Annotated in this window: 106 protein-coding genes, 5 tRNA genes and 1 riboswitch; of the genes, 40 read left to right on the top strand and 71 right to left on the bottom strand. The window is 67.5% G+C overall.

Features of this window, described 5'->3' with window-relative positions; all coding sequences use genetic code 11:
* Positions 1-226: 226 nt before the first annotated feature.
* The 16 genes from H8R02_RS30950 to H8R02_RS27935 form a co-directional block, all read right to left on the bottom strand.
* Positions 227-517 (bottom strand): hypothetical protein, encoded by a 291-nt coding sequence (locus H8R02_RS30950; RefSeq protein WP_435531308.1) that lies wholly within the window; start codon positions 515-517, stop codon positions 227-229.
* Positions 477-1,412 (bottom strand): metallophosphoesterase family protein, encoded by a 936-nt coding sequence (locus H8R02_RS28005; RefSeq protein ID WP_187084987.1) that lies wholly within the window; start codon positions 1,410-1,412, stop codon positions 477-479. The genes H8R02_RS30950 and H8R02_RS28005 overlap by 41 nt, the downstream gene beginning before the upstream one ends.
* On the bottom strand, positions 1,409-2,206 hold the full coding sequence (locus tag H8R02_RS30895) for a DNA adenine methylase (protein WP_187084985.1): 798 nt from the start codon (positions 2,204-2,206) through the stop codon (positions 1,409-1,411). The genes H8R02_RS28005 and H8R02_RS30895 overlap by 4 nt, the downstream gene beginning before the upstream one ends.
* Positions 2,203-3,405, bottom strand: coding sequence for an aminotransferase-like domain-containing protein (locus H8R02_RS27995; RefSeq protein WP_187084983.1), 1,203 nt, complete (start codon positions 3,403-3,405; stop codon positions 2,203-2,205). The genes H8R02_RS30895 and H8R02_RS27995 overlap by 4 nt, the downstream gene beginning before the upstream one ends.
* A gap of 118 nt (positions 3,406-3,523) precedes the next feature.
* On the bottom strand, positions 3,524-4,138 hold the full coding sequence (nthB, locus tag H8R02_RS27990; protein ID WP_187084981.1) for a nitrile hydratase subunit beta: 615 nt from the start codon (positions 4,136-4,138) through the stop codon (positions 3,524-3,526).
* A 2-nt stretch (positions 4,139-4,140) separates the two neighbouring features.
* Entirely contained in the window at positions 4,141-4,713 is a 573-nt protein-coding gene (locus tag H8R02_RS27985) for a nitrile hydratase subunit alpha (RefSeq protein ID WP_187084979.1), read from the bottom strand.
* Positions 4,714-4,754: 41 nt separating this feature from the next.
* Complete coding sequence (locus H8R02_RS27980; protein WP_187084978.1) at positions 4,755-5,192, bottom strand: YciI family protein; 438 nt, start codon at positions 5,190-5,192, stop codon at positions 4,755-4,757.
* Between the two features lie 50 nt (positions 5,193-5,242).
* Complete coding sequence (locus H8R02_RS27975; RefSeq protein ID WP_187084976.1) at positions 5,243-5,776, bottom strand: hypothetical protein; 534 nt, start codon at positions 5,774-5,776, stop codon at positions 5,243-5,245.
* A 102-nt stretch (positions 5,777-5,878) separates the two neighbouring features.
* A complete protein-coding gene (locus H8R02_RS27970; RefSeq protein ID WP_187084974.1) occupies positions 5,879-6,340 on the bottom strand; it encodes a GNAT family N-acetyltransferase in 462 nt (153 codons plus the stop codon).
* A 79-nt stretch (positions 6,341-6,419) separates the two neighbouring features.
* Positions 6,420-7,946 carry a malonate--CoA ligase gene (locus H8R02_RS27965; RefSeq protein ID WP_187084972.1) on the bottom strand — a complete coding sequence of 509 codons (1,527 nt, stop codon included), beginning with the start codon at positions 7,944-7,946 and terminating at the stop codon, positions 6,420-6,422.
* A gap of 6 nt (positions 7,947-7,952) precedes the next feature.
* Complete coding sequence (locus H8R02_RS27960; protein WP_187084970.1) at positions 7,953-8,702, bottom strand: enoyl-CoA hydratase/isomerase family protein; 750 nt, start codon at positions 8,700-8,702, stop codon at positions 7,953-7,955.
* Positions 8,702-9,688 carry a Bug family tripartite tricarboxylate transporter substrate binding protein gene (locus H8R02_RS27955; protein ID WP_187084968.1) on the bottom strand — a complete coding sequence of 329 codons (987 nt, stop codon included), beginning with the start codon at positions 9,686-9,688 and terminating at the stop codon, positions 8,702-8,704. Before H8R02_RS27955 ends, H8R02_RS27960 begins: the two co-directional genes overlap by 1 nt.
* Positions 9,689-9,751: 63 nt before the next feature.
* Entirely contained in the window at positions 9,752-10,990 is a 1,239-nt protein-coding gene (locus H8R02_RS27950) for a type II toxin-antitoxin system HipA family toxin (RefSeq protein WP_187084966.1), read from the bottom strand.
* A complete protein-coding gene (locus H8R02_RS27945; RefSeq protein ID WP_187084964.1) occupies positions 10,980-11,315 on the bottom strand; it encodes a helix-turn-helix domain-containing protein in 336 nt (111 codons plus the stop codon). The genes H8R02_RS27950 and H8R02_RS27945 overlap by 11 nt, the downstream gene beginning before the upstream one ends.
* A 29-nt stretch (positions 11,316-11,344) precedes the next feature.
* On the bottom strand, positions 11,345-12,169 hold the full coding sequence (gene lgt / locus H8R02_RS27940; protein ID WP_187084962.1) for a prolipoprotein diacylglyceryl transferase: 825 nt from the start codon (positions 12,167-12,169) through the stop codon (positions 11,345-11,347).
* Between the two features lie 15 nt (positions 12,170-12,184).
* Positions 12,185-13,093, bottom strand: coding sequence for a LysR family transcriptional regulator (locus tag H8R02_RS27935; RefSeq protein WP_187084960.1), 909 nt, complete (start codon positions 13,091-13,093; stop codon positions 12,185-12,187).
* Between the two features lie 72 nt (positions 13,094-13,165).
* Between H8R02_RS27935 and ilvD the strand changes: the two genes are divergently transcribed.
* Both ilvD and H8R02_RS27925 read left to right on the top strand, forming a co-directional pair.
* On the top strand, positions 13,166-14,854 hold the full coding sequence (gene ilvD / locus H8R02_RS27930; RefSeq protein WP_187084958.1) for a dihydroxy-acid dehydratase: 1,689 nt from the start codon (positions 13,166-13,168) through the stop codon (positions 14,852-14,854).
* A gap of 56 nt (positions 14,855-14,910) precedes the next feature.
* Positions 14,911-15,918, top strand: coding sequence for an FAD-dependent oxidoreductase (locus tag H8R02_RS27925; protein WP_187084955.1), 1,008 nt, complete (start codon positions 14,911-14,913; stop codon positions 15,916-15,918).
* On the opposite strand, the gene H8R02_RS27920 is transcribed toward H8R02_RS27925, so the two are convergent.
* Together H8R02_RS27920 and H8R02_RS27915 are read right to left on the bottom strand one after the other, a co-directional pair.
* Positions 15,919-16,182 (bottom strand): hypothetical protein, encoded by a 264-nt coding sequence (locus H8R02_RS27920; RefSeq protein ID WP_187084953.1) that lies wholly within the window; start codon positions 16,180-16,182, stop codon positions 15,919-15,921.
* A gap of 64 nt (positions 16,183-16,246) precedes the next feature.
* Positions 16,247-16,489, bottom strand: a complete 243-nt coding sequence (locus H8R02_RS27915) for a TIGR04438 family Trp-rich protein (protein ID WP_187084951.1) — start codon at positions 16,487-16,489, stop codon at positions 16,247-16,249.
* Positions 16,490-16,572: 83 nt separating this feature from the next.
* Between H8R02_RS27915 and H8R02_RS27910 the strand changes: the two genes are divergently transcribed.
* On the top strand, positions 16,573-16,887 hold the full coding sequence (locus H8R02_RS27910; RefSeq protein WP_187084949.1) for a c-type cytochrome: 315 nt from the start codon (positions 16,573-16,575) through the stop codon (positions 16,885-16,887).
* A 46-nt stretch (positions 16,888-16,933) separates the two neighbouring features.
* Here the strand turns inward: H8R02_RS27910 and acs are convergent, their stop codons facing one another.
* Positions 16,934-18,922 carry an acetate--CoA ligase gene (gene acs, locus H8R02_RS27905; protein ID WP_187084947.1) on the bottom strand — a complete coding sequence of 663 codons (1,989 nt, stop codon included), beginning with the start codon at positions 18,920-18,922 and terminating at the stop codon, positions 16,934-16,936.
* A gap of 95 nt (positions 18,923-19,017) precedes the next feature.
* On the opposite strand from acs, the gene H8R02_RS27900 reads away from it, so the two are divergent.
* On the top strand, positions 19,018-19,629 hold the full coding sequence (locus tag H8R02_RS27900; protein WP_187084945.1) for a YqhA family protein: 612 nt from the start codon (positions 19,018-19,020) through the stop codon (positions 19,627-19,629).
* On the opposite strand, the gene H8R02_RS27895 is transcribed toward H8R02_RS27900, so the two are convergent.
* The 5 genes from H8R02_RS27895 to H8R02_RS27875 are packed head-to-tail and all read right to left on the bottom strand — an operon-like array spanning position 19,601 to position 25,801.
* Positions 19,601-20,566 (bottom strand): PdxA family dehydrogenase, encoded by a 966-nt coding sequence (locus tag H8R02_RS27895; protein ID WP_187084943.1) that lies wholly within the window; start codon positions 20,564-20,566, stop codon positions 19,601-19,603. The two genes, H8R02_RS27900 and H8R02_RS27895, sit on opposite strands and share 29 nt — an antisense overlap.
* Positions 20,563-21,957 (bottom strand): MmgE/PrpD family protein, encoded by a 1,395-nt coding sequence (locus H8R02_RS27890; RefSeq protein WP_187084941.1) that lies wholly within the window; start codon positions 21,955-21,957, stop codon positions 20,563-20,565. The genes H8R02_RS27895 and H8R02_RS27890 overlap by 4 nt, the downstream gene beginning before the upstream one ends.
* A gap of 28 nt (positions 21,958-21,985) precedes the next feature.
* Positions 21,986-23,050, bottom strand: a complete 1,065-nt coding sequence (locus H8R02_RS27885; RefSeq protein WP_187084939.1) for an ABC transporter ATP-binding protein — start codon at positions 23,048-23,050, stop codon at positions 21,986-21,988.
* Positions 23,023-24,744 (bottom strand): ABC transporter permease, encoded by a 1,722-nt coding sequence (locus tag H8R02_RS27880; RefSeq protein WP_187084937.1) that lies wholly within the window; start codon positions 24,742-24,744, stop codon positions 23,023-23,025. The genes H8R02_RS27885 and H8R02_RS27880 overlap by 28 nt, the downstream gene beginning before the upstream one ends.
* A gap of 10 nt (positions 24,745-24,754) precedes the next feature.
* Positions 24,755-25,801 (bottom strand): ABC transporter substrate-binding protein, encoded by a 1,047-nt coding sequence (locus tag H8R02_RS27875; protein ID WP_187084935.1) that lies wholly within the window; start codon positions 25,799-25,801, stop codon positions 24,755-24,757.
* Positions 25,802-25,804: 3 nt separating this feature from the next.
* Here H8R02_RS27875 and H8R02_RS27870 point away from each other — a divergent pair, with 3 nt between their 5' ends.
* Positions 25,805-27,799, top strand: a complete 1,995-nt coding sequence (locus tag H8R02_RS27870; protein ID WP_187084933.1) for a hypothetical protein — start codon at positions 25,805-25,807, stop codon at positions 27,797-27,799.
* 64 nt (positions 27,800-27,863) lie between these two features.
* The gene (locus H8R02_RS27865; protein ID WP_187084931.1) at positions 27,864-28,310 is read left to right on the top strand and encodes a hypothetical protein; all 447 of its coding nucleotides are present in this window, start codon (positions 27,864-27,866) and stop codon (positions 28,308-28,310) included.
* Here the strand turns inward: H8R02_RS27865 and fumC are convergent.
* Entirely contained in the window at positions 28,307-29,686 is a 1,380-nt protein-coding gene (gene fumC, locus H8R02_RS27860) for a class II fumarate hydratase (protein WP_187084929.1), read from the bottom strand. The genes H8R02_RS27865 and fumC overlap by 4 nt on opposite strands.
* 106 nt (positions 29,687-29,792) lie before the next feature.
* On the opposite strand from fumC, the gene H8R02_RS27855 reads away from it, so the two are divergent.
* The 5 genes from H8R02_RS27855 to murI all read left to right on the top strand — a co-directional run bounded on the left by H8R02_RS27855 (position 29,793) and on the right by murI (position 35,891).
* Positions 29,793-31,451, top strand: a complete 1,659-nt coding sequence (locus tag H8R02_RS27855; protein ID WP_187084927.1) for a hypothetical protein — start codon at positions 29,793-29,795, stop codon at positions 31,449-31,451.
* Between the two features lie 37 nt (positions 31,452-31,488).
* The gene (locus tag H8R02_RS27850; RefSeq protein WP_187084925.1) at positions 31,489-32,619 is read left to right on the top strand and encodes a low temperature requirement protein A; all 1,131 of its coding nucleotides are present in this window, start codon (positions 31,489-31,491) and stop codon (positions 32,617-32,619) included.
* A gap of 70 nt (positions 32,620-32,689) precedes the next feature.
* Positions 32,690-34,243 (top strand): fumarate hydratase, encoded by a 1,554-nt coding sequence (locus H8R02_RS27845; protein ID WP_187084923.1) that lies wholly within the window; start codon positions 32,690-32,692, stop codon positions 34,241-34,243.
* A gap of 57 nt (positions 34,244-34,300) precedes the next feature.
* The gene (locus H8R02_RS27840) at positions 34,301-35,104 is read left to right on the top strand and encodes a class I SAM-dependent methyltransferase (RefSeq protein ID WP_187084922.1); all 804 of its coding nucleotides are present in this window, start codon (positions 34,301-34,303) and stop codon (positions 35,102-35,104) included.
* Positions 35,105-35,111: 7 nt separating this feature from the next.
* Complete coding sequence (gene murI, locus H8R02_RS27835; RefSeq protein ID WP_187084920.1) at positions 35,112-35,891, top strand: glutamate racemase; 780 nt, start codon at positions 35,112-35,114, stop codon at positions 35,889-35,891.
* A 6-nt stretch (positions 35,892-35,897) separates the two neighbouring features.
* On the opposite strand, the gene H8R02_RS27830 is transcribed toward murI, so the two are convergent.
* Entirely contained in the window at positions 35,898-36,380 is a 483-nt protein-coding gene (locus H8R02_RS27830; protein WP_187084918.1) for a hypothetical protein, read from the bottom strand.
* Positions 36,364-37,167: a DUF6502 family protein gene (locus H8R02_RS27825; RefSeq protein ID WP_187084916.1), complete on the bottom strand. Its 804-nt coding sequence runs from the start codon at positions 37,165-37,167 to the stop codon at positions 36,364-36,366. Before H8R02_RS27825 ends, H8R02_RS27830 begins: the two co-directional genes overlap by 17 nt.
* Before the next feature lie 48 nt (positions 37,168-37,215).
* Here H8R02_RS27825 and H8R02_RS27820 point away from each other — a divergent pair, with 48 nt between their 5' ends.
* Complete coding sequence (locus tag H8R02_RS27820) at positions 37,216-39,243, top strand: beta-propeller domain-containing protein (protein WP_187084914.1); 2,028 nt, start codon at positions 37,216-37,218, stop codon at positions 39,241-39,243.
* 1 nt (position 39,244) lies between these two features.
* On the opposite strand, the gene H8R02_RS27815 is transcribed toward H8R02_RS27820, so the two are convergent.
* From H8R02_RS27815 to H8R02_RS27760, 12 genes are all read right to left on the bottom strand, one after another.
* Positions 39,245-40,540: an MFS transporter gene (locus tag H8R02_RS27815; protein WP_187084912.1), complete on the bottom strand. Its 1,296-nt coding sequence runs from the start codon at positions 40,538-40,540 to the stop codon at positions 39,245-39,247.
* A gap of 55 nt (positions 40,541-40,595) precedes the next feature.
* A complete protein-coding gene (locus tag H8R02_RS27810; RefSeq protein ID WP_187084910.1) occupies positions 40,596-41,222 on the bottom strand; it encodes a DUF6806 family protein in 627 nt (208 codons plus the stop codon).
* Between the two features lie 15 nt (positions 41,223-41,237).
* Positions 41,238-41,330, bottom strand: a tRNA-Leu gene (locus H8R02_RS27805).
* A gap of 59 nt (positions 41,331-41,389) precedes the next feature.
* Positions 41,390-41,463: transfer RNA gene (locus H8R02_RS27800), tRNA-Cys, on the bottom strand.
* 45 nt (positions 41,464-41,508) lie between these two features.
* Positions 41,509-41,584, bottom strand: a tRNA-Gly gene (locus H8R02_RS27795).
* 54 nt (positions 41,585-41,638) lie between these two features.
* Positions 41,639-44,068, bottom strand: coding sequence for an endopeptidase La (gene lon, locus H8R02_RS27790; RefSeq protein WP_187084908.1), 2,430 nt, complete (start codon positions 44,066-44,068; stop codon positions 41,639-41,641).
* Between the two features lie 85 nt (positions 44,069-44,153).
* Positions 44,154-45,419: an ATP-dependent Clp protease ATP-binding subunit ClpX gene (gene clpX / locus H8R02_RS27785; protein WP_187084906.1), complete on the bottom strand. Its 1,266-nt coding sequence runs from the start codon at positions 45,417-45,419 to the stop codon at positions 44,154-44,156.
* A gap of 55 nt (positions 45,420-45,474) precedes the next feature.
* Positions 45,475-46,083 (bottom strand): ATP-dependent Clp endopeptidase proteolytic subunit ClpP, encoded by a 609-nt coding sequence (gene clpP, locus H8R02_RS27780; protein WP_187084904.1) that lies wholly within the window; start codon positions 46,081-46,083, stop codon positions 45,475-45,477.
* Positions 46,084-46,161: 78 nt separating this feature from the next.
* Positions 46,162-47,475, bottom strand: coding sequence for a trigger factor (tig, locus tag H8R02_RS27775; protein WP_187084902.1), 1,314 nt, complete (start codon positions 47,473-47,475; stop codon positions 46,162-46,164).
* Positions 47,476-47,500: 25 nt separating this feature from the next.
* A tRNA-Leu gene (locus tag H8R02_RS27770) sits at positions 47,501-47,587 on the bottom strand.
* Between the two features lie 71 nt (positions 47,588-47,658).
* Complete coding sequence (locus H8R02_RS27765) at positions 47,659-50,835, bottom strand: efflux RND transporter permease subunit (protein ID WP_187084901.1); 3,177 nt, start codon at positions 50,833-50,835, stop codon at positions 47,659-47,661.
* A gap of 7 nt (positions 50,836-50,842) precedes the next feature.
* Positions 50,843-51,997 (bottom strand): efflux RND transporter periplasmic adaptor subunit, encoded by a 1,155-nt coding sequence (locus tag H8R02_RS27760; protein WP_435531307.1) that lies wholly within the window; start codon positions 51,995-51,997, stop codon positions 50,843-50,845.
* Between the two features lie 105 nt (positions 51,998-52,102).
* Between H8R02_RS27760 and H8R02_RS27755 the strand changes: the two genes are divergently transcribed.
* Positions 52,103-53,023, top strand: coding sequence for a phytoene/squalene synthase family protein (locus H8R02_RS27755; protein WP_187084897.1), 921 nt, complete (start codon positions 52,103-52,105; stop codon positions 53,021-53,023).
* On the top strand, positions 53,020-53,862 hold the full coding sequence (gene hpnD / locus H8R02_RS27750; protein ID WP_187084896.1) for a presqualene diphosphate synthase HpnD: 843 nt from the start codon (positions 53,020-53,022) through the stop codon (positions 53,860-53,862). Before H8R02_RS27755 ends, hpnD begins: the two co-directional genes overlap by 4 nt.
* On the opposite strand, the gene H8R02_RS27745 is transcribed toward hpnD, so the two are convergent.
* Positions 53,855-54,547: an HAD family hydrolase gene (locus tag H8R02_RS27745; protein WP_187084894.1), complete on the bottom strand. Its 693-nt coding sequence runs from the start codon at positions 54,545-54,547 to the stop codon at positions 53,855-53,857. The genes hpnD and H8R02_RS27745 overlap by 8 nt on opposite strands.
* 17 nt (positions 54,548-54,564) lie before the next feature.
* Between H8R02_RS27745 and hemH the strand changes: the two genes are divergently transcribed.
* Positions 54,565-55,548, top strand: coding sequence for a ferrochelatase (gene hemH, locus H8R02_RS27740; RefSeq protein ID WP_187084892.1), 984 nt, complete (start codon positions 54,565-54,567; stop codon positions 55,546-55,548).
* On the opposite strand, the gene H8R02_RS27735 is transcribed toward hemH, so the two are convergent.
* The 11 genes from H8R02_RS27735 to H8R02_RS27685 form a co-directional block, all read right to left on the bottom strand.
* On the bottom strand, positions 55,538-56,443 hold the full coding sequence (locus H8R02_RS27735; RefSeq protein WP_187084891.1) for an alpha/beta fold hydrolase: 906 nt from the start codon (positions 56,441-56,443) through the stop codon (positions 55,538-55,540). The genes hemH and H8R02_RS27735 overlap by 11 nt on opposite strands.
* Positions 56,444-56,469: 26 nt before the next feature.
* Positions 56,470-58,146: a carboxylesterase/lipase family protein gene (locus tag H8R02_RS27730; protein WP_187084992.1), complete on the bottom strand. Its 1,677-nt coding sequence runs from the start codon at positions 58,144-58,146 to the stop codon at positions 56,470-56,472.
* A gap of 67 nt (positions 58,147-58,213) precedes the next feature.
* Positions 58,214-59,272, bottom strand: a complete 1,059-nt coding sequence (locus tag H8R02_RS27725; protein WP_187084990.1) for a branched-chain amino acid ABC transporter permease — start codon at positions 59,270-59,272, stop codon at positions 58,214-58,216.
* Between the two features lie 68 nt (positions 59,273-59,340).
* Complete coding sequence (locus H8R02_RS27720) at positions 59,341-60,321, bottom strand: branched-chain amino acid ABC transporter permease (RefSeq protein WP_187084889.1); 981 nt, start codon at positions 60,319-60,321, stop codon at positions 59,341-59,343.
* Positions 60,318-61,043, bottom strand: a complete 726-nt coding sequence (locus H8R02_RS27715) for an ABC transporter ATP-binding protein (RefSeq protein ID WP_187084887.1) — start codon at positions 61,041-61,043, stop codon at positions 60,318-60,320. The genes H8R02_RS27720 and H8R02_RS27715 overlap by 4 nt, the downstream gene beginning before the upstream one ends.
* A complete protein-coding gene (locus tag H8R02_RS27710; protein ID WP_187084885.1) occupies positions 61,040-61,813 on the bottom strand; it encodes an ABC transporter ATP-binding protein in 774 nt (257 codons plus the stop codon). Before H8R02_RS27710 ends, H8R02_RS27715 begins: the two co-directional genes overlap by 4 nt.
* Positions 61,814-61,821: 8 nt before the next feature.
* Positions 61,822-63,027 carry a substrate-binding domain-containing protein gene (locus tag H8R02_RS27705; RefSeq protein WP_187084883.1) on the bottom strand — a complete coding sequence of 402 codons (1,206 nt, stop codon included), beginning with the start codon at positions 63,025-63,027 and terminating at the stop codon, positions 61,822-61,824.
* A gap of 138 nt (positions 63,028-63,165) precedes the next feature.
* The gene (locus tag H8R02_RS27700; RefSeq protein WP_187084881.1) at positions 63,166-64,641 is read right to left on the bottom strand and encodes a sigma-54 interaction domain-containing protein; all 1,476 of its coding nucleotides are present in this window, start codon (positions 64,639-64,641) and stop codon (positions 63,166-63,168) included.
* 13 nt (positions 64,642-64,654) lie between these two features.
* A complete protein-coding gene (locus tag H8R02_RS27695; protein ID WP_187084879.1) occupies positions 64,655-66,163 on the bottom strand; it encodes a tripartite tricarboxylate transporter permease in 1,509 nt (502 codons plus the stop codon).
* 3 nt (positions 66,164-66,166) lie between these two features.
* On the bottom strand, positions 66,167-66,682 hold the full coding sequence (locus tag H8R02_RS27690) for a tripartite tricarboxylate transporter TctB family protein (RefSeq protein WP_187084877.1): 516 nt from the start codon (positions 66,680-66,682) through the stop codon (positions 66,167-66,169).
* A 70-nt stretch (positions 66,683-66,752) separates the two neighbouring features.
* Positions 66,753-67,706: a Bug family tripartite tricarboxylate transporter substrate binding protein gene (locus H8R02_RS27685; protein ID WP_187084875.1), complete on the bottom strand. Its 954-nt coding sequence runs from the start codon at positions 67,704-67,706 to the stop codon at positions 66,753-66,755.
* Positions 67,707-67,813: 107 nt separating this feature from the next.
* Between H8R02_RS27685 and H8R02_RS27680 the strand changes: the two genes are divergently transcribed.
* Genes H8R02_RS27680 through H8R02_RS27670 form a run of 3 tightly spaced genes read left to right on the top strand, consistent with a single transcriptional unit; the run spans position 67,814 to position 70,310 of the window.
* Positions 67,814-68,497 (top strand): response regulator, encoded by a 684-nt coding sequence (locus H8R02_RS27680; protein ID WP_187084873.1) that lies wholly within the window; start codon positions 67,814-67,816, stop codon positions 68,495-68,497.
* An 11-nt stretch (positions 68,498-68,508) separates the two neighbouring features.
* Complete coding sequence (locus tag H8R02_RS27675) at positions 68,509-69,906, top strand: sensor histidine kinase (protein ID WP_187084871.1); 1,398 nt, start codon at positions 68,509-68,511, stop codon at positions 69,904-69,906.
* Positions 69,906-70,310, top strand: a complete 405-nt coding sequence (locus H8R02_RS27670) for an RNA-binding S4 domain-containing protein (RefSeq protein WP_187084869.1) — start codon at positions 69,906-69,908, stop codon at positions 70,308-70,310. The genes H8R02_RS27675 and H8R02_RS27670 overlap by 1 nt, the downstream gene beginning before the upstream one ends.
* On the opposite strand, the gene H8R02_RS27665 is transcribed toward H8R02_RS27670, so the two are convergent.
* From H8R02_RS27665 to H8R02_RS27655, 3 genes are read right to left on the bottom strand one after another with little or no spacing between them, the layout of a single operon-like run.
* Positions 70,307-72,904 (bottom strand): TRAP transporter permease, encoded by a 2,598-nt coding sequence (locus tag H8R02_RS27665; protein WP_187084867.1) that lies wholly within the window; start codon positions 72,902-72,904, stop codon positions 70,307-70,309. The two genes, H8R02_RS27670 and H8R02_RS27665, sit on opposite strands and share 4 nt — an antisense overlap.
* Positions 72,905-72,916: 12 nt before the next feature.
* On the bottom strand, positions 72,917-73,897 hold the full coding sequence (locus tag H8R02_RS27660; RefSeq protein WP_187084865.1) for a TAXI family TRAP transporter solute-binding subunit: 981 nt from the start codon (positions 73,895-73,897) through the stop codon (positions 72,917-72,919).
* Between the two features lie 20 nt (positions 73,898-73,917).
* Entirely contained in the window at positions 73,918-75,252 is a 1,335-nt protein-coding gene (locus tag H8R02_RS27655; protein ID WP_187084863.1) for an aspartate aminotransferase family protein, read from the bottom strand.
* Between the two features lie 45 nt (positions 75,253-75,297).
* Here H8R02_RS27655 and H8R02_RS27650 point away from each other — a divergent pair, with 45 nt between their 5' ends.
* Together H8R02_RS27650 and H8R02_RS27645 are read left to right on the top strand one after the other, a co-directional pair.
* Positions 75,298-76,248, top strand: coding sequence for a TAXI family TRAP transporter solute-binding subunit (locus tag H8R02_RS27650; protein ID WP_187084861.1), 951 nt, complete (start codon positions 75,298-75,300; stop codon positions 76,246-76,248).
* 76 nt (positions 76,249-76,324) lie between these two features.
* Positions 76,325-76,486 (top strand): hypothetical protein, encoded by a 162-nt coding sequence (locus H8R02_RS27645; protein WP_187084859.1) that lies wholly within the window; start codon positions 76,325-76,327, stop codon positions 76,484-76,486.
* 58 nt (positions 76,487-76,544) lie between these two features.
* Here H8R02_RS27645 and H8R02_RS27640 read toward each other — a convergent pair.
* From H8R02_RS27640 to tilS, 5 genes are all read right to left on the bottom strand, one after another.
* Positions 76,545-76,638: transfer RNA gene (locus H8R02_RS27640), tRNA-Ser, on the bottom strand.
* A 12-nt stretch (positions 76,639-76,650) separates the two neighbouring features.
* A complete protein-coding gene (locus H8R02_RS27635; RefSeq protein WP_187084857.1) occupies positions 76,651-77,913 on the bottom strand; it encodes an aspartate kinase in 1,263 nt (420 codons plus the stop codon).
* A gap of 103 nt (positions 77,914-78,016) precedes the next feature.
* A complete protein-coding gene (locus tag H8R02_RS27630; protein ID WP_187084855.1) occupies positions 78,017-78,583 on the bottom strand; it encodes a hypothetical protein in 567 nt (188 codons plus the stop codon).
* A gap of 83 nt (positions 78,584-78,666) precedes the next feature.
* Positions 78,667-79,650 (bottom strand): Bug family tripartite tricarboxylate transporter substrate binding protein, encoded by a 984-nt coding sequence (locus H8R02_RS27625; RefSeq protein WP_187084853.1) that lies wholly within the window; start codon positions 79,648-79,650, stop codon positions 78,667-78,669.
* Between the two features lie 15 nt (positions 79,651-79,665).
* On the bottom strand, positions 79,666-80,604 hold the full coding sequence (tilS, locus tag H8R02_RS27620) for a tRNA lysidine(34) synthetase TilS (protein WP_187084852.1): 939 nt from the start codon (positions 80,602-80,604) through the stop codon (positions 79,666-79,668).
* A 116-nt stretch (positions 80,605-80,720) separates the two neighbouring features.
* Here tilS and H8R02_RS27615 point away from each other — a divergent pair, with 116 nt between their 5' ends.
* Positions 80,721-81,401 carry an energy transducer TonB gene (locus H8R02_RS27615; protein ID WP_187084850.1) on the top strand — a complete coding sequence of 227 codons (681 nt, stop codon included), beginning with the start codon at positions 80,721-80,723 and terminating at the stop codon, positions 81,399-81,401.
* Here H8R02_RS27615 and H8R02_RS27610 read toward each other — a convergent pair whose 3' ends face one another.
* The 3 genes from H8R02_RS27610 to cysS are packed head-to-tail and all read right to left on the bottom strand — an operon-like array spanning position 81,402 to position 84,410.
* Positions 81,402-82,379, bottom strand: a complete 978-nt coding sequence (locus H8R02_RS27610; RefSeq protein ID WP_187084848.1) for an acetyl-CoA carboxylase carboxyltransferase subunit alpha — start codon at positions 82,377-82,379, stop codon at positions 81,402-81,404.
* Between the two features lie 19 nt (positions 82,380-82,398).
* Entirely contained in the window at positions 82,399-83,037 is a 639-nt protein-coding gene (locus H8R02_RS27605) for a DNA-3-methyladenine glycosylase family protein (protein WP_187084846.1), read from the bottom strand.
* Positions 83,034-84,410, bottom strand: coding sequence for a cysteine--tRNA ligase (gene cysS / locus H8R02_RS27600; RefSeq protein WP_187084844.1), 1,377 nt, complete (start codon positions 84,408-84,410; stop codon positions 83,034-83,036). The genes H8R02_RS27605 and cysS overlap by 4 nt, the downstream gene beginning before the upstream one ends.
* Before the next feature lie 156 nt (positions 84,411-84,566).
* Here cysS and H8R02_RS27595 point away from each other — a divergent pair, with 156 nt between their 5' ends.
* From H8R02_RS27595 to H8R02_RS27570, 6 genes are read left to right on the top strand one after another with little or no spacing between them, the layout of a single operon-like run.
* Positions 84,567-85,652 carry a nuclear transport factor 2 family protein gene (locus H8R02_RS27595; RefSeq protein WP_187084842.1) on the top strand — a complete coding sequence of 362 codons (1,086 nt, stop codon included), beginning with the start codon at positions 84,567-84,569 and terminating at the stop codon, positions 85,650-85,652.
* Between the two features lie 55 nt (positions 85,653-85,707).
* Complete coding sequence (locus tag H8R02_RS27590) at positions 85,708-86,937, top strand: L,D-transpeptidase family protein (protein WP_187084840.1); 1,230 nt, start codon at positions 85,708-85,710, stop codon at positions 86,935-86,937.
* Positions 86,934-87,602, top strand: coding sequence for a peptidylprolyl isomerase (locus tag H8R02_RS27585; RefSeq protein ID WP_187084838.1), 669 nt, complete (start codon positions 86,934-86,936; stop codon positions 87,600-87,602). The genes H8R02_RS27590 and H8R02_RS27585 overlap by 4 nt, the downstream gene beginning before the upstream one ends.
* Positions 87,603-87,616: 14 nt before the next feature.
* A complete protein-coding gene (locus H8R02_RS27580) occupies positions 87,617-88,126 on the top strand; it encodes a peptidylprolyl isomerase (protein ID WP_187084836.1) in 510 nt (169 codons plus the stop codon).
* Position 88,127: 1 nt separating this feature from the next.
* Positions 88,128-88,883: a UDP-2,3-diacylglucosamine diphosphatase gene (locus tag H8R02_RS27575; protein ID WP_187084834.1), complete on the top strand. Its 756-nt coding sequence runs from the start codon at positions 88,128-88,130 to the stop codon at positions 88,881-88,883.
* On the top strand, positions 88,883-89,641 hold the full coding sequence (locus H8R02_RS27570) for a M90 family metallopeptidase (protein ID WP_187084832.1): 759 nt from the start codon (positions 88,883-88,885) through the stop codon (positions 89,639-89,641). The genes H8R02_RS27575 and H8R02_RS27570 overlap by 1 nt, the downstream gene beginning before the upstream one ends.
* A gap of 4 nt (positions 89,642-89,645) precedes the next feature.
* Here the strand turns inward: H8R02_RS27570 and H8R02_RS27565 are convergent, their stop codons facing one another.
* Positions 89,646-92,402, bottom strand: coding sequence for a DUF349 domain-containing protein (locus tag H8R02_RS27565; RefSeq protein ID WP_354004986.1), 2,757 nt, complete (start codon positions 92,400-92,402; stop codon positions 89,646-89,648).
* 828 nt (positions 92,403-93,230) lie between these two features.
* Between H8R02_RS27565 and H8R02_RS27560 the strand changes: the two genes are divergently transcribed.
* The 3 genes from H8R02_RS27560 (at position 93,231) to nrdR (ending at position 95,911) form a co-directional block, all read left to right on the top strand.
* Positions 93,231-94,049: a lytic transglycosylase domain-containing protein gene (locus H8R02_RS27560; protein WP_187084830.1), complete on the top strand. Its 819-nt coding sequence runs from the start codon at positions 93,231-93,233 to the stop codon at positions 94,047-94,049.
* A 3-nt stretch (positions 94,050-94,052) separates the two neighbouring features.
* Positions 94,053-94,168: riboswitch (ZMP/ZTP riboswitch) on the top strand.
* Positions 94,169-94,206: 38 nt separating this feature from the next.
* Positions 94,207-95,451: a serine hydroxymethyltransferase gene (gene glyA / locus H8R02_RS27555; protein WP_187084828.1), complete on the top strand. Its 1,245-nt coding sequence runs from the start codon at positions 94,207-94,209 to the stop codon at positions 95,449-95,451.
* A 10-nt stretch (positions 95,452-95,461) separates the two neighbouring features.
* A complete protein-coding gene (gene nrdR / locus H8R02_RS27550) occupies positions 95,462-95,911 on the top strand; it encodes a transcriptional regulator NrdR (RefSeq protein ID WP_187084826.1) in 450 nt (149 codons plus the stop codon).
* 2 nt (positions 95,912-95,913) lie between these two features.
* On the opposite strand, the gene H8R02_RS27545 is transcribed toward nrdR, so the two are convergent.
* From H8R02_RS27545 to H8R02_RS27510, 8 genes are all read right to left on the bottom strand, one after another.
* A complete protein-coding gene (locus H8R02_RS27545; RefSeq protein WP_187084824.1) occupies positions 95,914-96,420 on the bottom strand; it encodes a GspH/FimT family protein in 507 nt (168 codons plus the stop codon).
* A gap of 14 nt (positions 96,421-96,434) precedes the next feature.
* A complete protein-coding gene (locus H8R02_RS27540; RefSeq protein WP_187084823.1) occupies positions 96,435-96,995 on the bottom strand; it encodes a GspH/FimT family pseudopilin in 561 nt (186 codons plus the stop codon).
* An 86-nt stretch (positions 96,996-97,081) separates the two neighbouring features.
* A complete protein-coding gene (locus H8R02_RS27535; protein WP_187084821.1) occupies positions 97,082-97,648 on the bottom strand; it encodes a GspH/FimT family pseudopilin in 567 nt (188 codons plus the stop codon).
* Positions 97,648-101,124, bottom strand: coding sequence for a pilus assembly protein (locus H8R02_RS27530; protein ID WP_187084819.1), 3,477 nt, complete (start codon positions 101,122-101,124; stop codon positions 97,648-97,650). Before H8R02_RS27530 ends, H8R02_RS27535 begins: the two co-directional genes overlap by 1 nt.
* Before the next feature lie 27 nt (positions 101,125-101,151).
* Positions 101,152-101,721, bottom strand: a complete 570-nt coding sequence (locus tag H8R02_RS27525; protein WP_187084817.1) for a pilus assembly PilX family protein — start codon at positions 101,719-101,721, stop codon at positions 101,152-101,154.
* Positions 101,715-103,016: a PilW family protein gene (locus tag H8R02_RS27520; protein ID WP_187084815.1), complete on the bottom strand. Its 1,302-nt coding sequence runs from the start codon at positions 103,014-103,016 to the stop codon at positions 101,715-101,717. The genes H8R02_RS27525 and H8R02_RS27520 overlap by 7 nt, the downstream gene beginning before the upstream one ends.
* A complete protein-coding gene (pilV, locus tag H8R02_RS27515) occupies positions 103,013-103,552 on the bottom strand; it encodes a type IV pilus modification protein PilV (protein WP_255429606.1) in 540 nt (179 codons plus the stop codon). The genes H8R02_RS27520 and pilV overlap by 4 nt, the downstream gene beginning before the upstream one ends.
* A gap of 8 nt (positions 103,553-103,560) precedes the next feature.
* Positions 103,561-103,953 (bottom strand): type IV pilin protein, encoded by a 393-nt coding sequence (locus tag H8R02_RS27510; protein WP_187084811.1) that lies wholly within the window; start codon positions 103,951-103,953, stop codon positions 103,561-103,563.
* A 130-nt stretch (positions 103,954-104,083) separates the two neighbouring features.
* On the opposite strand from H8R02_RS27510, the gene ribD reads away from it, so the two are divergent.
* The 10 genes from ribD (at position 104,084) to tolA (ending at position 111,451) form a co-directional block, all read left to right on the top strand.
* Positions 104,084-105,202: a bifunctional diaminohydroxyphosphoribosylaminopyrimidine deaminase/5-amino-6-(5-phosphoribosylamino)uracil reductase RibD gene (gene ribD / locus H8R02_RS27505; protein ID WP_187084809.1), complete on the top strand. Its 1,119-nt coding sequence runs from the start codon at positions 104,084-104,086 to the stop codon at positions 105,200-105,202.
* Between the two features lie 19 nt (positions 105,203-105,221).
* Positions 105,222-105,854 (top strand): riboflavin synthase, encoded by a 633-nt coding sequence (locus H8R02_RS27500; RefSeq protein ID WP_187084808.1) that lies wholly within the window; start codon positions 105,222-105,224, stop codon positions 105,852-105,854.
* Complete coding sequence (gene ribBA, locus H8R02_RS27495; protein WP_187084806.1) at positions 105,851-106,966, top strand: bifunctional 3,4-dihydroxy-2-butanone-4-phosphate synthase/GTP cyclohydrolase II; 1,116 nt, start codon at positions 105,851-105,853, stop codon at positions 106,964-106,966. Before H8R02_RS27500 ends, ribBA begins: the two co-directional genes overlap by 4 nt.
* A gap of 3 nt (positions 106,967-106,969) precedes the next feature.
* Positions 106,970-107,434 carry a 6,7-dimethyl-8-ribityllumazine synthase gene (gene ribH / locus H8R02_RS27490; protein ID WP_187084804.1) on the top strand — a complete coding sequence of 155 codons (465 nt, stop codon included), beginning with the start codon at positions 106,970-106,972 and terminating at the stop codon, positions 107,432-107,434.
* A complete protein-coding gene (gene nusB, locus H8R02_RS27485; protein ID WP_187084802.1) occupies positions 107,431-107,907 on the top strand; it encodes a transcription antitermination factor NusB in 477 nt (158 codons plus the stop codon). The genes ribH and nusB overlap by 4 nt, the downstream gene beginning before the upstream one ends.
* Entirely contained in the window at positions 107,904-109,088 is a 1,185-nt protein-coding gene (locus H8R02_RS27480) for a pyridoxal phosphate-dependent aminotransferase (RefSeq protein ID WP_187084800.1), read from the top strand. Before nusB ends, H8R02_RS27480 begins: the two co-directional genes overlap by 4 nt.
* On the top strand, positions 109,085-109,483 hold the full coding sequence (gene ybgC / locus H8R02_RS27475; RefSeq protein WP_187084798.1) for a tol-pal system-associated acyl-CoA thioesterase: 399 nt from the start codon (positions 109,085-109,087) through the stop codon (positions 109,481-109,483). Before H8R02_RS27480 ends, ybgC begins: the two co-directional genes overlap by 4 nt.
* On the top strand, positions 109,480-110,172 hold the full coding sequence (gene tolQ / locus H8R02_RS27470; protein ID WP_187084796.1) for a protein TolQ: 693 nt from the start codon (positions 109,480-109,482) through the stop codon (positions 110,170-110,172). Before ybgC ends, tolQ begins: the two co-directional genes overlap by 4 nt.
* 1 nt (position 110,173) lies before the next feature.
* On the top strand, positions 110,174-110,599 hold the full coding sequence (locus H8R02_RS27465; protein ID WP_187084794.1) for a biopolymer transporter ExbD: 426 nt from the start codon (positions 110,174-110,176) through the stop codon (positions 110,597-110,599).
* A gap of 75 nt (positions 110,600-110,674) precedes the next feature.
* Positions 110,675-111,451, top strand: a complete 777-nt coding sequence (gene tolA, locus H8R02_RS27460; RefSeq protein ID WP_354004985.1) for a cell envelope integrity protein TolA — start codon at positions 110,675-110,677, stop codon at positions 111,449-111,451.
* The last annotated feature ends 352 nt before the right edge of the window (positions 111,452-111,803 follow it).

Here is a 111,803-nt window from a genome sequence, read left to right as displayed (position 1 = left end):
AAAGGGGCCGTGAGGCCCCTCAAATCGACAGGAAAACCGATGAAACCCGCTCGCGCGAACCTCAGATCCAGCCTCGCGAAACGCGTGCGTCGAAAATCGGCCGCTAAATCAGCGTAGCCCTAGAAACTTCGAATTTGGAACGAAGGATGTCGCTACCTGTTCTGGCCCAAGTTGACGAGCGTTAAAGCTAGAGAAGAAGCCGACGGGCGCTGCAACTTGCATGAGTTCACTTTCCGATCTGCAACGGCCTGCCGGCCCGTGACCAAAGCACTTCGTACCCGCGGACCTTGAGCTCTCTTTCCAGCGCATTCCAGTCGTCTGGCATAAGAAATTCAACTGACTCGTTCTGCGCCCTCACATCGTTCCAAGAAGCAAAGCCCGCTCCGGCTATTTGGGCGACTTCATCGGCAAGAGCTGCTATTTGCCCCTTGAAGCCAAAGCCGCATTGAGTAGGCAAGCCGTTGCCGCTCCCTGCTTCAGTCCAGCCGTCTGTCTCGTTCCACGACCAACTCTGCACTGTTCCTGTAATTGAACCAAGGTTCGGAGAAGCCGAGGGATACAAGCGGACAACATGGAATTGGTTCTCGATTCCGCTTAATCGCGCTCCGAGACTGCCAGCACCGAGCACAAAAGGAGTCGCAGACGATTGAGGCACCATGAATTAGCCGTGGCACATGCCGGTGCCCATGAATGACAAGCCAAGACTTTCCAGTCGCGCGGATAAGTGCGTCAAAGAGGACTTGTCCGTTCTTTGCAAACTCGGAATCCGCTTTGCGCCCCCAGCCAGTTAGCGGGAGAGGGTGGTGATGGCAAAGAAGCACGTGCGCCGGAGCGGCCGCATAGCTGGCAAGCTCTGCCTCAACTTCTTCGATAGTCCGGTAACTAACGCGACCGTGATCAATCTCCTCCTGCAATCCGCCGTGAAATGCACTGGTGTTGAGAGTCACTACCACGACACCGTTCTCCAAGACCACGATCGCGTAGTTCCGAGCCCAGAACTTATTCGACATGATCTCGTCCGCGAACGGAAAGGGAGGCTGCAAGGCTAGCAGCGCGCCCTTAGGGTCTGGATCATCAGCAACACCCAAAAAACGTGAGTCGAGATCGTGGTTCCCACAGGTCGGAATAATCATCGACGCACTGAGAGCGGCTTTCAGGTTCTGAAGCTTGGCCCAGGCTTGGGTCAAGCCGCCCGCGTCTGCCTTGTTACAGATGTCCCCCGCACATAGCAGAACGTCAACTGGACCAACCAATGATGCTGAGCCAATCAGGTCCACAAGCGGGTTTGTCTGATTTAGCGCAGTTGGAGATAAATCCAACACAGAATCAGATCCTCCCTTCGCGTTGCTAAACGCGTGGAGGTCGCTGACGACGCCCAGAGTGACAAGTGGCCTTGAGAAGTCGATAGTCACGAATAACTCGTCACAATCAATTCGCGTTCTGACTCACGGAATATAGAATGTCCGGCGACACTTCTTCGAGCGGACGCATGGTGAATGTGCCAGTCCGCCAAATGGTGGACTAGGTCCCTGTCGTATTTGTAGGAGAGCATTACAAAGCACCCTTTCGATCTCAGTTTTCGCGCAACCTCTAGCAAGCGGACCATACATTCATCTGTAAACCTGGCGCCATATCCGAACTCTCCACGATAGCGGCCTTTTGGTTTATACGGAGGATCGAGATAGACCCAGTCACCGCTCTTGCTGGTCTTGACCGTCGTCTCAAAGTCCGAGCAAACGAGATCTGTGGCACGTAACCGATGATGCGCGAGCTCGAGTTGAGCCCTCGTGGGCAAAGCATAGATACGATTTCCCATTGGCACGTTGAAGTGACCAGACCGATTCGTTCTATAGACTCCATTGAAGCAAGACTTCATCAGGAAGATCAACCTCGCTGCTCGCTGAGGGCGGTCCAGATGCCCCGGCGCTATGGATCGAAGAACGTCATATGCGGCGCGGTCATGCGGGATTGAGTCAAGCGCATCTGCAACGGCATGCGGATTTTCTTGGATTGCTCTGTAGACGTCGATCACCTCCGGGTTGACATCGCCCAAAACGGCTCGACTCGGCTGCACTGCAAAGTAAAGCGCAGCGGAACCCACAAACGGTTCAACGTAACGGTTAAAGCGTTGCGGTGCGAAGCGCAAGAGGGAGGGCAGAAGCCTCGCCTTACTCCCCGACCATCTCAGAATGCTGTGGTCTTTCAAGATGCAATGCCTCTCGCCAGTCGTCGCACCCCCTCGTCGATGAGCTCAATGCCGGCCGTCGCAAAACTTAGCCTCAACGTACTGAGATCCGGCTCCTTCGCAAAAAACGGCGCCCCCGGCACAAACGCCACCCCCTTCTCAATCGCCCGCTTCGCCAGCTCCCCCGCATCCTTCACCTTCCCCCCCGCCCCGGTCAGCCGTGCCCAGAAGAACAACCCCCCCTTCGGCTGCGTGAACTCGATCGCATCCCCCAGCTCGCGCTTGAGCGCCTCACCCATCGCCTGCGCCCTTTCCCCATAGGCCTGACGCACCTTCGCCAGCGTCGCCGGCATCCTTCCACTCTTCAAATACTGCGCCGCCGTCGCCTGCGCAAACGTGCTCGTATGCGCATCCGAAAACTGCTTGCACATCGTCGCCTTCGCCAGCAGTTCCGGCTGCCCGATGATCCAGCCCACGCGCAGCCCCGGGCTCAGCACCTTCGACATCGAGCCGCAATGCGCGATCCACTCGCGGCTGCCGGGCACCTCGCTGCTCAGGGCCAGGATGGAAGGCGGCGGCGCCTCGCCGAAATAGAGGTCACCGTACGGGTCGTCCTCCACCACCAGCGTCTGGTACTTCGCGGCCAACTCCAGCACCTTGATGCGGCGCTCGCGGCTGAGCGTGGCGCCGCTCGGGTTGCCGAAGGTGGGGATCAGGTACACCAGCTTGGGCTTGTGCTGCTTGATCAACTCCTCCAGCTTGTCGGTCTGCACGCCGTTGGCGTCGATGGGCGCGCTCACCAGGTCGGCGCCATACAGGCGGAAGCACTGGATGGTGGCCAGGAAGGTCGGGCCCTCCACGATCACCTTGTCGCCGGGGCTGATCATCGTCTTGCCCAGCAGGTCCAGCGCCTGCTGGCTGCCGGTGGTGACGATCAGGCCGGTGGGGTCGATGTCCTTCACGCCTTTGCTTTGCATGAAGTGGGCTAGCTGGGTGCGCAGGGGTTCGTAGCCTTCGGTGGCGCCGTACTGGAGGGCGCCGCCGGGTTCTTCGGTGAGGGCTCTTTGCGAGGCTTCCCGCAGGCCCTCGACGTCGAACATGGCGCTGTCGGGGAAGCCGCCGGCGAAGCTGATGATGCCGGGCTTGCCAAGGAGCTTGAAGAGCTCGCGGATGGCGGAGGTTTCTACGTTGTTCAGTCTGTCTGCAAATTGGAGGGGCATGTCTTGTGATCTCCGGACGGGCGGGATTGGGGTCAGAGCCCGATTTCGTGGGCATATTGTGGCGCGCCGGGGAGACCTCGGACGAAATCGGGATCTGACCCCAATGCCGCGTGGCCGTTCACGCAGGGGAGAGGTAGCTCTCGAAAACGCCGACATGCACGCTGGCCTTGTCGGCGGCGCCGGGCCAGAGGTCCTGGGTGTCGAAGCGCACGTCGTACGTGGGCTCGTCACGGGCTTCTACGCCGTGGGCATGGGCATCGGGGAAGGGGTATGGGGGCGAGACGCCGACCACCACGCCGGTTTTGCCGCGGATGTAGCCGGGCATGCGAACGTGGCCGGGCACATGGTCCGTGCGCACACGGACCTTGTCGCCCGGTTTGAAGGCCTGCGGCTTCGAGGGGTTGGTGCGGCCGGCCGCCTTCGGGCCCGCGAGCGGGAAGGCACCGCCCGCACGCGCCTCCAGCTGCGCCTGCGTGGTGATGCCCTTCTCCACCAGGATCGTGGCCAGGCTGGTGATCGTCCGCTCGTAGTAGCTCGCGGTCAAATAGTGCCGCGGGTCCATGCGCTCGATGCCGTAGCGGTACTCGTCCATGTTGAACAAGCCGCTCCGCACCGCGAAGCTGTAGAGCGAATTCGCCCGCACTTCCCACGCCGCATGGAAGCCCTGCGCGTCGAGCGTGTAGCGCACCCTGCCGAAGCCCTGGCGCCCGCCGAGATCGTGTACGCCGTCCATGCCTACAGCCTGCTCACGCCGATCAGCGAGTCACGCGTGACTGCTTCGACCAATTGCTCTTCGCTCCAGCCCGTCGTGTGCGCGGGGCGTTGCGGCAGCACCATGTAGCGCGTGTCGGCGGTGGTGTCCCACACGCGCAGCTCGATGGATTCGGGCAGGTCCAGGCCCATCTCGCGCAGCACGGTGCGCGCCTCGCGCACGATGCGGCTGCGGTATTCCAGGTCCTTGTACCAGTCCGGCGGGATGCCGATGAGCGACATGGCCGTGCAGCTGCACAGGGTGCAGCAGATCACGTTGTGCACGGTGTCGGTGTTCTCCAGCACGACTAGGTGGCGGTGGTGCTTGGGCATGCCGATGCCCAGCTCGCGGATGGCGGCGATGCCGTTGTCCATCAGGCGTGCCTTGAAGGCCGGGTCCGTCCACGCCTTGGCCACGACGCGGGCGCCGTTGCGCGGCACCCATTCCTCGGTGGCGAGGTGGTCCAGGGCGGGCAGGCCCGTTGCGGTGTCGAGGCCGTGGTCGTGCAGCACCGATTCGACGGCGCGCACGCGTGCTTCCATGTTGGCTGTGTCCATGGCGGGCAGTATTGCGCGCTGCACGGCACGCGTCAAAGGGGCTACTCCTTGGGCTTCTGCAGCCTGGGGTGTATCTCGTTGACCTGCATGAGCGCAGCCGAACCGTAGTACTTGTGCAGCTCGGGCACCATCTCGCCCTTCATCACCACGGGGTCGGTAGCCACGAGCGCCCTTGCCTCCTCGATGTCCTTCACGGCAAAGATGTACAGGCCGCGCCAGCCGTCCACGCCGTCGAAGGGGCCCGCGAGCGCGAGCTTGCCCTCCGCGGCGAGGCGGGCCATGTTGGAGAAGTGGCCCTTGAACATCTCGTCGCGCTCGGGGCCGGCGGGGATGCGGTTGGGGCCGGTCTTGAGCACGACGAGGACGTACTGGCGCATGCCGCGTTCGTCGGCGCCGAGTTTTTGTGCGAGGGCGGGGTCGTATTGGGCGAAGGCGGATGCGCACGCCAGCAAAGCGGCGGCGAAAAGGGCGAGTCTCATGGCGTTCCTCCTGCGGGCAGTCTAAGCCCCACAGGAGGAAAGTGCCACGCTTAGCGGTTCGGCTTGTCGCGCGTCTCGATGCGGTTGGCCGCCATCGCGCGTTCGCGCTCCTGCTCGCGCGCATCGCCGGTCATGCCGGTCATCGTCACCTGCCGGTCGGCCACGATGTCGCGGATGCTGCGGTGGCCCTCGCCCGTGCGGTCGGCCATGTGGCTGTCCACGCCGCCCATCTCGCGCATCAGCGCGTTGCAACGCTGCGCGTCCAGGACCTCGAAGGTGTCCACCACCAGCACGTAGCTGCCACGCTCGACGTGCTGCGCGTACGTATCGACGTGCCCCGAGGGGTTGTCCACGCCGAGCACGCTGGCGAAGAAGGCGCCGAAGTTGCGCAGCGTGTTGCGGCCCACGGCCACTTCGCGCTCCATGCCTTCCCAGTTCACGTGGCCGGCATCGCCCGTGCCGTCGCCGTGCGCGTCACGGTGTTCGAGGTGCATGTCGCGGCGCGGAAAGCCGCTTTGCTCCAGCCGGTCCATCGCGGCCTGGGCGCTGGCGCGCTCGTTGAATGCGGAGATGACGGTATGCATGAGGCTGCTCCTTTGTGCGGATTGCTCTTGCATCCGGTTTACGCCCACGGCCGGGCTGCAGGTGTCGTCGCGGGCTGCGCAGCCCGGTAGGCACGGGCCTACCTAGAGCTGCTTGAGGTAGACGATGGCGCCGCTGCGCACGGCCACCTTGTCGTAGAGGCTGCGCGCGACGGTGTTCTCTTCGCGCGTGTGCCAGTACAGGCGCGCCGCGCCGGCCTTGCGCGCGCGGTCCGACACGGCGTCGATCAACGCGCCGCCCACCCCGCGGCCACGCGCTTCCTTCGCGGTGAACAGGTCCTGCAGGTAGCACGCCGGCGCGACCGCCAACGTGCTGCGGTGGAACAGGTAGTGCGTGATGCCGAGCAGGCCGCCTTCTCCTGCTTCCGCAACGAGGCAGTGCACCGGCTCGTACGCGTCGAAGAAGCGGTCCCACGTGGAGTGGGTCACTTCTTCCGGCAACGCCGTCGGGCCTTCGCGGCCGTAGAACGCGTTGTAGCCGTCCCAGAGGGGACGCCAGGCGGCGTAATCTTCCTTGCGGACGGGGCGGATGGTGAAGTGGGACATATCAAGTACTCGGCTGTTGCTGCCACTGAGAAACTTGAAGCTTTGTCGCCCAGCCACTTAGAAGATCCGGTTTTTGTCGTTAGCGGGCTAAGAACTCACCCTTGTACTGCTCCCGCAGCAAATTCTTCTGCACCTTGCCCATCTGGTTGCGCGGCAGCTGGTCCACCACGTAGCACTTCTTCGGGATCTTGAAGTTGGCCAGCTGCTGCTTGAGCGTGCCCACGATCTTGTCGCCCTCGATCTGCGCGCCCGGCTTGGGGATGACCACCGCGACGCCCACTTCGCCGAAGTCCGGGTGCGGCACGCCGACAACCGCGCTCTCGGCCACGCCGGGCATCTCGTTGATGTAGCCCTCGATCTCCGCCGGGTACACGTTGTAGCCGCCGCTGATGATCAGGTCCTTGCTGCGGCCCACGATGGTGACGTAGCCACTGGTGTCGATCTTGCCCACGTCGCCGGTCTTGAACCAGCCGTCGGCGGTGAATTCCTCCTTCGTCTTCTCCGGCATGCGCCAATAGCCCTTGAAGACGTTCGGGCCCTTCACCTCGATGCCGCCGATCTCGCCGGTGGGCACTTCGTTGCCCTGCTCGTCGCGCACGCGCAGGCCGACGCCGGGCAGCGGGAAGCCGACGGTGCCGCCACGGCGCTCGCCGCCGCGGTACGGGTTGGAGGTGAGCATGGCGGTCTCGCTCATGCCATAGCGCTCCAGGATCGTGTGGCCGGTGCGCTCGCGCCACTCGTTGAAGGTTTCGATGAGCAGCGGTGCCGAGCCGGAGATGAACAATCGCATGTTCTTCACCGCGTCCTGGTCCAGCGAGGGCTCGGCGAGCATGCGCACATAGAGCGTGGGCACGCCCATGAACACGGTGGCGCGCGGCATGTTCTCGATCACCGTCTTCGGGTCGAACTTCGCCAGCCAGATCATCTTGCTGCCGTTGAGCAGCGCGCCGTGGCTCGCCACGAAGAGGCCGTGCACGTGGAAGATGGGCAGCGCGTGGATCAGCACGTCGCCCGGCTGCCAGCCCCAGTAGTCCTTCAGCACCTGCGCGTTCGACAGCAGGTTGCCGTGCGTGAGCATCGCGCCCTTGCTGCGGCCCGTGGTGCCGCTCGTGTACAGGATGGCCGCGAGGTCGTCCTCGCTGCGCTGCACGGGCACGTGCTGGTCGCTGCAATGCGCCGCGCGCTCCAGCAGCGAGCCGGCGCGGTCGTCGCCGAGCGTGAAGACGTTCTTCGTGCCGGAAGAAAAAGCGATCTTGCTCACCCAGCCGAAATTCTTCGGCGTGCACACCACGACGGCCGGCTCCGCGTTGCCCACGAAGTACTCGATCTCCGCCTTCTGGTACGCCGTGTTCAGCGGCAGGAAGACGTGGCCCGCGCGCAGCGTGGCCAGGTACAGCATCAGCGCCTCGACGCTTTTCTCCACCTGCACCGCCACGCGTGACGCGGGCGGCAGGTCCAGGCCCGCAAGCAAGTTGGCGAGCATCGCCGTGCCGCGCTCCAGGTCGCGCCACGTGTAGTGCAGGCCCGTGTCCGTCTCGATGGCCACGCTGTCCAGGTCCGTGGGGAAGGCGGCGCGCAGTGCGGCAAACAAATTCTGGTTGCTCATGTCCGTCTAGAAAACCGGTTTTCTTTTCTCGATGAAGGCCGCGATGCCCTCGCGGTGCTCCGCGCCCGGGGCGTAATCGTACGCGTAGGGCACGGCCTTGCCCGATTGCAGGGCGCGCAGCGTGCGCTTGTTCAGCCGCGCGGCTTGCGGGGCCAGCTCCGAGATGCGTTGCGCCGTGCGCAGCGCTTCATCGGCCACCTTCGCGTCGGGCAGCACGCGGTTGAGGAAGCGGCGCGCTTTCATCTCGTTTGCGTCCAGCACGGCGGCTTCCAGCAGCATCTCGCGCGCGGTCTGTTCGCCGGCCGCTCTGGCCACCACCTGGGCCTCGCGCGGCGCCATCGGGAACCCCAGCTTCGCGATGGGCGCGCCGAACTTTGCCGACTCGCCCGCGATGCGGATGTCGCAGCAGCTCGCGATCTCCATGCCCGCGCCCATGCACGCGCCTTCGATCTGCGCCACCACCGGGATGTCGCAATACAGCACGGCACGCAGCCCGCCCCACACGTCCTGCTCATGGAAGTCGTGCAGCGTGCGCGCGTCGAAGCGGAACTCCGGGTACTCGGCGATGTCGCCCCCCGCGCAGAAGGCACCGCCCTCGCCGCGCACGACGATGCAGCGGCAGGCGTCCTCGCGCTGCAGCCGATCGAACCCCGCGGCCAGCTGCCGCCACATCGCGCGCGACATGGCACCCAGCTTGCCGGGGTTGCTGATCGTGACGAAGGCGATGCTGCCTTGCTGCTCGAAGACGATCGGCATCAGTCCAGCGTGGCGCCCGAAGCCTTCACCACTTGCGCCCAGCGCTTGATCTCGCCGTTCACGAACGCGGCGAACTGCGGCTGCGTGAGGTTGGGGAACTCCGCGCCGTTCTGCGCCCAGATGGCCTTGAGCTCGTCGCTCTGGACGGCCTTGCGCACCTCGTCGACGATGCGCGCCTGGATGTCGGCCGGCGTGCCCTTGGGCGCCCACAGGCCGTACCACGTGGTCACCGTGTAGTCCGGCAGGCCCACTTCGGCGGCGGACGGCACATCGGGCAGCGCCGGGTTTCGCGTCTTGCCGGCCACCATCAGCGCCTTGATGCGGCCGCCCTTCACGTGGGCGGCCGACGAGCCAAGGCCGTCGAACATCATGTCCACGCTGCCGGTGATCAGGTCCTGCAGCGCGGGGCCCGCGCCGCGGTAAGGGATGTGCGTGATGAAGGTCTTCGTCTGCTGCTTGAACAGCTCGCCCGCGAGGTGGTGCGAGGTGCCGCTGCCCGCGCTGCCGTAGTTGTAGCGGCCCGGGTTCTTGCGCATCAGCTCGAGGAAGCTCTTGAAGTCCGGCGACTCGATGCGCTTGGGGTTCACCACCACCACCTGCGGCACGCGCGCCACCAGCGTCAGCGGGATGAGGTCCTTCTCGATGTCGTAGTCGAGGCGCTTGTACATCGACGGCGCAATGGTGTGGTGCACAGCGCCCATGAAGATGTTGTAGCCATCCGGGTGCTGCTTGGCCGCCACGCTGGCACCCAGCGTGCCGCCCGCGCCGCCCTTGTTGTCGATGACGAGCTGCTTGCCGGTGTTCTTGGCGAACTGCGCGGCCAGCGGCCGCGCGAACGCGTCGGTGCCGCCGCCCGCCGGGAAGGGCACGATCATCATCACCGGCTTGGTGGGCCACGCGGAAGCCTGGGCGTTGGCCCACATCGGCAACGGCGCGAGGGCCGCAGCCCCCAGTTGCAAGGCCCGGCGGCGGTCGATGTTGTTCATGTCTTGTCTCCTTGGTAATGCGAGCACGTATTGTTGCCTACCTCGCCGGTGTGCGTCGAAGGTTTACGTCGGCACTTCCGTTGGCAGTTCCTGGAAGCAAGGCGACCAGAACCGCACCTGCTCATCATCGAGCCCTTGCGCGCCGAACGACTCGCGCCAACCTTCGCGCACGCGTGCCTGCACCTCGTCGAGGATCTCGGTGGCTTCACGCACGCTCAGCCCGAAAGATGTGCAATCGCTCAGCACGTTGCCCCGCGACGCGACGAACCCCTCCTCGCCAACGCCCAGTGCCTGGTGCCTGCGCTGTGTCGCGTGCACACGGGGGACCAGGTCATACGCGGGGGACAATACGTACATGCCCGGCGTGTCCGCGGCAACGAAGCCGTGGTTGCGTTCATGGTCGTCCGTGTTGCTGGTGCAGCAGTTGAATGCCATGCGCCGGAACAGCTCCTCACGGTCCGCCCGGGGCTGCTCGCTGAACTTCGACAGTGCTCTCGCGAGCCGCGGGTAGCTTCCAGAGAACGCGTACTTCTGGACGTCCGGCTCCGCGAAAAAGACGGATTGGGCGCTCATGAAGGCGTCGCGCCGCCAACCGGATGGCACCTGCGCACGATCGAAGCGCTCGACCAGCAGCACGTCGCCCTCGTGCACCTGGGCATTGGCAGCGCGGATGCCGCAACGCGCCGCGAGCTGGAGCATCGCGCACTCGACCCTTGCAATGGGCAAGCCGCGGTCTTCGCGCGCGGGGAACTTCGCAATCCACTGCTTGCCTTTGTGCACGAGCGTGAGTTTCGGTCGCGCGCCACCCAGTGCGGTATTGGGCCGCACGATGTTCTGCATTGCCGGTTCGACTGGCCTGCCCTCTTCCATGCCGGCAAACACGCCGCGTGCCGCATTCACGATTTCGAGACCCGGCAACCAGGGCTGCGCGGGCGCAGTGTCTTTCGATGCGGAGAAGCCGAGACAACCGATGTGGTCACCGTTGGCTTTCAGGAGATACCCAGTCAAATCGGACTGCGCACCGTGCAACCGGTCGATGACGAAGCGGCCCCAGTCGTCGGGCATCGCGTCGCGGATGGGGCCGAAGAACCCCTGCAGGGCCGTCGTCTCGTACGTGATCTTCGGCTTCAGGAGCAACTGGATCGGGTCCAACGGCTGCGCGTCGGGGTTCGCCACGTAGGAACGGCCATAGACGAAGCGGCCCACATGCACGCCTTTGGCAGCGGTGTGTTCGAAGCGGCCTGCGAGGGTCGGCGTGGTATCGCCGGGAAGCCAGCACCACACCCAGACTTCAGAAGTCATCGTCGAGGCCCTTTCTCACGCGGACGCGACGCTCGCGCGGGTCGAACTCGAGGGCAGCACCCTCGCGGTCAACGGCGGAGTCGGCTACAACATCCAATTCACGATCGAGGCCGAGAACCCAAAGCGCCCGCACGAACGAGCCGATCGACGTGTCTGCACTGCCTCTCTCGATGGCCTCGATGGACGATCGCGAGAGGCCCGTGCGCTCAGCGAGGTCGACCTGCCGAAGGTTGCGCCGCTGCCGTGCTTCCTTGATGCGCGCGCCGAGGCCGGCAATGCGAGCTGCGACCTCGGGGGGGACAGGACGGGCGGGCGACCTTGGCATAAACGGCATTATCGCCGTTTATGCTTGTTCTATGAAGCACGAACGGGGCGCCGGATCGGCTCCCGCGTCGCCATCCAAGCCCAAAGCACCGCCCCGCCGATGATCATCGGCACGCACAGCCACTGCCCCATGCTCATGCCGAAGGCGAGCAGGCCCAGGTGCGCATCGGGCTCGCGGAAGTACTCGCCGATGAAGCGCACCACGCCGTAGCCCAGGACGAACAGCGCGGCGACTTCACCGGGCTTGCGCTCCCGGCGCCCATAGAACCAGAGCACCGCGAACAGCACGAAGCCTTCGAGCAGCACCGCATACAACTGCGATGGATGGCGCGGGATGGTCAAGCCGCTTTGCGGGAAGATCATCGCCCACGGCAGCGACGGGTCCGCGGCGCGGCCCCACAGCTCACCATTGATGAAGTTGCCGACGCGCCCCGACGCCAGGCCGAGCGGCACGCAGGGCGCGACGAAGTCCATCAGAGTCCAGAACGGCTTGCCGTGCATGCGGCTGTAGAGCAGCTGCGACGCTATCACGCCCAGCATGCCGCCGTGGAAGCTCATGCCGCCTTGCCACACGTAGAGGATCTGCAGCGGGTTGGCCAGGTAGTACCCGGGCTTGTAGAACAGGCAGTAGCCGAGCCGCCCGCCCACCACGACGCCCAGCACGCCGTAGAACAGCATGTCCTCGATGTCCTTGCGCGTCCACCCGAGCCGCGCGAAAGGCTGCTGGTGCAGGCGGATCGACGCGAGCAGGAAGAACAGGCCGAACGCCACGAGGTACGTCACGCCGTACCAGTGGATCGCGACGGGGCCGACCTTGACGGCGATGGGATCGAACTGCGGGTAATTCAGGACCATGCAGGTATTTTGACTTCACCGCAGCCGCGCTTGGGCGAACTCCACGAATCTCTGCAGTGCGGGTGATTCGCGGGACCAAGCCAAGGTGGTTTCGCACTGCGGCACGTCCGCCGCGCGCTTGCCGCCGAGCTGGCGGTACACCACGCCGCTGCGCTGGAACTGCCGCACGCTGTCCGGCACCCACGCGAGGCCGAGCCCGGCCGATACGAGATTCACGATCGTCTGCATCTGGATCGCCTCCTGCTCGATGCGCGGCGCACGATTGGCGGCGTGGTACATGCCGAAGACCGCGTCGTGCAGCGACGGCAGGATGCGGCGCGGGAACATGACGAGCGGCTCGTCGAGCAGCCCCGGCCACGGCAGGCGAGTCGAATGCGCGAGCGGGTGCTGCTGCGGCACGGCGAGCACGAGCGACTCGCTCGCGATGCGCACGTGCTGCAACCCCGCAGGCGCGAAGCCGGGCGAATGCAGCATGAAGCCGGCGTCGATGTCGCCGCGCTCCAGCGCGTCGAGTTGCACGTCGCCAGTGGCCTCGACCAGTTCCAGCTGCATCTGCGGGTACTGCGCGCGGAACGCCCTCACCCATTGCGGCAGCAACGTGAAGCCGACCGTGGACACGAATGCCAGGCGCAACCGGCCCAGCTCGCCACCGGCCGCGGCACGTGCATGCGCCGGCAGCGACTGCGCGCGCGCCAGCAGTTCGCGCGCCTGCGGCGCCAGCGCCTCCCCGGCCGCGGTGAGCTTGACGCTGCGTTTCGTGCGCTCGAACAGCTGCACGCCGAGCAAGCGCTCCAGCTGCGCGATGGCCTGCGTCAGCGGCGGCTGCGTCATGTGCAGCCGCTGGGCCGCGCGGCCGAAGTGCAGCTCCTCGGCCACGGCGAGGAACTGCCGCCACAGCCGCAATTCGACGATCGGCTCACTCATACGCCCGACATATTAATGCGGGCCGCAAATCGGATTGGCAGGAATCAGCCGCCGGGCGCAGAATCCGGCCCCATGGACAAGAAAGTCATCCCCCTTCGCAGCGACAACATCACGCAGGGCAAGGCCCGCGCCCCCAACCGCTCCATGTACTACGGCATGGGCTACAAGGAGACCGACTTCGGCAAGCCGATGGTGGGCGTGGCCAACGGCCACAGCACCATCACGCCCTGCAACAGCGGCCTGCAGAAGCTGGCCGACGCGGCGGTGAAGGGCATCGAGGAGGCCGGCGGCAACCCGCAGATTTTCGGCACGCCGACCATCAGCGACGGCATGGCCATGGGCACCGAGGGCATGAAGTACTCGCTGGTGTCGCGCGAGGTCATTGCCGACTGCATCGAGACCTGCGTGCAGGGCCAGTGGATGGACGGCGTGGTCGTCATCGGCGGCTGCGACAAGAACATGCCCGGCGGCCTGATGGGCATGCTGCGCGCCAACGTGCCGGCCATCTACGTCTACGGCGGCACCATCCTGCCGGGCAAGTGGAAGGGCGAGGACCTCAACATCGTCAGCGTGTTCGAGGCCGTGGGCCAGAACGCCGCGGGCAAGATCAGCGACCAGGAACTCAAGGACATCGAGCAGCACGCCATCCCCGGCACCGGCTCGTGCGGCGGCATGTACACCGCCAACACGATGTCGTCGGCCTTCGAGGCGCTGGGCATTTCGCTGCCCTACTCGTCCACCATGGCGAACCCGCACGACGAGAAGATGAACTCGGCCAAGGAGTCGGCCAAGGTGCTGATCGAGGCCATCAAGAAGGACATCAAGCCGCGCGACATCGTCACCAAGAAGGCGATCGAGAACGCGGTGGCCGTGATCATGGCCACGGGCGGTTCGACGAACGCAGTGCTGCACTTCCTGGCCATCGCGCACGCGGCCGGCGTGGAATGGACCATCGACGACTTCGAGCGCATCCGCAAGAAGACGCCCGTGATCTGCGACCTCAAGCCGAGCGGCAAGTACCTCGCCGTCGACCTGCACCGGGCCGGCGGCATCCCGCAGGTGATGAAGCTGCTGCTCAACGCCGGCCTGCTGCACGGCGACTGCGTCACCATCACGGGGCAGACGATTGCCGAAGTGCTGAAGGACATCCCCGACGCACCGCCCGCGGGCCAGGACGTCATCCGCTCCATCAAGGACCCGATGTACGAGCAGGGTCACCTCGCCATCCTCAAGGGCAACCTCTCGCCCGAGGGCGCCGTCGCCAAGATCACCGGCCTGAAGAATCCCGTGATCACCGGCCCGGCGCGCGTGTTCGACGACGAGCAGTCGGCGCTGCAGGCCATCCTCGACGGCAAGATCAAGGCCGGCGACGTGATGGTGCTGCGCTACCTCGGCCCGAAGGGCGGGCCCGGCATGCCGGAGATGCTCGCGCCCACAGGTGCGCTCATCGGTGCGGGGCTCGGCGAAAGCGTGGGCCTGATCACCGACGGCCGCTTCTCGGGCGGCACGTGGGGCATGGTGGTGGGGCACGTCGCGCCGGAAGCGGCCGCGGGCGGCAACATCGCGCTCGTGCACGAAGGCGACTCGATCACGATCGATGCGCACCAGCTCAAGCTCGAGCTGAACGTTGCGGATGCCGAGCTCGCCAAGCGCCGCGCCGCGTGGAAGGCGCCCGCACCTCGCTACACGCGGGGCGTGCAGGCCAAGTTCGCGTTCAACGCAGCCAGCGCCAGCAAGGGCGCGGTGCTGGACAACTTCTAGCGCGACACAAGGCCCGTCCTACCATGCGGAGCGTCCAGCGCTCCTAGCATGGGGACATGGACACCACCTCCGTCTGGCGCGGCACCGCGCCCTCGCCCGGCTTTGCGATGCTGCAGGGCGACACCACCACGGACGTGCTCGTCGTCGGTGGCGGCATCACCGGCCTGACCTGCGCGCTTCTCCTGCAGCAGCAGGGCCGGCAGGTGACGCTGCTCGAAGCGCACGAGGTCGGCAGCGGCAGCACGGGCAACTCCACCGGCAACCTGTACCAGACGCTCGCGCTCGGCCTGCGTGAAGTGCTCAAGCGCTGGGGCCCTGATGTCGCACGGCTCGTGACGAGCGAACGGCGCGAAGCCATCGGCTTCATCGAGATGCATGCGGGGCATGGCGACTTCGGGTTCCGCCGGTGCCCGCTCGTGCTCTACGCGCAGGAGGCCGACTACCAGAAGCAGGTGGACACGGAATACGAGGCGATGATCAAGGCAGGCCTCTCGCCCGAGCGGCACACGCAAGTGCCGCCCGGCCTGCCCTCGGCTGTCGGTGACGTGGTGGTGCTGCCCGACCAGGCGCAGATGCAGCCGCAGGCCTACGCGGTGCACCTCGCGAAGGAAGCGGCACGCTTGTGGGGCACGGTCGCCGGCCGCATCCTGGCCGAGGAGCTGCTCGGCCGCGTGCGGGAGGAAGAGCACAAGCTGTACAAGCCGACGCGCCTGTCGCTGGTCAAGGGCGTAAAAGGCCTCGCCGAGGAAACGTCGACGACCGTCAGGTCGCTCGTCAATGACTACCTCACGCACCCGCAGAACGAGAAGCTCGCGAGCCTGGAGGCCGGCGACAGCGCGATCGTGGAGGTGGATGGTGAAACGGTGGCCGCATGGCGCTCACCGGATGGCGAGCTGATGGCGGTATCGCCCGTCTGCACGCACCTGGGCTGCAAGGTGCACTGGAACAGCGTGGAAACGAGCTGGGACTGCCCCTGCCACGGCAGCCGGTTCCGCCCGGACGGCACGGTGATCGAAGGCCCCGCGCTCGCGCCGCTGCAGCGCAAGCACGCGCCGATCGGCTGATCAGGCCGTTTCGGCTGCCTTGGCGGGCACGCGGTTGGCTATCGCCATCTGTGCGACCTCTTCAGCGGCGGCGAGCGCTTCGTCCGCCGTGGCAGACCACGCCGGCGCGCTGAGCTTGCGAACGACCTGCGTCGCTTCCCAGTAGCTCAGCGGTTGCGCGCCGCAGACCTTGGCAAAGCCGTGGAACTGGCCGGCCTCGCCCACGGGGCAGGCATAGGCCGCGATGTAGAGGCCGCGGTACGGGCCGGTGATGCGTTCGAGCATGGTTCAAGCCCTCCCTCGGGCTGAGCCATATTGACGGCCGGCGCGCGCACCGGTTTGTAGGACGCTACCGCTTCTTCTTCGGCGCCATCCCGATGTTTTCGCGGTTCTTGTCGATGCGCGCCTGCTTGCGCTCTTCCTCGCGCTGCATGGCCTTTCGCTTGGTGAAGCCGGACGCGTCGGCCCACGCCCACCAGGCGACGGCGAGCCCGAAGGGGGACAGCACGACCCACCAGGGCCACGTGGCGATCTGCCCGATTTCCATGGTCTTGGCGATGAGCAGGCCGATACCGATCAGCAGGAAAAGCATTCTTTTGTCCTCCAGGGGGCGGTCAACGCGCCTCCGTACAATCCCGTTGAAGCACTGTAACGCAACCCAAGAGGACTCCAAGCATGAAAAAAGCGCTCCTCGCGCTCGCCGCCGTGGCTGCCCTGGCCGCTGTCTCCAGCCCGGCCATGGCCGACCAGGCCCTCGCCACCTCCAAGAACTGCATGGCCTGCCATGCCGTGGACAAAAAGCTCGTCGGCCCCGCCTACAAGGAAGTCGCGGCCAAGTACGCCGGCCAGAAGGACGCCGTGGACAAGCTGGCCGTCAAGATCATCAAGGGCGGCTCCGGCGTGTGGGGCCCCGTGCCGATGCCGGCCAACGCGCAGGTGAACGAGGCCGAAGCCAAGAAGCTGGCGGCTTGGGTGCTGACCCTGAAGTAACCCGCCCCGCCTCAGGAAAAAAGCCCGCTTCCGCGGGCTTTTTCATTCAGCTCTTCTGGGCGAGCTGCTCCAGAATCGCCGGGTTCTCCAGCGTGCTCGTGTCCTGCGTGATCGCATCACCCTTGGCGATGCTGCGCAGCAGGCGCCGCATGATCTTGCCGCTGCGCGTCTTGGGCAGGTTGTCGCCGAAGCGGATGTCCTTGGGCTTGGCGATCGGGCCGATCTCCTTGCCCACCCACGCGCGCAGCTCGTCGGCGATCTTCTTGGCCTCGTCACCCGTGGGGCGCGGGCGCTTGAGCACGACGAACGCGCACACGGCCTCGCCGGTCAGGTCGTCGGGACGGCCCACCACGGCGGCTTCGGCCACGAGGTCGGTCTTGGAGACCAGCGCGGACTCGATCTCCATGGTGCCCAGGCGGTGGCCCGACACGTTGAGCACGTCGTCGATGCGGCCCGTGATGCGGAAGTAGCCGCGCTGCGCGTCGCGCACGGCGCCGTCGCCGGCGAGGTACAGCTTGCCGCCCATCTCCTCCGGGAAATAGCTCTTCTTGAAGCGCTCCGGGTCGCCCCAGATCGTGCGGATCATCGAGGGCCACGGCCGCTTGACGACCAGCATGCCGCCCGAGCCGTTGGGCATGTCGTGGCCCTGCTCGTCCACGATGGCCGCCATGATGCCCGGCAGCGGCAGCGTGCACGAGCCCGGCACCGTGGGCGTGGCGCCCGGCAGCGGCGTGATCATGTGGCCGCCGGTCTCGGTCTGCCAGAACGTGTCGACGATGGGGCACTTCTCGCCGCCCACATTGCGGTGGTACCACATCCACGCCTCGGGGTTGATCGGCTCGCCCACCGTGCCCAGGATGCGCAGCGACGTGAGGTTCCAGTTCTTCGGGTGGACCTTCTCGTCGGTCTCGGCCGCTTTGATCAGCGAGCGGATGGCCGTCGGTGCCGTGTAGAACACCGTGACCTTGTGCTTCTCGATCATCTGCCAGAAGCGGCCCGCGTGCGGGTACGTCGGCACGCCTTCGAAGATGACTTCCGTGGCACCGGCGGCGAGCGGGCCGTAGGCCACGTAGGTGTGGCCGGTGATCCAGCCGATGTCGGCCGTGCACCAGAACACGTCCTGCGGCTTGATGTCGAAGGTCCACTGCATCGTGAGGTTGGCCCACAGCAGGTAACCGCCGGTGGAGTGCTGCACGCCCTTGGGCTTGCCGGTGGAGCCCGAGGTGTAAAGGATGAAGAGCGGGTGCTCGGCGTTCACCGGCTCGGGCTTGCACTCGGTGCTCTGCCCCTGCAGCACCTCGGTGAAGGTCTTGTCGCGGCCGGCCACCATGTTGCAGGTGGTAGGCGTGCGCATGTACACCAGCACGTTCTTGATGGTGTCGCAGCCGCCCATCGCCAGCGCCTCGTCGACGATCGACTTCAGGCCCAGCTCCTTGCCGCCGCGCATCTGGAAGTTGGCGGTGATCACGGCCACGGCGCCCGCGTCGATGATGCGCTCCTGCAGGCTCTTCGCGGAGAAGCCGCCGAACACCACGCTGTGGGTCGCGCCGATGCGCGCGCACGCCTGCATGGCCACGACGCCCTCGATGGTCATCGGCATGTAGACGATGACGCGGTCGCCCTTCTTGATGCCCTGCGCCTTGAGCGCGTTGGCAAACTGGCTCACGCGCGCGAGCAGTTCCTTGTAGGTGACCTGCGTGACGGCGCCGTCATCGGCTTCGAACACGATCGCCGTCTTGTTCTCCACCGGCGTGCCGATGTGCTTGTCCAGGCAGTTGGCCGACGCGTTGAGCTCGCCGTCCTCGAACCACTTGTAGAAGGGCGCGTTGCTCTCGTTCAGCGTCTTCGTGAAGGGCTTGGTCCACACGACGTTGTCGCGGGCCAGGCGCGCCCAGAAGCCTTCGAAGTCCTTCTCGGCCTCGTTGCACATGGCCTGGTAGGCGGCCATGCCGGAGATGCGCGCGGACTTGACGGCCGCTTCGGGCGGGGGGAAGACGCGGTTTTCGACGAGGACGGATTCGATGGCGTTGCTCATGGCACTTGTCTCCGGCAAGATGGGTTCGGCCGTAATGTCAGGGTTGGCACTTACAACGTACTGACGCGAATCTACGCGAATCTACAATCGCCGCCATGCAAGAACAACCCGGTCTGCCCCCGAAGAACTCGCCGCTTCGCCCCCTGCCCAACCTGATCTTCGCCAGCCGCTGGCTCCAGCTGCCGCTCTACCTGGGCCTCATCGCCGCCCAGGCCGTGTACGTGGTGCACTTCCTGCTGGAGCTGTGGCACCTCATCGAGGCCGCGGCGGGCAGCCAGGCGGCGCTGACCCAGCTCATCTCCAGCATCGGCTACAAGCCCACGGGCGAGATCAAGGCGCTGAACGAGACCATCATCATGCTGGTGGTGCTGGCGCTGATCGACGTGGTGATGATCTCCAACCTGCTCATCATGGTGATCGTGGGCGGCTTCGAGACCTTCGTGAGCCGCATGAACCTCGAAGGCCACCCCGACCAGCCCGAGTGGCTGAGCCACGTGAATGCGTCGGTGCTGAAGGTCAAGCTCGCAACGGCGATCATCGGCATCTCGTCGATCCACCTGCTCAAGACCTTCATCAACGCGGACAACTACTCGGACCGCGTGCTGGTCGCCCAGACGGCGATCCACATCACCTTCCTGCTGTCGGCGATGGCAATTGCGTATACCGACAGGCTGATGTCTACGCCGGGCGGGAACGGGAAGCACTGAGCCGCGCCGCAATCCGCACCGCCTGCTCCAGCGCGCCGGTGTCGGCCCTGCCCTGCCCCACGATGTCGAACGCCGTGCCGTGGGCTGGCGTGGTGTAGACGGTGCGCAGGCCGGCTGTCACGGTGACGCCCTTGTTGAAGCCGAGCAGCTTGGTCGCGATCTGGCCTTGGTCGTGGTACATCATCACCACGCCGTCGAACTCGCCCTTGAGCGCCTTGAGGAAGATGACGTCCGACGAAACGGGGCCCGTGCACGCGATGCCCTGCGCCTTCATCTTCTCCACCATCGGCCGGATGATGGTGATCTCCTCGTCGCCGAACAAGCCGTTCTCGCCGGAATGAGGGTTGAGCGCCGCCACGCCGATGCGCGGGCTGTCCTTGCCGTTGGCGCGCAGCGTCGTGTCGGCCAGCCTTATCGCCGACTCGATGCGCTCGGGGGTGACCATCTCCACCGCCTTGCGCAAGGCGACGTGCGACGTCACGCGGAACGTGGAGAACTGCTCGATCACGTTCATCTCGCCGAAGAAGCCCTCGTGCTGGTTGAACGCGGCGAACATCTGGTGCTCGTCGGGATACTTCCAGCCGCCGCGGTGCAGCGCCGCCTTGTTGAGAGGCGCGAAGCAGATGCCGTCCAGCTCGCCGCGGTGGGCCATCTCCGTCATGTGTTTCAGGGTTTCGCCGGTGAGGCGGCCCGAGGTTTCCGAGACTTCTCCCCGCGTGATGGTGGACGGGTCCACGTTGCCGAGGTCGATGAGCTCCACGTCCGGGTGATCGACTCCCGCGTCGCGGCAGCCGAGGTCGAGCACGCGCGAGTCGCCGACAACGACGATCCGCGCCACGTCCTTCAGCCGCCCGCTGGCGAGCAGCTTCGCGCTGATCTCCGGCCCGATGCCGGTCATGTCGCCCAGCATCAGGCCGATGCGCGGCAGCGTGCTCATGCGGCGAGCAGCGCCATCAGCGTCGCAATGCGCGGCAGCGTCTCGATCTCGCGCACCATTGCCACCACCTGCTCCGCCTGCTTCGAGGGAAACTTCGCGAACTCGGCGTTCTCGCGGAACTTGTTGGCGACGTCGTCGTAGGACATCGGCATCGCGGGGCTGCCCTTGCCGAAGTCCGCGCGGCCCGACACCGTCTTGCCGTTGGCGAGCTCGATGTCGATGATCGTCGTCATCAGGTGGTAGCCCGCGGCCTCCGCTTCCGGATGCACGCCGAACTCCACCTTGCGCAGCATCTCCTGCACGTCGGGGCGCATCACCACCTCGTCGGTGAACTCGTTGAGCCCCGCCCGGCCCTGCAGCAGCAGGATGGCCATGCAGAACTCCATCGAGAACTTGGCCTGCAGCTCGTTGGTGGGGCGGTGGTGGATAAGCGCATTGGGCATGTTCTGGTTGGTGCCCACGCGCACGCGCACCACGTCCTTCGCCTTGATGTCGTTCTCGCGGATCAGGCGCAGCATCTCCGTCATGCCCGGGTGCGTGAGCGAGCCGCTCGGGTGCGGCTTGATCGAGATGCCGGGCTCCATGAAGGTCCACGGCTTGCCCAGCCTGCCGTCGATGGCATTGCGGTCGTAGCCGCCGCCGGCTGCGCTGAAGAAGCCGCGCGGCGCCTCGAGGATCTTGTCGGTGGCGGTCCAGCCGATCTGCGCGAACTGCGCGGCGGCGACGCCGCTCTCCGAGGAGCGGCCCGCGTGGAAGGGCTTGGTCATCGTGCCGAAGTTCTCGCGCAGGCCGGCGGACTGGCTGCCGGCGATGGACAACGCGCGCAGCGTGGCGTCACGGTCCAGGCCCATGAGTTTCGCGCTTGCGGCAGCGGCGGCGAACGTGCCGCACGTCGCGGTGGAGTGGAAGCCTGTCTGGTAATGGCGCGGGTTGATCGCCTCCGAGATCTTGCACTCCACTTCCACGCCGATGTGGTACGCGAGCATGGCGTCGGCGCCACTCGCGTCGCGCGCTTCGCCCATCGCGAGCGCGGCAGGCAGCGCGGGCGCGGTGGGGTGTGTGAGCAGGCCGTACACGCGGTCCTTCGCGACGGCGAGCTGCGTGTCGTCGTAATCGTCCGCGTGAATGCCGACGCCGTTGGCAAACGCCGCGAATCGGGGTGCGACCTTCAGCTTCGTGCCGATCACCGTGGCGGGCCCGGTGCCGAGGTTCAGGCTGTCCAGGTGCTTGCGCACGAGGCCGCCGCAGTGGCTGGCCCCGCCGGACAGCGCGAGGCCGAGGCCGTCGAGGATGTGCTTGCGCCCGAGCGTGACCACGTCTTCGGGCAGGTCGGCCAGCGTCGTGCCGAGGATGAAATCGGCCACATAGCCGGTCAGGTGCTCCGTACTCATTGCTTTCGGTACTCCATGTTGTCGAAACTCACGAGGCCAGCGCGCGGCAGCGCTCCGGCGGGAATTGCAGCCACACCGCCTCGCCGGGCGGGATGGCGACTTCGGCAGGGCTCACCGCGTGCACGTGCGTGCCGTCGCGAAGGTCCACCTGGTAGTCGCGGTGCGAGCCGAGATAGGTCTGCCGCGCGACGGTGCCGCGCGCCCAGTTGGGCTCGTCGCTCGCGGGCCCGACGGTGGTGATGCGGATGTCGTGGTGGCGCACGGACACGGCGGTTTCGCCCTGCGCCGCGAAGTCGCCCGTGCCGCATCGCAGCGCAAGCCCGCCGGCGCAGCGCACCACTTCGCCTTCGCGCGCCCCCTTGAAGATGTTGGTGCCACCGATGAAGCGCGCGACGAACTCGGTGCGCGGGCGCTGGTAGATGTCCTCGGGCGTGCCGGCCTGCTCGATCACGCCCTGGTTCATCACGACGATGAGGTCCGCGGTCGTCATCGCTTCGGCCTGGTCGTGCGTGACGTACACGGTGGTGTAGCGGTACTTGTCGTGCAGGCGGCGGATCTCGAAGCGCATCTCCTCGCGCAGGTTGGCGTCGAGGTTGGACAGCGGCTCGTCGAGCAGCAGCGTCTCGGGCTCGACCACCAGCGCGCGGGCGAGCGACACGCGCTGCTGCTGGCCGCCCGACAGCTCGCCCGGGTAGCGCTGCGCGAGTTCGGCGAGCTTGGTCACAGCAAGGATGGTGTCCGCGCGTTCCTGCTGCTGCGCCTTCGTCAGGCCGCGCAGCTTGAGGCCGTAGGTGACGTTCTCCATCACCGTCATGTGCGGCCACAGCGCGTAGCTCTGGAAGATCATCGACATGTTGCGCCGCTCCGGCGCGAGGCTGTCGCCGGGCGCGGAGATGCGCCGGCCGCCGACGCGGATCTCGCCGCCGTCGGGCTCCAGGAAGCCGGCGATCAGGCGCAGTGTGGTCGTCTTGCCGCAACCGGACGGCCCGAGCAGGCAGACGAGCTGCCCCTTCTCCACCGACAGCGACACGTTGTCGACGACCGCGTTGGCGCGAAATTTCTTGGTCAGGCCGTCGAGTTCGAGGAAGCCCATAGTTTGTTGGCGATGTAGACCACGGTGAAGGAGACGACCAGCAGCAGGATGCCCAGCACGGAGATCGCGCCGAGGTCGCCGCTTTCGTTGAGGTCGTAGATGATCACGCTCACCAGCTTGGTGTTGGCGGTGGTGAGCAGGATGGTGGCGGAGAGCTCGCGGATGGTGCCGATGAACACGAAGCACCACGTGGCGATCACGCTCGTGCGCAGCAGGGGCGCGGTGATCAGCCACAGTGTCTTCAGGCGCGATGCGCCGAGCACGCGGCTGGCCTCCTCCAGCTCCGGGTGGATGCCGTGGAAGGCGGCGTTCATCTGCTGGTAGCCCGCGGGCATCTCGATGGTGAGGAAGCCGATCAGCAATATCCACAGCGTGCCGTACAGCATCAGCGACGGGTGCGAGTACGTGAGGAACAGCCCTACGCCCAGCACGATGCCAGGGATAGCGACCGGGGCAGTCGCGAGCGCGCCCAGCACGCGCGCGCCGCGCACCGGGTTGCGCGACACCATGTACGCGCACATGAGCGCGACGACGGTGCCGATGGTCGCGGTGGCGATGCCCAGCACGAACGTGTTGTACATCGCCAGCTTCGTCGCCGAGAACTCGAAGAAGACGAAGTTGTAGTGGTGCAGCGTGAGCGTGCTCCACGTCAGCGGCTCGGCCACGTTCTTCGTGAGGGACGTCTTCACCAGCGCCGCGTACGGCAGCAGCACCGTGAGCGTGACCACGCCAAAAGCGAAGGCGATGCCCAGCGGCTTCCACTTGCCCATGTGCGTCATGCGCGGCACGCCGCTCTTGCCGCCCAGCACCGTGTAGCCCTTGCGCCCCAGGATCCAGCTCTTGCCCTGCAGCAACGCGATCGTGATGAGCAGCAGCGGCAACGAAGCGGCGGCGGCGAGCCCTGGCTTGGGCGGGAACTGGAACAGGCTCCAGATCTTGGTGGTGATGACGTGGAAGCCCGCCGGCAATGCCAGGATCGCCGGCGAGCCGAACATCGTGAGCGCCTGCAGGATCGCGATGAGCGAGCCGGCGAGCATCGCGGGCAGCACCAGCGGCAGCGTCACGCGGCGAAGCGTGGTCCATGCGCGCGCGCCGAGGATCGACGATGCGTCCTCCAGGTCCGAAGGCACCTTGTCCAGCCCGTTGGCCACGAGCGTGAACACGTACGGAAATGTGTAGCACGCGATCGCGAACACCAGCCCCGTGAACGTGTAGATGTTGACCAGCGACTCGTACTGCTGCGCGCCCGTCGTGTAGCGCCACACGACGTTGATCAGCCCGCTGTTCGGCGCCGCGAGGATTTCCCACGCGATCGCGCCGAGGAACGGCGGCGTGACGAACGAGGCGGTGACGAGCGCGCGCACGACGCGCCGCCCCGGCAGGTCGGTGCGCGCGACCAGCCACGCGAGCGGCGTCGCGATCACGCACGACAGCACGCCCACCGACAGCGCCATGCCGAGGGCCAGCAGGAAGGGTTTGCGCAGCGTGGCGTCCGTGACCAGCGCGGTGAAGTTGGCCAGCGTCGGGCTGCCGGCCTTGTCGACGGCGGCGTAGTACGCCAGCCAGCCGAGCGGCAGCACGACCAGCACCAGCAGCAGCGCGGCCAGTGCGTAGAACACGGGCCGCAGCAGGTCGAAGCGCAGCGCGAAGCGCGGGGCGTGTGCCGCGCTTTCGGCTGTGGTGACGGCGCTCAAGGCTTTGGCTTCAGGTCCCGAAGTACTCTTCGTACTTCTTCTTGATGGTCTCGACCTGCGTTTCCAGCGCGGCCGGGTCGGAGTACAGCAGCTTGATCTGCGCGAGCGGCGTGCGGCCCGCCTTCTCCTTCACCTCGGGGTGGAAGGAGCGCAGCCCGCCCACGTCGCTGTTGTTCTGCTGGGCCTCGCGGCTGAACATGTAGTGGTAGAACAGTTTCGCGGCGTTGGGGTGCGGCGCGTTCTTCAGCACCGCGGCGTTGCCCACCACCAGCGGCGTGCCCTCGGTGGCATAGACCGGTTCGATCGGCACACCGGACTCCTTGAGCAGGAACACGTTGTATTCGTTGCCATCGGCCATCACCGGGCGCTCGCCGGCGGCCAGCTTCTTCGGCGGCTCGGTGGACGACTGCACCTGCATCACCTTCTGCTTGCCCAGCTTCTCGAAGTACGGCCAGCCGATCGCCTGCGAAAGCGCCTGCGTGCCGGTCATGATGGTGCCGCTGTAGCCGGGGTGCGCCTTGACCATCTTGCCGGCCCACTTGGGGTCCAGCAGGTCGGCGTGGCTCCTGGGCGCCTGTTCCTTCGGCACGAGCTTGGAGTTGTAGGCGATGACGGAGAGGTGGGCGCGGTACACCGCGTAGGTACCGTCCGGATCCTTCGCTTCCTTGGGCCACAGCTTGGCGACTTCGGCGGGCACGGCCTTCTCCAGCCAGCCCTGCTTCTTGAAGTGGACGAAGTGCACCGCGTCGGACGTCTCGATCACGTCCACGTTGTGGATCTTGCTGCCGTACTCCTGGTTGATGCGCTGGAACAGGCGCTCGGCGCCGGAGCGCTCCACCTGCACCTTCACGCCGGGGTACTTGGCTTCGAAGCCCTTGGCCAGCTTCTCGGCGACGGACACGTCTGTCGCGGAGTACCACACGACCTTGCCCTCCTTCTGCGCGGCCGCGACGAGCTGCGGCGTGGCGTCATAAGGCGCGGGTGCTTGTGACAGCGTGGGGGTGGACAGGAAGGCGCCGGCGGCAGCCAGCGCCGCCAGAGCGGGCCTGAGGTACATCTTTTGTCTCCTGCGATCTGGAAGCGCCGTCTCGGCGGACGGCTGCGGACCATTATTCGGGGGTCTCGGAGGGTGTCAACGGGGGCATTCCGCCGTAGACGAAAGCGTCACATCGGGGTGGTGGGTGAACTGGCACAAGCCGCCCGCGACGAAGTGGCATCCGACCAAGCCCGATCCATGAAGCCACAACCCGCCGCCGTCGCCACGCCCCTGTACGCCCCGAAGAAGCCTGAAGCGCAAGCCGCAGCGCCGGGCGGGCGGCCGCCGGCACTGCAAGGCGCAAGATGCGACGCGCCCGGGGAGCGGCGCTCGTCCATGGACGAGTTCATGCGCTGCGAAGACACCGCCTCGAGTTTCGCGGAGCGTGTCGCACGCAGGATCGAAACCGCGGACAAGGCGGAGCTTGGGCGGCTGCAAGGCGACCTGCAGCGGTGGGCGTCCGACGCGGCGCTCTCGCTGTCCAACGGCGCAACGCAGGCCGACGACGCTGCCTTCCTGCGCTGGTCGAAGCTCGATCACGAGCTGTCGAACGCGATCAACGCTCCTTCCAGCGGGGTCGACGCCGGGCTCGACTTCGCGAGGATCGCGACGGGCCATGCCCATGCGGCAACGGTGGAAGCGGCCGTCGCAGGGCTGCCGAAGGCAGAGGCAGACAACATCCGCGCTCGTGCGGCGGAGGCGCGCAAGCAAGCTCTCGTGCAGCAGCGTGCGGCAAAGGACAACGCCGTGATCGTGCCGCTGCTGGAGCGGGCCGCGGTGACGCGCGTGGCCAAGCCGCCCGACGGCAATTGCCTGTACCACTCCTTTCTTCACGGCTTGCCTGCGACCCCCGCGCGCACACCCGCCGCCCTCCGCCGAGAGCTGCGCGACAAGCTCGGGAGCTTGCCCGCCGATGTCGGTGAGCGCATCTTCGGCAGTGACAAGGCGCAAGCGGAGGCCGACCGCACCCGCGTGTACGCACGCGTCGTGTCCGGGTTGGCAGCCGGGCCCGTACCCTCTTACGCCTGGGGAGAGGACCAGGAGATCGCCTTGCTGGCCTTCGTGCACCAGAAGGACGTGGTCTGCTTTTCGGCGCAGGGTGCGACCGTCTTCAAAGCGGACGGTACCCGTTGCCAGTACGCGCCAGCGGATGTTCCGCCCGGTATCGTCGATGGATGCATCGCGATCGTGCACCAAGGCAGTCACTTCGACGCAGTCGACACGACGGGACTGCGCCTGCGCAAGCTGGCATCGTCGATGCCGGTCGTGCCGTTCGCCCTGGCCGTCAATGCAGCCGACCCGGAGGACTTCGACGCCCGGGCACTGAAGCTGCCCGAGTCGCTGCGCGTCCTGGCCGGCAGCCTCAACTACCTGCAGCGCAACGCCGAACGCTTCGGCCCTCTGTCGGAGCACCGCCTCGTGGCCGGCAGCCCGACCGCGCTGCGGCAGAACGAGCGTTGGCAGGCCGAACTGCTCGCGCGGCTCGAACGCGAACCCGACCCCGCAGCCCGCGCCGGAATCTCGCAGGAAATCGAAGAGCTGCATGCCCGTCACGATGGGCTCCTCGTCGACAAGCAGATGATGCTGGCCGCCGTCGCGTTGCCGGCACAGTTCGTGGCCCGCTTCAAGGAGGTTTTCGCCGCGTTGGAAAAGGCCTCGAGCTTGCCACCGGGTCCCAGGCGCGACTTGCAGATCAAGCGCGTCCTCGACGAGATGCGAGCGGAAATCGACAGCACGGAGAAGCGCCTCACGAAGGCGGTTGCGGAGCTGGACAGGATCATCGGGAGCGACGTCCACAGCCGCAAACAGCTCAAGCAGGACAAGAAGGAAGACAACTCCATTCATGACCCGCAGATGCACCGCCTCGCGCAGGGCCTGCGCACGCACTTGCGCAGCGTGCAAGGGAGCTTGCCTGCGGTGTGGAAGCCGCTGAACGAGTTCCTCGACGGTGCCTCCGCGGACCTCCCCGCAGCCGCGCTCGCCATGGCAAAACACCCCGGCGCCGAGACGACCGTCTAGTACAACTCACGAAAGGGGAGGAGAAGAATCCATCGCACCCGTTGTCCGTTGTCAGGAGCCCGCGATGTCTTCTCACTTGCTCCCCGCCCTTCTCGAGGCCCACGGCGCCCAGGTCGCCGATGAAGCGTGGCCCGCCTTCCATGCCTACTTCCATGCCCGCCTGCGCCTGCGCGAGAACCCCGAGCAGGCGGTGCGCGCGCAGATGGCAATCTATGGCGAGGCCTGCCGCGACGCCGACCGCGCCCTGCGGATCGCTCGCCGCACCCGCGGCGATGCAGCCGCGGCGGCAGCCGCGCGAGCGGCAGCCGAAGAGGCCTGCGCCGCGCGCGATGCGCAGAAGGCCATGCTCGTCGCGGCGATGCACGAAGCGCACCCTGCCGCCCGGCTGAAACTCATGGACCACGTGAAGGCTGCCTTCACGCTGCTGCCGCTGCAGACGCGCGAGTCGCTCGTGCGCCTGGCCGAGCTGCTGCTGGAGCGTTACGAGGCCGAGGCGGCCATCGCGGCCTAGACCATCCGGTCCGCCCGCACCCACTCGTCGAACTGCTCCCCGGTCACGTACCCCAGCGCGAGCGCCGCCTCGCGCAGGCTCGTGCCCTCCTTGTGCGCCTTCTTGGCGATCTGCGCGGCCTTGTCGTAGCCGATGTGCGGGTTCAGCGCGGTCACCAGCATCAGCGAGCGCTGCACCAGCTCCGCGATGCGCTCGCGATTGGGCTCGATGCCCACCACGCAGTGGTCGTTGAAGCTGCGCATGCCGTCGGCCAGCAGGCGCACGCTCTGCATGAAGTTGTGCGCGATCATCGGGCGGAACACGTTCAGCTCGAAGTTGCCCGACGCACCGCCGAAGTTGATGGCGACGTCGTTGCCGAACACCTGGCAGCACAGCATCGTCACCGCCTCGCTCTGGGTCGGGTTCACCTTGCCCGGCATGATCGATGAGCCCGGCTCGTTCTCCGGGATGCTGATCTCGCCGAGCCCGCTGCGTGGCCCGCTCGCGAGCCACCGGATGTCGTTGGCGATCTTCATCAGGCTGGCCGCCAGCGTCTTGAGCGTGCCGTGCGCATGCACGAGCGCATCGGCGGCCGCCATCACCTCGAACTTGTTCGCGGCGGTCACGAACGGCAGGCCGGTCAGGCGCGCCAGTTCCGCGGCTACCTGCTCGGCGAAGCCCTTGGGCGCGTTCAGGCCCGTACCCACGGCCGTGCCGCCCAGAGCCAGCTCGCACAGGTGCGGCAGGGTGCCGTGCAGGTGGCGGTCCGCCTGCTCCAGCTGCGCCACGTAGCCGGAGAACTCCTGCCCCAGCGTGAGCGGCGTCGCGTCCTGCAGGTGCGTGCGGCCGATCTTCACGATGTCCTTGAAGGCGTCGGACTTCGCGGCCAGCGTCTCGCGCAGGCGTGCGAGCGAAGGCATCAGCCGGTTGCGGATGCCCTCCACGGCGGCGATGTGCATCGCGGCGGGGAAGACGTCGTTGGACGACTGGCTCTTGTTCACGTCGTCGTTGGGGTGCACCAGCCGGCCCTCGCCGCGCCGGCCACCGAGCAGCTCGCTGGCGCGGTTGGCCAGCACCTCGTTGACGTTCATGTTGGTCTGCGTGCCGCTGCCGGTCTGCCAGACCACGAGCGGGAATTCGTCGTCGTGCTTGCCATCGAGCACCTCGTCGGCCGCGGCGATGATGGCGGCCGCCTTTTTCTGGTCCAGCAGCCCGAGCAGGTGGTTGACCACGGCGCAGGCGCGCTTGACCTGCACGAGGGCGCGAACGATTTCACGGGGCTGTCGCTCGCCCGAGATGTTGAAGTTGATTAATGACCGCTGCGTCTGCGCGCCCCACAGGCGGCCGGCCGGCACCTCGATGGGGCCGAAAGTGTCGTGTTCGATGCGGGTGTCCATGGCCCACCCTATCAGTTTTACGGAGGCGGTGGGCCAACCCCACTTCCCAACCGCGCGGAATTCGCGGATAGTGGGCCGCGCAGGAGTACCCCGGAGGAGCTTCCAGATGTTCGACCAGAATACCCGCGCGGAGCCGAAGCACCGCTACCAGGCCAGCTGGATGACGGAGCCGGCGGCGCAGTTCGAGCCGCTCGTCACGCGCTGGCTGCACGACCTGGACCGCTCCCAGATCATGGGCGGCCCCACCACGTCGACGCGCAAGGCGCTGACGCAGGAGTTCCTCGCGGGGATGTACGTCTACGACCTCATCCTCAAGCAGTACCGCACCGAGCTGCGCGAGCTCGGCATCGGCGGCGGCAACCTCTCGATGATGGAGCTGAACTTCGCCATCGCCGAGATCGACGCGCGCATCAACAAGTACCAGCAGCTGTACCGGGCCAAGTGGAACAAGGCCTGCGAGCTGGGCACGGAGTACGCCAACCTGCAGAACTTCACGCAGGAGGTGATGCGGGCGCTCAAGCCCGCGGCCCTCAAGCGCGCCCTCATCCGCCGCAAGCGCCGCCTCGTCGAGTACTGGATCCACGGGGCCTACAACTTCGACCAGGAGATCAACCCCAACATCGACCTGCAGCTGCAGTTCCTCGCGAACTCCATCCCCGAGCAGGTGCAGCTCATCCTGGAGGTGATGACCAAGGATGCGGCCAAGCTGATGAACCTGCCGGATCCGACGAAGAAGTTCAACGTCGAGACCGGTTCGGGCTTCGAGACTTCGTCGAGCGTCGAGTGGACCAACGAGGATTTCCAGAGGACCGTCAAGTGCGAAGCCAGCGCGAGCTACGGCGTGCGCGCCTCGGCCAAGGGCGAATGGGAGTTCACCGGGCTGAAGGCGCAGCTGGAGGCGTCGGCCTTCGCCGGCGCCAATGTCGAGGCGGAGCTCGAGGCAAGCATCGGCCGCGAAGGCGTTTCCGTGCAGGCCAAGGTGCTGGCGGAAATCGGCGTCAAGCTGAAGTTCGACGCCTCGATGGAAGTGCTGGGCGTGTTCACCGCCTCGCTGGGCGGCGAGGCGTTCGCCGGCGCGATGGCGCAGGCCGAGATCGAGATCACCGCCACGCGCACCGACGGCCTGAAGGTCAAGCTGGAGGCCGAGGCGTTCGCGGGCATCAAGTGCGAGGGCACGGCCAGCTTCGAGTTCAAGTTCCAGGGCCTGTCGATCCTCAAGGGCAGCGCCACCGGCAAGCTGGCGCTCGGCGCCGGCATCGCCGGCAAGCTGGAATTCGAATGCTCGCCGATGGGCGCCACCTCGTTCTCCATCGGCGGCGACGTCACGCTGGGCATCGGCGGCGGCTTCGAGCTGGAGTTCGAATACAACTCCGACAACTTCCGCATCGCCGCGGGCATCGCGTTCTACAAGGCCTACCTGTACCTGCTGAAGGACGAGCTGGAGAGCTACGCGTACAGCGAGTACTTCCAGGGTATGGAAGTCAACGTCGAGCGGCTGAAGAAGGCGCTGGAATACCTCAAGAAGTGCGAGTTGATCGCCGAAGAGGAATACAACGCCGCGGCCAACGCCAACGTGCGACTGATGGTCTTCAAGAACCTGGCCGACAGCCGCTGGCGCCGGCGCGACCTGCCGATGATCCGGCCGAAGGCGCTGAGCACGGAAACGGTGCAGACCGGCCTGTCGACGCCGACGCGCCGCCGCAGCAACGCCGTCACGTCGCGGCCGCCGTCGCTCACCCGCCAGACAGGCACGCGCGCGCTGTAAGCGCGCATGGCCGGGCTCGAGGGCCTACCATGGGCCCGTGAAGGATCTGAGATATTTCGATCCGAACCGCCGCGCGACCTGGCTGGAGCTTTTCTTCGACCTGATCTTCGTCGTCGCCCTGGGCGACGCCGGTGAGCTTCTGAGCGAAGCGCACGACGGCCACATCCCGCCGCAGCAGATCGTGGGTTTCGTGCTGGTGTTCCTGCCCCTGTGGTGGATCTGGGCGGGCCACACCATCTACGCCAATCGCTTCGACACGGACAGCCGCCAGCACCGCCTGTCGACGCTGGTGATCATGTTCCTGCTGATCGTGATCTCCGCGCAGGCCGCGTCCGGTGCGCAGGACCGTTACGCGCTGGCCGTGGCCTGCTACTGCGCGGCGCGGCTGATCATCGCCGGGATGTACTTCGTCTCGAAACGCAAGCACCACGACCGCGGCGGCCTGGCGACGACGGTGGGCACCGTGTTCACCGTCGGCGCCGCGATCAGCCTGTCGTCGGTGCTGCTGCCGCCGCCATGGAGCTACCTGGTCTTCTATGCCGGCATCCTGTTCGACATGGTTGCGCTCGTGCTGCTGAACCCGCGCCTGCATGTGGTGCCCGCGCACACGCCGCACCTGATCGAGCGCGTCGGCCTGCTGACGATCATCATGCTCGGCGAGTCCGTGATCAGCATCTCGGCGGCACTGGCGCACATCGCCTGGACCCCCGCCAAGATCGTTGCCGCCGTCAGCGGTTTCGTGCTGGTGTCGGCGATCTGGTGGATCTACTACGACAGCTTCCACCTGCTGGAGCGCCGCAAGCTGACGACCGGGCATTCGATCCTCTACTCGCACTTCTTCCTGTTCGTCGGGCTGGCGATCCTGGCGTCGCTGATCCGGCATGCGATCCTGGGCACCCTCGACCCGGGCGACTTCCGCCGGCTCGCCGCCGTCGGCACGGTGCTGTTTTTCCTGGGCAAGCAGTACGGCTATTACAGGGAGGTGCCGCAGCTGCGGCCTTACCTGCTGACCAACACCACGGCGGTGTTCCTCCTGACGGCACTCGTCCTGGCGTTGCCGCTCGGGCTCGAGGCCATGCTGGTGGGCCTCACGGCGACGATGATCTGCTATGTGCTGCTCAACCTGCGCTACCGTCACCTGGTGAGCCCCGCGCACGCGCCCGCCTGAGCCGCGTGCAAGAAGCTGCTCAGCAGCGTCTGGGATAATCCGCCAAAGCCCTCCTTAGCGTCCCACGCCCATGCCGACCTCGATCAAGTACGACGACCTCGTCGAATCCGTCGCTGCCGCGCTGCAGTACATCAGCTACTACCACACGCCCGACTTCATCGCGCACATGGCCAAGGCCTACGAGCGCGAGCAGAGCCCCGCGGCCAGGGACGCCATCGCGCAGATCCTCACCAACAGCAAGATGAGCGCGACGGGCCACCGCCCGCTTTGCCAGGACACCGGCATCGTCAACGTCTTTGCCAAGGTGGGCATGGACGTGCGCTTCGAAGGTTTCCCGGCCGGCTTCGAGGACGCCATCAACGACGGCGTGCGCCGCGGCTACAACCACCCGGACAACGTGCTGCGCGCGTCGATCGTCGCGGACCCGGAGTTCCAGCGCAAGAACACGCAGGACAACACGCCCGCCGTCATCCACACGCAGATCGTGCCGGGCAACACGCTGGACATCACCGTCGCGGCCAAGGGCGGCGGCAGCGAGAACAAGAGCAAGATGGTCATGCTCAACCCGAGCGACTCGGTGGTCGACTGGGTCTTGAAGACCGTGCCCACGATGGGCGCCGGCTGGTGCCCGCCCGGCATGCTGGGCATCGGCATCGGCGGCACGGCGGAGAAGGCCGTGCTGCTGGCGAAGGAGTCGCTGATGGGCGACCTCGACATGCACGAACTGCAGGCCAAGGCCGCGCGGGGCGAGAAGCTTTCCAAGGTCGAGGAGATGCGCCTGGAGATCTTCGAGAAGGTCAACGCGCTGGGTATCGGCGCGCAGGGGCTGGGCGGCCTGACGACCGTGCTGGACGTGAAGATCGCGCTGTACCCCACGCATGCGGCCGGCAAGCCGGTGGCGATGATCCCGAACTGCGCCGCCACGCGCCACGCGCACTTCACCATGACCGGCGAAGGCCCGGTCTACCTCGACCCGCCGAACCCCGACCTCTGGCCCAAGCTGGATTGGATGCCCGACGCGCAGAAGAGCCGCCGCGTCAACCTGGACACGCTGACCAAGGAAGAGATCGCCACGTGGAAGTCCGGCGAGACGCTGCTGCTGAACGGCAAGATGCTCACCGGCCGCGACGCCGCGCACAAGCGCATCCAGGACATGCTGGCCAAGGGCGAGAAGCTGCCGGTGGACTTCACCAACCGCGTCATCTACTACGTGGGCCCGGTCGACCCGGTGGGTGACGAGGTGGTCGGCCCCGCCGGCCCGACGACGTCCACCCGCATGGACAAGTTCACCGACATGATGCTCGCGCAGACCGGCCTGATCGGCATGATCGGCAAGAGCGAGCGCGGCCCGGAGGCAATCGAGGCGATCCGCAAGCACAAGGCGGTTTACCTGATGGCCGTGGGCGGCGCGGCGTACCTCGTGTCGAAGGCGATCAAGAAGTCGAAAGTGCTCGGTTTTGCGGACCTGGGCATGGAAGCCATCTACGAATTCGACGTGGTCGACATGCCTGTGACCGTGGCGGTGGACGCCACCGGCACCAGCGTGCACACCACTGGCCCCGCCGAGTGGGGCAAGCGCATCGCGTCGGGCGAGTTCAAGAAGATCCCTGTCGCCGTGGCGTAACGACAGCGGCCGGGTTCCCGCCTACACTGCAGGAAGCAGTTGTAGTGAGGTACCTGGATGTCGCTGTTGATGAACGCGCTGCGCTCCGTCGCCCGGCCCCGGCGTGACGAAGCGCCGCCGGTCCCCGCACCGGCGAGCGCCGAGGCGCCCGCGTGGCACACGCTCGGCACGCAGACGGGCATGCAGCACCAGCACTACGGGGACATCGAGCGCCCCTTCGTCGAGCAGATGTTCGACCACGTGCCCCGCCGCCTGCTGGACATCGGCTGCTCCAGCGGCGCAGTCGGCTCCGGCCTGAAGGGGTCCATCCCGGGCCTGTGGGTGTGGGGCTGCGAGATCAACCCCGACTCGGCACGCATGGCCGCTACGCGGCTGGACCACGTCACCGCGGCCCCGCGCGACCAGTGGGGCGAAGCCGACCTCGCGCTCGTGCGCACCGTGGACACGGTGCTGATGCTGGACGTGCTGGAGCACATGTACAACCCCTGGGCCGAGCTGCAGTTCCTCGCGGCCAACCTGCCCGACGATGCGCAGGTGATCGTCAGCATGCCCAACATCGGCCACTACTCGGTGCTGCAGGGGCTGGCCGAAGGCGCGTTCCCGTACGGGCCGATCGGCATCCTCGACGTGACGCACGTGCGCTTCTTCACCTTCACCGGCATGGTGGCGATGTTCGAGGAGACGGGCTTCGACGTCGACGAGAACTGGGTGACCAGCTACACCCGCAACATCGAGCTCACCAGCTTCCCGACGCCTGTGGCCATGGGCAAGCTGGTCTTCAACGTCGCCAGCGCCGAAGAGTGGGCGCGGCTCAACGCCATCCAGTACGGCTTCCGCCTGAGCTTGAAGCCACGGCGATAATCGTGCGATGGAGCGGCGCAAGCCCATCGGTGTGTTCGACAGCGGCGTCGGCGGCCTGAGCATCCTCAGGGCGCTGCGCGCCGAGCTGCCGCAGGAAGACTTCGTCTATTTCTCGGACGCGGCGCATGCGCCGTACGGCGAGCGGGGCGACGAGTACGTGGCCGAGCGCTCGCGCGCGATCGCGAAATTGCTGCTCGACGAGCACCGCATCAAGGCACTCGTGGTGGCGTGCAACACCGCCACCGCAGCGGCAGTCCACCTCATCCGTGCCGAGCACGACCGCATCCCCACCGTCGGCGTGGAGCCGGCTCTCAAGCCGGCTGCCGCCCTCACCCGCACCGGCCGCGTCGCCGTGTTCGCCACGCGCGGCACGCTCGCCAGCGCCAAGTTCCATGCGCTGCACGACTCGCTGCGTGGGCAGGCCGACTTCGTGCTCGTGCCATGCGACGGGCTCGCGCTGGCCATCGAAAGCTTCAACGAAGACGAGGTCGCCAACCTGTGCCGGCTGTACGTCGAAGGGGCCGGCGAATTCGGCCATCTGCCGGGGCAGATCGACACGCTGGTGCTCGGCTGCACGCACTACCCGTTTGCCGCGTCGCACTTCGAGGGCCTGCTCGGGCCGCACGTGCGGCTGGTGGAGACGGGCGAGCCCGTGGCGCGGCAGGCGCGCCACGTGCTGGAAGCGAAGTCGCTGCTCAACGAGCGCGGCAGCGCGCGCGTAGCGCTGTGCACGAGCGGGCCCATGGAGCCGCTGCGCGAAGCGGCGGCGCGCTGGCTGGGGATTTGACGCGCGCTAATTGCAGCCCGTCGCCGGCCGCGGCGCCAGCGTATCCGCGCGGTTCAGCGTCACCGGCCCGAGCAGCACGTTCCCCGACGCGTCGAGCAGCGTCACCGTCACCGCACGGCTGTCCGACAGCCCGTCGCTGAACTGCAGCCGCAGGCTCGCCACAGTGCTGCTGTTCGTGCGCTCGAAGCGGCCGGGCAGGACCACGGTGGAACCTGCATTGGCGGACCACTCACCGGTGAACACGAAGCGGCCGCAATCGGTCGTCAGCTCCACCGACGTGTTCTGCAACTGCAGGTCGACGCGCGCACTGGCGCCGACGGCCCCGCCCACGATGCCGCCCGCCGGGCCGGTGACCGTGGATGTGGCGCTGAAGAACTGCGTCGCGATCGGCCCGGTGCCGGTGCCGCCGCTGCCCGGCCCGCAGGCGGCCAGCACGAGGGACACGGCCAGCAGGCCGGCCCGGAGGAATCGCTCAAGAAGGTCGTTCATGGTCGTCGCAAGCGTAGAAGTACGCGCCGAAGCGCGCGCGGTGGATGCGTTCGGCAGGGCTCGCATTCTGCCGGTCGTGGTCGAACCGTGCCTGCGCCTCGCGCATCACGGTCTTGAAGGCCTGCCGCCACGCCTTGGCGGAGACGGTGTGGAGCTGCTTCACCGAGTCGGCACTGAGCTCGCCCGCGAAGATCGCCTGCTCGAGGTAATTGCCCTCGCCCTCGATGTTGGCCCCGGCCGCCGCGGCGTGGTCGTGGATGTTGTCGCCCAGCAGCGCGGCCATCTCCGGGAAGCCCTGGCGTGGCACGAAGCCGGGGGCGAGCAGCCGCACGCCGTCATCGCCCTCTTCCGCCATGGCCAGCCGCGTGAGTTCGTCGAGCACGGCTCGCGGACGCACGTCGCTGCTGATGGCGGTGACGAGCGCGTCGAAGCCCGCGCGGTCCAGCGCCAGCGGCTGGCCGTCGTCATCGAGGTACGTGGGGTCGGTGAGCCAGCGGCTCATGACCTGGCTGGCCATGTTCATCGGGGCTTCGACCGCGATGCGTTCGCTGTCGAGGCGGCCGAGGTTGCGCACGTCACGCCGGTGCACGCCGGACAGCAGGCTGATCGCGCTGTCGGTCTGCTTCTTGCCGGCGCGCTGCAGCTCCTCCACCGCCGCCTCGAGAAAGACCTGCTTCAGCGCGGCCGCGAACGCCGGGTACGCCACGCCATGGCGCAGCAGCAGCCGCGCGAGCGGCTTGAAAGCGCGCAGCACGGCGGCCAGGACGATCGCGGGGCGGGAGGGCATTTTGTGGGATTGTTGCACACTTCCTTTTTGTGGAATATTATCCCACGCATGAACACCACCTTACCCCGACTTCGCAGCCACATCGCCTCCCTGTCCTTCGCGGCTTTCCTCGCTTCGTGTGGCGGGGGCGGCGGCGGCACCGCCGTCGTCGACGCGCCGGCGGCACCCGGCAACCCGCAGACGCCCCAGACGCCGCTCGCGCAGGCGGCGCTGCAGACGGCGCAGGCCGGGGACCTGGTGACGTACTTCAGGAACCGGATCGCGCAGCGCGCCGCGCAGGGGCTTGCGGGTGTCGACGGACGCGACGCCGTCGCCGGCGGTATCGCGACCATCAGCGTGCCGACCACCGTACTCGCGACCACGGCAGGCTCGGTCATCGCGAACACCACCTTGCAGGAGCCGGGCGTCGATGAAGACGACCTGGTCAAGACCGACGGCAGCTACGTCTACGCCGTGCACGCGTCGTACCCCACCGGCACCACGACGACTTCGCCCGCCCGCTTCGCGGCATCGCGCATCCTGGCCGACGGCACGCTCGGCGACGCCCGCGCCGTGACATTGAGCCCGGCGTTCAACCCCACCGGCCTCTACCACTCGGCCGCGGCGAACCGCGTGACCGTAATCAGCCAGCGCGCCGGCTACGGCGACATCCAGCCGGCGACCGCCACGTCCCTGATCGCATTGCCGACGCAGGAGATCGCGCTCGACGTCTTCGACGTGGCGAGCGGCACGCCGCAGCAGCAGCACCGTGTCTCGATCGACGGCCGGCTCGTGGCCACGCGCATGATCGGCAACGTGCTGTACGTCGCCAGCACGTGGCGGCCGGACCTCTCGCGCTACGACATCCCGCCGGGCACGCCGGTGATCCAGGTGGAGAGCCGGTTGTCCACGCTCACGGCGTCGCAGCTTCTGCCGAACATCCGCGTCGATGGCGCGGTCGCGCAGCCGCTGGTCACCGAAGGCGACTGCCTGCTGCAGGCCGGCAATGCATCCCTCGGCTTGCAGCTGACCACGATCACCGCCATCGACCTGTCCACCGGGAACCTCGAGCGCCGCAGCCGCTGCTACGTGGGCGATGCGGCGGGCCTCTACATGTCGCCCAACGCCGTCTACGTGCCCAGCTCGCGGCAGGTGTGGATCGCGACGCTCACCACGGCGGCAATCCTGCCGCAGCAGGTGACGACCGACATCCACAAGTTCTCGCTGAGTGGCCTCTCGATCGACTACCGCGGCACCGGCGAGGTGGCAGGCACGCCCGGCTGGGACCCGGAGAAGATCGCCTACCGCATGAGCGAACACAACGGCGACTTGCGTGTGCTGACGTTCACCGGCCAGTCGCGCACGTCGTCGCCGGCCACGCTGACGGTTCTGCGCGAGGACAGCGCGCAGCGCAAGCTCAACGTCGTGGGCACGCTGCCCAGCGCCGCGCGCCCTGCCCCCATCGGCCGCGCGGGCGAGCAGGTGTATGGCGTGCAGTTCGCGGGGGACCGCGCGTACGTCGTCACGTTCCGCGTCGTCGACCCGCTCTACGTGCTGGACCTCTCCAATCCCGCGGACCCGAAGCCGCTGGGCGAGCTCACCGTGCCCGGCTACACCGACTACCTGTTCCCGCTTGCGAACGGCAAGCTGCTGGGCGTGGGCAAGGACGCGACCGATGCGGGCCTGGTGCAAGGCGTGAAGGTCGCGCTGTTCGATGTCGCCAACCCCGCGTCTCCGCGCATGCTGGCCAGCCGCTCGCTCGGCGGCCGTGGCAGCGCAAGCGCGCTGGACTTCTCGCGGCACGGGATCAACCTGCTCACGCAGGGTTCGACGGTCCGCGTCGCGCTGCCGGTGCGCGTGGGGACGTCGACCGGGACCGTGCCGCGTGCAACGTACGACCAGGGCCTCGCGCGGTTCGTCGTCGATACGAATGCGGGCACGTTGACCGACCGCACGATGGTGCCCGCGATGACGTTCGACAACAGCAACTGGACGCTCTTCGCGCAGTACGACCTGGCGCGAGATCGCGCGGTGCAGACGTCGAACGCGACGTACTACTTGACCGGTGGGCGCGTCATCGCGACCCGCGAGCAGTGAGTCATGCGAGCGCGGCTTCGCGGCCGCGCTCCACATCCACCTTCCCCAGCACGACAAGCCCCACGGCAAACAGCCCCGCCGTCGACATGATCGCCAGCCGCTGGTTGCCGCCCGTGGCCCACGTGATCGCACCGTAGGTCAGCGGCCCGATGATCGCCGCGAGCCGCGTCGCGAACGACCACAAGCCATAGAACTCCGCCAGCTGCTTCGGCGGCGCGAACACACCCGCGAGTGCGCGGCCAGCAGACTGCGACGAGCCCATGCAAAGCCCCGCGATCGTCGCGGCCACCCAGAACTGCCCCTTCGTCTGCGACATCGCCGCGATGACGCACGTGACGATCCACCCCACGAGCGTGACGCCCAGCGCCAGCTTGTGCCCGACGCGGTCCTGCACGTAGCCCCACGCGAACGCACCGCCCGCCGCCGCGAGGTTCAGCACGAAGATCAGCACCATGGTTTCCTGCGGCTTGAAGCCGATCACCGTCTCCGCGTAGATCGCCGCGAGCGTGATCGCCACCGCGATGCCGCCCTGGTAGAACACCGCGCTCGCCATCAGCCACATGAAATCCTTGTAGCGCCGCGCCTGCTGGAACGTGCCGTGCAACTGCTGCAGCGACGCCTTCAGGCCGCTTTCGCGCAAGGCATCCGGGTTGGGCTGCGCGCGCTCGCCCATCAGCGTGAAGGTGGCGATGGAACACAGCCCGTAGAGGACGGCCGTGATCAGCATCGTGACCGGCACGAAGTCGTGCGCGGGGATCTTCTGGCCCTGCGCCCAGATCACGTAGCCGAGGCACAGGCCGAGCGCCAGCATGCCGCCGAAATAACCGAAGCTCCAGCCCCAGCCGCTCACCTTGCCCAGCGCCTCCGTGCGCGCGAGCTCCGGCAGGAAGGCCGCGGTGAGCGACTCGCCGTACGAATAGAAGGTGTTGGACACGACGATCAGCAGCATCGCAAACGCCACGCTGCCCGGCCCCGCCAGGGCGAGCGCCGCCGTGGAGATCACGCAACCGATGGTGAACACGAGCAGCAGCCGCTTCTTGGCCGCCCGCAGGTCCGCGTAGGCGCCGATGCTGGGCATCGTGAACATCACGATCGCGTAGGAGATCGACAGCGCGACGGTCCACGCGAACGTTGCCCAGTCCGCCTTCTGGGCGATACCGCTCACGAAGTACGCCGCGAAGACGGCCGTGATGACGACGGTGGTGTAGCCGGAGTTGGCGAAGTCGTACATCGCCCAGCCGAACACCTCGCGCTTGCGCACGCCGGGGTTGAGCGCGTCCTGGGAAAAGAGAGCCATGGGGGCGTATTGCACGCGACCATGGATTGCGGGTCAAGCCCGCAATGACAGCGCGCTAGTGGAGGTGGCGAGGCCGGCGGCCGCCGTGCCCGCCACCGGACCCGCCGCTGCCGCGCGGCGGCCTGCCGATCTCCAGCGAGCTCACGAGCGCGTCGAAGCGCTGCGAAAACAGCTTGTCGATCTCGCCCACCACGCCCGAGAGCTCGGACGCATCGAAGTGCCGCTCCATCATGTGGATCACGTCCTCCACCAGCAGGTCACGCTGCACCTGCATGATGGCCGCGGGCGTGGGACCCACGAAGAGCATCACGAAGTCGTCGCGCGATTCTTCCTCGGGCGGCGCTTCCTCCTCGTCGAAATCGGCGTCGTAGAACGTGACCTCGATGGCCGCGCCCTGCTCCGCGAGCTCGTTGAGGCTCATGCACATCTCGTCGAGCGACTGGCGAAAGTCCATGTCGCCACCGACCGTCCAGCACATCTGGAGCATGTGCTCGTGCGCGTCGAACTTGATGCCGGGTTCTTCTTCGTACGCGCTCTCGGCGCCGTCGGCCAGCGACTTCGCGCCCGCGTATTTCCACAGGGGCTTGAGCGCCTCCTGCAGTTGCTCGTAGGTGACGTCGGCGCGCAGCGGCACGTCGCCGTGCACGTGGATCTCGAAAGGAGCGTTGTCGTAATTCGCCATGGCTTTCCCCGCCTCTGGTGCCTCGGCCCGGAATCGAACCGGGACGCCGCCTTTCAGCTGAGCGGCGGATTTTAAGTCCGCTGTGTCTACCGATTTCACCACCGAGGCCCAAGCCCCAATGTAAGGCATAAAAAACAAACAGCCCCACCGAGGGGGCTGCTGCGTTGTGGAGGCGCGTACCGGAGTCGAACCGATCTAAACGGATTTGCAATCCGCTGCATAACCGCTTTGCTAACGCGCCACGTTCCTAGCAAAAAGGGAAGCCGGAGCTTCCCTTTTGAGAATTTGGAGCGGGAGACGAGTCTCGAACTCGCGACCTCAACCTTGGCAAGGTTGCGCTCTACCAACTGAGCTACTCCCGCGTCGAAGCCGAAATTATAGCAAGAAAAAATCGACCTCTTCCGCACGCAGCGAATTTAGTGCGTCACTCCCGTTTGCGGCGGTTGCGCGGGTGCGGCGGCCGCTGCGGCGGCAGCCGCGGCGACCTCCTCGTCGGTCAGTGCAACGGGCTGGCGCTCGAGCGCGATTTCGAGGACCTTGTCGATCCACTTCACCGGCACGATCTCGAGGTTGCTCTTCACGTTGTCCGGGATCTCCTGCAGGTCCTTGGTGTTCTCCTCGGGGATCAGCACCGTCTTGATGCCGCCGCGCAAGGCAGCGAGCAGCTTTTCCTTCAGGCCGCCGATCGCGGTGACTTCACCACGCAGCGTGATCTCGCCGGTCATCGCGACGTCCGCACGCACCGGGATGCCCGTGAGCGCCGACACGAGGGCGGTGGTCATCGCGATGCCCGCGCTCGGGCCGTCCTTCGGCGTGGCGCCATCGGGCACGTGGATGTGCACGTCCTTCTTCTCGAAGGCGTCGTCCCGGATGCCCAGGCGCCGCGAGCGGCTGCGCACCACGGTGCGCGCGGCTTCCACCGACTCCTTCATGACGTCGCCGAGCGAGCCCGTGCGCATCACGTTGCCCTTGCCGGGCATCAGCGCCGCTTCGATCGTCAGCAGGTCGCCGCCGACTTCGGTCCACGCGAGGCCCACCACCTGGCCCACCTGGTTCTGCTGCTCCGCGCGGCCATAGGTGAACTTGCGCACGCCGAGGAAGTCGTTGAGGTTCTCCGGCGTGACGACGACCTGGGGCGTCATCTTCTTCAGCTGCAGGCCCTTGACGGTCTTGCGGCAGATCTTGCCCAGCTCGCGCTCGAGCGAACGCACGCCCGCTTCGCGCGTGTAGTAACGCACGATGTCGCGCACGGCCGGCTCGGTGACGTCGAGCTCGGACTCCTTCACGCCGTTGTTCTTCATCTGCTTGGGCAGCAGGTAGCGCATGGCGATGGCGGTCTTCTCGTCCTCGGTGTAGCCCGAGAGGCGGATGACCTCCATGCGATCCAGCAGCGCCGGCGGGATGTTCATCGAGTTGGACGTCGCCACGAACATCACGTCGCTCAGGTCGAAGTCGACCTCGACGTAGTGGTCGCTGAAGGTGTGGTTCTGCTCCGGGTCCAGCACCTCGAGGAGCGCCGACGCGGGGTCGCCGCGGAAGTCCTGCCCCAGCTTGTCGATCTCGTCCAGCAGGAACAGCGGGTTGCGCGTGCCGACCTTCGACAGCGACTGCAGCACCTTGCCCGGCAGCGCGCCGATGTAGGTGCGGCGGTGGCCGCGGATCTCCGCCTCGTCGCGCATGCCGCCCAGCGCCATGCGCACGTACTTGCGGCCCGTCGCGCGGGCAACGGACTGGCCGAGCGACGTCTTGCCGACGCCCGGGGGGCCGACGAGGCACAGGATGGGCGCCTTCACCTTGTCGACGCGCTGCTGCACCGCGAGGTATTCGAGGATCCGGTCCTTGACCTTCTCCAGGCCCCAGTGGTCCTCGTTGAGCACGTCCTCGGCGAACGCGAGGTCGTGCTTCACCTTGGTCTTCTTGCTCCACGGCAGGCCGGTGAGCACGTCGATGTAGTTGCGCACCACCGTCGCCTCGGCCGACATGGGCGACATCAGCTTGAGCTTCTTGAGCTCGTTGTCCGCCTTCTTCTTGGCCTCCTTGGGCATCTTGGCGGCCTTGATCTTCTTCTCGATCTCCTCGATGTCGGCGCCTTCCTCGCCTTCGCCGAGTTCCTTCTGGATCGCCTTGACCTGCTCGTTGAGGTAGAAGTCGCGCTGGTTCTTCTCCATCTGCCGCTTCACGCGGCCGCGGATGCGCTTGTCGACGTTGAGGATCTCCACCTCGCGCTCGATCTGCTCGAACAGGTTGTCCAGCCGCTCCTTGATGTCGGCGAGGTCGAGGACGACCTGCTTGTTATCGAGCTTGAGCGGCAGGTGCGCGGCGATGGTGTCGGCCAGGCGGCCCGGGTCGTCGATGCTCGCGATGGAGGTGAGGATCTCCGGCGGGATCTTCTTGTTCAGTTTGACGTACTGGTCGAACTGCTGCAGCACCGCGCGGCGCAGCGCCTCGATCTCGGCGGCCTTGCCTTCGGTGTCGCCCGCTTCGATGGGCACCACCGTGGCGACGAAATGGCCGCTCGGGCTGTCCGTGATGCGATTGACCTTGGCGCGCTGCTGGCCTTCGACCAGCACCTTCACCGTGCCATCGGGCAGCTTGAGCATCTGCAGGATGGTGGAGACGCAGCCGACCTCGAACATGTCGGTGACGGCGGGCTCGTCCTTCGCGGCGGCCTTCTGGGCCACGAGCATGATGCGCCGCTCGGCCTCCATCGCCGCCTCCAGCGCCTTGATGCTCTTGGGCCGGCCGACGAACAGCGGGATGACCATGTGCGGGAACACGACGACGTCGCGCAGCGGCAGCAGGGGCAGTTCCAGCGGGTCGGGAGGCAGGGGGGTGTGTCCAGACATGCGAGTCCTTCTTATGGGTTACCTGCCGAATATGGCAGGTGATGAAGCATTTTCAACCCGGCAGCCGCCCGCGTGGGGCGCTGCATCAGGCTTTTTTGGCGGCTTCGCGGTAGACAAGCAGCGGCGGCTTGTTCTCTTCGATCGTGGACTCGTCCACGACGACCCTCTCGACGTTGTTGATGTTCGGCAATTCGAACATCGTGTCGATGAGGCTCTGCTCCAGGATGGAGCGCAGGCCGCGCGCGCCCGTCTTGCGCGCGAGGGCCTTCTTGGCGATGGCCTTCAGCGCGCTGGGGCGCACTTCGAGGTCCACGCCTTCCATCGACAGCAGCTTGCCGTACTGCTTGACCAGCGCGTTCTTGGGCTCGGTGAGGATCTGCACCAGCGCGTCCTCCGTGAGCTCGGCGAGCGTCGCGACCACGGGCAGGCGGCCCACCAGCTCGGGGATGAGGCCGAACTTGATGAGGTCCTCGGGCTCGACCTCGCGGAACATGTCCGTGAGGCTGCGCTCCTTCTTGCTCTTGACCGTGGCGCCGAAGCCGATGCCCGACGCCTCGGTGCGCTGCTCGATGACCTTCTCCAGGCCCGCGAACGCGCCGCCGCAGATGAACAGGATGTTGGTCGTGTCGATCTGCAGGAAGTCCTGGTTCGGGTGCTTGCGCCCGCCCTGCGGCGGCACGCTGGCCATGGTGCCCTCGACGAGCTTGAGCAGCGCCTGCTGCACGCCCTCGCCCGACACGTCGCGCGTGATGCTGGGGTTGTCGCTCTTGCGCGAGATCTTGTCGATCTCGTCGATGTACACGATGCCGCGCTGCGCCCGCTCCACTTCGTAGTTGCAGTTCTGCAGCAGCTTCTGGATGATGTTCTCGACGTCCTCGCCGACATAGCCGGCTTCGGTGAGCGTCGTCGCATCGGCCATCACGAAAGGCACATCGAGCATGCGCGCCAGCGTCTGGGCCAGCAGCGTCTTGCCGCTGCCGGTGGGGCCGATCAGCAGGATGTTCGTCTTCGTGAGCTCGATCTCGTCCTTCTTGGCCTTTTCCTTGTGCCGCAACCGCTTGTAGTGGTTGTACACGGCCACCGACAGGGCGCGCTTGGCGGCCTCCTGCCCGATGACGTAGTTGTCGAGGTTGGCCTTGATCTCGCTGGGCGTGGGCAGGTCGCCGCGCGCCTCGCGCTGCTCGTCACCCTGCGGCAGCTCGTCGCGGATGATTTCGTTGCACAGGTCGATGCACTCGTCGCAGATGAAGACCGAGGGCCCCGCGATGAGCTTCTTCACTTCGTGCTGGCTCTTGCCGCAGAAGGAGCAGTACAGCGTTTTCTCGCTGGAGGAGCCTTTACGTTCGGCCATGGAAGAGATGATACGGCAAAGGGGGGGCCGTCCTGTAGGCCCCCACCGGGCGTGCTTACCCGCGTTTCGCGATGACCTGGTCGACCAGGCCGTAGTCCTTGGCCTCACCGGCGGTGAGGAAATAGTCGCGGTCGGTGTCGCGCTGGATCTTCTCCAGCGGCTGGCCGGTGCGCTCGGCGAGGATCTGGTTCAGAACTTCCTTCGTACGCAGGATGTCGCGGGCGTGGATCTCGATGTCCGTCGCCTGGCCCTGCATGCCGCCCAGCGGCTGGTGGATCATCACCTTGGAATTGGGCAGCGCGAAGCGCTTGCCCTTCTCGCCGGCCGCCAGCAGGAAGGCGCCCATGCTGGCCGCCATGCCGGTCACCATCGTGGACACGGCCGGCTTGATGAAGTTCATCGTGTCGTAGATCGCCATGCCCGCGGACACGCTGCCGCCGGGCGAGTTGATGTACAGGAACACGTCCTTGTCCGGGTTCTCGCTTTCCAGGAACAGCAGTTGCGCGACCACCACGTTCGCGGTCTGGTCGTTCACCGGGCCCACCAGGAAGACGATGCGCTCGCGCAGCAGGCGCGAGTAAATGTCGTACGACCGCTCGCCGCGGCCGGACTGCTCGATGACCATCGGGATCAGGCCGAGGGCCTGGGTGTCGAGTGCGCTCATGGGGGGAATTCTCTCGGGTTGCAGGGCTGACTGTAGCCCCAAAACAAAGATGGGGCGCCAGGCCCCATCTGCAAGTCCTTACCCTTGCGGGCCCATCAACTCGTCGAAGGACACGCTCTTCTCGTTGACCTTGGCCTTCGAGAGCACGTAGTCGGTGACGTTGTTCTCGATGACGATGGCCTCCACCTCGGCCAGGCGCCGGTTGTCGCCGTAATACCAGCGCACCACCTCGGCGGGGCGCTCGTAGCTGGCGGCCAGCTCCTCGATGTGGGCCTTGATCTGCTCGGGCTTGGCGCCCAGGTCGTTGGCGCGCACCAGCTCGGCCACCACCAGGCCCAGGCGCACGCGGCGCTCGGCCTGCGGGCGGAAGGTTTCCTCGGGGATGGGCAGCTTGTCCACGTCCTTCAGGCCGCGCTGCTTGAGGTCGGCGCGGGCGCCCTCGACCATGCGGTCGATCTCGCTTTGCACGATGGACTTGGGCAGGTCGAGCTCGGCCTTGGCCACGAGCGCGTCCATGGCGGCCTGCTTGTTGCGCGACAGCAGGCGGAACTTCACTTCGCGCTCGAGGTTCTTGCGGATGTCGGCGCGCAGGCCCTCGACGGTCGCGTCGGCGATGCCCAGCGACTTGGCGAACGCCTCGTTCACTTCGGGCAGGTGGGCGGCTTCGATCTTCTTGACGGTGACCATGAAGTCGGCCGTCTTGCCCGCCACGTCCTTGCCGTGGTAGTCCTCGGGGAAGGCCAGCGGGAAGGTCTTGCTCTCGCCGACCTTCATGCCGCGCACGGCGTCCTCGAACTCCTTGAGCATCTGGCCTTCGCCGATGGAGAACTGGAAGTCGTCGGCCTTGCCGCCGGAGAACGGCTCGCCGTCGATCTTGCCTTCGAAGTCCACGGTGACACGGTCGCCTTCCTGCGCGGCCTCGGCCTGCGGGCGCAGCTGGTAGGTGCGGCGCTGCTTGCGCAGGATGTCCAGCGTCTTGTCGATGGCCTCGTCGGTCACTTCGGCGGAGAGCTTCTCCACCTCGGCGCCCGTCAGGTCGGCGATCTTCACTTCGGGGTACACCTCGAACACCGCGTCGAAGGCGATCTGGCCCTCGGGCGCGCCTTCCTTCTCGGTGATCTTGGGCTGGCCGGCGACCTTGAGGTTGGCCTCGTTGGCGGCCGTGGCGAACGCCTGGCCGACCTTGTCGTTGACCACCTCGTACTGGACGGAATAGCCGTAGCGCTGGGCCACGACCGACAGCGGCACCTTGCCGGGGCGGAAGCCGTCCATCTTGACGGTGCGGGCAAGGCGCTTGAGGCGCGAATCGACTTCGGACTGGATTTCGCCGACGGGCAGCGTCAGCGTGATCTTGCGTTCCAGTTTATCGAGGGTCTCGACGTTGACAGCCATGGTCTCTCTCACTTCGGTTTGCATCTGGTGCGCGGGGTCGGACTCGAACCGACACGCCCGTGAAGGCGTCAGGACCTAAACCTGGTGCGTCTACCAATTTCGCCACCCGCGCTCTCGTCCTGAAAGGAAAGCGGGCCGCCGGGGGAACCCGGCAGCCCGCTCGAATCCGGTCAATCGAATATTTTAAACCGGAACGGGTACGGGTTCTCCCAAGCCGTCCTCTTCCGTCGTGATGCCTTCGCGCTTGACCCGGAACCACGCCGCGTACATCGCGGGCAGCGCCAGCAGCGTGAGCACGGTCGCGACGATCAGGCCGCCCATGATGGCCACGGCCATCGGGCCCCAGAACACCGAGCGCGAAAGCGGGATCATCGCGAGCACCGCAGCGGCAGCCGTCAGCACGATCGGCCTCAGGCGGCGTACCGCCGACTCCACGATCGCGTCCCAGGCCGGCACGCCGCGCGCACGGTCCTGCTCGATCTGGTCGATCAGGATCACCGAGTTGCGCTGGATCATGCCCATGAGCGCGATCACGCCCAGCAGCGCCACGAAGCCGAAGGGCCGGTCCAGCACGATCAGCGCGCCGGCGACGCCCGCGATGCCCAGCGGCCCGGTGAGGAACACCAGCAGCGAACGGCTGAAGCTCTGCAGCTGCAGCATCAGCAGCGTGAAGGTGATGAACAGCATGATCGGCATGCCGGCATTGATCGACGACGACCCCTTGCTGCTCTCGGCCACGGCGCCCGCCACCTCGATGCGGAAGCCCGGCGCCCATTTCTGCTCCAGCGCCTGCAGCTTGGGCAGCAGCTCGTTGGTGACGGTCGCGCCCTGCATGCCTTCCTTGATGTCCGACTGCACGGTGATCGCATAGGTGCGGTTCTCGCGCCACATCACGCCCGGCTCCCAGGTGAAGACCGGCTTGGCGATCTGCGTGAGCGGGATCGACTTGCCGCTCGCGGTCGGCAGGTAGGCGTTGGCGATGTCGGTGATTGCGTTGCGCTCGTCGGCCGGCTGGCGCAGCACGATGTCGATCAGCTTGTCGCCTTCCCGGTACTGGCCGACGTTCGTGCCTTGCAGGATGGTCTTGCTCGCCTGCGCGATCGACTGGCTGGTGACGCCCAGCGCGCGCGCCTTGGCCTGGTCCACCTCGAGGCGCAGCACCTTCACCGATTCGTTCCAGTTGTCGTTGGTGCCGCGCGTGTTGGGGCTGGCGCGGAACACTTCCTTCACCTGGTCCGCGTACTCGCGCAGCTGCGCGGGGTCGGGGCCCATCACGCGGAACTGCACCGGGTAGGGCACGGGCGGGCCGTTGGGCAGCAGCTTGACGCGGCCGCGCACCTCGGGGAACTCCTGCGCCAGCAGCGCGGGCAGCTTCACGCGCAGCGACTCGCGCACCTTCAGGTCCTGCGGCATCACGATGAACTGCGAAACGTTGGTCTGCGGGAACACCTGGTCAAGCGGCAGGTAGAAGCGCGGCACGCCCGAGCCGACCCACGTGCTGACGCCGGTGACGCCCGGCTCGCGCAGCAGGCGCTGCTCGACGCGCTTGGTGACCGTCTCGTTCGCCTGGAAGGACGTGCCTTCGGGGAACCAGATGTCGACCATGATCTCCGGCCGGCTCGAGTCGGGGAAGAACTGCTGCTGCACCTTCCCCATGCCCACGATACCGAGGGCGAAGGTGAGGATCGTCGCGCCGATGGTGATCCAGCGGTGCTCGACGCACCAGTCCACCAGGCGGCGGAAGGTGCGGTAGAAGGGCGTGTCGAAGTGCTCGTGGTGGTCGCTCGACACCGGCTTGGCCTTGAGCAGCAGCGTGCCGAGGTAGGGCACGAAGTAGACGGAGACGAACCACGACAGCACGAGCGCGATCGCCGTCACGGCGAAGATCGCGAACGTGTATTCGCCGACGGTAGATTTCGCCAGGCCGATCGGCAGGAAGCCGGTGGCGGTGATCAGCGTGCCGGTGAGCATCGGCATCGCCGTCACTTCATAAGCGAAGGTGGCGGCGCGGACCTTGTCGTAGCCCTCTTCCATCTTCCGCACCATCATCTCCACGGCGATGATCGCGTCGTCCACCAGCAGGCCCAGCGCGATGATCAGCGAGCCGAGCGAGATCTTGTGCAGCCCGATGCCCCAGTAGTCCATCGCGAGGAAGGTCACGGCCAGCACGAGCGGGATCGTGATGCCCACCACCAGGCCCGGGCGCATGTCGATGTACCAGCGGCTGAAGAGCGGAAGCTCGGCCGCGTTCGGCTTCTTGTGCAGGCCCAGCGCGACGAAGCTCACGGCCAGCACGATCACCACCGCCTCCACCAGCGTGCGCACGAACTCGCCCACCGAGTTGGACACGGCCTTGGGCTGGTCCTGCAGCTGCACGAGCTTGATGCCCGCGGGCAGGCCGTCCTCGATCTTGTTGTTGGCCGCCTTGAGCGACTTGCCCAGGCGGATGATGTCGCCGCCCTTGGCCATGGACACGCCCAGCGCGATCACTTCCTTGCCGCCGTGGCGCACCTTCACGGCGGGCGGGTCGACGTAGCCGCGCTTGATCTCGGCGATGTCGCCGAGCTTGAGCTGGTTGCCCGAGCTGCCGCGGATCGGCATGGCCTGCAGTTGCGCCACCGCTTCGAACTGGCCTGCGACACGCACCTGCACGGTATCGAGCGGCGTCTGCACTGCGCCGGCGGACTCGATGGCGTTCTGCTGGCCCAGTTGCGCGAGCACCTGGTTCAGGTCCAGGCCCAGTTGCGCGAGGCGCTTCTGCGAGATCTCGATGAAGACCTTCTCGTCCTGCACGCCGAAGAGTTCCACCTTCGCCACGTCCGGCACGCGCAACAGCTGCTGGCGCACGTCGTCGGCGAACTGCTTGACCTCGGCGTAGCTGTAGCCGCTGTCGGCCTCCAGCGCGTAGATCACGCCGTAGACGTCGCCGAACTCGTCGTTGAAGAACGGCCCCTGGATGCCTTGCGGCAGCGTGAAGCGCATGTCGCCGATCTTCTTGCGCACCGTGTACCAGACGTTGGCCACGTCGCCCGGCTTGGACGAGTCCTTGATCTGGAAGATGATCTGCGACTCGCCCGGCTTGGAATAGCTGCGGATGATGTCGGCGTACGGCGCTTCCTGCAGCGTGCGCTCGATCTTGTCCGTCACCTGCTCGGCCACCTGCTGCGCCGTGGCGCCCGGCCAGTACGTGCGCACCACCATCGCGCGGAAGGTGAAGGGCGGGTCCTCGTCCTGGCCCAGGTTGAAATAGGCGGCAATGCCCAGCACCATCAGCACCACCATCAGGTAGCGCGTGAGCGCCGGGTGTTCCAGCGCCCATTTGGAGAGGTTGAACTTCTCCTTCGGTTCGATCTGCGTCATCGCTGCCTCACTTCGCGGGCGGCAGCGTGGCGGCCTGCGCGCCCATGGCGGACGACTTGCCGGCGGGCTGGGGCGCGGCCAGATGCGCGGCACTGCGGTCCTGCCACAGCGTGACCTTCTGGTTGGGCGAGAGCACGTGCACGCCGGCGGAGACGACGAGCTGGCCCGGTTGCACGCCGGCCGCGATGACGGCGTCATTGCCGTCGGCCGTGGCCACTTGCACCGGCTGCAGCTTGACGGTCATCGTGGGCTTGTCGACCACCCACACGGCGGTGCCCTTGCCTTCCTGGCGCAGCGCGCTCGTGGGCAGCTTGATCACGGCCGTGCCTGCATGGCTGAGGGCCTGCGGGGTCACAGTGGCGGTGGCGCCCAGCGGCGGCTGCGTCGCGGCGTCGAGGGAGACCTTCACGGCGTACGTGCGCGTGACCGGGTCCGCGCTCGCGGCGACTTCACGGATCTTGCCCGGCACCGCGGCGGCGGCGGACCACGGCTTGACCTGCACGTCGCCGCCCGGCTTGAGCGCGACGACCTTGTCTTCCGGCACGGAGAACACCACGTCGCGGGGGCCGTCCTGCGCGATGCGCACGATGGGTGTGCCGGCAGTGACGACCTGCCCGGGCTCGGCCTCGATGGCGGTGATGACGCCGGAGACATCGGCAACGAGGTTCGTGTACTTGGCCTGGTTGCCCTGCGCGGCCATCTGCGCGTTCGCCTGGTCCAGCTGCGCCTGCGCGGCCTTGAGCGCGGTTTCGCGGCGCTCCAGCTCGGCGCCGCTGATGAAGTTCTGCTCGCGCAGCGACTGGTAGCGCTTGAAGTCGGCGGCGGCGAGGTCGCGGTTGGTCTGCGCGGCCGCAACCTGGGCGCGGGCGGCATCGGCAGCAAGGCGATAGTCCTGCGGGTCCAGTTGCGCGAGCACGTCGCCGGCCTTCACATGCTGGCCCAGCTCGGCCTGGCGCTTGATGACCTTGCCCGCCACCCGGAAGCCCAGGCGCGACTCGACGCGGGGCCGCACCTCGCCGGAGAACTCGTAGCCCGAGTCGAAACTCGACGCGCCGACGGTGAGCACCTTGACGGCACGGACCGGCTCGGGCGGGGCTTCGGTTCGGGAGCAGCCGGCCAGCACGGCAGAGCCAGCGAGGACGGCCAAGGGGAGGAGGCGCACGCGTGTCATCTGGAAGTCCCTCGAAAGAGTGTGTTTTTTAATGACTGACTGGTTAGTAATGTAGGGGAAACCCTTGAGCTTCGTCAAGCCACAATCACCGGTCCGATGCCACTCCAGCCACTTTTGCGCGAGGTCTCGCGCTCCTTCTACCTGTCGATCCGGCTGCTGCCCGACGAGCTGCGCGGCTCTGTCGGGCTGGCGTACCTGCTGGCCCGGGCCACGGACACGATCGCGGATACGGCCGCGGCCCTGCCCGACGAACGGCGGCGGCTACTCACCGCCGTGGGCGATGCGATCGCGGCCGGCTGGTCCACGGCAGAGGTCGACCTGCAGGCCTTCATTGCCTCGCAAGGCAACGATGCCGAGCGCAGCCTCATGGAGCGCCTCGACGAACTGCTGGCCGCGCTGCTGCAGCAGGACGCCGCCGACCAGGCCGACATCCGCACCGTGCTCGGCCACATCGTGCGCGGCCAGTTGCTCGACATCGACCGCCCCACCCTGCCCGACGCGAAGGCGCTCGACGAATACACCTACCTGGTCGCGGGCTCGGTCGGCGAGTTCTGGACGGACATCTGCGCGCGGCACGTCCCGCAGTTCGCGACGCTGCCCATGCAGGACATGCGCGCGCTGGGCCGCTCCTTCGGCTGCGGCCTGCAGCTGGTGAACATCCTGCGCGATGCGGGGGAAGACCGCCGGATGGGCCGCTGCTACCTGCCCGGCGACGAGGTGGCCCACTGGGGCGTCGAGGCCGTATGGATGCAGTGGCAGGCGAAAGCCGCCAAGGCCATGTTCGACGGCATCATCTATGCGCAGGCCGTGAACCCCCCGCGCATCCGGGCGGCGGTGGCCCTGCCCGCGCTGATCGGCCGCAGCACGCTGAACCGGTTGCGCAGGGCCGGCCCGCGCGCGCTGCACAAGCGCGTGAAAGTGCCGCGCGCCGAAGTCCATTGGCTGCTGCTGCGCATGGCGTTGGGACGTGCGTCGATCAAGACGCTGCGTCGCGAATGGGAGAATCGCGCCCGATGACGCCACAACAGTACGTCCAGGAGAAGGCGGCCGCGTCGGGCAGCAGCTTCTATTACGCCTTCCTCTTCCTTCCCCCGCCGCGCCGCGCGGCCATCACCGCCTTCTATGCGTTCTGCCGCGAAGTCGACGACGTGGTCGACGAGGTGCATGACCCCGGCATCGCGCGCACCAAGCTCGCGTGGTGGCAGGCCGAGGTGGCCAAGGCCTTCGGGGGCAACCCGTCGCACCCGGTGATGCGCGCGCTGATGCCGTGTGCCGCCGAATTCGGCATCGAGCAGCACCAGCTGCAGTCGGTCATCCAGGGCTGCGAGATGGACCTGGAGCAAAGCCGCTACCTCGACTTCCCCAACCTGCAGCGCTATTGCCACCTCGTGGCCGGCGTGGTCGGCGAAGTCTCCGCGCGCATCTTCGGCCAGACGCAGGCGCAGACCACCGAGTACGCGCACAAGCTGGGGCTGGCGTTCCAGCTCACGAACATCATCCGCGACGTCGGCGAGGACGCGATGCGCGGGCGCATCTACCTGCCGATCAGCGAGCTGCAGCAGTTCGACGTCAAGGCGCACGAGATCACCAACCGGCAGTACTCGGAGCGCTTCGTCGCCTTGATGAAGTTCCAGGCCGAGCGGGCGCACCGCCTCTACGACGAAGCGCTCGCGCTGCTGCCCGGCGCCGATTTCCGTGCGCAGAAGCCCGGCCTGATGATGGCCAGCATCTACCGCACGCTGCTGCGCGAGATCGAGCGCGAGGACTTCAAGGTGCTGCACCAGCGCATCAGCCTCACGCCGGTGCGCAAGCTGTGGCTGGCGTGGAAAGTGCAGGCGCTGGGCCGGCTCAGCTGAGCAGGTCGCACAGCTCCGTCAGGTTCTCCAGCATCGCCTGCGGCTCCTGCTCGTGCGGCCACATCGCGTCGCCGCGGTTGATCCAGGCGGCCTGCATGCCTGCATTGAGCGCCCCCAGCGCATCGAGCGTGGCGTCGTCGCCCACGTGCAGGACGTCGGCCGGTGTCATGTCCAGTGCGCCTGCGGCAGCGTGGAAGATGCGCGGGTCCGGCTTGCCCACGCCGAACTCCCGGGCCGAGATCGCGGCGCGGAACAAGGGCGCGAGGCCGATGCGCTGCAGGTCGGCGTTGCCGTTCGACACGGCAACCAGGGGGAAGCGCGCCGCCAGGAATTCCAGCGCGGGCTTCGCGTCATCGAACAGCGTGACGCGCTGGCGTTCGGCGAAGAAGACATCGAAGGCCTGGTCGGCCATCAGCGGGTTCTCGCCCGCGCGATACAGCGCCAGGCGGATCGACTCGCGGCGCAGCGCGCTCAGGTCGTGCTTCAGCTCGGGTTTGGACACCGCCATGTAGTCGCGGATCTCGCGCAGCGCCCCGGGGCTGGAGAACAGCGCGGCGGCCATCGGGGCGTTTTCCACCAGCCAGTCGTGCAGGGCCTTCTCGGCCCGCTCGATCGTGGGCCAGATGGGCCACAGGGTGTCGTCCAGGTCAATCGAGATGCCCCGGATTTTCGCCACGTCCAACATGGCGGCGAGAATACCTCATGCAAACAGCAATCCTGCTTGCCAACCTTGGCACCCCGGATGAACCCACCCCCGCGGCCGTCCGCCGCTACCTCGCCGAATTCCTGGCCGACCCTCGCGTCGTGGAGATCCCGCGCGCGGTCTGGCTGCCCCTGCTCTACGGTGTGATCCTGCCCTTTCGCGCGTCGAAGTCCGCCGCGAAGTACGCCACGATCTGGACGAAGGACGGCTCGCCGCTGAAGGTGATCACGCAGAAGCAGGCGAAGCGGCTGCAGGGCACGCTCGGCGAGCGCGGCGTGAAGGTCGAGGTGGCGTACGCGATGCGCTACGGCAACCCGTCCATTGCCTCGGTACTGGATGCCTTGAAGAAGGCGGGCGCCGAACGCATCCTCGTACTGAACGCCTATCCGCAGTACTCGGGCACCACCACGGCCAGCGTGATCGATGCGGTGAATGCCTGGACCTCGAAGACGCGCAGCATCCCCGAGCTGCGCTTCGTCAACCGCTACCACGACGACCGCGGCTACATCGAGGCGCTGGCTGCCCGCGTGCAGAAGACATGGCGCGTCGAAGGCAAGCCCGAACACTTCGTGATGAGCTTCCATGGCGTGCCGCAGCGCACGGTGGACCTCGGCGACCCTTATTACCACGAGTGCCTTGCCACGGCGCGTTCGCTCGCGCGCTCGCTGCGGCTGGAGGAAGGCCAGTACACCGTCACGTTCCAGTCGCAGTTCGGCAAGGCGAAGTGGGTCGACCCCGCGACCGAAGCGACGGTACGCGCGCTCGCGAAGAAAGGCGTCAAGCGCCTCGACGTCGTGTGCCCCGGCTTCGTGGCCGACTGCCTCGAGACGCTGGAAGAGATCGCGCAGGAGGTGCGCGATGCCTTCCTCGCCGAGGGCGGCAAGGCGTTCAACTACATACCTTGCGTGAACGACGACGATGCGTGGATCAACGCGCTGGCGGACATCGCCGAGCGCCACATGCAGGGCTGGCCTACGAAGTGACCTTCGCGCCCGCCGGGCGCGCGACCGCATCGTGCTGCTCGATGAATCCGGCAACCAGGCCCAGCTGGTCCGGCACGTTCAGTGCCGGTGCGTGCCCGCAGCCTTCGATCTCGACAACGCGCACCAGGCCAAGGGCACCGGGCCCGCGCGTCATCATTTCATCCGTCGCGTCCTTCAGCACCAGGTCCGACTCGACCCCGCGCAACACGAGGATCGGGCAGCGCACCTCGTCGTAGTGCTGCCACGTCTCGTAATCGTTGGGATGGTCGGTGAACTGCCGCACCATCGCCGGGTCGTAATGCGGCGTCACGCGCCCGTCCGGCAAACGGCGCGTCGACGTTTCGGCCAGCCTGCGCCACTGCGCATCGGACAGCCAGCCGAAGGGCTTGTACACCTGCCGGAAGAAGGCCTCCAGCTCCTGCATCGACCCGAACGCGGGCGGGTTGCCCGCGTACGCGCGGATGCGCGCGAGCGCAGGCTCGGCGAGCCGCGGTGCGTTGTCGTTGAGCACGAGGCTGAGGATGCGGCCCTTCAGCCGCGGCTCGTAGAGGCCCGCCGCGCACACCGTACCGATCGCACCACCCATCGACGTGCCGACCCAGTGCACACGATCCAGGCCCAGGCCATCCAGCAAGTCGGCGGCCAGCCGCGCGTAAAAGGCGAGCGTGTATTCCTTGCCCGGGTCCGGGCTCCACTGGCTGAAGCCGCGCCCGAGCGTGTCCGGGCAGATCACCCGGAAGCCGCGCCCCACCAGCCACTCGGCCAGTTCGTCCATGTCGCGGCCGGTGCGCGCCAGGCCATGCCACGCGATCACCGTGCGCGCGTTGGCGGCGCCCCACTCCGTGTAGTGGATCTCGCGCCCCGCGCAGGTGATGTAGTTGGACGTGAATGACATGGCTCGCGGCTTCCTTCCTCTTGCCCTTACTCCACGCGGATCGACTTGGCGGTCTGGCTGGCGTCGAACACCAGCTTGCCCGGCCACACCGGCCACGTGACGCCCAGCGTGGAATTGTTCGGGTCGCCGTTGCGCGCGAAGGCGCTGATCGTCTGCATCATCGACTGCGACAGCTGCAGGCGGCCCGGCTCGTTGGCGGCGTTGAACCACACCTTGCCGAACAGCGACGGGCCGAACGTGCCGAAGATGAAGGGCAAGTCCGCCGCGTGCACCGCGCCGTAGATGTCGTTCCACGGCGCCGGTTGCTCGTCCCAGTCGAAGCGGTAGTAGTAAACCTCGGCCTGTTTCGCGCGCAGCGCGTTGAGCACGTTGTCCCGGCTGTTCAGGAAGAAGACGCGGTTGAGCGCTTCGGCGCGTGCCGTGAAGCCCGTCGTGGGCGCGTTCACCGGCAGGTACGAGGCGGCGATCCAGTCGTTGATCGTCGTCGACGCGCCCGCGAAGTGGTTGGCGAAGAGCTGCGCATCGGTCGGGATGCGCGCGTTGCCCGTGCCGCCCACCAGCGGCAGGAAGGACGGGAACAGCTTGCCCTCGTCGCGTGTGTTGCCCGCGAGGACCGGGACCTTCACGTAATTGCCGGCGTTGATCGCGCCGATCGGGTCGGCCGCGACCACCGTGCCGTCGGGGATCGGCCCGGAGCCGGCCAGGCCGGCAACCGCGACGCGCGTGAGCAGCTGGCCGAACAGCTGCGCAGGCGTCTTGCTGCGCAGGTAGGTCGCGATCTGCGCGGAGGTTTGCGTCGCGATGTACGTGTTGGCCGTCGCGGCGTCCGTGGCCAGGCCGTCGGCGATCACCAGGCTTTGCAGCAGCGACGTGCCCTGCGCTGCGTACTGCGACGCGGGGCTGAGCGTCGGGATGCTGCCGGTGGGCAGGTTGCTCGCGAGCGAGATGCCGCCGGACAGCGGCACGACACGGTGGAACAGCTTCTGCGGATGCGCCGTCACGAGCGGCGAGGTCTGCAGCGCCCACACGTTGATGGCGCCGGCCGACTGGCCCATGATCGTCACGTTGCCGGCGTTGCCGCCGAACGCCGCCGCGTTCTTGTTGACGAATTCCAGCGAGCGGATGCTGTCGAGCATGGTGAAGTTGCCGGAGTCGGCCACCGCATTGCCGGTCCTCAGCTGCGGCATGCTCAGGAAGCCGAGGATGCCGACGCGGAAGTTCGGCGTCACGACAACCGCATTCGCGGCCTTGGCCAGCGCCGCGCCGTCGTACATCGGGTCGGCCGTGTAGCCGGACACGTTGCTGCCGCCGTGGAAGAACACGATGACCGGCAGGTTGGTGTCGCCGTTCGCCGGGCGCCACACGTTCAGGTACAGGCAGTCCTCGCTGCCGACGGCCTGGTTCAGCGTGGTGCCGATCGTTTCGTCATAGCGGTTGTTCGCGCCGGGGCCGTAGATGCGGCCGTACTGCGAGCACGCGTTGCCGAACGACGTGGTGGTGCGCGTCGTGGTCCACGCTGCCGGCTCCTGCGGGGCCTGCCAGCGCAGCGCGCCGACGGGGGCCTGTGCAAAGGGGATGCCCTTCCACGAGTACGTGCCGGACGTGGTGTCCTCCGCGCCGCGGATCTCGCCGAGGTGGGTGGTGCGCAGCAGCGGGTCACCGCCGCCACCGCCGCCGCCGCAGGCGGCCAGCAGCAGCGGCAAGGCGAGCGCGGCGGCCCAGCCGGCCAGGCGTTTCGTTGCGAGTTTCTTCAACTTCGTCTCCTGTCTTCTAGTTGGCGCGACCCGCGCGCAGGCGTCCCACGATGCCCGTGGGAAAGTAATAAACCGAGAGCACGAACAGCAGGCCCAGCCAGAGCAGCCAGCGGTCGGGGGACAGCAACGCGGCGAGCCACGGCAGCCCGGAAACGGCCTCGCTGCCGAGCTTGAGCAGGTCCTGCAGGTAGCTCTGCGCCACGACGAACAGGCCGGAGCCGATGGCCGCGCCGTAGACCGTGCCCATGCCGCCGATGACGACGATCAGCAGCACGTCCAGCATGATCTCGAACGAGAGCGACGTGTCCGGCCCGTTGTAGCGCAGCCAGATCGCGAGCATCACGCCCGCCATCGTGGCGAACAGCGCCGACAGGATGCTGGAGACCGTGCGGTACACGACCACGCGGTAGCCGATGGCTTCCGCGCGGAACTCGTTCTCGCGGATCGCCTGCAGCACGCGGCCGAACGGCGAGTTGACGATGCGCAGCATGGCGAGGAACAGCACCACCGCCATGACGAACAACAGGTAGTAGCAGAGCAGCCGGCCGTCCAGCGACACGCCGAGGAACTTCTCGCCCCATTCGAAGCTGGGCGACAGCACCTCCGGGACCTTGAACGTGAGGCCGTCCTCGCCGCCCGTGATGTCCGACAGCTGCGAAGCCAGCGTCTGGAATGCGGCGGCCACTGCCAGCGTGATCATGGAGAAGAAGATCGCGCGCACTCGCAGCGAGAACAATCCGATGGCCAGCGCCAGCACGAACGAGATCGCCAGCGCGCACAGCGTGCCGACGACGAGCGCGCCCCACCCCGCCCCCATGCGCGTGGAGGCGATCGCGATGCCGTACGCGCCGATGCCGAAGAACATGGTGTGCGCGAAGCTCACGATGCCGGTGTAGCCGAGCAGCAGGTCGAAACTCGCGACCAGCACCACGAACACCAGCACCTTGGCCGCGACGTTGAGCGCCTTGACGCCCGGGAAGATGAAGGGCGTGAGCAGCAGCGCAAGCAGCACGGCCACGAGCAGCACGGCCAGCAGCCTGTTGCGCGGGAAGTCGTTGGACAGGATGCGGGCCATGAACGCGCCGCGTTTCTTTTCGGGGAGCATGGGCAGCAGGTCTTCCACGGGGGCTTCGGTCGTGGTGCTCATTTCGACAGCGCGTAGACGCCCTGCGGCCGCCACAGCAGGATGGCCATCATGAGCGCGATGTTGGAGAACAGCGCCGCCTTGGGCACCAGGAAGCCGGTGTAGTTGGACATCAGGCCGATCAGCAGCGCGCCAATGAGGGCGCCCGTGGTCGAACCCAGCCCGCCGATGATCAGCACGATGAAGATCAGCACGTTGACCTGCGCACCCATCTGCGGGATGACGCTCTGCTGGTACAGTCCCCACATCACGCCGCCCAGCCCCGCCAGCGCGCTGCCCACGACGAACACGCCGACGAACAGCACCTTGATGCGGTAGCCGAGCGACTCCACCATCTCGCGGTCCTGCACGCCGGCGCGGATCAGCAGGCCGATCTTGGTGCGCGTGAGCGTCCACAGCAGCACGCCGAACACCACCACGCCCACCGTCACCGCGATCAGCCGGTACTTCTCGATGGAGGCCTCGCCGAAGAGCAGCGTGCCGCGCATGCCTTCGGGCAGCGGCAGCGGGATCTGCAGCGGGCCCCAGATCACCTTGATCAGCTCCTCGCCGATGATCATGCCGCCCATCGTGATGAGAATCTGCTTGAGGTGGTTGCCGTAGACCGGGCGCACGATGAAGCGCTCGAACGCGAGGCCGATGGCGCCGGCGACCAGCATCGCGACCACCATCGCCGGCAGCACGGCCATCAGGTTGACGAGGATGCTCTGCGAGCCGGTGTAGTCGCCCATCGCACCGAGCACGCTGGTCGCGACGAAGGCGCCGAGCGCGATGAACACGCCATGGCCGAAGTTCAGCACGTCCATCAGGCCGAACACCAGCGTGAGGCCGGACGCGATGATGAAGATGATCATGCCCATCGCGAGGCCCGCGATGGTGAGCGTGAGCCAGGTGGAGGTCGAGCCGATGAAGGGCAGCACGAGCACCGCGAGCAGCGGCACCAGCGCCATCGGCTTCCAGTCGAAGTCCTTCAGGTTCATATCGCCAGCCCCAGCAGCCTGTGCTGCAGCTCTTCGTCTTCCGCCAGGTCCTTCATCAGGCCCGAGTGCACCACCTGGCCGTTGTCCATCACGGCCACGGTGTCACCGAGGCGCTTGGCGAAGTTGATGTTCTGCTCCACGAGCAGGATGGTCACGCCGCTGCGCTTCAGTTCGCCGAAGGCTTCGATCATGTTGTTGATGATCGCGGGCGCGAGGCCCTTGCTCGGCTCGTCGACGATCAGCAGCTCGCGCTTCTCGACGATGGCGCGCGAGACGGCCAGCATCTGCTTCTGCCCGCCCGAGAGCTTGCCCGCGGGGTGGTTCCAGAACTTCTCGACGGCGGGGAACAGCTGGAAGATCCACTTCAGCCGCTCGCCGTCGATCTGCTCGACGCGCTTGGCGCCGCGCGCGGCCAGCAGCATGTTTTCCTTCACGGTGAGGTCCGCGAAGATGCCCATGTTCTCGGGGACATAGGCGATGTTCAGGCCGGCGATCTGCGGCGTCGGCAAGGCCGTGATGTCCTTGCCGTCGAAGGTGATGCGGCCTTGCGAGGCGCGCCACAGGCCCATGATCGTGCGCAGCGTCGTCGTCTTGCCCGCTCCATTGCGCCCGAGCAGCATCGTGAGCTTGCCGCGCGGCACCGAGAGGTCCACGCCGTGCAGGATGTGATACGCGCCGATGTGCGTGTGCACGCCGGAGAGCGTGAGCAGATCGCCGCTCATGCGGTGGCCTCCTTCGCGACACCGAGGTACGCTTCCTGCACGATCGGTGAGGCAATGACTTCGGCGGGCTCGCCGTCCGCCACCAGCGTGCCGTTGTGCAGCACGATGATGCGGTCGGCCAGCTCCCTCACGACGTCCATCTTGTGTTCCACCAGCAGGATGGTTTTCGACTTGTCCGACTTGAGCTTGCGGATCAGGTTGAGGATGACGGGCGCCTCGGCTGCGTTCATGCCGGCCGTGGGTTCGTCGAACATGAACACCTTGGGCTCCAGCGCCATGAGCAGCGCCACCTCCAGCTTGCGCTGGTCGCCGTGCGGCAGGTTGGCCACGTACTCGTTTTCCTTGTCCTTCATCGCCACCGCTTCGAGGATCTCGTCGGCGCGCTGCGTCAACGCCTTGTGGTCGCTCCACACGCTCCACAGGTTCAGCCCGCGCTTGTGGTCACCGTCCCGCGTCGCCTGCACCGCGAGCCGCACGTTCTCCAGCACCGTCAGGCGCGGGAACAGGTTGGTGAGCTGGAAGGCGCGGCCGAGGCCCGCGCGGGTGCGCTGCGACGCGGAGGCGCCGGACAGGTCGCGCCCGTCGAGCGTGACCGTGCCCTCGCTGGCGCGCAGCTGGCCCGAGATCAGGTTGAAGTAGGTGGTCTTGCCGGCGCCGTTCGGGCCCACGATCGCGGTCAGCGTCCCCGGCTCGAAGGAGCAGGTGACGGCGTTGACCGCGACGTGGCCGCCGAAGCGGATGGTCAAGTCCTTCGTGGCGAGAAGGCTCATGGACGTGTTTATCGCTTCACCTTGATGGGCACGTCCATCTCGTTCGGCTTGATCTCCTTGACGAGATGCAGGTCGGCCATCGCGCCGGGGCGCGCGCCGGGCGCCACGCGGAAGTGGTACATGCTCTGCATGGCCTGGTGGTCCTCCTTGCGGAAGGTCATCATGCCCTTGGGCGTGTCGAAGCTCATGCCCTCCATCGCGGAGATGAGCTTGTCGGTGGCGGTGTCGGCGTTGGTCTTCTTCAACGCGGCGACGACGGCCATCGCGGCGGACATGCCGCCGGCCGTGAAGAAGTCGGGCGGCGACTTGAAGCGCGTGTAGTGGTTGGTCACGAGCCACAGGTTCGGCTGGTTCTTGGAGAAGCCGAAGTAGTAGTAGCTCGCGCCCTCCATGCCGGGGAAGTTGTTGTACGGCACCATGGCCGGCAGGATGTTGCCGCCCGTGGCCACGTCGATGTTGAAACGCTTCTTCAGGTCCTGCTCGGCGAGCTTGGCGAAAGGCGGCGTGGCGCCGGCCCAGATCACCCAGATCACCTTGCGCTGGCCCGGCGCGTCCTTCAGCTTGTCGATGATGCGCTGGAAGCCGGCGGTGAAGTCCGTCGTGTTCTGCGGCAGGTATTCCTCGTGGATGATCTTCGCCTTCTTCACGGCGTCCTTGAACGCCTTGACGCCGTCGCGGCCGAACGCGTAGTCCTGGCCCAGCGTGGCGATCACGGTGCCGGGCTGGTCCACGGCCGTCGCGTTGGAGATGGCGTCCTGCGAGCTGCTGCGGCCCGTGCGGAAGATGTACTTGTTCCAGCGCTCGCCGGTGATGGAGTCGGCCACGGCCGGCTCCACCAGCAGCACCTTCTTGTATTCCTCGGCCACCGGCAGCATCGCGAGCGCAACGCCGGAGGACGTGGGGCCGATCGCGAGGTCGACCTTGTCGTCGGCATAGGCCTGCTGCAGCAGCGACTTGCCGAGGTCCGGCTTGCCCTGGTCGTCCTTCTCGATCACGACGATCTTGCGGCCGCTGACTGTCATCGTGCCGTTGGTGGCGTATTCCAGGCCCATCATCAGGCCCGTCTGGGTCTGCTTGCCGTAGGCCTCGAGCGGGCCGGTGCGGCTGTAGATGTGGGCGATGCGGATGTCCTTGCCGGCCTGGGCGAAGGCCAGCGGCGAAGCGAGCGCGGTAACTGTCAGCGCGGCGAGCGCGCACAGGGTGCGGCGAAACATGGGGCTTTGTCTCCTATGGGGTGCGGAACTGCACAGCCACCTTGCACGGGCCATGCCAGTGCGTAACTCGTTGTTTCCAAAGGAGATCGGCCGGCGCGGACCGGACAAATGTCTGGATTTCAGACAGAGGCCGGTGTCTTAAATCTGGACAGATGTCTGGTTTTCAGACAACTCATCGAGGCGCTCGTAGAGCTTGGCGCGGGAGATTCCCAGCAGCCTGGCGGCCGCCACCTTGTTGCCGCTCGTGGCCGCGAGCGCCGACTGGATGGCCGCGCGTTCGAGCTCGGCGACCTGTTCGCCAAGCGGGCGCAGCGCGGAGGAAGACGCCGCGAGCGTCGACGCGGCCGCAGCCGGAACGGCGAGTTGCTCGATGCCCGACTCGCGCAGCACCGTCGCCACGTCCTGCGCCTCCAGCGTCGGCGAGTCGCTGCGCATCGCGGCCTGCTCCAGCACGTTGCGCAGCTCGCGCGTGTTGCCGCGCCACGCCTGCGCCGCGAGCAGTTCCATCGCGGCGGGCGTCACTTCGAACGGGCCCGAGCCACTGCGCAGCGCAATGTCTTCGGCGAGCACTTCCACCAATGCGGGTATGTCCGCGCGCCGCTCGCGCAGCGGCGGCACGCGGATCGGCAGTACGTTGAGGCGGTAATACAGGTCCTCGCGGAACTTGCCGTCGCGCACCAGCGCCGCGAGGTCGCGCGAGGTTGCTGCGATGACTCGCGCATCGAAACGGATCACCTTGTTCGAGCCGAGCGGCTCGATCTCGCCCTCCTGCAGGGCGCGCAGCAGCTTGGCCTGAAGCGCCTGCGGCATGTCGCCGATCTCGTCGAGGAACAGCGTGCCGCCATCGGCCAGCTTGAACTTGCCGTCGCGGCCCTTGCGGTCGGCGCCCGTGTACGCGCCGGGCGCCACGCCGAAGAACTCGGCTTCCAGCAGCGTGTCGGGCACGGCCGCGATGTTCACGCTGACCAGCGGGCCGTTCGCGCGCGACGACGCCGCGTGGATCGCATGCGCGAGCAGTTCCTTGCCGGTGCCCGTTTCACCGAGCAGCAGCACCGGGCTCGACGACATGGCTGCACGGCGCGCCTGCCGCTTCACTTCCGTCGCTGCCGGGCTCACGCCGACGAAACTCGCCAGCGTGTACTTGTTGCGCCGCTGCGTGGCGAGCTCCCGCCGCGCGTCGTCCAGCTCGCGGTTGAGCGCGGCGAACTTCTGGATCAGTGGCTGCAGCGTCGTCTCCGGGTGGTCGAACAGCACGATGCCCAGCGCGCCGATCACCTCGCCTTTCTCGTCACGCAGCGGGATGCGGCTGACCACGAACGTACCCGCCTTGTTGGACAGCAGGTCGATGAGGATCGGCTTGCCGGTGCGGATCACGCGGTCCATCTGCGTGTTCTGCACCACCTCGGCGACCGGGTGGCCGACGAAGTCCTCCTCGCGCTCGTAGCCCAGCGCGGGCAGGTAGCGCTTGTACTGGTCGTTGATCCACACGACCCGCGCTTCGCGGTCGACGAGCATCATCCCCTCGCTGGCGTTGGCGAAGAGGTCGAACATGGACCGCGCCGCCAGCGCGAGGATGCGCTGGCCATCCAGCGGCAGGGGGCTCGAGGGCGTCATCCGCCCATCGTACTCAACCTACCGCCATCTCGCGCCGCGCGGAAACCCTGCGGATGACCCGCGGCACCACCAGCACGGCCACGATGATCACGATCAGCACGATCGACGCCGGCCGCTCGAGGAAGATGCCCCACTTGCCCTCGCCGATCGACAGCGCGTTGCGCATCTGCGCTTCGGCGAGCGGCCCGAGGATCATGCCGACCACCACCGGCGCCGTCGGGAAGTCGAAGCGGCGCATCAGCACGCCGATGAGGCCGATGCCCCACAGCAGCACCAGGTCGAAGGCGCTCTGGCGCATGCCGTAGGCACCCACGGTGGCGAAGATCAGGATGCCCGCATAGAGCTGCGGCTTGGGGATCTTGAGCAGCTGCACCCACAGCTTGACCATCGGCAGGTTCAGGATCAGCAGCATCACGTTGCCGATGTACAGCGACGCGATCAGCGCCCACACCAGCGCGGCCGACGTCGTGAACAGCTGCGGCCCCGGCTGGATGCCGTAGTTCTGGAACGCGCCCAGCAGGATGGCAGTGGTGTTGGACGTGGGGATGCCCAGCGTCAGCAGCGGGATAAGGGCCGTGGTGACCGTTGCGTTGTTCGCGGCCTCGGGGCCCGCCACGCCTTCGATCGCGCCGACCGTGCCGAACTCCGCCTTGTACTCGGGCTTGGCAATCTTCTTCTCCACCGCATAGCTCAGGAATGTCGGGATCTCGGTGCCGCCCGCCGGGATGCAGCCGAACGGTGCGCCGATGAACGTCGCGCGGATCCATGCGCCGATGGAGCGCTTCCACTCCACGGCCGTCATGTAGACCTTGCTCATCGGGTTCTGCGTCTCGACCTCCTTGCCCTCGTACAGCGCGAAGTACAGCACCTCCGCCACCGCGAACAGGCCCACGGCCACCAGCACGATCTCGATGCCGTCCAGGAACTCGGGGATGCCACCGGTGTAGCGCGGCGTGCCCGTGATCTGGTCCAGGCCGATCAGGCCCACGGCCAGCCCGATGAAGAGCGACGTCATGCCGCGCACCGTGCTCTTGCCCAGCACCGCGCTCACGGTGGTGAAGGCCAGCACCATCAGCAGGAAATATTCCGGCGGGCCGAGCTTCACCGCGAGGTCCGCCACCGTGGGCGCGAACAGCGTGACGATGACCGTCGCGATCGTGCCCGCCACGAACGAGCCGATGGCCGCCGTTGCGAGCGCCGCGCCCGCGCGGCCGTTCTTGGCCATCTTGTTGCCTTCCATGGCCGTCACCATGGAGGCTGTCTCGCCCGGCGTGTTCAGCAGGATGGACGTGGTGGAGCCGCCGTACATCGCGCCGTAATAGATGCCCGCGAAGAAGATCATCGAGGCGGTGATGTCCACCTTCGAGGTGATCGGCAGCAGCATCGCCACCGCCACGGCCGGGCCGATGCCGGGCAGCACGCCGACGGCCGTGCCGAGCACGCAGCCGACGAAGGCCCACAGCAGGTTGACGGGCGAGATCGCCGTGGCGAAGCCCTGCATGAGTGCGTCGAAGATTTCCATGCTTCAGATCCAGCCGGAGTTGGTGAGCCCGGGCAAGTTGATCGCCAGGAATTGCGTGAACATCCAGTACACCGGCGCGGCGATCGCGAAGCCGGTGAACACGTCGATGCCGAGCGTGCGCGCGGACATCACGCCCGCCTGCCCCTGCGAGCGGCGCAGGCCCTGCACGGCGAGCAGGTAGCACAGCGTGCACGCGAGGATAAAGCCGATGGTGGTGATCAGTGCCGCGTTGGCCAGCAGGCCCGCGGACACCCACACGAGGCCGGGCCACCAGCCGCTTGCGGCGCCGCTCGGCTCGTCCAGCTCGCGGAAGCCCCCGGTGCGCGCCTCGAACACGATGAAGCCGCCGCAGATGACGAGGACGATGGAGACCACCCAGGGCAGGAAGTTGGGCCCGACGCCGGCATAGCCCGCCTCGGACTTGATCGTCACTGCGCCGGCCGCCATCGCGAGCCCCAGCAGCACGACGCCAGCGCCGACCAGCGTCTGCGTGAGCGGCACCTGTTTGTCTTCTGTCATCCTCTTCTCCTCGTTCACCCTCGAAAAAACGCCCCGGCTGGCGGGGCGCATTACTTCTGGCCGGAACGGCTCAGACCATGCCGGACTTCACCATCGTGGCGCGCAGGCTCGCGAACTCGTCGTCCACGAACTTGTCGAAGGCCTCGCCGGTGAGCAGCGCGGGCGTCCAGTCGTTCTTCTCGAGCGCCTCCTGCCACGACTTGGTCTTCGTGGCCGCGACGACCATGTCGGTCAGCGCCTTGCGCTGCGCCGGCGTGATGCCGGGCGCGCCATATACGCCGCGCCAGTTGCCGATCACCACGTCGATGCCCTGCTCCTTGAGCGTGGGCACGTTGTTCAGGCGCTTCTCGGAGGTCACCGCGATCGGCTTCATCTTGCCCGCCTTGATGTACTCGGCGAACTCGCTGAAGCCGCTGCCGCCCACCGTGACGTTGCCGCCCAGGATGGCCGCCGTGGCCTCGCCGCCCCCACGGAACGCGACGTAGTTGATCTTGGACGGGTCGACGCCGACCTTCTGCGCGATCATCGCCGCGGCGATGTGCTCGGTGGAGCCGCGCGAGCCGCCGCCCCACTTGACGCTGCCGGGGTCCTTCTTCAGCTGGGCCACCACGTCGGCCATCGTCTTGAACGGCGAGTTGGCGGGCAGCACGAAAACGTTGTACTCGCTCGTCAGGCGGGCGATGGGCGTGCAGGTGGACAGGTTCACCGGCGGCTTGCCGGTGATGATGCCGCCCAGCATCACGGCGCCCATCACCATGAGGGCGTTCGGGTCGCCCTTGCTGCCCGGCACGAACTGCGCGAGGCCGAGCGCGCCGGCGGCGCCGCCCTTGTTCTCGTACTGCACGCTGTCGGCCACCTTGGCGTCCTGCAGCGCCTTGCCCAGCGCACGGCCGGTCGTGTCCCAACCGCCGCCCGGGTTGGCGGGGATCATCATCTTGAGGTTGGCGCCGGCGCGGGCCGACAGGGGCAGTGCCCCGGCGGCGGCGAGGGCCGCGAGGGTCTTGAGGAAGTCGCTTCTGCGCATTGTTGTGTCTCCTTGGGGCGAGGATCGATGGGAACCCGGATCATCGGCCGGTTTGCTGTCAAACCGCTGTCCGGAGGGCATCCGCGAAGGTACTACAGTTGCAGCCCATGCGGGTACTCCTGGTCGAGGACGACGCCACGATGCGCAACACGCTGGAGCGAGCGCTCTCGCGGCGGGGCATGCAGCTGACGCTTTGCGAGGATGGCGCGCGCGCGGTCGAGCTGTGGAAGTCGTCCTCGCCCGAAGTGGTGCTGCTGGACCTGAGCCTGCCCGGGCTGGACGGCCTCGACGTGCTCGCGCAGGCGCGCAAGGCGGGGTTGAAGACTCCCGTACTCATCCTGACCGCGCGCGGCACCGTCGGCGACCGCATCCTCGGCCTGAACACCGGCGCCGACGACTACCTGCCCAAGCCCTTCGACCTCGACGAGCTGGAGGCGCGGGTGCGCGCGCTCGGCCGGCGCACGCCGCCTGCTTCGGGCGAGCCCGCGGCGCGGGACACGGGCGCCATCGAGATCGGCGAGCTGCGCTACGAAAAAGAGAGCGGCGCGGTGTACCACGGCAGCGAAGTGCTGGAGCTCACGCCGCGCGAGCTGGCGATGATGCAGACGCTGATGGCGCGGCCGGGGCATGCGGTGACCAAGGAGCGGCTCTTCGAAGTGGTGTTCGCGGGCGAGCACGACGTGCAGTACGAAGCCGTGGAGGTGGTGGCCTACCGGCTGCGCAAGAAGCTCGCGAACACCGGTGTCTCGCTGGTCACGTTGCGCGGGCTGGGCTACCTGTTGAAAGCATGAGTTCGGGCGGGATGTCGCTGCGCCGGAGGCTGCTGCTCGGCATCCTGTTGCCGGTGGTGGTGTTCATTGCGCTGAACGGCTACAGCCTCTACACGCGCGCACTCGCGGCCGCCAACACGGCTTACGACCGCACCCTGCTCGCGTCGGCCAAGGTGATCGGCGAGCAGCTCGACGTCTCCGGCTACGACGAGAAGGCGAAGTTGCGGGCCACGGTGCCCTACTCCGCGCTCGAAGCCTTCGAGGCTGACAACCGCAGCCGCATGGTCTATCGCGTGTCGCACCTCAACGGCGAGCTGGTGTCCGGCTACGGCGAGCTGCCCTTCTGGCACGGCACGTTGCCGCAGCGGGGGCCGTATGCGGCGCTGGTGGACTTCTACGACGACACCTATGCCGGTGCCGAGGTGCGCGTGGCGGTGCTGCTGCAACCTGTCGCGAGCTCCGTGGGCCGCGGGATGGCGGTGGTGCAGGTGGCCGAGACGCTGGAGCTGCGCCGCACGCTCGCGCGACAGATCCTGCTCGACACGCTGCTGCGGCAGGCGGGGCTCGTGATCGTGATCGCGGTGGTGGTCGTGATCGTCGTGCAGCGCACGACGCGCCCCGTGCGCCAGCTCAGCGCGGAGCTGCAGGCGCGGCCCGAAGGCGACCTCACGCCGATTTCCACCGCGGGTGCACCCCGCGAGCTGGTGCCGCTGCTCGATGCGACGAACGACGTGATGACGCGGCTGGCGATGCTGCTGGAAAACCAGAAGCGCTTCGTGCGCGACACCTCGCACCAGCTGCGCACGCCGCTCGCGGTGCTGAAGGTGCAGGTGCAGTCGGCGCTGCGCGGCGACGTCGGCCCGCAGCAGGCGCTGGCCGAGATCAACGACACGGTCGAGCGCGCGACGGTCCTGGCCAACCAGATGCTGTCGCTGGCGAAGGTGGAGCAGCTCAGGCAGCTGGCCGAGCCGCACCAGGCGGACCTTGCCGAGGCCGTGCGCGCGATGGCTCTGGAGCTGTCCCCGCTGATCGCCGAAAAGGAGCTCGACTTCGAGATCGAGACGATGCCCGCGGTTGTCGACGCGCACGAATGGATGCTGCGCGAGCTCAGCCGCAACCTGCTGCACAACGCGATCAAGCACACGCCGCCCGGTGGGTCGCTCAGCGTGCGCGTGCAGGCCGACCGCAACTCGGTCGCGCTGACGGTGGCGGACAGCGGGCCCGGGATCCCCGCCGAGCTCCAGTCGCGGCTCTTCCAGCCGTTCTCGCCCGGGGACCCGCGCACCGGCTCCGGGCTCGGCCTGGCCATCTGCAACGAGATCGTGCGCACGCTCGGCGGCACGCTCACCCCCGAAAACCGCAGCGAACACGGCCGCGTGCTGGGCCTCGATGCCACGGTGCGGCTGCCGCTGGCGCAAAATCACGCGTGATGGATGGTTTGAGGATCGACAAATGGCTGTGGGCGGCCCGCTTCTACAAGACACGCGGGCTGGCCACCGAGGAAATCGGCAAGGGCCGCGTGGAAGTGAACGGGCAGGAAGTGAAGCCCGCGCGCGAGGTGAAGGTCGGCGACACCGTGACGGTGCGCCGCGAAGGCCTGAAGCGCACGGTCGTCGTCAAGAGCCTGTCGAACATGCGCGGGCCGGCGCCGGTGGCACAGCAGCTCTATGAGGAAACCGCGGAGAGCCTCGCCGAACGCGAGAAGGCCGCGCAGCAGCGCCGTTATGCGCCCGAGCCCGCGAACACGATCGAGCATGGGCGCCCGACCAAGCGCGAGCGCCGCGACCTCGACGACTGGGGCGGGCGCTGGAGCGCCTCGCTGGACGACGACTAGGCGGCGGCCAGGGCCGCGCGGCCACGCAGCCGCCTGCCCTGCATCACCCACACCCCCAGCGCGATGAGCGCGGCCGGCACGAACACCCAGTGCTCCGACGGCCGCGCCGGGTTGGGCAGCTTCAGCTCCACGATCTTGTAGCCCTGCTCCACGCCGAGCTTGCGCGCGCGGCTGCCGAACTTCACCTGCGCCACTTCCAGCTGCCCGCCCAGCTGCGACAGCGTGACGCCCGCGTCGCGCAGCCGCTCGCGCCCGTTGGCGCCCTTGCCCATGGGCAGGGCCACGGTCTTCGTGAGCGCCTTGCCGTTGAGGTCCTCGCCGGCGATGCCGACGACCAGCCAGTCGTCCTCGCGCAGCGTGTCGGCGATCTTGTAGACGTCGGTGGCGGGCGCGGAAACGTACTTGGGATAGAAGTGGTCCACCACCCAGTCCGGCCGGAAGAACATGAACGTGGCCACGAGCAGCAAACCCACTTCGAGCCACGTGCACGCCGTGCGGAACCAGCGCATCGTGGCCGCCGCGAACAGCAGCGAAGCGACCACGCCGCTGATGCAGACCATCACCACCTGTACCCACGACCCGAGCCCGATCAGCAGCAGCTGCGGGTTGAAGATGAACACGAAGGGCAGCACCGTGGTGCGCAGGCTGTACCACGTGGCCTGCCAGCCGGTGGCGTTGGGGTCGTCGCCGGAGATCGCCGCGGCCGCATAGGACGCCAGGCCCACCGGCGGCGTCACGTCCGCGAGGATGCCGAAGTAGAAGACGAACATGTGCACCGCGACCAGCGGGATGACGAGCCCGTTGCGCGCGCCCAGCTCCACGATCACCGGCGCCATCAGCGTGGCGACGAGGATGTAGTTGGCCGTGGTGGGCACGCCCGCGCCGATCAGCAGGCAGACGAACGCGGTCAGCACCAGCATCACCAGCACGTTGCCGGCCGAGACCGCCTCGACGAAGTCGGTCATCATCAGCCCCATCCCGGTGAGCGTGATGACGCCGACGATGAGGCCGGCGCTCGCGCACGCCACGCCGATGCCGATCATGTTGCGCGCGCCGAGCACGAGGCCCTTCCACAAGTCGGCGAAGCCCTGGCGCAGCGACGACGCCGCCGAAGAGGCCACGCCGCCCGGCCGGAACACCGACAGCATGAAGGGCTGCATCACCACCATCGCCATCGTGGTCACCGTCGCCCAGAAGGCCGACAGGCCCGGCGACAGCTCCTCCACCATCAGCGCCCACAGGAGCACGACGATCGGGATGAAGAAGTGCAGCCCCGCGCGCACCGTCGGCCAGGTCTCGGGCAGCTTCACGTGCGGCGCGGTGGGGTCGTCGATCGGCACGTCGGGGTAGCGCGACGAGTACGCCATCAGGCCGACGTACGCAAGCACGCCCACCACCGCCAGCACCCAGCCGGCCGAGTCGCCGGCGATCTGCTGGATGCCGGAAACCAGGTACCAGATGGCCGCGCAGACGACCGCCGTGCCGCTGAAGCCCAGTGCCCAGCCCAGCAAGCGCTCGCGCATCGTCGGGTGGCGGTCGCGCTCCAGCGGCTTCAGGTCGTACTTCAACGCCTCGAGGTGCACGATGTAGAACAGCGCGATGTACGAGATGATCGCCGGCAGGGCCGCGTGCTTGATGATCTCGGAGTAAGGGATGCCGACGTACTCCACCATCAGGAAGGCCGCCGCGCCCATCACCGGCGGCATGATCTGGCCGTTGATGGAGGACGCCGCTTCGATCGCACCCGCCTTGACGCCGGAATAGCCCGTGCGCTTCATCAGCGGGATCGTGAAGATGCCGCCCGACACGACGTTCGACACCGACGAGCCCGACACCACGCCATTGAGCGCCGAGGACACCACGGCCACCTTGGCCGGCCCGCCGCGCAAGTGCCCCAGCAACGCCAGCGACACCTGCAGCATGTAGTTGCCCGCGCCCGCGATGTCCAGGAGCGTGCCGAACAGCACGAACAGGAAGATGAACTGCACCGACACGCCCAGCGCCACGCCGTACACGCCCTCGGTGGTGAGCCACATGTGCGAGATGAAGCGCTGCACCGACGCGCCGCGGTGCTGGAGCACCTCCGGCATGTAGGGCCCGAGGAACACGAAGGCCATGAACAGGCCCGTGGTGACGAGCATGCCGAAGCCCATCGAGCGCCGCGTCGCCTCCAGCATGATCAGCACGCCGGTGGCGCCGACCACCACGTCCATCGTCGTCGGGGACCCCGGCCGCGTCGCCAGCTCCTTGTAGAACAGGAACAGGTACGCGGCGCAGAACGCGCCGACGAAGGCCAGCAGCCAGTCGGACCACGGCACCTGCGTGCGCGACGACGTGGCCCGCGCCGGGAACACGCAGAAGCCGAGGAACACCGCGAACGCGAGGTGGATCGCGCGCGCCTCGGTGTCGTTGAGGATGCCGAAGCCGAAGGTGAACGGCAGCGGCGACGCGTACCAGACCTGGAACAGCGACCAGGCGCCCGCGAGGATGGCGAGCGCCTTGCCGACCCACCCCGCGGGCTCGCGCCCGCCGAGGTCGGCCTCCTTGACCAGCTGGTTCAGTTCTTCGGTGGAATGCTGCTCCAGCTGCGTCATGTCCGGCGCGCCTTACTTGATCCAGCCCTTCTCGCGGTAGTACCGCGCGGCCCCTTCGTGCAGCGGTGCGGACAGGCCGTCCTTCACCATGTTCTGCGGGTTCAGGTGCGCGAGCGCCGGGTGCAGCTTCTTGAACTCGTCGAAGTTGTCGAAGACGGCCTTGACCACCTGGTACACGGTGTCGGCAGGCGCCTTGGACGAAGCGACCACGGTGGCCAGCACGCCGTACGTCGTGGCGCCCTCGGGGTTGTTCGGGTACAGGCCGCCGGGGATCGTGGCCTTCGCGTAGTAAGGCTTCTCGGCGAGCAGCTTGTCGACAGCGGGGCCGGTGATCGACACGAGCTTGGCGCCGCAGGACGTGGTGGGGTCCTGGATGTTGGCGCTGGGGTGGCCCACGCCGTAGTAGAAGCCGTCGATCTTGGCGTCGCACAGCGCGGGGCCGTGCTCGTCGGCCTTCAGTTCGGCGGCCAGCGAGAAGTCGCTCATCTTCCAGCCCATCGCGGCCATCAGCTCCTCCATCGACGCGCGCGTGCCCGAGCCGGGGTTGCCGATGTTGAAGCGCTTGCCCTTCAGGTCGTTGAGCGACTTCGCGTTCAGCTCCTTGCGCGCGAGCACCGTGAACGGCTCGGGGTGCACGGAGAACACGGCGCGCAGGTCGCCGTAAGCGCCGCCGTCCTTGAACTGGCCCTGGCCCTTGGCCGCGTTGTACTGCACGTCCGACTGCGCGAAGCCGAGGTCCAGCTCGCCCGCCTTGATCGTGTTGACGTTGAACACCGAGCCGCCGGTGGACTCCACGGAGCAGCGGATGCCGTGCTTGGCACGGTCCTTGTTGACGAGGCGGCAGATCGCGCCGCCCGCGGCGTAGTACACGCCCGTGACGCCGCCGGTGCCGATGGTGATGAACTTCTGCTGCGCGTGGGCCGCGGGGCTCGCGAACAGCGCGGCGGCCGTGGCGACGGCGCCCAGCAGGGGCGCGAAGGACTTCAGGTGCATGGCGACTCCTTGGGAACAGCTCAGGTTTGGGCCACCGCGGCGTCGATCGCGCCCTGCAGGCGCTCGACCGCCAGCCGCAGCTCGGTTTCGCCGGCGACGAAGGGCGGCGCCAGCAAGACGTGATCACCATAACGACCGTCCACCGTGCCGCCCATCGGGTAAACCATCAAGCCCTCGGCCATCGCGCGCGACTTCACCTTCGCGTGCAGCTTGCGCGCCGGATCGAAGGGCCGCTTCGAAGCACGGTCCTCGACGAGCTCCACGGCCCAGAACAGGCCGCGGCCGCGGATGTCGCCCACATGCACACGCGAGTCGAATGCCTCGTGAAGCATGGCCTCGAACTTCGCGCCGAGCTCGCGCACGCGCGCGAGCAGGCCGTCGCGTTCGATCACCTTCTGCACGGCCAGTGCAGCCGCGCATGCGACAGGATGGCCGAGGTAGGTGTGGCCGTGCTGGAAGAAGCCCGAGCCGCGCGTCATGGCGTCGACGATTCGCTGCTGCGCGAGCACGGCCCCGATGGGCTGGTAGCCGCCGCCGAGGCCCTTGGCCACCACCAGCAGGTCGGGCGCGATGCCCTCCTGCTCGCAGGCATGCAGCGTGCCGGTGCGGCCCATGCCGCACATCACCTCGTCGAGGATCAGCAGCACGCCATGGCGGTCGCACACCTCGCGCACGGCCTTGAAGTAGCCGGGCACGGGGGTGATGACGCCGGCCGTGGCACCGCCCACGGTTTCGGCGACGAAGGCGATCACCTTGTCACGGCCGACCCGTTCGATCGCCGCTTCGAGTTCGTTTGCGAGCCGCTGCCCGTACTGCTGCGGCGTTTCGCCTTCGCGCTGCTCGCGGTACGGGTAGCACGGCGACACGTGGGTTGCATCGATCAGGATCGGCGCGAACGGCTCGCGCCGCCACGCGTTGCCGCCGACCGCAAGCGCGCCGAGCGTGTTGCCGTGGTAGCTCTGGCGGCGCGCGATGAAGTGGGTGCGCTGTGGCTCGCCTTTTTCCAGGAAGTACTGCCTCGCCATCTTGAGCGCGGCCTCGACGGCTTCCGAGCCGCCGCTGACGAAGTAGACGTGGCTGGTCCCGGCCGGCGCGGTGGCGACGAGGCGCGCGGCGAGTTCCTCGGCGACGTCGGTCGTGAAGAAGCCCGTGTGCGCGTACGCGAGCTTGTCGATCTGCGCATGCATCGCGGCGATGACGTCGGGGTGGCCGTGCCCGAGGCACGACACCGCGGCACCGCCGCTCGCGTCGAGGTAGCGCCGGCCTTCGCTGTCGGTGATCCACATGCCCTGCCCGGCGACGGCGGTGGGCGGCAGGTGGTGGAGGTGGCGGTGGATGACCTGGGTGTTGGGCATGGGGTACTCTAATGTCCCTCGCTCCAAAACGACAAGGAGGTCTTCATGGCTTTCTCGCACTGGGTTGCCGCGTTCGCAGCCACGCTCGCCCTCTCGGCGCATGCGCAGCAAACTTTCCGCATCGGCACCGGCGACGCCGCCGGCACCTACCACCCCCTCGGCGGCATGATCGCCAATGCCGTGTCGCAGCCGGGCAGGATCAAGGCGGCCGCGCAAACGAGCACGGGGTCGCTCGCCAACGTGAGTGCCGTCGCCAGCGGCGCGGTCGAGGCGGGGTTCGCGCAATCCGACGTTGCAGCGTGGGCCTACAACGGCACGGGCGCGTTCGAAGGCAAGCCGAAGGTGAGCGACCTGCGCATGATCGCGAACCTGTACCCGGAAAGCATCCACATCGTGGTCAAGCGCGGCTCGCCGATCCGCAGCGTGACGGACCTCAAGGGCAAGCGCGTCGCGCTCGACGAAGCCGGCTCCGGCACGCTGATCAATGCGCGCATGGTGCTCGCCGCGTACGGCTTGAACGTGAACGACATCAAGGCCGAATACATCGGCCCGCGCGCCGCGGGCGACAAGCTCAAGGCCGGCAACCTCGATGCGTTCTTCTTCGTCGGCGGTGCGCCGGCCGGCGTGATCGACGACCTCGCCACGTCGGGCCCCGGCATCGACCTCGTGCCGATCTCCGGCGCACCGGCCGACCAGCTGCGCGGCAAGAGCGCTTGGTTCACCGCCGACACCATTCTCGGCGGCATGTACAAGGACGTGCCGACCGTGGAGACGCTCGCCGTCGGCGCGCAGCTCGTGACCAGCGCGAAAGTCGATGCCGAGACGGTGTACCAGGTGACGAAGGCGCTCTACGGCGCCGCCGCGCAGAAGGCCCTGCAATCGAGCCACGCGAAGGGGAAGTACATGACGCCGGAGAACGCGGTCAAGGGCGTTGGCATCCCCTTCCACCCCGGCGCCGAGCGCTTCTACAAGGAAGCGGGCGTCCTCAGGAAATGATTGTCGGCTGCGTCCGACAAAGTGTGGCGTGCGCTGCTGTCACATCCATGCCACGTGCATGCGGATACTGCGGCCCATGCTGTCACATAACAAGTCGAACACCGAGACGCGGACCATGTCCATGCTGCAACGCATCCCCGTCATCCTCGCCGTCACGGCGGCCTCGTACGGGCTCACGCTGAACGTGCAGTCGCCGCCGCAGAAGGCGAGCGCGCAGCAGCAGGCCACGCGCCGGTAAGCAACAGGGACCCTCGAAAGCAAGAAGCCCGCCGAAAGGCGGGCTTCTTCTTTGTACTTGGCGGAGCGACAGGGATTCGAACCCTGGATGCAGGTTTTTGCCCGCATACTCCCTTAGCAGGGGAGCACCTTCGGCCTCTCGGTCACCGCTCCAAAGTGCCGCAATTATGCCTGATCGAGGTCGAAGGCGCGGTGCAGCGCGCGCACGGCGAGCTCCATGTACTTCTCGTCGATGACCACGGAGGTCTTGATCTCGCTGGTGGAGATCATCTGGATGTTGATGCCCTCCTCGGCCAGCGAGCGGAACATCTTGCTCGCGATGCCCACGTGGCTGCGCATGCCGATGCCGACGATGGACACCTTGCAGATGCGCGTGTCGCCCTCCAGCCGGTCCGTGCCCAGCGTGGGCAGCACCTTGCCCTTGAGCACGTCGAGCGTGCGGGCGTAGTCGTTGCGGTGGACCGTGAAGCTGAAGTCCGTCTTGCCGTCGTGGCTGACGTTCTGGATGATCACGTCCACCTCGATGTTGGCGTCGGCAATGGCGCCCAGGATCTGGAACGCGATGCCGGGCTTGTCGGGCACGCCCAGGATGGACACCTTGGCCTCGTCGCGGTTGAAAGCGATGCCGGATACGACGGCTTGTTCCATTTTCTCGTCTTCCTCGAAAGTGATCAGGGTGCCGGAGGCCGCTTCCTCCTCGATCGGGATGTCCCACGGCGTGAAGCTCGACAGCACGCGCAGCGGCACCCGGTACTTGCCCGCGAACTCCACGCTGCGGATCTGCAGCACCTTGGAGCCCATCGACGCCATCTCGAGCATCTCCTCGAAGCTCACGGTGGACAGGCGCCTGGCCTCGGGCACGACGCGCGGGTCGGTGGTGTAGACGCCGTCGACGTCGGTGTAGATGAGGCACTCGTCGGCCTTCAGCGCAGCCGCCACGGCCACCGCCGAGGTGTCGCTGCCGCCGCGGCCGAGCGTGGTGATGTGGCCCTTCTCGTCGATGCCCTGGAAGCCGGTGATGATGACCACCTTGCCCTGGGCGAGGTCGGCGCGCACCTTCTTGTCCTCGATCGACTCGATGCGGGCCTTGGTGTACGCGCTGTTCGTGCGGACCGGCACCTGCCAGCCGGCGTAGCTGATCGCGTCGCAGCCTTCGGCCTGCAGGGCGATGGCCAGCAGGCCCACCGACACCTGCTCGCCGGTGGAGGCCAGCATGTCCAGCTCGCGGTGCGTGCGCTCGTCGGGCTTGGCGGGCGCGAGTTCCTTCGCGAGGCCGAGCAGGCGGTTGGTTTCGCCGCTCATCGCGCTGGGCACCACCACGAGCTGGTGGCCGGCGCGCACCCACTTGGCGACGCGCTTGGCGACGTTGCGGATGCGCTCGGTCGAGCCCATCGACGTGCCGCCGTATTTGTGAACGATCAATGCCATGGAGACGGGGGTTGGATGCGCGAGGTGCCTCGCGCTTTGCCGCGCGCGACCTGCGCACGGAACGCGGGATTATAAAGCGCGGTGCGGGTTACCCCTTAGAACCTCACTGCAGCGTGTTCGGCTGCGTGGTGGCTTCGGACTGCGCCGTGCGCTGGTCCGCGTCGAGCGTGGACATCAGCTTCATCAGGTCCGAGTTCAATTCCTCCGAAGGCGGCCCGGCCCACGTGCCCGCCGCGGGCAGCTGCGGGCACGCCGTGTCGTCCTCGGGCGCGAATTGCCACATGAGCCCGAGCAGCCACCGCTCGGCGGCGGGGTCGAACAGCTGCACTTCGCCGAGCAGCGCATCCTGCAGCGCCACGCAGTGGTTCGGCAAGCGCGCGTCCCAGTGGCGGATGGTGAGGCGCCAGTAGAGGCCGGGCGTGCCGCGCCGCGACATCGCGGCGAGCGCCTCGCCCACGATCCACTCAGCAGGGATGCCATGGCGCTTGAGCACGTCGCGCAGCACCATGCGCAGCATCTCCTTGCGGGTGGCGTGCGGGTTCGCACGGGGCGGTTTCGAGGGATGGCCCTGGCTGGCCGCGAACTGCGAATTGCCCGAATCGAGCACGGACGCATCTTCCTGTTCCAGCACGGCACCCTGCTTGCGAAACAGCTGCGAAAGGAAATTCATGGACCCCGTCCCGCCGCCCTGTGTCCGGCGGCTGTTACCAATTGTGACTAACGCAACTGGTGCAGACAAGGCAGGAGAAAGTCCTAATCGGCCTTGGCGCCGCTCTCCTTCACCACCTTGCCCAGGCGGGGCACGTCGCTCCTGATCAGCGCCGCGAGTTCCTGCGGCGGCATGCCGCTCGGGTCGAGGCCCAGGTCGGCGTAGCGCTTCTGGATGTCCGGCAGCTTCATGATCTTCACGATCTCCGTGTAGAGCCGCTCCACGATCGGCTGCGGCGTGCCCGCCGGCGCGAACACGGCCTGCCACGACGACAGCTCGTAGCCCTTGAGGCCCTGCTCGTCGAAGGTGGGCACGTCGGGGGCGGCGCTCGAGCGCTTCGCGGTCGTCACGGCCAGCGCGCGCAGCTTGCCCGCCTTCATGTGCGGGATGGCGGTGGCGATGTTGTCGACGGCGACGACAATGTTGCCGCCCAGCAGGTCCGGCATCATCTGGCCGCTGCCGCGATACGGCACGTGCGTCATCTTCACGCCGGCCATCGTGTTGAACAGCTCGCCCGAGATGTGCTGCGACGTGCCGCTGCCCGCGGAGCCGAACGAGAACTTCTCGGGGTTTGCTTTCACGAGCCGGATGAACTCGGCGAGGTTCTGCGCCGGCACGCTCGGGTGAACGAGCAGCACGTTGGGCTGTGTCGCATACACGGTGATCGGCGCGAAGCTGGTGATGGGGTCGTAGCTGAGCTTCTGGTAGAGCGTGGCGTTGATCGCGTGCGAGCTGATCGTGCCGCCGCCGAGGGTGTAGCCATCGGGCGCGGCCTTCGCGAGCTCCGCCGCGCCGATGGAGCCGCCCTGCCCCGCCTTGTTGTCGATCACGATCGGCTGGCCGAGGATGGCGGCGAGCTTCTCGCCGTACATGCGGCCGAGGATGTCGGTGGTGCCGCCCGGCGCGAAGGGCACGATGTAGCGGATCGGCTTGTTCGGCCATGCCCCCTGCGCGAAGAGCGGCGCGGCGGTTGCGGCGAGCGATGCGGCGCCGAGGCCGCGCAAGACCTTGCGGCGGGTGGTCGTCATGGTGTCTCCTGGCTTCTAGGTGCCGGAGATTGTGAAACGCAGCGCGTCGCCGTCGCGCTCGATGTAACCCTGTCCCACTTTGATACGCAGGCGGTGGCCGCGCGTGGTGCAGTCGGCGACCTGGTCGAGCAGTTCCTCGAGCTGCGCCGCGCTCGCCGCTTGCGCGTGCGCCTCGCGCAGCCAGTGGCGCAACACGTTGGCCTGGCGCTCGCGCGAGAGCTGCTGGAGGGCGCGGATCGAAGGCGCGCCCGCCATCGCCGCGAGGTCTTCACTCGCGATCGCGGACAGCAGCGCCTGCGCCTGCGCCGCATGACGCGCCGACCGCGCGAAGGTGTCGCGAAACGCGGGGAACGCGCGTTCGAGCGCCGGCAGCAGCTCGTGGCGGATGCGGTTGCGCGTGAACACGGTGTCCGCGTTGGTCGGGTCTTCGATGAAGCCGATGCCGCGCTGCGCGATCCACGCGCGGATCGCGGGCCCGGCAACGTCCAGCCACGGCCGCTCGAAGCGCATGCCGTGGCGCTCGAAGACGGCCGGCATCGCGGCCAGGCCCGGCAAGCCCGCGCCCCGGCTGAGGGCGAGCAGGACCGTCTCGGCCTGGTCGTCCGCATGCTGCGCGACGAGCACGCAGCGCAGGCCGTTGTCGCGCGCGGCTTGTGCAAGCGCCGCGTAGCGCGCGCGCCGCGCCGCGTCCTCGGGGCTGTCGCCGGGTGCATGTCGCGCATCGACGCGCACCACGTGCAGCGGCACGCCGAGTGCCTCGCACGTCTGCGCGCAATGCAGTTCGAACGCATCGGCCGCGGCCTGCAGGCCGTGATGCACATGGATCGCATGCACCTGCCCGGGCCAGCGCTCGCACGCCGCATGCAGCAGCGCGGTGGAATCGGCACCGCCGCTGAACGCAACGGCCACGGGCAGCGGCGGCGCGGCGCGGGCGAGTGCGTCCATCGGTTCCATCGCGCCGATTATCGGCACCGGCCCCGCGACTCCTGACTTACCCTCGGTTACAGCCGATGAGGTGCCGCTAGACTCCCGCCTGCTCAAACCCAAGAGGGCTGAGGATGAATGGATGTATGAACGAGGGTGCGCCCGCCCACAAGGCATTGCGGCGCGCCACCCCGCTGCTGCTTTGCCTCCTGGCCTTTGCCGCACAGGCACAAACCCCCGCCACACCGGATGGCGCCCCGAGCGAGGCGGCGCGCCGCGCAGCGTTGAGCCCTTACCGGTTCATCCTGCAGAACGCGACCGCGCCGGCGCGCAAGCCGGCACCGGCGCCCGAGAAGAAGGCTGTGGCCGAACCTGCTGCGGCACCGGCTGCGGCCGCTCCCGCGCCGGCTGCCGTGCAGGCCGCGGCGCGTCCGGCCGCGGCGCCGGCCGTACTCGCGCCCGCAGCAGCAGCAGCAGCGGCTGCACCGCAATCGCAACCCGTTGCCGCGCCACCTGCGCCTGAGCCCGTCACGACAGCAGCCCACACACGGCCGGCCGAACCGCCCGTGCACGTGCGCCGCGAGATCATCCCCGTGCGCACCGACGAGCCCAAGCTCGCGGCGGCGCTGTTGCGCGAGAAGCCGAATGGCGTGGTGCGCATCCAGTTCGACATCAACTTCGATGGATCGACGGGTGCCGTGAAGGTGGTGTCCAGCACCAACCGCGCGCTCAATCGCGCGACGGTCGATGCGGTGAATGCGTGGAAGTTCGAGCCGGTCGACGAGGTCCTGACCGTCGAAACCGAAGTCGCCTACAAGTTCGACTGATTACCGGGCTTCCGCCTTGGTATCCGAGAACCTGCCGTAGCTCTGCAGCCGCTCGTAGCGGCGGTCCAGCAGCTCGCGCACCTTCAGGTCGCTGACCTGGCGGAACGCGTCGTTCAGCGCGCGCTTGAGGAATGCGGCCATCTGCTTGTGGTCGCGGTGCGCGCCGCCCACGGGTTCGTTCACGATCTTGTCGACGAGGCCGAGCGCCTTGAGGCGGTGTGCCGTGATGCCCATCGCATCGGCCGCTTCCTGCGCCTTCTCGGACGTCTTCCACAGGATCGACGCGCAGCCCTCGGGGCTGATCACCGAATAGATGGAATACTGCAGCATCAGCACCTGGTCGCCGACCGAGATCGCGAGCGCGCCGCCGGAGCCGCCCTCGCCGATGATCGTGGTGATGATCGGCACCTCCAGCTGCGCCATCTCGTAGATGTTGCGGCCGATGGCCTCGGACTGGCCGCGCTCCTCGGCGTCGATGCCGGGGTAGGCGCCGGGCGTGTCGACGAAGGTGAACACCGGCAGCTTGAACTTCTCCGCGGTCTTCATCAGCCGCAGCGCCTTGCGGTAGCCCTCGGGCCGGCTCATGCCGAAGTTGCGCGCGGCGCGCTCCTTGGTGTCGCGGCCCTTCTGGTGGCCCAGCACCATGCAGGCGCTGCCGTTGAAGCGCGCGAGCCCGCCCACGATGGACTGGTCGTCCGCGAAGTGGCGGTCGCCGTGCAGCTCGACGAAATCGGTGAAGATCTCGTTGATGTAGTCCATGGTGTACGGCCGCTCGGGGTGGCGCGCGATCTTGGTGATCTGCCACGGCGTGAGCTGGCCGTAGATGTCCTTGGTGAGCTGCTGGCTCTTCTTCGAGAGCTGGTCGATCTCTTCCGAAATGTCGACCGCGGATTCGGTCTGCACGTAGCGCAGTTCCTCGATCTTGGTTTCGAGCTCCGCGATCGGCTGCTCGAAGTCGAGGAAGGTTTTCTTAGCCAAGGTCTCTCTCCTTGTCGCTTCAGTATTCCACGGGGAGTGGATCCAGCGATCTCCAAATATACCAAGTCGCGACGCTGCAAAAGGGGTTCCAGGCGGCGGCCACCTCGCGCGCGTCGCTGCGGCTGACGGGGTCGCCCGAGAAATAATTCTTGCTGATGCCGGTGATGAGGCCGACGTCGTCCAGGGGCAGCACGTTGGGCCGCATCAGGTGGAAGATGAGGAACATCTCCGCCGTCCACCGGCCGATGCCGCGGATGCCCACGAGCTCTGCAATGATCTCCTCGTCGCCCATCTCGCGCCACGAGTCGACGTGGATCGCGCCGGAGTCGAAGTGCAGCGCCAGGTCCACCAGGTATTCGATCTTGCGCGCCGACAGGCCCGCCGCGCGCATGTCGTCCACCTTGAGCTTGAGCACGTTGGCCGGCGCCATCTTGCGCGGCAGCTTCGCGAAGCGGTCCCACACGGTCTGCGCCGCCTTCACCGAGATCTGCTGGCCGACGATGCTGCGCGCGAGCGTGGTGAAGGCGTCGCCGCGCGACTGCAGGCACGCGTCGCCGAACTGCGGGATCAGCCGCTTCATGACGCGGTCGCGCTTTGCGAGGTACTTGCAGGCCTCGTCCCAGTACGAAGGCGTGGTGAGCTGGACGGCGTCGTTCAAGAGGAAGCCTCCCACGTGGTTCCCGTGGGTGAATCCTTCAGCACGATGCCCTGCTCCAGCAGCTCCTTGCGGATGGCGTCGGCGCGCGCGAAGTCCTTCGCGGCTTTCGCGGCGGCGCGGTCGTCGATCTTTTGCTGGATGGTTTGTTCGTCGAGCGTCGTGCCCGCGCGCAGGAAGGCCTTGGGCTCGCCCTGCAGCAGGCCGAGGCAGCCGCCGAGGGCCTTGAGCAGGCCGGCATGCTGCGCCGATTTCGTGCGGTTGGCCTCGGCCGCGAGGTCGAACAGCACCGCCATGGCTTCGGGCGTGCCGAAGTCGTTGTCCATCGCGGCCTTGAAGCGCGCGGCGAACGGGTCGTTCCAGTCGATCCGCACCTGCGCCGGCGCGACCGCATCGAGCGTGGTGTAGAGGCGCCGCAGCGCGCCGCGCGCGTCGTCGAGCGTGACGTCGCTGTAATTGAGCGGGCTGCGGTAGTGCGAGCGCACGACGAAGAAGCGGATGGTCTCGGCGTCGTACCGCGCGAGCACGTCGCGGATGGTGAAGAAGTTGCCCAGCGACTTCGACATCTTCTCGTTGTCGATGTTCAGGAAGCCGTTGTGCATCCAGTACTTCGCCAGCTGCACGCCGTAGGCGCCTTCGCTCTGCGCGATCTCGTTCTCGTGGTGCGGGAACTGCAGGTCCATGCCGCCCGCGTGGATGTCGAACGGCTGGCCGAGGATGGCGCGCGCCATCGCGGAGCACTCGATGTGCCAGCCGGGGCGGCCCGGGCCGTATTCGCTGTCCCACTTCGCGTCGGCGGGCTCGGTGGGCTTGGCGCTCTTCCACAGCACGAAGTCCAGCGGGTCCTGCTTGTCTTCCAGCACCGCGACGCGCTCGCCCGCATGCAGCTCGTCGAGCGACTTGCCCGAGAGCTTGCCGTAGCCCGGGAGCGAACGCACCGCGAAGTTCACGTCGCCACTGGGCGCGCGGTAGGCGTGCTTCGCGTCCTCCAGCAGCTTGACGATCTCCAGCATCTGCGGGATGTAGTCGGTGGCGCGCGGGTCGTGCGTGGGGCGCTCCATGCCCAGCGCGTCGAAGTCTTCATACATGAGCGCGGTCATGCGTTCGGCCAGGCCGCGCACCGTCTCGCCGTTCTCCACGGCGCGGCGGATGATCTTGTCGTCGATGTCGGTGACGTTGCGAACGAACGTCACCTTGTAGCCGCTGGCCTTCAACCAGCGCTGCACGACGTCCCATGCGATGTTGCAGCGCGCATGGCCCACGTGGCACAGGTCGTAGACGGTGATGCCGCACAGGTACATGCGCACATGCCCGGGCTCGAGGGGGGAAAAGTCTTCCGTCGCACGCGTGAGCGTGTTGTAGATGCGCAATGTCATGGTGTCGTCGGCGCCCGTCGTGCGGGTGGTCGAATGCGCCTTCGCTGTCCCTCGTGTCTGGTACTTTTGCCGGGTTCCTCGTGGGCATGCCGCGGCTACAATCCGGCGCAGTATATAGCTCCCCCGGCCGCATCAATCCAAGGACCGCAACCACCCATGACGATCGCCCGCTCCCCACTGCCGAAGACGCTGCGCCTGCTCGTGCTCTGCGCTGCCGTTGCCGCCAGCGTGCCCGCTTTCGCGGACGAGTACAGCGACGTCAACCAGCTCCTGCGGTCCGGCCGCCACGCGGAGGCGCTGCAGAAGGCCGACCAGTTCCTCGCGTCCAAGCCGAAGGACCCGCAGATGCGCTTCCTCAAGGGCGTGGTGCAGTCCGAAAGCGGCAAGACGTCCGACGCGATCCAGACTTTCACGCGCCTCACCGAGGACTACCCGGAGCTGCCGGAGCCCTACAACAACCTCGCCGTGCTGTACGCGGGCCAGAGCCAGTTCGACAAGGCGCGCGCAGCGCTTGAAATGGCGATCCGTACGAACCCGAGCTACGCCACCGCGCACGAGAACCTCGGCGACGTGTACGCCAAGCTCGCGAGCCAGGCGTATAGCCGCGCGCTGCAGCTGGATGCGGGCAACACCGGCGTGCAGCCCAAGCTGGCGCTGATCCGCGAGCTGTTCGCACCCGGCCAGCGCGGCGCGTCCGCGCGTGCGCCCGCAGCCGCAACCGTGGTCGCCGCCGCACCCGCCGCGAAGCCCGCGCCGGCGCCGGCCCCTGTTGCCGTTGCACCAGCGCCTACGCCCGCCCCGGCACCCGCGGCGAAGCCTGCGCCCGCGGCACCGCCTGCGGTCGCCGCCGCGCCCTCGCCTGCACCGGCGCCCGCGCCGCAGGCCGCGCCCGCAGCCGGCGGCGACGCATCGCGCGACGTGCAGGCCGCGGTGCAGGCCTGGGCCACGGCGTGGTCCTCCCGCGACATGAACGGCTACCTCTCCGCCTACGGCAAGGAGTTCGACCCGCCCGGCAGCATGTCGCGCCAGGCGTGGGAAGGCGAGCGCCGCGCCCGCATCATGGGCAAGTCGCGCATCAGCGTGAAGCTCTCCGACATGCACGTTTCGGTCAACGGCAACAAGGCCGTCGCGAAGTTCAAGCAGGCCTACTCGGCCGACAGCCTGAACGTGAGCAGCCGCAAGACGCTCGAGCTGGTCAAGTCCGGTGACCGCTGGGTGATCGTGCGCGAGAGCACCGGCTGACGACGTGGATGCGCCCGCGGCGCGTGGTTGAGCAGTTCAAGACCAGACTCCCGAAATGAAGCGGGTCATCCTCCTTGTTTGCGTGGCGCTGGCCGTCGCCATGCCCGTGGCCGCCGCCAGCAAGCGCAAGGGCGAGCAGCGCCGCCCCGCCGCGCCCGCGAAGCCGGTCGTGCGCGACGGCGAAGCCGAGGCGCGCCTGATCGAGATCTACAAGCTGATCGGCGCGGCGCAGACGCGCCAGGCACTCGCCAAGGCCGAGACGCTGGTGCGCGACCATCCGAACTTCCAGCTCGCGCAGCTCGTCTATGGCGACCTCCTCACCGCGCAGGCGCGGCCGGTGCGCGGCTTCGGCGACGTGCCCGACTCGGCCGCCCGCAGCAACCCGCAGCTGCTGCTGGAGCTGCGCGAGGAGTCGCAGCTGCGCATGCGCGCACTGCGCGAGCGCCCGCCCGCCGGTGCCGTGCCCGCGCAGTTCCTGCAGCTGTCGCCGAAGAACAGGCATGCGATCGCGATCGACACCTCGCGTGCGCGGCTGTACCTCTTCGAGAACGGCGTGCAGGGGCTGAAGCTGATCGCCGACTACTACATCTCGGTGGGCAAGTCCGGCATCGAGAAGGCGGTCGAAGGCGACCTGCGCACGCCGCTGGGCGTGTACTTCATCACGAGCAACCTCGACCCGAAGTCGCTGAAGGACTTCTACGGCGCGGGCGCGTTGCCGATCAACTACCCCAACCCGTACGACGCGCGCCGCGGCAAGACGGGCAGCGGCATCTGGCTGCACGGCACGCCGCCGAACCAGTTCGCGCGCGCGCCCAAGGCCACCGATGGTTGCGTGGTGCTGGCCAACCCCGACCTCGAGCGCATCATCCGCACGGTCGAGGTGCGCAGCACGCCGGTGGTGATCGCGCAGACGCTGCGCTGGGTGCCGCCGCAGGTGCTGGATGCGGACACGCGGCGCTTCGCCGATGTGCTGCAGTCGTGGCGGCAAGCCAAGGCCGCGGGCGACATGCAGCGCCTGCTCGGCCACTACACGGCCGACTTCTCCGGCAACGGCAAGACACTCGCCGAGTGGACGCCCGTGCTCAAGGGCGAGGTCGAGCGCGCCAAGGGCCGCGGCGTGCAGATCAAGGACGTGTCCTACCTGCGCTGGACCGACAGCGCGGACACCATGGTGGTAACCTTCGGCGAGCTCGTCGAAGGCGCGCGCACCGGGCTGACCAAGCGGCAGTACTGGGTGCGCCAGGGCGCGCAGTGGAAGATCTTTTTCGAAGGAGTGATCGGTTGATCGCCAAATTGACGCGCCGCGTGGCGCTGGCCGCACTTGCCGGCCTCACGTTCGCCACGGTGCATGCGGCCGACGCGCCCCGGGTGAAGTTCGCCACGACGATGGGTGACATCGTCGTCGAGGTCTACCCCGACAAGGCGCCGAAGACGGTGGAGAACTTCCTGCAGTACGTGAAGGACGGCCATTACAACGGCACCGTGTTCCACCGCGTCATCAACAACTTCATGGTCCAGGGCGGCGGCATGGACGAGAACATGGTCGAGAAGAAGACCCGCGCGCCCGTCGTGCACGAAGGCCGCCTCGCCCTCGAGAAGGGCCTGAAGAACACCGTGGGCACGCTGGCGATGGCGCGCACCAACGACCCCAACTCCGCGACGGCGCAGTTCTTCATCAACGTGAAGGACAACGCGTTCCTCGACCCGACGGCGATCCCGCCGGGCGACCCGGTGCCGAAGTTCGAGTACCGCGGCCGCGTCTACGAGAACATCCCCCGCGCCCAGCTCGAGCGCGCGCCGGAACTGTTCGGCTACACCGTGTTCGGCAAGGTGGTCTCCGGCATGGACGTGGTCGACAGGATCAAGGCGGTGCCCGTGGGCCAGCGCGGCATGCATGGCGACGTGCCTGTCAAGCCGATCGTCATCACCTCGGCAACGCTCGTCAAATAAGAAAGGAGGCCACAATGGCCAACCCGAAAGTCGAACTGCACATCGTGGATCACGGCGTCGTCACGCTGGAGCTGGACGAGGCGAAGGCGCCGAAGTCCGTCGCCAACTTCCTCAACTACGTGAAGAAGGGGCACTACGACCGCACCATCTTCCACCGCGTGATCAACGGTTTCATGGTCCAGGGCGGCGGCATGGAGCCCGGCATGGGCCAGAAGCCCACCGACGCCGCGGTCGAGAACGAGGCCAACAACGGCCTGAAGAACGACAAGTACACGGTGGCCATGGCGCGCACCTCGGCGCCCCACTCCGCCACGGCGCAGTTCTTCATCAACGTCGCCGACAACGAGTTCCTCAACCACACCGCGCCCACGCCGCAGGGCTGGGGCTATGCCGTGTTCGGCAAGGTGGTGGGCGGCAAGGAAGTGGTCGACAAGATCAAGGGCGTGAAGACGGGCCGCAAGGGCTTCCACGACGATGTCCCGCTCGAGGACGTCGTGATCGAAAAGGCGGTCGTCGTCTCCTGACGTGTCCACGCCAGAGCTCCACGCCCCGGACGCCTGGCGTTCCCTCGACTTCATTTCCGACCTGCACCTGCAGGCCGCGCAGCCCGCCACGTTCGAAGCGTGGCGGCGGTTCATGGTGGCTTGCGACGCGGATGCGCTGTTCATCCTCGGGGACCTGTTCGAGGCCTGGGTCGGCGACGACGCGGCGGGCGAGCCCGGCTTCGAGGACGATTGCGCGGAGGTGCTGCGCGCCACCGCGCGGCGGCTGCCGGTGTTCTTCCTGCACGGCAACCGCGACTTCCTCGTGGGTGCGGGGCTGATGCAGTCCACGGGCGTCACGCTCCTCGATGACCCGACCGTGCTCGTGTTCGCGGACCGGCGGTGGCTCCTCAGCCACGGCGATGCACTGTGCGTGGACGACGCGGACTACCAGGCGTTCCGCCGCAAGGTGCGCGATGCCGGCTGGCAGTCGCAGTTCCTTTCGCAGGCACTCGAGCAGCGCCGCGCGATCGCACGCGGCCTGCGCACCGAAAGCGAGGAGCGCGCGAGCAGCGGCGTCGAGTACGCAGACGTCGACACCGCCACCGCCGTGCAATGGCTGCAGGCCGCGCGCGCCGAAACGCTGATCCACGGCCACACGCACGCGCCGCGCGAGCACCAGCTCGGCGGCGGCTTTCGCCGCATCGTGCTGAGCGACTGGGACGCGAGCGCGCAGCCGCCGCGCCTCGAAGTGCTGCGCCTGTCCGCGGGCGGCGCCGAGCGGGTGAACCTCGGCTGATGTTCGGCTGGCTGCGGCGGCGCCCGAAGGCGCGCGAGATCCCGGACACGCTGTGGCGTGCGACGCTCTCCGACTACCCTTTCCTTGACGAGCTGAAGCCCGCGCACCAGGTGCGGCTGCGCGAACTCGCGTCGCAGTTCCTCGCGCAGAAGGAGTTCCACGGTGCGCACGGCTTCAAGATCACCGACCGTGTCGCCGTCGCCATTGCCGCACAGGCGGTGCTGCCGGTGCTGAACCTCGGTCTCGGCTGGTACGACGATTTCGTGACGGTCGTCGTGCATGCCGACGAGGTGCTCGCGCGGCGCACGGTGCAGGACGACGACGGTGTCGTGCACGAATATGGCGAGGTGATCGCCGGCGAAGCGATGGAGCGCGGCCCGGTCACGCTCAGCTGGAAGGACGTGGCCGACGCGGGCGCTTCCGCCCGGCTCGGCTACAACGTCGTCATCCACGAGTTCGTCCACAAGATCGACCAGCGCGACGGCGCGGCCGACGGCTGCCCGCCGCTGCCTTCGCGCACGGCGCGCGAGGCATGGATGGCGGTGATCCAGGCGGAGTTCGAAGCCTTCCGCGAGAAGGTGATCATCGCCGAGCGTTTCGGCGGCGAGGAGCCGTGGCTGGACCCCTACGGTGCGACCGCGCTGGACGAGTTCTTCCCCGTCGCGTGCGAGGCGTACTTCGTCAACCGGCCGGTGTTCGAGAAGGAGTTCCCGCCGCTCGCGCGGCTGTTCGACTCCTTCTTCGGGGAACTGCGCTAACCCCTCAGCGCAGCAGCACCTTCAGCGCGTTCTGCACCCGGCGAGCGGATTGCGCGTCGTGCGCCGACGCGAACACCTTCGCCGCGTCCTGCCCCCACGTCTGCTGCGGCCCCGGCTCGTTGCGCCTGGTGAGCAGCACGAGCTGCATCTGGCGGCGCGCCGAGAGCTGCTCCGCGGGCGTCGGCACATCGGCCGCGATCTCCAGGCGAAGCAGCGCATCGCTCGCGTCGCCCGAGGGCGCGGCACCGATGGCCTGTACCCACGCACCGCGCACTTGCGGCGACACACCCTTGCCCAATTCGCCTTGCGACGGCACCTTGTCGCCCGCACGCTGCTCCCATGCAGCCATCAGCTGCGTGAGCGCTTCGCCGTGCGCCTGCGCGGCGAGCTTGCGCAGCGCGCTCTGGGCGTGCTCGAGTGCTTCGCGTTGCGCGCGGAAGGCGGTGTCGCCCAGGCGCGGGCCGCGGTCCTCGCGGTCGTCGAAGCGGCCGCCGCGCCGCGCGTCACCGCGATCGTCGCGACGGTCGCCGCGGCCCGGCGGGCCTTTGCGGTCGAACTTGCCGCCGCGGCCCATGGGCGCGGGCTCGGCCTTCTTCATGCCGGGGCGGTCGTCGCCGCGCACGGCCACGACCTTCTTCGGCGCGGGAGGTGCGGGTGTCGGCGCGGGCGCTGCTTCGGCCGTGACTTCGGCCGGCGCGCCTTCGGCTTCGCTGCTCGGTGCGTCGCCCGGCGCGGCGGCCGCGGCGTCCTGCGCACCAGCCGCGGTCGAGTTCGCACCCGCCGCATCGGCACCCGCTGCGCCGGCACCGGTTGCGCCCGCACCGATTGCGCCGGCACCCGTCGCACCGCCCGCATCCGCGCGCGCCTTGTCGTCCGCCGCCTTGCTCTGCGCGCGCAATGCCTGCTCCAGCGCGGCCATCGCCGTGCGGATCTTCTGCGCATCGCCCTGCGCCGTCGCCGCGTCGAGCGCCTTCGACGCTTCGAGCACCGCGCGGTCGCGCTCGCTCATCGCGGACGCGGCCTTCTCGCGCTCGGCCGTCTTGCGGTTGAACGCGTCGTCGATCGGCTTGCGGAAAGCGTCCCACAGCTTCTGCTCGTGCTTGCGGTCCAGCGGCACCGCCTGCGCCTCGGCCTGCCAGCGCTGCTGCAGCGAACGCACGGCGTCGATGCGCAGCTGCGGCGCGGCGCCCAGCGCCGTGGCCTCCTCGATCATCGCGTTGCGGCGATCGATGCTCGCCTTCTGCGCGGCGTCCAGCGGTGCACTCGCGGCGGCCATCGCGGCCTTCCACTGCGGCTGCAGCTCGGCGAACGCCTTCTCGCTCAGGTGGCCCGCGTCGCGCCAGCGGTCGGAGAACTGGTGCAGCGCGCGGTTGAACGCCTTCCAGTCGCCGCCCTCGGGCTGCGCATGCGCGGCCGCCCAGGCCTTCACCTCCTCGATCAGCGCGAGGCGCTTGGCGCGGTGCTCCGCGGCCTCGGCCTTCACCTTGTCGAGCCACTCCGCCACCACCTTGTGCGCTTCGTTGCACGCTTCGTCGAAACGCTTCCACAACGCGTGGTTGGGCGGGCCGCCCTGGTCCACCTGCTTCCACTGGTCGCGCAGCTGGCGCAGGGTCTCCTGCATCTTGCGGCCGCCGTACTTCGGCTTCGGCGGCGGCGGCTCCTCGCCTTCCTTCGCGGCGGGGCGCTCGAACAGGCCCTCGGCCTGCGCGACCAGCTCCTGCCGCAGCTGGTCCGCGCGCCAGCGCTGCCAGCCTTCGAGCTCGGTCGCCGCGCCGAGCGCGGCATGCACCTGCTGCTCCAGCTTGTCGTCGATGAGCTTGCCGTGTTCCTTCAGTGCGTTGCGCAGCGCGGCGGCCGCGCCGGCGCTGGCCTTGCCGTGGCCCTGCGCGATCTCCTGCTCGAGCTTCGCCAGGACTTCGCCGACGGCCTGCGTGGCTTTCGCGCGCAGTTCGGGGTCGACGCGCGGCTTCGGCGCTTTCGGCGCGGCAGCCGCGCCATCGGGCGGCAGGCCACGCGCCTGGCGCAGCTCGTCGGCCCACACGGGCACGGGCGGCAGCGGCGCGCCGGGGTCTTCGGCAGCCGCGGTCGCGAGGGCGAGCGCACTCTGGAAAGCGTCCCACACCACCTGCAGCTGCGAGCGCGAGGCTTCGAGCAGCGGCGGGAACTTCGTGTCGACGCTCGCCCAGTTGGCGTCCTCGACCAGCGCCTGGGCCTGTGCCTGCCACTCGGGGACGTCGGCCCGCAGCGCCTCGGCGGCCGCTTGCGCGTCCTTCCACGACTTCGTGGACAGCACTTCGATGCGCTGCGCCAGCAACACCGCCGCTTCGCGCTGCACCTGCACGCGCGTCTGCAGGTCCTCGATGCCCTTGATGCGCTCGGCCAGCTGCGTCTTGAAACCCGCCAGCGGCTCGCGGCTGAGCGGCGCGCCCGCCTTGGCGGCGTCACGCTGCCAGGCCAAAGCGTCGGCGATGTTCAGCCGCGGCTGCGCAAGGAGCCCGCGCGCCTTCTCGGCCCATTCGGCCGCGATCGCCTCCTGGCCCTTGGCGCGCTTGATCTCGTCGAGCTTCTCGCGCAGCGGGCGCGCGGCGCCCTTGTCGCGGGCACTGAGCTCGCGGAACACCTCGTGCATCTGCTCGGGCGAAGGATTGGTGGCCATCCACTCGCGCACGCGCGCGGCGCGCTCGCCCGAGGTCGGGGCGGAGAAGGCGCCGCCGGTCAGGGCGTCGAGGTTGGCGGCATCGGCTGTCTTGGGGGAACTCACGTGGAAGCGGCTTTGCAACTGAAACGGCCGCTATTCTCGCCGCGATTCGAAACGGCTTGGGCAACACGCCATATATAAAGGAGAAAGCCCGGACAGGTAGCCATGAAGGCCGCCTGCCGGGCTGGACAACGGGCGTGGCGCCACGCCGTCCTTCGGTCTGCGGCTGGGAGTGGTCCGTCCCGCGCCGCGGCGGAAGCAACGATTGCTTCCAAGTGGGGCCGGGGCTGCCGCCGAAGCGGCCCTACCGGCTGGTTGCCCGTTCGCACAGGCCCCCTCAAGTTAGGTGAGGCTCGCGCGGTTTACCAATCCCAATTTTCAATGGCACGAAAAATCGCGATTGCCCGATTGCGATTGACAACGCGCGGGCGGCTTGTTCAAGGCGCCGCCGCCTGTCGATTAGGTGACGGGACCCATGTGAATACCATTGTCCTCATCGCTTCCGTTCCGCTACTGAAACCATAGCAACGGATGACAGGCTGCCGGGCTCGTCCGACGTTTCGCGTCGGTCTTGTCCGACACGCGAACGGCTGGGCCAGCCGGTAAATTGGATGCTCCTTATGTGTCAACAGGTTTCAAACGGGAACTTCATATTCTTGACCTTGTATTTGGACGCCTCCTAGAATTCGCCCGTCCCTGGCAACAGCACTAGGGACAACCCGAACCCGCTGCCGAACCCGGCGAAGTCGGCCCGGTGCAACCAGCTTCCAGAAAGACAGGGAAGCGCCCCGGCCCGATGGCGTACCAATCCAAACGAGGGGACCGTGTTTCCCGGCGTGATGCCACCAGGCACCACCCGCGCACGGCCCCCGCGCGTAGAAAGGAAGTGCTATGACAGCGTTAGGAAAACTGGCCCGTGGTGTCCGTGTTTTCGCTTGCGACGTCGCCCAGGGCTTTTTCGAGATCACGCACAACGGCTTCGCCCTCGTGGGCCTGGCCGTCGTCTTCGCGGTGGTCACGCTCAGCGCCCGCCCCGACCTCCGGCAGGTCGGCGAGACCCGCCTCATGAGCTGGCTGCAGGCCCGCCAGGCCGCCGCATTCGGCGGCGTCGTGCCCGAGCTGGACGCGATCGACCGCGCCACCGCCCTCAATCCGAAGGATCTCCCCAAGCAGCAGGCCGCCGTCGCCTACTGGCTGAGCAAGAAGTACCGCGTGGCCCCCGAGCCGCTGTCCGCGCTGGTCGCGGAGGCCTACGAGATCGGCGGGCGGACCAAGATGGATCCGACGCTGATCCTCGCCGTGATGGCGGTGGAGTCCGGCTTCAACCCGTTCGCGCAGAGCCCCGTGGGCGCGCAGGGCCTGATGCAGGTGATGACGGGCGTGCACAGCGACAAGTACGAGAGCTTCGGCGGCCGCCTCGCCGCTTTCGACCCGGTCACCAACCTGCGGGTCGGCGTGCGTGTCCTGCAGGAATGCATCCAGCGGGCCGGCTCCGTGCACGCAGGCCTGAAGTTCTACGTCGGCGCCGCCATCAGCGGCGAGGACGGCGGCTACGTCGAGAAGGTGCTGGCCGAGCACGCCCGCCTGCAGCAGGTCGCCACCGGCCGCAACGTGCCGCTGCCGCTGCCGCCCGCGATCCGCACGCTTGCCCCCGTTCAGCCCGAGGCCAAGCCGGCCGACGAGGAAAAGGTCGCGTCGGTTGTCAGTTAAACTGGCGGCGTGCGCGACTGGCGATAGGCGCGGCCCCTTCGGCCGCCGCTGACGTGGGTTCACCACTGGGAAGCGCACCGCGGAACCACCGCGATCCGCCGTTCGCCTGGGCAGCCCTGGCCACAGGGACCTCGAGTCTTCAATAGGACTGCCGCACATGTACGACCGCAACATCCTCATCGAGCAAACCGACCCCGAGCTGTGGGCCGCCATCCAGGCCGAGAACAAGCGCCAGGAAGAGCACATCGAGCTCATCGCCAGCGAGAACTACGCCTCGCCCGCCGTCATGGCCGCCCAAGGCACGCAGCTGACCAACAAGTACGCCGAGGGCTACCCCGGCAAGCGCTACTACGGCGGCTGCGAGAACGTCGACGTGGCCGAGCAGCTGGCCTTGGACCGCATCAAGCAGATCTTCGGCAGCGAGGCCGCCAACGTGCAGCCGCACTCCGGCGCGCAGGCCAACGAGGCCGTGTTCCTGGCCTTCCTCAAGCCCGGCGACACCATCATGGGCATGAGCCTGGCCGAAGGCGGCCACCTCACCCACGGCATGCCGCTGAACATGAGCGGCAAGTGGTTCAACGTGGTGAGCTACGGCCTCGATGCCAAGGAAGCCATCGACTACGACGCGATGGAGCGCAAGGCGCACGAGGCGAAGCCGAAGCTGATCATCGCGGGCGCGTCCGCCTACTCGCTGCGCATCGACTTCGAGCGCTTCGCCAAGGTGGCGAAGGACGTCGGCGCGATCTTCATGGTCGACATGGCGCATTACGCGGGGCTCATCGCCGCGGGCGTTTATCCCAACCCCGTGCCGCACGCGGACGTGGTGACCTCCACCACGCACAAGAGCCTGCGCGGCCCGCGCGGCGGCTTCATCCTGATGAAGGCGCAGCACGAGAAGGCGATCAACAGCGCCATCTTCCCCGGCCTGCAGGGCGGCCCGCTGATGCACGTGATCGCCGCGAAGGCGGTTGCGTTCAAGGAAGCGCTGTCGCCCGAGTTCAAGGCGTACCAGCAGCAGGTCGTGAAGAACGCGCAGGTGGTGGCCGAGACTCTGACCAAGCGCGGCCTGCGCATCGTCAGCGGCGGCACGGAAAGCCACGTGATGCTGGTGGACCTGCGCGCCAAGGGCATCACCGGCAAGGAAGCCGAGGCCGTGCTGGGCGACGCCCACATGACGATCAACAAGAACGCGATCCCCAACGACCCCGAGAAGCCGATGGTGACCAGCGGCGTGCGCATCGGCACGCCGGCGATGACCACGCGCGGCTTCAAGGAAGAAGAGGCGCGCATGACGGCGAACCTCATCGCGGACGTGCTCGACAAGCCGCGCGACGCGGCCAACATCGCCGCGGTGCGTGAACAGGTCAATGCGTTGACCCGCCGCTTCCCGGTCTACAAGTAAGGGCCATGAGATGAAATGCCCCTTCTGCGGAAATGCGGACACCCAGGTGGTGGAAACGCGCATGGCCGAGGACGGGGACTTCATCCGGCGGCGCCGCCAGTGCGGCGCCTGCGAGAAGCGCTTCACCACCTACGAGCGCCCCGACGTCACCTTCCCCGCCGTCGTCAAGAAGGACGGCCGGCGCATCGAGTACGAACGCGCGAAGCTGCTCGGCTCGATGAACCTCGCGCTGCGCAAGCGGCCCGTGAGCACCGAGCAGATCGACACGGCGGTGGAGCGCATCGAGGAGAAGCTGCTCAACCTCGGCGTGCGCGAGATCCCCAGCTCGCGCATCGGCGAGCTCGTCATGCGCGAGCTGAAGAAGCTGGACAAGGTCGCCTATGTGCGCTTTGCCAGCGTCTACCGCAGCTTCGAGGACCTCGACGAGTTCAAGACGGTGATCGACGAGATCCGCCGCTAGCTCTAGACGCAGGAACTCACGCGCACCTTGCGCACGTGCGGCCCGAGCCCGCCGTGCAGCGAGATCTGCCTCGCGTCACCGGGCCCCGCATCGCGGCTGCACAGGGTGAACACGCCGGTGGCAAGGCTGCCTTGCAGCCGGAACTCGCCCGGCAAGGCCGCGACGCGCTCCAGCACGCCTTCTCCGCTGCCACGCACGCCGTCGCCGTTCGCGTCCTCGAAGAGGATCCAGCCCTGCTCCCACCCGCCCTGCGGGCTGCACGCCACGCCATCGTCGGAGCGGCACGCGGCGATGCGGCCGCCCGAGCGCTGCACGTGCGCGCGGGCACTGGCGAGCTGGTCGAGCAGTACGTTCGAAGCGGTGCTGAGCTTCATCGAGACTGCCGCCTGGTCCAGCGCGGGCAGCGCCCACGACAGGCCGGCGGCCAGCAGGCCCGGCATCGCGATGAAGCGCACGAGGCCGATGCCGCGGCACAGGGGACGGCGCGAGAGGGTGTGCAGGGTTCTCATGGTCATTGGCTCCTTCAGGGGCAGTTCTTGACGGTGGTTTTCTGGATGCGCGGGCGCCCGGCGATGCTCAGGATGACCTGCCGCGCCTCGGTGGGGCCCGCGGACGCGTGGCAGACGGTGAGCGTGCCGACCTGGAAGGCGCCGGACAGCAGCTTCGTGGTACCCGACGGGTCGTACGAGATGTAGCGCGCCACGTTGGCATTGCCCGCGAGCCGCCAGCCGACGGGCAACGCGCCGACGCGATGCACGATGGGCTCGGCCTCGTCCCGCACGCCGTCGTTGTCGGTGTCGTGGAAGACGATCCAGCCCTGCTCCCACCCGCCGGTGGACGTGCAGCGGCTGCCGTCGGCCGACTTGCACAGCGCCACGCGGCCGCGCCGCTTGATCGACTCGTTGCGCGCGAGGCGCAGGTTCGCGAGCAGGTCGTTGCTGGCCGTGGCGAGCTCCATGCGCTCGCCGGCTTGCCCGAGCGCGGGCGCGCCGAGGCAGGCAAGGATGGCGAGGACCGCCAGGACGACGAGGAGTTCGGTGAGCGTGAAGCCGCGCTGCAGGGGTTGGGGTTCGAGCCGTGTCATGGCCCGAACCTTAGTTCGCGTCGACTACTTTCGCATGCAAACGGTGACCGGCTTTTCGTGTGCGGTATGCACACGCCGGGGTAGTGTCAGGGGCAGCTGCTCGGCGCCGTGGTGTAGCGCGTCACGCTCGCGCGGCCGGTGGCGATGATCTTGATCTCGCGCCACTGGATGTTGTAGCTGCTGTCGGTGGAGCACAGCTTCACCGAGTACTCGGTCGAGCCGACGCCGTTGGCCGGGAAGTTGATGCTGTAGCCGCTGGTCGTGGGCGTCGTCGTCGTGAAGCCGAAGCTGCTGCTGACGGCTTCGTGCTTCAGCAGCACGAGCGTGCTGGTGCCGCCCGACACGCAGCTCGTGCCGGTGGAGTCGGTCGGGCACCTCACGATCCAGCCCGGCTGCCACGACGTCGGGCTGCTCGTGCAGGTGGCGCCGTCCGACGAGGCGCACAGCGTGACCGGGAAATTGCGCTTGATCGCCTCGCTGCGCGCGAACTGCGCCGCGGAGACGAAGTCGTTGGAGTAGCCGGCGAGCTTGTTCGTGAGGTAGGCGGACTTGAAGGAAGGCAGGCCGATCGCGCCGAGGATGCCGAGCACGGCCACCACGACCAGCAGCTCGATCATCGTGAAACCGCGCGCGCGCATGGCCTGGCCCTTCATCAGTTCTTCTCGAGGTACCAATATAGCCGGGTACGGGCGCGGTTGATCGAGGTCGCCGACACGGCCTTCTTGCCTTCCAGCGGCGAGTCCTTGCTGCAGCCGATGCAGAAGGGCACCGCCGCGCCGTCGATGACCACCTTGCCGGCCACCGGGGACGGCGGCAGTCCGTCGCCGGAAACGTGCTCGTAGCGGTTGCCCGTGCTGTTCTGCGTGGTGGCGTCGAGGTAGCTGATGTTGTAGACGCGCGTGGTGCCCAGGTTGCTCGTGCAGCTGGAGCTGCTCACCGCCGGCTTGTGCGTGCTGAAGCTGGTGATGCCGAACTGCGTCACGGCGGAGGTCACGACCTGCTCGGTGGATTCCATCGTGAGGTACCAGCCCAGCTTGGTGCTGTCCACCGTGGTGCCGGTGGCCGAGGAGTCGTACGTGATCTTCTGCAGCGCGGCCAGGCAGATGATGGCGGCGCCGCACGCGGTGGTCGCCGTGCTGCTCGGGTAAGCGGTGCCCTGCGCCGGCAGGTCCTTGATGGCGTAGAAGTGGTTCTTGACCGTGCCGCTCACCGTGTACGCCGACACGGGCTTCTCGCGGTCGCCGGAGCCGATCAGGATGTAGAAGTTGACGCCGTCGGCACTCACCACGCTGGGCTGGAACATGAACTTGCGGTTGGCCGTGCAGGTGGCAGTGAGGGTGCCGTTGGTGTCGTCGCCGCAACCGAGCTTGGCCAGCGGCTGCATGAACCAGTCGTTCTTGTTGGTGGCCCGGAAGTCGAGCCGGTAGACCACGCCGCCCATGTCGCCCATGTAGGCGTACTGCGCCTTGCCGCTGGAGTCGTTGACGATGGTGGGGTCGCCGATGATGCTGCGGCCGGTGCCGCTGGTCGACGTGCCGGTCGCCGGGATTGTCGGGAAGCTGGCCACGATGTTGCCGTTGGTGGCGTCGAGCACGTAGACCAGGTTGCCCTTGGGCGACGTGCAGCTGTGGTTGGCGCTGCCCGTGTCGGTGTCCTCGCACGTGTCGTAGCCGCCCGCCATGAGCAGCAGCGGCGTGTTGCCCGAGCCGTAGCCGGTGGCGTAGAAGACCTTCGCGGATGCCCAGGTCTGGCCCATGCTGCTGTAGTTCTGGCCCGTGATCGTGCAGTCGGTCGACACCGAGAGGCTGGCGCTGGAGCAGCCCGCCTTCCACAGCAGCGTGGGGCTGCCGGCCGTGGTGACGTCGAAGGCGTAGATCGCCCGGCCGCCGCGGCGCATCGTGGCGTAGATGTACTTCTTGGCGCTGCCGCTGATGGTGCCGCTGAACGCCGTGAAGGGGCCGTCCATGCCGTAGTCCTTGGCGGTGGCCGAGGTGTTGGTCGAGCCCTTGAAGGTGATCTGCTCGGTGTTCAGGTACAGCCTCGCGATCTTCGAATAGAACTCGGGCGGCATGAACGACCAGATCTCGTCGCCGGGCTCGATGCTGCCGATGTTGCCGGTCTGGTTGCCGTTGATGGCGTGCAGCATGCCGTCGTTCGCACCGTAGTACACCACCACCGACGGGGCCGAGTCCGTGCCGTAGTTGATCGCCACCGGGCGGGAGTGCATCACGTCGCCGTGCACCGAGGCGCGGTATTTGCCGGTGCCCAGGTTCTGCTCGTTGTCGCCGGCCTGGATGCCCGCATGGGCCGGCGAAGTCGCCGAGGCCACGGCGGACAGGTAGTTCTCGCCGCGCGCGAAGTTGATCAGGTTGTCGCGCTCGGAAGTGTAGTTCGAATCCCAGCCGGACACGAAGTTCGACGGGTTCACCGAGCTCAGCGCGGTGGTGGAGAAGTCGACGAAGTCGCCGCTGTTCTTGCACGTGGCCAGGGTCGTGCCGCAGGTCTTGACCGTGCGCGCGGAAGGTGCCTTGGTCGTGCGCCGCACCATGTAGGCGCTTCCGCCCTTTTCCACCACGTTGCCGTCGGGGTAGTCGAGCGCGCTGGTGCCCGAGATGGTGGAGCAGTTCTGCGAGTGGTCCAGCGTCCAGTACGTCGTCGCCGTGCTGGACGTCGGCGTCCAGAAGCTTCGCGCGCACTCCGTGAGGAAGCCCGTCGCCGTGTTGATGGCTGCGGTGCCGTCGGCGTCGACGAGCTTGAGCACGCTGCTGATGAACGCCAGCTTGTACTGCTTGAGGTTGCCGTACCAGCGCGGCAGGTAGCCGCTGGTGGGGCGGAACATGCCGATGTACACCTGGTTCAGGTAGGAGCCCTGCGTGTTCACGCTCACCGGCAGCGACACGGATGCGAACACCGTGTTCACCGAGATGATCTGCGCGGTGATGGTCTTGATCGCGTTGGTCAGCGTCTCGTAGTCGTTGGCGGGGTAGTACTGCGCGCCGCCCGCGTTCGCCATCTTGTCCAGCCACACCGGGTAGTCCGGCTTGCACGTGGGCCCCAGCAGCCCGATGGTGGCCGTCTTGATGTCGTGCTGGTTGTTCATGTACTGCGCCCAGTTGATGCCGTAGGTGCCGGCACCCTCCACGGTGGACGACCACGTGCCCGAGCCCGGGAAGTCGTAGAACGGGTTGTTGTTGGTGCCCGAGCAGGTATGGGTGGTGGTGGTCGTCACCCCCGACACCGTCTTGCGGATGGTCCACTCGGAGCGGATGTTCTTCTCGGCCAGCGGTGTCTTCTCGACGGTGGTCGCCGCCGGGGAGGCGTTCTTGCCGGCGGTCGACGAGCTGCCGTTCAGCGGGGCGTACGGCCCGGCGGATGTCTTGTCGCCCATCACCAGGTTGCTGTCGTACGAGTTGCCGATGAACACGATGAAACTCTTGCAGCCGGTCGTCGGCGCCGTGTAGACCCGGCCGGAGACGCCCGTCTTGCCCTTCAGGTACGCCCAGGCTTCCTGCATCATGGCGCCGCTGGCGACGTCGGTCGGGCCCTTGATGATGCAGTTGGCCTCGGTGCCGCTGCAGCGGCCCTGGTTGGCGTTGCTCAGGGTCCAGTTCTTGATCCACCACAGCAGCTGGCGCTTGACGTTCGTCGAGAAACCCGTCAGCGGGACGACAATGCACCCGCCGTCGCTGCCCGAGCAGTCGCCGGTGAACGAGCCGCCGGTCTCGGAGGTGCTGGCGTTGTTCGGGTTGAACGTCTTCTGGCCCGTGCTGTTCATCACCATCATGGCGATGTTGAACTGCACGGTGCTGTCCGAGGTGGACAGCGAGCTGAGCGCCGAGTAGAGCGCGCACTGCATCGTGCCGAAGCTCGTCTGGTTCATCGCCGTGGCGTTGGCGGTGGTCGACGTGGTCGACACGTTGCCGCTCGAGTCGATGTTGCAGTAGCTCGTCGATGAACTGTTCGTGCCGCGCGCCTGGTTGTCGATGATGAACATGATGTTCACCTGCCCGCTCGAGCCCGTGTTCGGGTTGACGAACAGGTCCGTGTCCTCCGCGCGGGCGGCGGGGTGCAGCAGGAGCGCGCAGAGCGCGAAGGCTGCGGTCAGCCAGGAACGTCGAGGATGCGTCATGTCGATACTCCCTGAAAGGCGCCGGGCTCAGACACCCGAAGTGATGAGCGTGATCGGGTTGGCGCCCGTGGTGCAGGTCGTGGTGTTCACGTAGGTCTGGTAGTCCGTCTCGGACATCGGCACCCGCACGCCTTCGCGCACGGTCACCGACACGCCGGTGCCGCTGGTGTCGCCCTCCGTCGAGCTCACCACGGAGCGCAGCTCGTAGTCGGCCGTGTACTCGCCGGCGAGGATGGGCACGCCGTCGCTGGTCTCGTAGCCGCTGGGCGCGTCCGTGCGCAGGCGCCGCACGCGCAGCGGGCACTGCGGCACGTACACCTTGGCCTTGTAGTCGGCCGTGCCGTTGGCGTCGAGGTCGAATTCGACCGTGCGGGTGCTGCCCAGGATGCCGAGGAAGGAGCCGCTGACCACCTGCTCGATGGACAGGTTGGCCGCCGAGATGCCCTCGGAGCGGAACTGCGTGTTGGCCACGCCCTTGAGGTTGGACGAGCTCAGGTTGAACGCGCCCACCACCACGAGCGAGACGAGCGTGATGACGATCAGCGCGATGATCAGCGCGGCGCCCTGCTGGCGGCCCGTGGCCCTGCGCGTCACCATGATGCGGGCACCTCGCGGCGCATGGAGATGTTCATCATGCGCACGGTCTGGGCATAGGTGTGGCGCTTGTAGCCGTCGCAGTACGGCCCGTAGACGGTGAGCTTGTCGCCGGGGCTCGCGCACGAGGGCGTGCTGCTCGGGCTGCAGGTGCCCGACAGGCAGTAGTACTTGGAATCGGTGAACGAAGGCGTGGTGGTCTGCGCGCGCGCCAGCACGAACAGCTTCACGGACACGGTGTTGGCCACGTTGAACAGCGTCGAGCACACCGTGCCGGAACTGCACGTGACGTAAGAGTCGGCGTTGCCGTCGCCCCGGTTCGTGGGCGTGTAGGTGTTGCTCGTGGTCTGGAAAGTCGGCACCACGGTGAACATCGCCGCCGTGAGCGCATTGCCCGCCCCGCCGGAGGTGGTGGGTTTGCTGACGTTGTCCACGCCCAGCTGCACGCGCAGGGCCTCGATGCCATCGACCAGCGTTTCGGTGCCGGTGTGCTTGACCTTGGTGGTGCCGCTGTCGTCGTAGGTCTGGAAGCGCGTGCGCACGAGCGTGGGGATGCCGTCGCCGGCCGTCGCGAAGTACTTCCGCACCCAGTAGATGGTCGACACGAAGCGGTACTTGTCCGCCGTGGTCGCGCAGTCGCCCTTCTGCAGCGTGAAGTCGGCGGCGGTGGCGCTCAGCACGAAAGCGTTGGTGCACCGGCCATTCTGGAAGAAGACGTTGCCGGAGGTGTCCTTGCAGTCCTCGTCGGTGGCCGTGGAGCTGGCGACGCACGGCGCGGCGTGGCGCACGACGATGACGTCGGTGTACGGCTGCACGACCGGGTTGGACGTGGTGCCATAGAGCGGCCCCTGCAGCGAGCTCGTGCCCGCGCACACCGGCGAGATGCCGTCGGAGCCCACCGGGTACACGCTGATGGGGATGGTGACGAGCTGGTTCTTGTAGTCCGCCGACCAGGCCGCCGGCTGCTGCCAGTTGCCGGACTCGATCGGGCACGGGTCGGGCACGGCGGTCGGGAAGTCCGTCGGCGCCACCGTGGTGATCGTGATGTCGTCGTACTTGGGCACGTAGCCGGCCCAGAAGCCGCCCTGGGAGATGTCGGTTTCCAGCAGCTGCAGCGTGAAGCGGCCGTTCTCGATGACGGAGTTGGTGCGCATCATCTCGCTGTTGTTGCGGCTCACGTTGGTCATGAGCGTGAGCAGCGCGACGGCGATCACCATGGTGAGCGCCACGCCCACCATCAGCTCGACGAGCGAGAAGCCCTTCTGGACGAGGCGTGAGCGCAGGAGGAGGGGCTTCATGTCAGCGTGCCGATCTTCACCACCGTGGTGAGGAACCTGCGGCACAGCTCGTTGACGCAGGACGTGCCGAAGTCGTAGTTGGTGGCGCCGCAGGTCACCGACGAGGGCGGCGCGCTGATCGGGGTGAGGCCCTGCCAGACGACCGTGACGAGGATGTCGCCGCCGGAGGTGCTGGTGATGCAGCCCTTGCCGTTGATCATGGCGCCGGCCTTGGCCGTGCCGAGCGTGGCGCCGGCGCCCTCGAGCGCGTAGCACCACTCCTGCAGGTCGCGGCCGGCCTGCGTGCTCGTGGAGATGCTGCTGCACGTGGCGCCGGTGCCGTACGTGGTGGTGCTCACGTAGGAGGCCGAGTTGATGCGGTTGGTGGCGATGCGGCTGGCCATGTCGTTGAGCAGCATGATGGCCTGGCTGCGCTGGTAGGCCTCGGTCTCCGACATCTGCATCTTCATCTGCAGCCCGGCAAGCCCCAGCAACCCGAACGCCACGATGACGATCGTGACCAGGATCTCGATGAGGGTCGCGCCGCGCTGCTTCATCACCGCCATTACCAGTTGCTCGACTTGGTGCCCACGCTGTTGAGCGTGAGGTTGCCGTCGCCCGACATGACGCCCGTGCTCGTGGGCGTGAAGGTGATCGTGTAGGTGGGCGGCGCGCCGGACGAATTGAGGGTGACGTCCCACGTGTAGTTCTTGCTGACGTCCGTCGGCATCACGTAGCCGTTGGTGGTCAGCTGGTCCTTGGTGGCGTAGGAGCGGTTGGCCAGCAGGTACTGCTGCTGCCGGTTGGCGATGTCCATGATCTGCGCCTCGGCCGCCGCGCGGCCGCCCTTGCGGATCTGGTACTTGTAGGCGGGGAAAGCCACACCGGCCAGGATGCCGATGATCGCCACCACCATCATCAACTCGATCAGCGTGAAGCCCCATGATTTCCTGCGCATGCCCACGACCCTCCATCTCTTGGACGGCAACGTTATCCGAGCGGCGCAGCACACGGAACGCATGCCCGACAACCGGTTGCACCGCCCGGCCTAGTGGTTGGCGTGGATGAGACACAATGAAAGCATTGGTATGCACGCACCTGAGATTCACACGGGCGACCCGATGGCCGCGGCGCTCGCGCTCGCGCAACGCGCCATCGGCCTGACGGGCCCCAACCCGCGCGTCGGCTGCGTCATCGTCGGGCCCGGCGGCGAACTGCTGGGCCAGGGCCACACCCAGCCCGCCGGCCAGGCCCACGCCGAAGTGATGGCGCTCGCCGATGCCGCGTCGCGCGGCCACAGCGTGCGCGGCGCCACGGCCTACGTCACCCTCGAGCCCTGCTCGCACCATGGCCGCACCGGCCCGTGCTGCGATGCGCTCGTCGCCGCGGGCATCGGGCGCGTCGTGGCCTCGCTGCAGGACCCCAACCCACGTGTGGCGGGCCAGGGCTTCGAACGCCTGCGCGCGGGTGGCGTGGACGTCCAGGTGGGGCCCGGCGCGGCCGAATCGCGCGAGCTGAACCTCGGCTTCTTCAGCCGCATGGTGCGCGGCACGCCTTGGGTGCGAATGAAGGTGGCGGCCAGCCTCGACGGGCAGACGGCGCTGGAGAACGGCGCGAGCCAGTGGATCACGTCCGAGGCCGCGCGCGCGGACGGCCATGCGTGGCGCGCTCGCGCGAACGTGGTCCTCACCGGCATCGGCACGGTGCTGGAGGACAACCCGCGCCTCGACGTGCGCCTGGCACCGGTGAAGCGCCAGCCGGACGCCGTGCTCGTCGACAGCCGCCTGGAGCTGCCCGCCGATGCCGCGCTTTTCGTGCCCGGGCGCCGGCTCTTCGTTTACGCCGCCGTGGACGACGCCGCGCGCGCGGAGGCGCTGCGAGCGCGGGGTGCCACCGTGACCGCCCTGCCCGGCCCCGGCGGCAAGGTGGACCTCGCCGCGATGCTGCGCGACCTGGCCGCTCGCGAGGTCAACGAGGTGCACGTGGAAGCCGGCCACAAGCTCAACGGTTCCCTCCTGCGCGAGGGCCTCGTGGACGAATTGCTCGTGTACCTGGCGCCCAGGCTGCTCGGGCAAGGCCGCGGAATGAGCACTTTCGGCCCCCTTTCGCGGCTTTCGGACGCGCTGGAACTCGAATTCAAGTCGATCGACCCCGTCGGCGAGGACCTGCGGGTCATCGCAAGGGTGCGCGGCCGGGACAGTTTCTGACCTCTGCGAAAATAGCGGGATGTTCACCGGCATCATCACCGGCGTCGGGCGCATCGCCGCCATCGACGACCTCGGCAGTTCCTTGCAGCACGGCAAGCGGCTCGCCATCGAAACACCCGCCGGCTACCTCGACGACGTCGGGCTGGGCGACAGTATCGCGATCAACGGCGCGTGCATGACGGTCACCTCCCTCGAGCCCGCCACGCGCCGCTTCACCATCGACGTTTCCGCCGAATCGCTTTCGAAGACGGCGGGCCTGGGCGAGCCCGGCCCCGTCAACCTCGAAAAGGCCCTTCGCGCCCACGACCGCCTCGGCGGCCACATCGTCTCCGGCCACGTCGACGGCGTCGGCCGCGTCGCGAAGATGGCGCAGGTCGGCGAAAGCTGGGAACTGCGCATCCTCGCCCCGCGCGAGCTGGGCAAGTACCTCGCCTACAAGGGCTCGATCACCGTCAATGGCGTGAGCCTCACGGTCAACACCGTCGAGGACGTGGCCCAGGGCACCGAGATCAGCATCAACCTGATTCCCCACACCGTGCAGAACACCTCGCTGGGCGCCTTGCGCGAAGGCAGCCCCGTCAACCTGGAGATCGACACCGTGGCCCGTTACGTCGAGCGCATGCTCAGCGCCGGCATGAAGGCCGCGGCATGACACCTGTCCCGATCTCCCCCGTCGCCGACATCGTCGCGGACATCAAGGCCGGCCGCATCGTCATCCTCGTGGACGAAGAGGACCGCGAGAACGAAGGCGACCTCGTGCTGGCCGCCGACCACGTCACGCCCGAGGCCATCAACTTCATGGCGCGCTTCGGCCGGGGCCTCATCTGCCTGACGCTCACGCGCGAGCGCTGCGAGCGCCTGCGCCTGCCGCCGATGGTCGCGCGCAACGGCACGAAGATGGGCACGGCGTTCACCGTCTCCATCGAAGCCGCCGAAGGCGTCACCACCGGCATCTCCGCCGCCGACCGCGCCCGTACCGTGCAGGCGGCCGTGGCCCGCAACGCGAAGGCCGAGGACCTCGTCCAGCCCGGCCACATCTTCCCGCTGCAGGCGGTGGATGGCGGCGTGCTCATGCGCGCCGGCCACACCGAAGCCGGTTGCGACCTCGCGTCGATGGCGGGCCTCACGCCGGCCGCCGTGATCTGCGAGATCATGAAGGACGACGGCACGATGGCGCGCCTGCCGGACCTGCAGCTCTTCGCCGCCGAACACGGGCTGAAGATCGGCACGATTGCCGATCTCATCGAGTACCGCAGCCGCAACGAAAGCCTCGTCGAAAAACTCGGCGAGCGGCCGCTGGCCACGGCTTACGGCGAGTTCCGCGCCGTCGCGTGGCGCGACAAGCCCAGCCAGGGCGTGCACCTGGCGCTCGTGAAGGGGCAGTGGCCCACCGACGACTCGGTGCCCGTCCGCGTGCACGAGCCGCTGTCGGTGCTCGACGCGCTGGAAGTCAACCGCTCGATGCACTCGTGGAGCCTGGACACCAGCCTGAAGCACATCGCGCAGCATGGCCGCGGCGTGGCGGTGCTGCTCAATTGCGGCGAATCGGCCGAGCAGCTCGTCGAGCAGTTCGAAGGCACCGCTCGCGCCGCGCAGGCGCCCGAGCGCGGCCGCATGGACTTGCGCACCTACGGCATCGGCGCGCAGATCCTGCGCGGCTGCGGCGTGCACCGCATGCAGCTGATGGGCGCGCAGCGGCGCATGCCCAGCCTCGAAGGCTATGGACTCGAGATCACGGGGTACATCCCCCGCAACAAGGAATAACGAATGTTTGGCGCAGACAAGGGCAAGGCCGACAAGCTGGACGGCAAGGAGCTGGTCATCGGCATCGTGCAGGCCCGATTCAACGAGGCCATCACCGACACGCTGGCGGCGGCCTGCCGCAGCGAGCTGATCGAACTCGGGGTGGCCGAGAAGGACATCGACCACTACAAGGTGCCCGGCGCGCTGGAGGTACCCGTCGCCCTGCAGGCGCTGGCGGAAAAAGGCGGCTACGACGCTCTGGTCGCGGTGGGCTGCGTGATTCGCGGCGAGACCTACCACTTCGAGCTGGTGTGCAACGAGTCGGCCGCGGGCGTCACGCGCGTGGCGCTGGACTACCACCTGCCGATCGCCAACGCGATCATCACCACCGAGAACGAGGAGCAGGCCATCGCCCGCCAGGTGGAAAAGGGCAAGGACGCCGCGCGCGTCGCGGTGGAAATGGCCAACCTGCTGGACGAGGTGGGATGACTACTGCTCCCCGCAAGACGTCGCAGAAAGCCCCGCGCAGCCGCGCGCGCGAGTTCGCCCTGCAGGCCCTCTACCAGCACCTCGTCGGCCGCCAGAGCGCCGAAAGCATCGACGCATTCACCCGCGGCCTCTCCGGCTTCCACAAGGCCGACTCGGTGCACTACGACGCCCTGCTGCACGGCTGCATCAAGGAGGCCGAGGAGCTGGACGCGCTGATCAAGCCGCTGCTGGACCGCAAGCTCGAGGAGCTTTCGCCGATCGAGCACGCGGTGATGTGGATCGGCGCCTACGAGTTCCTGCATGCGCCGGACGTTCCGTGGCGCGTCGTGCTCAACGAATGCATCGAGCTGGCCAAGGAGTTCGGCGGCACGGACGGCCACAAGTACGTCAACGGCGTTCTCAACGGCCTTGCGCCGAAGCTGCGTCCGCTGGAAGTCGAGGCCGACCGCGCCTCGGGCAAGGCCAGGCCATGAGGTTCGCCCGCCGCGCCGAGCGCATCGAGCCGTTCTATGTGATGGAGGTGGCCAAGGCCGCCACGCAGTACGCGCGCGAGTTCGCGCACAGCGGCAAGCCGATGATCTTCCTGAACATCGGCGAGCCGGACTTCACCGCGCCGCCGCTCGTGCAGGAGGCGGCCGCGAAAGCCGTGCGCGACGGCCTCACGCAGTACACGCACGCCATGGGCCTGGACAAGCTGCGCGAGCGCATCAGCGGCTGGTATGCGCAGCGCTTCGGCGTGGACGTGCCGGCGCGGCGCATCGTCGTCACCGCCGGTGCGTCGGCGGCGCTGCAGCTCGCCTGCCTCGCGCTGATCGAAGCCGGCGACGAGGTGCTGATGCCGGACCCGAGCTACCCGTGCAACCGGCACTTCGTGAGCGCCGCCGAAGGCAATGCGGTGCTGATCCCGACCACGGCGGCCGAGCGCTACCAGCTCAGTGCGGCCAAGGTGCAGGAGCACTGGGGCGCGAAAACGCGCGGCGTGCTGCTCGCCTCGCCCTCCAATCCCACGGGCACCTCGATCCACCCGGAGGAACTGCGCCGCATCCACGCCTTCGTGCAATCGAAAGGCGGCATCACGCTGCTGGACGAGATCTACCTGGGCCTGTCCTACGACGAAACCTTCGGCCACACGGCGCTGGGCATCGACGACCAGGTGATCAGCATCAACAGCTTCTCGAAGTACTTCAACATGACGGGCTGGCGGCTCGGCTGGATCGTGGCGCCCGACCCGCTGGTGCCGGTGATCGAGCGGCTCGCGCAGAACCTGTTCATCTGCCCGAGCACCGTGTCGCAGCATGCGGCGCTCGCCTGCTTCGAGCCGGAGAGCATCGCGGAATACGAGCGCCGGCGCAGCGAGTTCCGTGCGCGCCGCGACTTCTTCATCCCCGCGCTGAACGGCATGGGGCTTTCGGTACCGGTGATGCCCGACGGCGCCTTCTACGGGTGGGCCGACTGCTCGAAAGCCTGCGAGCAATGGGGCGTGGGTTCGAGCTGGGAATTCGCGTTCGAGGTGATGAAGCGCGCGCATGTCGCGGTGACGCCCGGCCGCGACTTCGGCACGGCCGAAACCGCGCGCTTCGTGCGTTTTTCGACCGCGAACTCGATGGCACAGCTTCAGGAGTCCGCTGCGCGGCTTGCCGCCGTCCTGAAATGACGTTCCGCTTTCCCGTCCGCGTGTACTGGGAAGACACCGACGCGGGCGGCATCGTCTTCTACGCCAACTACCTGAAGTTCTTCGAGCGCGCGCGCACGGAGTGGCTGCGCTCGCTGGGCGTCCACCAGAGCAGCCTCCGGGAGGAAACGGGCGGCATCTTCATCGTCAGCGAAACCTCGGTGCGGTACCTTCGCCCGGCGCGCCTGGACGATGAACTTATCGTTACCGCCCGGCTCGAAGACGCAGGCCGCGCGTCTCTCATAATCGCGCAGCAGGCGCTGGACGCCGCAGGAAGCGTCCTTTGCGAGGGCACCATCCGCATCGGCTGGGTCGATGCGGCGACATTGAAGCCGGGGCGCATCCCGCCCGCCATCCTGGAAACGCTGAACCGATGAACCAAGACCTCTCCATCCTGCAGCTCGTGCTCGGCGCCAGCGTCGTGGTGCAGGCGGTGATGCTGCTGCTGGTGCTGGTGTCCATCACCAGCTGGGCCGCCATCTTCCGCAAGCTGTTCGCGCTCAAGCGCGTGAACCGCCTGAACGACGACTTCGAGCGCGAGTTCTGGTCGGGCACCAGCCTGAACGACCTGTTCGCCTCCGCCGCGCAGAACGCGAAGCTCGCGGGGCCGATGGAGCGCATCTTCGCCAGCGGCATGCGCGAATACCAGAAGCTGCGCGAGCGCCGCATCCAGGACCCCGGCACGCTGCTCGACGGGGCGCGCCGCGCGATGCGCGCGAGCTATCAGCGCGAAGTGGACGCGGTGGAGATGAACCTGTCCTTCCTCGCGTCCGTGGGCTCGGTGTCGCCGTACGTGGGCCTGTTCGGTACGGTGTGGGGGATCATGCATGCCTTCACCGGCCTGGGCGCGCTGCAGCAGGTGACGCTGGCCACGGTGGCGCCCGGCATTGCGGAGGCCCTCGTCGCGACGGCCATCGGCCTGTTCGCCGCGATCCCCGCCGTCGTCGCCTACAACCGCTTCGCGCGCGACATCGACCGCGTCGCGATCAAGCTGGAGACCTTCATCGAGGAGTTCTCCAACATCCTGCAGCGCAACCTGGGCGCGCACAGCGCCTCGGGGCACTGACATGCCGGCAGTGGCGCACCGCGGCCGCGGCCGCCGCACGATCAACGAGATCAACATGGTCCCGTTCATCGACGTGATGCTGGTGCTGCTGATCATCTTCATGGTCACCGCGCCGCTGATCACGCCGAGCATGATCAACCTGCCCTCGGTGGGCAAGGCCGGCAAGCAGCCGGACAACGTGGTGCAGGTCGTGATCGCGAAGGACGAGTCGCTCGAGCTGAAGATCAAGGACAGCACGACGAAGCTGAGTGCCGGCTCCATCGTGCAGGTGATGAAGCAGCTGCAGGCCACGCCCGGCGGCGAGAACACCGCCGTCGTCATCAGCGCGGACCGCACCGTGAAGTATGAAGCGGTGGTGAACGTGATGAACGAATTGCAAAAGGCCGGCGTGCAACGCGTCGGCCTCTCGGTTCAACTCGCAAAATAGCAGGGCCCCATGCCCGCCGCCACCGACCGCTTCGAGTTCACGCCGCCGCCGCAGCCGGCGCTGGTGCGTGCGTTCGTGCTGGCGCTGCTCGCGCACCTTTTGCTGCTCGCCGCCCTCACCTGGGGTGTGAAGTGGCAGCGCGAGTCGCAGGACGCCGTGGTGGATGCGGAGCTGTGGTCCAGCGTGCCGCAGCAAGCCGCGCCAAAGGAAGTGGCGCCGCCGCCTCCGCCGCCGCAGCCGGAGCCGAAGGTGCAGCCGAAGCCCGAGCCGCCGCAGCCGACCGAAGCCGAGATCGCGCTGGAAAAGCAGAAGAAGGCCGCGGAAACGAAACGCCGCGAGGAAGAACTCGCGCGCAAGAAGGAAGCCGAGCACCGCAAGGAAGAGGCCGAGAAGAAGCGGCGCGAAGAGGCGAAGCTCGCGCAGGAAAAGCAGCGCAAGGAAGATGCCGACAGGAAGAAGCGCGAAGAGCGCGACGCGCAGCAGCGGGAGAAGCTGCGCCAGGAGACGCTCGCCAAGCTGCAGGGGATGGCGGGTGCGACCGGTGCGCCGTCTTCGACTGGGAACGCACAGCGATCCAGCGGCCCCTCGGCGAACTGGGGCGCGCGAGTGAACGCGCGTGTTAAACCGAATATCGCATTCAGAGATGAAGTTGCGGGGAATCCCGAGACGGTGGTGGCTGTTCGACTTGCTCCGGACGGCACCATAGTCAGCAGGCGAATTGTCAAACCGAGCGGTCACCCCGCGTGGGACGACGCAGTCTTGCGAGCGCTTGACAAGACCGAGGTGCTGCCGCGCGATATCGACGGGCGCGTTCCTCCCGGAGGAGACCTTGTGTTCCGGCCGAAGGACTGAATCGCCCGCTTCTCGCCACTAGCCAATTTACGCTTCGCAACTTGGCGGTCGAAATTGAGGATATTGGGGTCGGATTTGGTCAGATCCCAATTTCTCTTCGGTTTTTGCGCTCTTCGACCTCGCGGCAACGCCACGCCCGGCCGGTCCGCGGCGCGATGGCTACGACGTTCGGCGCAGCCGCTGCGCGGCCGCTCCCGAATTCCTCACGCCGGCAGGCCTCGCGGCCCCCCGCCATAACTCGCTTGTATTGTTCGTTTGTCCGGAGACCCCGGGCAGGAGGGGCGTATGCAGGTAACTCGCTTTTGGCTCCGAGCCTGTCGCGTAGATGTAGCAGCGCCCATCCTTTTTCTCC

It is taken from the genome of Ramlibacter albus, assembly GCF_014297445.1.
Classification (GTDB): Bacteria; Pseudomonadota; Gammaproteobacteria; order Burkholderiales; family Burkholderiaceae_C; genus Ramlibacter; species Ramlibacter albus.
Note: the sequence above shows the minus strand (reverse complement) of the source record. Positions and strands in the feature narration are given on the sequence as shown.

Bases quoted from the DNA above. Each gene is read 5' to 3' on its own strand.
- H8R02_RS27995 (WP_187084983.1), bottom strand. From the start codon at position 3,405: ATGCCCCTCCAATTTGCAGACAGACTGAACAACGTAGAAACCTCCGCC.
- nthB (WP_187084981.1), bottom strand. From the start codon at position 4,138: ATGGACGGCGTACACGATCTCGGCGGGCGCCAGGGCTTCGGCAGGGTG.
- H8R02_RS27985 (WP_187084979.1), bottom strand. From the start codon at position 4,713: ATGGACACAGCCAACATGGAAGCACGCGTGCGCGCCGTCGAATCGGTG.
- H8R02_RS27980 (WP_187084978.1), bottom strand. From the start codon at position 5,192: ATGAGACTCGCCCTTTTCGCCGCCGCTTTGCTGGCGTGCGCATCCGCC.
- H8R02_RS27975 (WP_187084976.1), bottom strand. From the start codon at position 5,776: ATGCATACCGTCATCTCCGCATTCAACGAGCGCGCCAGCGCCCAGGCC.
- H8R02_RS27970 (WP_187084974.1), bottom strand. From the start codon at position 6,340: ATGTCCCACTTCACCATCCGCCCCGTCCGCAAGGAAGATTACGCCGCC.
- H8R02_RS27965 (WP_187084972.1), bottom strand. From the start codon at position 7,946: ATGAGCAACCAGAATTTGTTTGCCGCACTGCGCGCCGCCTTCCCCACG.
- H8R02_RS27960 (WP_187084970.1), bottom strand. From the start codon at position 8,702: ATGCCGATCGTCTTCGAGCAGCAAGGCAGCATCGCCTTCGTCACGATC.
- H8R02_RS27955 (WP_187084968.1), bottom strand. From the start codon at position 9,688: ATGAACAACATCGACCGCCGCCGGGCCTTGCAACTGGGGGCTGCGGCC.
- H8R02_RS27950 (WP_187084966.1), bottom strand. From the start codon at position 10,990: ATGACTTCTGAAGTCTGGGTGTGGTGCTGGCTTCCCGGCGATACCACG.
- H8R02_RS27945 (WP_187084964.1), bottom strand. From the start codon at position 11,315: ATGCCAAGGTCGCCCGCCCGTCCTGTCCCCCCCGAGGTCGCAGCTCGC.
- lgt (WP_187084962.1), bottom strand. From the start codon at position 12,169: ATGGTCCTGAATTACCCGCAGTTCGATCCCATCGCCGTCAAGGTCGGC.
- H8R02_RS27935 (WP_187084960.1), bottom strand. From the start codon at position 13,093: ATGAGTGAGCCGATCGTCGAATTGCGGCTGTGGCGGCAGTTCCTCGCC.
- ilvD (WP_187084958.1), top strand. From the start codon at position 13,166: ATGGACAAGAAAGTCATCCCCCTTCGCAGCGACAACATCACGCAGGGC.
- H8R02_RS27925 (WP_187084955.1), top strand. From the start codon at position 14,911: ATGGACACCACCTCCGTCTGGCGCGGCACCGCGCCCTCGCCCGGCTTT.
- H8R02_RS27920 (WP_187084953.1), bottom strand. From the start codon at position 16,182: ATGCTCGAACGCATCACCGGCCCGTACCGCGGCCTCTACATCGCGGCC.
- H8R02_RS27915 (WP_187084951.1), bottom strand. From the start codon at position 16,489: ATGCTTTTCCTGCTGATCGGTATCGGCCTGCTCATCGCCAAGACCATG.
- H8R02_RS27910 (WP_187084949.1), top strand. From the start codon at position 16,573: ATGAAAAAAGCGCTCCTCGCGCTCGCCGCCGTGGCTGCCCTGGCCGCT.
- acs (WP_187084947.1), bottom strand. From the start codon at position 18,922: ATGAGCAACGCCATCGAATCCGTCCTCGTCGAAAACCGCGTCTTCCCC.
- H8R02_RS27900 (WP_187084945.1), top strand. From the start codon at position 19,018: ATGCAAGAACAACCCGGTCTGCCCCCGAAGAACTCGCCGCTTCGCCCC.
- H8R02_RS27895 (WP_187084943.1), bottom strand. From the start codon at position 20,566: ATGAGCACGCTGCCGCGCATCGGCCTGATGCTGGGCGACATGACCGGC.
- H8R02_RS27890 (WP_187084941.1), bottom strand. From the start codon at position 21,957: ATGAGTACGGAGCACCTGACCGGCTATGTGGCCGATTTCATCCTCGGC.
- H8R02_RS27885 (WP_187084939.1), bottom strand. From the start codon at position 23,050: ATGGGCTTCCTCGAACTCGACGGCCTGACCAAGAAATTTCGCGCCAAC.
- H8R02_RS27875 (WP_187084935.1), bottom strand. From the start codon at position 25,801: ATGTACCTCAGGCCCGCTCTGGCGGCGCTGGCTGCCGCCGGCGCCTTC.
- H8R02_RS27865 (WP_187084931.1), top strand. From the start codon at position 27,864: ATGTCTTCTCACTTGCTCCCCGCCCTTCTCGAGGCCCACGGCGCCCAG.
- fumC (WP_187084929.1), bottom strand. From the start codon at position 29,686: ATGGACACCCGCATCGAACACGACACTTTCGGCCCCATCGAGGTGCCG.
- H8R02_RS27855 (WP_187084927.1), top strand. From the start codon at position 29,793: ATGTTCGACCAGAATACCCGCGCGGAGCCGAAGCACCGCTACCAGGCC.
- H8R02_RS27845 (WP_187084923.1), top strand. From the start codon at position 32,690: ATGCCGACCTCGATCAAGTACGACGACCTCGTCGAATCCGTCGCTGCC.
- H8R02_RS27840 (WP_187084922.1), top strand. From the start codon at position 34,301: ATGTCGCTGTTGATGAACGCGCTGCGCTCCGTCGCCCGGCCCCGGCGT.
- murI (WP_187084920.1), top strand. From the start codon at position 35,112: ATGGAGCGGCGCAAGCCCATCGGTGTGTTCGACAGCGGCGTCGGCGGC.
- H8R02_RS27830 (WP_187084918.1), bottom strand. From the start codon at position 36,380: ATGAACGACCTTCTTGAGCGATTCCTCCGGGCCGGCCTGCTGGCCGTG.
- H8R02_RS27825 (WP_187084916.1), bottom strand. From the start codon at position 37,167: ATGCCCTCCCGCCCCGCGATCGTCCTGGCCGCCGTGCTGCGCGCTTTC.
- H8R02_RS27820 (WP_187084914.1), top strand. From the start codon at position 37,216: ATGAACACCACCTTACCCCGACTTCGCAGCCACATCGCCTCCCTGTCC.
- H8R02_RS27815 (WP_187084912.1), bottom strand. From the start codon at position 40,540: ATGGCTCTCTTTTCCCAGGACGCGCTCAACCCCGGCGTGCGCAAGCGC.
- H8R02_RS27810 (WP_187084910.1), bottom strand. From the start codon at position 41,222: ATGGCGAATTACGACAACGCTCCTTTCGAGATCCACGTGCACGGCGAC.
- lon (WP_187084908.1), bottom strand. From the start codon at position 44,068: ATGTCTGGACACACCCCCCTGCCTCCCGACCCGCTGGAACTGCCCCTG.
- clpX (WP_187084906.1), bottom strand. From the start codon at position 45,419: ATGGCCGAACGTAAAGGCTCCTCCAGCGAGAAAACGCTGTACTGCTCC.
- clpP (WP_187084904.1), bottom strand. From the start codon at position 46,083: ATGAGCGCACTCGACACCCAGGCCCTCGGCCTGATCCCGATGGTCATC.
- tig (WP_187084902.1), bottom strand. From the start codon at position 47,475: ATGGCTGTCAACGTCGAGACCCTCGATAAACTGGAACGCAAGATCACG.
- H8R02_RS27765 (WP_187084901.1), bottom strand. From the start codon at position 50,835: ATGACGCAGATCGAACCGAAGGAGAAGTTCAACCTCTCCAAATGGGCG.
- H8R02_RS27755 (WP_187084897.1), top strand. From the start codon at position 52,103: ATGCCACTCCAGCCACTTTTGCGCGAGGTCTCGCGCTCCTTCTACCTG.
- hpnD (WP_187084896.1), top strand. From the start codon at position 53,020: ATGACGCCACAACAGTACGTCCAGGAGAAGGCGGCCGCGTCGGGCAGC.
- H8R02_RS27745 (WP_187084894.1), bottom strand. From the start codon at position 54,547: ATGTTGGACGTGGCGAAAATCCGGGGCATCTCGATTGACCTGGACGAC.
- hemH (WP_187084892.1), top strand. From the start codon at position 54,565: ATGCAAACAGCAATCCTGCTTGCCAACCTTGGCACCCCGGATGAACCC.
- H8R02_RS27735 (WP_187084891.1), bottom strand. From the start codon at position 56,443: ATGTCATTCACGTCCAACTACATCACCTGCGCGGGGCGCGAGATCCAC.
- H8R02_RS27725 (WP_187084990.1), bottom strand. From the start codon at position 59,272: ATGGCCCGCATCCTGTCCAACGACTTCCCGCGCAACAGGCTGCTGGCC.
- H8R02_RS27720 (WP_187084889.1), bottom strand. From the start codon at position 60,321: ATGAACCTGAAGGACTTCGACTGGAAGCCGATGGCGCTGGTGCCGCTG.
- H8R02_RS27715 (WP_187084887.1), bottom strand. From the start codon at position 61,043: ATGAGCGGCGATCTGCTCACGCTCTCCGGCGTGCACACGCACATCGGC.
- H8R02_RS27710 (WP_187084885.1), bottom strand. From the start codon at position 61,813: ATGAGCCTTCTCGCCACGAAGGACTTGACCATCCGCTTCGGCGGCCAC.
- H8R02_RS27705 (WP_187084883.1), bottom strand. From the start codon at position 63,027: ATGTTTCGCCGCACCCTGTGCGCGCTCGCCGCGCTGACAGTTACCGCG.
- H8R02_RS27700 (WP_187084881.1), bottom strand. From the start codon at position 64,641: ATGACGCCCTCGAGCCCCCTGCCGCTGGATGGCCAGCGCATCCTCGCG.
- H8R02_RS27695 (WP_187084879.1), bottom strand. From the start codon at position 66,163: ATGGAAATCTTCGACGCACTCATGCAGGGCTTCGCCACGGCGATCTCG.
- H8R02_RS27690 (WP_187084877.1), bottom strand. From the start codon at position 66,682: ATGACAGAAGACAAACAGGTGCCGCTCACGCAGACGCTGGTCGGCGCT.
- H8R02_RS27685 (WP_187084875.1), bottom strand. From the start codon at position 67,706: ATGCGCAGAAGCGACTTCCTCAAGACCCTCGCGGCCCTCGCCGCCGCC.
- H8R02_RS27680 (WP_187084873.1), top strand. From the start codon at position 67,814: ATGCGGGTACTCCTGGTCGAGGACGACGCCACGATGCGCAACACGCTG.
- H8R02_RS27675 (WP_187084871.1), top strand. From the start codon at position 68,509: ATGTCGCTGCGCCGGAGGCTGCTGCTCGGCATCCTGTTGCCGGTGGTG.
- H8R02_RS27670 (WP_187084869.1), top strand. From the start codon at position 69,906: ATGGATGGTTTGAGGATCGACAAATGGCTGTGGGCGGCCCGCTTCTAC.
- H8R02_RS27665 (WP_187084867.1), bottom strand. From the start codon at position 72,904: ATGACGCAGCTGGAGCAGCATTCCACCGAAGAACTGAACCAGCTGGTC.
- H8R02_RS27660 (WP_187084865.1), bottom strand. From the start codon at position 73,897: ATGCACCTGAAGTCCTTCGCGCCCCTGCTGGGCGCCGTCGCCACGGCC.
- H8R02_RS27655 (WP_187084863.1), bottom strand. From the start codon at position 75,252: ATGCCCAACACCCAGGTCATCCACCGCCACCTCCACCACCTGCCGCCC.
- H8R02_RS27650 (WP_187084861.1), top strand. From the start codon at position 75,298: ATGGCTTTCTCGCACTGGGTTGCCGCGTTCGCAGCCACGCTCGCCCTC.
- H8R02_RS27645 (WP_187084859.1), top strand. From the start codon at position 76,325: ATGCTGTCACATAACAAGTCGAACACCGAGACGCGGACCATGTCCATG.
- H8R02_RS27635 (WP_187084857.1), bottom strand. From the start codon at position 77,913: ATGGCATTGATCGTTCACAAATACGGCGGCACGTCGATGGGCTCGACC.
- H8R02_RS27630 (WP_187084855.1), bottom strand. From the start codon at position 78,583: ATGAATTTCCTTTCGCAGCTGTTTCGCAAGCAGGGTGCCGTGCTGGAA.
- H8R02_RS27625 (WP_187084853.1), bottom strand. From the start codon at position 79,650: ATGACGACCACCCGCCGCAAGGTCTTGCGCGGCCTCGGCGCCGCATCG.
- tilS (WP_187084852.1), bottom strand. From the start codon at position 80,604: ATGGAACCGATGGACGCACTCGCCCGCGCCGCGCCGCCGCTGCCCGTG.
- H8R02_RS27615 (WP_187084850.1), top strand. From the start codon at position 80,721: ATGAACGAGGGTGCGCCCGCCCACAAGGCATTGCGGCGCGCCACCCCG.
- cysS (WP_187084844.1), bottom strand. From the start codon at position 84,410: ATGACATTGCGCATCTACAACACGCTCACGCGTGCGACGGAAGACTTT.
- H8R02_RS27595 (WP_187084842.1), top strand. From the start codon at position 84,567: ATGACGATCGCCCGCTCCCCACTGCCGAAGACGCTGCGCCTGCTCGTG.
- H8R02_RS27590 (WP_187084840.1), top strand. From the start codon at position 85,708: ATGAAGCGGGTCATCCTCCTTGTTTGCGTGGCGCTGGCCGTCGCCATG.
- H8R02_RS27580 (WP_187084836.1), top strand. From the start codon at position 87,617: ATGGCCAACCCGAAAGTCGAACTGCACATCGTGGATCACGGCGTCGTC.
- H8R02_RS27570 (WP_187084832.1), top strand. From the start codon at position 88,883: ATGTTCGGCTGGCTGCGGCGGCGCCCGAAGGCGCGCGAGATCCCGGAC.
- H8R02_RS27560 (WP_187084830.1), top strand. From the start codon at position 93,231: ATGACAGCGTTAGGAAAACTGGCCCGTGGTGTCCGTGTTTTCGCTTGC.
- glyA (WP_187084828.1), top strand. From the start codon at position 94,207: ATGTACGACCGCAACATCCTCATCGAGCAAACCGACCCCGAGCTGTGG.
- nrdR (WP_187084826.1), top strand. From the start codon at position 95,462: ATGAAATGCCCCTTCTGCGGAAATGCGGACACCCAGGTGGTGGAAACG.
- H8R02_RS27545 (WP_187084824.1), bottom strand. From the start codon at position 96,420: ATGAGAACCCTGCACACCCTCTCGCGCCGTCCCCTGTGCCGCGGCATC.
- H8R02_RS27540 (WP_187084823.1), bottom strand. From the start codon at position 96,995: ATGACACGGCTCGAACCCCAACCCCTGCAGCGCGGCTTCACGCTCACC.
- H8R02_RS27535 (WP_187084821.1), bottom strand. From the start codon at position 97,648: ATGAAGGGCCAGGCCATGCGCGCGCGCGGTTTCACGATGATCGAGCTG.
- H8R02_RS27530 (WP_187084819.1), bottom strand. From the start codon at position 101,124: ATGACGCATCCTCGACGTTCCTGGCTGACCGCAGCCTTCGCGCTCTGC.
- H8R02_RS27525 (WP_187084817.1), bottom strand. From the start codon at position 101,721: ATGGTGACGCGCAGGGCCACGGGCCGCCAGCAGGGCGCCGCGCTGATC.
- H8R02_RS27520 (WP_187084815.1), bottom strand. From the start codon at position 103,016: ATGAAGCCCCTCCTCCTGCGCTCACGCCTCGTCCAGAAGGGCTTCTCG.
- pilV (WP_255429606.1), bottom strand. From the start codon at position 103,552: ATGAAGCAGCGCGGCGCGACCCTCATCGAGATCCTGGTCACGATCGTC.
- H8R02_RS27510 (WP_187084811.1), bottom strand. From the start codon at position 103,953: ATGCGCAGGAAATCATGGGGCTTCACGCTGATCGAGTTGATGATGGTG.
- ribD (WP_187084809.1), top strand. From the start codon at position 104,084: ATGCACGCACCTGAGATTCACACGGGCGACCCGATGGCCGCGGCGCTC.
- H8R02_RS27500 (WP_187084808.1), top strand. From the start codon at position 105,222: ATGTTCACCGGCATCATCACCGGCGTCGGGCGCATCGCCGCCATCGAC.
- ribBA (WP_187084806.1), top strand. From the start codon at position 105,851: ATGACACCTGTCCCGATCTCCCCCGTCGCCGACATCGTCGCGGACATC.
- ribH (WP_187084804.1), top strand. From the start codon at position 106,970: ATGTTTGGCGCAGACAAGGGCAAGGCCGACAAGCTGGACGGCAAGGAG.
- nusB (WP_187084802.1), top strand. From the start codon at position 107,431: ATGACTACTGCTCCCCGCAAGACGTCGCAGAAAGCCCCGCGCAGCCGC.
- H8R02_RS27480 (WP_187084800.1), top strand. From the start codon at position 107,904: ATGAGGTTCGCCCGCCGCGCCGAGCGCATCGAGCCGTTCTATGTGATG.
- ybgC (WP_187084798.1), top strand. From the start codon at position 109,085: ATGACGTTCCGCTTTCCCGTCCGCGTGTACTGGGAAGACACCGACGCG.
- tolQ (WP_187084796.1), top strand. From the start codon at position 109,480: ATGAACCAAGACCTCTCCATCCTGCAGCTCGTGCTCGGCGCCAGCGTC.
- H8R02_RS27465 (WP_187084794.1), top strand. From the start codon at position 110,174: ATGCCGGCAGTGGCGCACCGCGGCCGCGGCCGCCGCACGATCAACGAG.